This window comes from Streptomyces sp. NPDC058401 (assembly GCF_042722885.1).
Lineage (GTDB): Bacteria > Actinomycetota > Actinomycetes > Streptomycetales > Streptomycetaceae > Streptomyces.
Window position 1 is genome coordinate 115343 of sequence record NZ_JBHXKA010000001.1, and the last position, 115343, is coordinate 230685.

Annotated in this window: 86 protein-coding genes and 1 pseudogene (2 of these 87 running past the window's edge); 52 read left to right on the top strand and 35 right to left on the bottom strand. The window is 72.7% G+C overall.

Annotated features, from left to right (window positions below):
* The 5 genes and pseudogenes from ACFWNV_RS00405 to ACFWNV_RS00425 all read left to right on the top strand — a co-directional run.
* Positions 1-135: the final stretch of a hypothetical protein gene (locus ACFWNV_RS00405; RefSeq protein WP_327304152.1), read on the top strand. 153 nt of this gene lie to the left of the window's left edge; the window shows 135 of its 288 coding nt (coding positions 154-288); its start codon lies beyond the left edge, outside the window; its stop codon occupies positions 133-135.
* A gap of 27 nt (positions 136-162) precedes the next feature.
* Positions 163-456 (top strand): annotated as a pseudogene (locus ACFWNV_RS00410) (thymidine kinase); the annotation flags it as partial.
* A gap of 172 nt (positions 457-628) precedes the next feature.
* Entirely contained in the window at positions 629-2233 is a 1605-nt protein-coding gene (locus ACFWNV_RS00415) for a PQQ-binding-like beta-propeller repeat protein (RefSeq protein ID WP_383938109.1), read from the top strand.
* 343 nt (positions 2234-2576) lie between these two features.
* Complete coding sequence (locus ACFWNV_RS00420) at positions 2577-3362, top strand: hypothetical protein (RefSeq protein ID WP_383938112.1); 786 nt, start codon at positions 2577-2579, stop codon at positions 3360-3362.
* Between the two features lie 4 nt (positions 3363-3366).
* The gene (locus ACFWNV_RS00425) at positions 3367-3594 is read left to right on the top strand and encodes a hypothetical protein (RefSeq protein WP_383938115.1); all 228 of its coding nucleotides are present in this window, start codon (positions 3367-3369) and stop codon (positions 3592-3594) included.
* Positions 3595-3929: 335 nt separating this feature from the next.
* Here the strand turns inward: ACFWNV_RS00425 and ACFWNV_RS00430 are convergent, their stop codons facing one another.
* Complete coding sequence (locus ACFWNV_RS00430; RefSeq protein WP_383938118.1) at positions 3930-4448, bottom strand: hypothetical protein; 519 nt, start codon at positions 4446-4448, stop codon at positions 3930-3932.
* 10 nt (positions 4449-4458) lie between these two features.
* Entirely contained in the window at positions 4459-11856 is a 7398-nt protein-coding gene (locus ACFWNV_RS00435; protein ID WP_383938120.1) for a ricin-type beta-trefoil lectin domain protein, read from the bottom strand.
* A gap of 598 nt (positions 11857-12454) precedes the next feature.
* On the opposite strand from ACFWNV_RS00435, the gene ACFWNV_RS00440 reads away from it, so the two are divergent.
* Positions 12455-15601, top strand: a complete 3147-nt coding sequence (locus ACFWNV_RS00440; protein ID WP_383938123.1) for a DNRLRE domain-containing protein — start codon at positions 12455-12457, stop codon at positions 15599-15601.
* 90 nt (positions 15602-15691) lie between these two features.
* Here ACFWNV_RS00440 and ACFWNV_RS00445 read toward each other — a convergent pair whose 3' ends face one another.
* On the bottom strand, positions 15692-16288 hold the full coding sequence (locus ACFWNV_RS00445; RefSeq protein ID WP_383938126.1) for an ankyrin repeat domain-containing protein: 597 nt from the start codon (positions 16286-16288) through the stop codon (positions 15692-15694).
* 146 nt (positions 16289-16434) lie between these two features.
* Between ACFWNV_RS00445 and ACFWNV_RS00450 the strand changes: the two genes are divergently transcribed.
* Positions 16435-16836, top strand: a complete 402-nt coding sequence (locus ACFWNV_RS00450) for a BlaI/MecI/CopY family transcriptional regulator (protein WP_383938129.1) — start codon at positions 16435-16437, stop codon at positions 16834-16836.
* Positions 16833-17750 (top strand): M56 family metallopeptidase, encoded by a 918-nt coding sequence (locus ACFWNV_RS00455; RefSeq protein ID WP_383938132.1) that lies wholly within the window; start codon positions 16833-16835, stop codon positions 17748-17750. The genes ACFWNV_RS00450 and ACFWNV_RS00455 overlap by 4 nt, the downstream gene beginning before the upstream one ends.
* Before the next feature lie 12 nt (positions 17751-17762).
* Here the strand turns inward: ACFWNV_RS00455 and ACFWNV_RS00460 are convergent, their stop codons facing one another.
* The 16 genes from ACFWNV_RS00460 to ACFWNV_RS00535 all read right to left on the bottom strand — a co-directional run bounded on the left by ACFWNV_RS00460 (position 17763) and on the right by ACFWNV_RS00535 (position 46953).
* Positions 17763-18971, bottom strand: coding sequence for an SURF1 family cytochrome oxidase biogenesis protein (locus ACFWNV_RS00460; RefSeq protein ID WP_383938134.1), 1209 nt, complete (start codon positions 18969-18971; stop codon positions 17763-17765).
* Entirely contained in the window at positions 18968-19825 is an 858-nt protein-coding gene (locus ACFWNV_RS00465; protein WP_383938136.1) for a thioesterase II family protein, read from the bottom strand. The genes ACFWNV_RS00460 and ACFWNV_RS00465 overlap by 4 nt, the downstream gene beginning before the upstream one ends.
* Complete coding sequence (locus ACFWNV_RS00470) at positions 19822-21468, bottom strand: condensation domain-containing protein (protein ID WP_383938138.1); 1647 nt, start codon at positions 21466-21468, stop codon at positions 19822-19824. The genes ACFWNV_RS00465 and ACFWNV_RS00470 overlap by 4 nt, the downstream gene beginning before the upstream one ends.
* Before the next feature lie 2 nt (positions 21469-21470).
* Positions 21471-25604, bottom strand: coding sequence for an amino acid adenylation domain-containing protein (locus ACFWNV_RS00475; protein ID WP_383938141.1), 4134 nt, complete (start codon positions 25602-25604; stop codon positions 21471-21473).
* A complete protein-coding gene (locus ACFWNV_RS00480) occupies positions 25601-29071 on the bottom strand; it encodes an amino acid adenylation domain-containing protein (RefSeq protein WP_383938144.1) in 3471 nt (1156 codons plus the stop codon). The genes ACFWNV_RS00475 and ACFWNV_RS00480 overlap by 4 nt, the downstream gene beginning before the upstream one ends.
* 331 nt (positions 29072-29402) lie before the next feature.
* Positions 29403-29972: a LuxR C-terminal-related transcriptional regulator gene (locus ACFWNV_RS00485; protein ID WP_383938147.1), complete on the bottom strand. Its 570-nt coding sequence runs from the start codon at positions 29970-29972 to the stop codon at positions 29403-29405.
* Between the two features lie 229 nt (positions 29973-30201).
* Entirely contained in the window at positions 30202-31767 is a 1566-nt protein-coding gene (locus ACFWNV_RS00490) for an MFS transporter (RefSeq protein WP_383938150.1), read from the bottom strand.
* A gap of 90 nt (positions 31768-31857) precedes the next feature.
* Positions 31858-34881 (bottom strand): type I polyketide synthase, encoded by a 3024-nt coding sequence (locus ACFWNV_RS00495; protein ID WP_383938153.1) that lies wholly within the window; start codon positions 34879-34881, stop codon positions 31858-31860.
* Positions 34878-39035 carry an SDR family NAD(P)-dependent oxidoreductase gene (locus ACFWNV_RS00500; RefSeq protein WP_383938155.1) on the bottom strand — a complete coding sequence of 1386 codons (4158 nt, stop codon included), beginning with the start codon at positions 39033-39035 and terminating at the stop codon, positions 34878-34880. The genes ACFWNV_RS00495 and ACFWNV_RS00500 overlap by 4 nt, the downstream gene beginning before the upstream one ends.
* A 14-nt stretch (positions 39036-39049) precedes the next feature.
* Positions 39050-40675: a beta-ketoacyl synthase N-terminal-like domain-containing protein gene (locus tag ACFWNV_RS00505; protein WP_383938158.1), complete on the bottom strand. Its 1626-nt coding sequence runs from the start codon at positions 40673-40675 to the stop codon at positions 39050-39052.
* Positions 40672-42501, bottom strand: coding sequence for a fatty acyl-AMP ligase (locus tag ACFWNV_RS00510; RefSeq protein WP_383938161.1), 1830 nt, complete (start codon positions 42499-42501; stop codon positions 40672-40674). The genes ACFWNV_RS00505 and ACFWNV_RS00510 overlap by 4 nt, the downstream gene beginning before the upstream one ends.
* 20 nt (positions 42502-42521) lie before the next feature.
* Positions 42522-43196 (bottom strand): methyltransferase domain-containing protein, encoded by a 675-nt coding sequence (locus ACFWNV_RS00515; protein ID WP_383938164.1) that lies wholly within the window; start codon positions 43194-43196, stop codon positions 42522-42524.
* The gene (locus ACFWNV_RS00520; protein ID WP_383938167.1) at positions 43193-44674 is read right to left on the bottom strand and encodes an amidophosphoribosyltransferase; all 1482 of its coding nucleotides are present in this window, start codon (positions 44672-44674) and stop codon (positions 43193-43195) included. Before ACFWNV_RS00520 ends, ACFWNV_RS00515 begins: the two co-directional genes overlap by 4 nt.
* A complete protein-coding gene (locus ACFWNV_RS00525; RefSeq protein WP_383938170.1) occupies positions 44671-45174 on the bottom strand; it encodes a hypothetical protein in 504 nt (167 codons plus the stop codon). The genes ACFWNV_RS00520 and ACFWNV_RS00525 overlap by 4 nt, the downstream gene beginning before the upstream one ends.
* The gene (locus tag ACFWNV_RS00530) at positions 45171-46055 is read right to left on the bottom strand and encodes a hypothetical protein (protein ID WP_383938173.1); all 885 of its coding nucleotides are present in this window, start codon (positions 46053-46055) and stop codon (positions 45171-45173) included. The genes ACFWNV_RS00525 and ACFWNV_RS00530 overlap by 4 nt, the downstream gene beginning before the upstream one ends.
* A gap of 109 nt (positions 46056-46164) precedes the next feature.
* The gene (locus tag ACFWNV_RS00535; protein WP_383938176.1) at positions 46165-46953 is read right to left on the bottom strand and encodes a thioesterase II family protein; all 789 of its coding nucleotides are present in this window, start codon (positions 46951-46953) and stop codon (positions 46165-46167) included.
* 368 nt (positions 46954-47321) lie between these two features.
* Between ACFWNV_RS00535 and ACFWNV_RS00540 the strand changes: the two genes are divergently transcribed.
* The 7 genes from ACFWNV_RS00540 to ACFWNV_RS00570 all read left to right on the top strand — a co-directional run bounded on the left by ACFWNV_RS00540 (position 47322) and on the right by ACFWNV_RS00570 (position 56980).
* Entirely contained in the window at positions 47322-49031 is a 1710-nt protein-coding gene (locus tag ACFWNV_RS00540) for a (2,3-dihydroxybenzoyl)adenylate synthase (RefSeq protein WP_383938400.1), read from the top strand.
* Positions 49032-49193: 162 nt separating this feature from the next.
* The gene (locus tag ACFWNV_RS00545; protein ID WP_383938179.1) at positions 49194-50582 is read left to right on the top strand and encodes a salicylate synthase; all 1389 of its coding nucleotides are present in this window, start codon (positions 49194-49196) and stop codon (positions 50580-50582) included.
* A gap of 83 nt (positions 50583-50665) precedes the next feature.
* Entirely contained in the window at positions 50666-52297 is a 1632-nt protein-coding gene (locus ACFWNV_RS00550; RefSeq protein WP_383938182.1) for a DHA2 family efflux MFS transporter permease subunit, read from the top strand.
* A 113-nt stretch (positions 52298-52410) separates the two neighbouring features.
* Entirely contained in the window at positions 52411-53037 is a 627-nt protein-coding gene (locus ACFWNV_RS00555) for a TetR/AcrR family transcriptional regulator (protein ID WP_383938185.1), read from the top strand.
* Between the two features lie 40 nt (positions 53038-53077).
* Complete coding sequence (locus ACFWNV_RS00560; RefSeq protein ID WP_383938188.1) at positions 53078-53512, top strand: ester cyclase; 435 nt, start codon at positions 53078-53080, stop codon at positions 53510-53512.
* A gap of 177 nt (positions 53513-53689) precedes the next feature.
* Positions 53690-54859 (top strand): sensor histidine kinase, encoded by a 1170-nt coding sequence (locus ACFWNV_RS00565; RefSeq protein ID WP_383938403.1) that lies wholly within the window; start codon positions 53690-53692, stop codon positions 54857-54859.
* A gap of 135 nt (positions 54860-54994) precedes the next feature.
* Positions 54995-56980: a flavin monoamine oxidase family protein gene (locus ACFWNV_RS00570; RefSeq protein ID WP_383938191.1), complete on the top strand. Its 1986-nt coding sequence runs from the start codon at positions 54995-54997 to the stop codon at positions 56978-56980.
* A 24-nt stretch (positions 56981-57004) separates the two neighbouring features.
* Here the strand turns inward: ACFWNV_RS00570 and ACFWNV_RS00575 are convergent, their stop codons facing one another.
* The 6 genes from ACFWNV_RS00575 to ACFWNV_RS00600 form a co-directional block, all read right to left on the bottom strand.
* On the bottom strand, positions 57005-58966 hold the full coding sequence (locus ACFWNV_RS00575; protein WP_383938194.1) for an NAD-binding lipoprotein: 1962 nt from the start codon (positions 58964-58966) through the stop codon (positions 57005-57007).
* A 169-nt stretch (positions 58967-59135) separates the two neighbouring features.
* A complete protein-coding gene (locus ACFWNV_RS00580) occupies positions 59136-59582 on the bottom strand; it encodes a hypothetical protein (protein ID WP_383938197.1) in 447 nt (148 codons plus the stop codon).
* Positions 59583-59793: 211 nt separating this feature from the next.
* Complete coding sequence (locus ACFWNV_RS00585) at positions 59794-61884, bottom strand: DUF11 domain-containing protein (protein ID WP_383938200.1); 2091 nt, start codon at positions 61882-61884, stop codon at positions 59794-59796.
* A 93-nt stretch (positions 61885-61977) separates the two neighbouring features.
* On the bottom strand, positions 61978-64098 hold the full coding sequence (locus ACFWNV_RS00590; RefSeq protein ID WP_383938203.1) for a hypothetical protein: 2121 nt from the start codon (positions 64096-64098) through the stop codon (positions 61978-61980).
* A gap of 80 nt (positions 64099-64178) precedes the next feature.
* The gene (locus ACFWNV_RS00595; protein WP_383938207.1) at positions 64179-65321 is read right to left on the bottom strand and encodes a hypothetical protein; all 1143 of its coding nucleotides are present in this window, start codon (positions 65319-65321) and stop codon (positions 64179-64181) included.
* Between the two features lie 365 nt (positions 65322-65686).
* A complete protein-coding gene (locus ACFWNV_RS00600; protein ID WP_383938210.1) occupies positions 65687-66964 on the bottom strand; it encodes an MFS transporter in 1278 nt (425 codons plus the stop codon).
* Positions 66965-67156: 192 nt separating this feature from the next.
* On the opposite strand from ACFWNV_RS00600, the gene ACFWNV_RS00605 reads away from it, so the two are divergent.
* Positions 67157-67516: an ArsR/SmtB family transcription factor gene (locus tag ACFWNV_RS00605; protein ID WP_383938213.1), complete on the top strand. Its 360-nt coding sequence runs from the start codon at positions 67157-67159 to the stop codon at positions 67514-67516.
* 132 nt (positions 67517-67648) lie between these two features.
* A complete protein-coding gene (locus tag ACFWNV_RS00610) occupies positions 67649-68155 on the top strand; it encodes an MgtC/SapB family protein (RefSeq protein WP_383938216.1) in 507 nt (168 codons plus the stop codon).
* 28 nt (positions 68156-68183) lie between these two features.
* Here the strand turns inward: ACFWNV_RS00610 and ACFWNV_RS00615 are convergent, their stop codons facing one another.
* Positions 68184-68705, bottom strand: coding sequence for a hypothetical protein (locus ACFWNV_RS00615; protein ID WP_383938219.1), 522 nt, complete (start codon positions 68703-68705; stop codon positions 68184-68186).
* Between the two features lie 84 nt (positions 68706-68789).
* Between ACFWNV_RS00615 and ACFWNV_RS00620 the strand changes: the two genes are divergently transcribed.
* Positions 68790-71225, top strand: a complete 2436-nt coding sequence (locus ACFWNV_RS00620; RefSeq protein ID WP_383938222.1) for an MDR family MFS transporter — start codon at positions 68790-68792, stop codon at positions 71223-71225.
* A gap of 31 nt (positions 71226-71256) precedes the next feature.
* On the opposite strand, the gene ACFWNV_RS00625 is transcribed toward ACFWNV_RS00620, so the two are convergent.
* A complete protein-coding gene (locus tag ACFWNV_RS00625) occupies positions 71257-72051 on the bottom strand; it encodes a VOC family protein (RefSeq protein ID WP_383938225.1) in 795 nt (264 codons plus the stop codon).
* 184 nt (positions 72052-72235) lie between these two features.
* On the opposite strand from ACFWNV_RS00625, the gene ACFWNV_RS00630 reads away from it, so the two are divergent.
* Positions 72236-73096 (top strand): sulfurtransferase, encoded by an 861-nt coding sequence (locus ACFWNV_RS00630; protein WP_383938228.1) that lies wholly within the window; start codon positions 72236-72238, stop codon positions 73094-73096.
* A 75-nt stretch (positions 73097-73171) separates the two neighbouring features.
* On the opposite strand, the gene sepH is transcribed toward ACFWNV_RS00630, so the two are convergent.
* On the bottom strand, positions 73172-74188 hold the full coding sequence (sepH, locus tag ACFWNV_RS00635; protein ID WP_383938231.1) for a septation protein SepH: 1017 nt from the start codon (positions 74186-74188) through the stop codon (positions 73172-73174).
* Between the two features lie 538 nt (positions 74189-74726).
* On the opposite strand from sepH, the gene ACFWNV_RS00640 reads away from it, so the two are divergent.
* Complete coding sequence (locus ACFWNV_RS00640) at positions 74727-75566, top strand: hypothetical protein (RefSeq protein WP_383938234.1); 840 nt, start codon at positions 74727-74729, stop codon at positions 75564-75566.
* A 17-nt stretch (positions 75567-75583) separates the two neighbouring features.
* On the opposite strand, the gene ACFWNV_RS00645 is transcribed toward ACFWNV_RS00640, so the two are convergent.
* Together ACFWNV_RS00645 and ACFWNV_RS00650 are read right to left on the bottom strand one after the other, a co-directional pair.
* Positions 75584-76918: a D-arabinono-1,4-lactone oxidase gene (locus tag ACFWNV_RS00645; protein WP_383938237.1), complete on the bottom strand. Its 1335-nt coding sequence runs from the start codon at positions 76916-76918 to the stop codon at positions 75584-75586.
* The gene (locus tag ACFWNV_RS00650) at positions 76863-78125 is read right to left on the bottom strand and encodes an MFS transporter (RefSeq protein WP_383938239.1); all 1263 of its coding nucleotides are present in this window, start codon (positions 78123-78125) and stop codon (positions 76863-76865) included. Before ACFWNV_RS00650 ends, ACFWNV_RS00645 begins: the two co-directional genes overlap by 56 nt.
* Positions 78126-78305: 180 nt before the next feature.
* Here ACFWNV_RS00650 and ACFWNV_RS00655 point away from each other — a divergent pair, with 180 nt between their 5' ends.
* Both ACFWNV_RS00655 and ACFWNV_RS00660 read left to right on the top strand, forming a co-directional pair.
* The gene (locus ACFWNV_RS00655; RefSeq protein ID WP_383938242.1) at positions 78306-79481 is read left to right on the top strand and encodes a ferrochelatase; all 1176 of its coding nucleotides are present in this window, start codon (positions 78306-78308) and stop codon (positions 79479-79481) included.
* A 45-nt stretch (positions 79482-79526) separates the two neighbouring features.
* Entirely contained in the window at positions 79527-80330 is an 804-nt protein-coding gene (locus tag ACFWNV_RS00660) for an inositol monophosphatase family protein (RefSeq protein ID WP_383938245.1), read from the top strand.
* A gap of 110 nt (positions 80331-80440) precedes the next feature.
* Here ACFWNV_RS00660 and ACFWNV_RS00665 read toward each other — a convergent pair whose 3' ends face one another.
* A complete protein-coding gene (locus tag ACFWNV_RS00665; RefSeq protein WP_204357838.1) occupies positions 80441-80614 on the bottom strand; it encodes a hypothetical protein in 174 nt (57 codons plus the stop codon).
* 258 nt (positions 80615-80872) lie between these two features.
* On the opposite strand from ACFWNV_RS00665, the gene ACFWNV_RS00670 reads away from it, so the two are divergent.
* The 4 genes from ACFWNV_RS00670 to ACFWNV_RS00685 all read left to right on the top strand — a co-directional run bounded on the left by ACFWNV_RS00670 (position 80873) and on the right by ACFWNV_RS00685 (position 84402).
* The gene (locus ACFWNV_RS00670) at positions 80873-81526 is read left to right on the top strand and encodes a response regulator transcription factor (protein ID WP_112451148.1); all 654 of its coding nucleotides are present in this window, start codon (positions 80873-80875) and stop codon (positions 81524-81526) included.
* A 5-nt stretch (positions 81527-81531) separates the two neighbouring features.
* Positions 81532-82776, top strand: a complete 1245-nt coding sequence (locus ACFWNV_RS00675; RefSeq protein WP_327304133.1) for a HAMP domain-containing sensor histidine kinase — start codon at positions 81532-81534, stop codon at positions 82774-82776.
* Between the two features lie 384 nt (positions 82777-83160).
* Positions 83161-83457, top strand: coding sequence for a DUF4193 domain-containing protein (locus ACFWNV_RS00680; protein ID WP_112451146.1), 297 nt, complete (start codon positions 83161-83163; stop codon positions 83455-83457).
* A 12-nt stretch (positions 83458-83469) separates the two neighbouring features.
* Positions 83470-84402, top strand: coding sequence for a hypothetical protein (locus ACFWNV_RS00685; RefSeq protein WP_383938250.1), 933 nt, complete (start codon positions 83470-83472; stop codon positions 84400-84402).
* A 12-nt stretch (positions 84403-84414) separates the two neighbouring features.
* Here ACFWNV_RS00685 and ACFWNV_RS00690 read toward each other — a convergent pair whose 3' ends face one another.
* Complete coding sequence (locus ACFWNV_RS00690; protein ID WP_383938253.1) at positions 84415-84876, bottom strand: DUF3093 domain-containing protein; 462 nt, start codon at positions 84874-84876, stop codon at positions 84415-84417.
* A gap of 58 nt (positions 84877-84934) precedes the next feature.
* Between ACFWNV_RS00690 and ACFWNV_RS00695 the strand changes: the two genes are divergently transcribed.
* The 7 genes from ACFWNV_RS00695 to ACFWNV_RS00725 all read left to right on the top strand — a co-directional run bounded on the left by ACFWNV_RS00695 (position 84935) and on the right by ACFWNV_RS00725 (position 91620).
* On the top strand, positions 84935-85519 hold the full coding sequence (locus ACFWNV_RS00695; RefSeq protein ID WP_383938256.1) for a PaaI family thioesterase: 585 nt from the start codon (positions 84935-84937) through the stop codon (positions 85517-85519).
* Entirely contained in the window at positions 85519-86052 is a 534-nt protein-coding gene (gene dut / locus ACFWNV_RS00700; protein WP_266903881.1) for a dUTP diphosphatase, read from the top strand. Before ACFWNV_RS00695 ends, dut begins: the two co-directional genes overlap by 1 nt.
* 1 nt (position 86053) lies before the next feature.
* Positions 86054-86845 carry a DUF3710 domain-containing protein gene (locus tag ACFWNV_RS00705; protein WP_383938260.1) on the top strand — a complete coding sequence of 264 codons (792 nt, stop codon included), beginning with the start codon at positions 86054-86056 and terminating at the stop codon, positions 86843-86845.
* 190 nt (positions 86846-87035) lie between these two features.
* Positions 87036-89714: a DUF4118 domain-containing protein gene (locus ACFWNV_RS00710; protein WP_383938263.1), complete on the top strand. Its 2679-nt coding sequence runs from the start codon at positions 87036-87038 to the stop codon at positions 89712-89714.
* Complete coding sequence (locus ACFWNV_RS00715; RefSeq protein ID WP_383938266.1) at positions 89711-90397, top strand: response regulator; 687 nt, start codon at positions 89711-89713, stop codon at positions 90395-90397. The genes ACFWNV_RS00710 and ACFWNV_RS00715 overlap by 4 nt, the downstream gene beginning before the upstream one ends.
* A gap of 24 nt (positions 90398-90421) precedes the next feature.
* Positions 90422-90850 (top strand): OB-fold nucleic acid binding domain-containing protein, encoded by a 429-nt coding sequence (locus ACFWNV_RS00720; RefSeq protein WP_112451269.1) that lies wholly within the window; start codon positions 90422-90424, stop codon positions 90848-90850.
* 2 nt (positions 90851-90852) lie between these two features.
* Positions 90853-91620, top strand: a complete 768-nt coding sequence (locus tag ACFWNV_RS00725; RefSeq protein ID WP_383938270.1) for a DUF3159 domain-containing protein — start codon at positions 90853-90855, stop codon at positions 91618-91620.
* A 129-nt stretch (positions 91621-91749) separates the two neighbouring features.
* Here the strand turns inward: ACFWNV_RS00725 and ACFWNV_RS00730 are convergent, their stop codons facing one another.
* A complete protein-coding gene (locus ACFWNV_RS00730) occupies positions 91750-92412 on the bottom strand; it encodes a potassium channel family protein (protein WP_383938273.1) in 663 nt (220 codons plus the stop codon).
* Positions 92409-93077: a TrkA family potassium uptake protein gene (locus ACFWNV_RS00735; protein ID WP_266886130.1), complete on the bottom strand. Its 669-nt coding sequence runs from the start codon at positions 93075-93077 to the stop codon at positions 92409-92411. Before ACFWNV_RS00735 ends, ACFWNV_RS00730 begins: the two co-directional genes overlap by 4 nt.
* Before the next feature lie 241 nt (positions 93078-93318).
* Between ACFWNV_RS00735 and ACFWNV_RS00740 the strand changes: the two genes are divergently transcribed.
* The 3 genes from ACFWNV_RS00740 to ACFWNV_RS00750 all read left to right on the top strand — a co-directional run bounded on the left by ACFWNV_RS00740 (position 93319) and on the right by ACFWNV_RS00750 (position 97267).
* The gene (locus tag ACFWNV_RS00740) at positions 93319-95373 is read left to right on the top strand and encodes an APC family permease (RefSeq protein ID WP_383938277.1); all 2055 of its coding nucleotides are present in this window, start codon (positions 93319-93321) and stop codon (positions 95371-95373) included.
* A gap of 127 nt (positions 95374-95500) precedes the next feature.
* Positions 95501-96835 carry a class I SAM-dependent RNA methyltransferase gene (locus ACFWNV_RS00745; RefSeq protein WP_383938280.1) on the top strand — a complete coding sequence of 445 codons (1335 nt, stop codon included), beginning with the start codon at positions 95501-95503 and terminating at the stop codon, positions 96833-96835.
* Between the two features lie 210 nt (positions 96836-97045).
* Positions 97046-97267 carry a hypothetical protein gene (locus ACFWNV_RS00750; protein ID WP_383938284.1) on the top strand — a complete coding sequence of 74 codons (222 nt, stop codon included), beginning with the start codon at positions 97046-97048 and terminating at the stop codon, positions 97265-97267.
* Positions 97268-97306: 39 nt separating this feature from the next.
* Here ACFWNV_RS00750 and ACFWNV_RS00755 read toward each other — a convergent pair whose 3' ends face one another.
* The gene (locus tag ACFWNV_RS00755) at positions 97307-98278 is read right to left on the bottom strand and encodes a LuxR C-terminal-related transcriptional regulator (RefSeq protein ID WP_383938286.1); all 972 of its coding nucleotides are present in this window, start codon (positions 98276-98278) and stop codon (positions 97307-97309) included.
* Between the two features lie 306 nt (positions 98279-98584).
* On the opposite strand from ACFWNV_RS00755, the gene ACFWNV_RS00760 reads away from it, so the two are divergent.
* The 16 genes from ACFWNV_RS00760 to ACFWNV_RS00835 all read left to right on the top strand — a co-directional run.
* Positions 98585-98749 (top strand): hypothetical protein, encoded by a 165-nt coding sequence (locus tag ACFWNV_RS00760; RefSeq protein WP_383938289.1) that lies wholly within the window; start codon positions 98585-98587, stop codon positions 98747-98749.
* Positions 98750-98756: 7 nt separating this feature from the next.
* Positions 98757-99113, top strand: coding sequence for a hypothetical protein (locus ACFWNV_RS00765; protein ID WP_383938291.1), 357 nt, complete (start codon positions 98757-98759; stop codon positions 99111-99113).
* 91 nt (positions 99114-99204) lie between these two features.
* Positions 99205-102432: an amino acid adenylation domain-containing protein gene (locus tag ACFWNV_RS00770; protein ID WP_383938294.1), complete on the top strand. Its 3228-nt coding sequence runs from the start codon at positions 99205-99207 to the stop codon at positions 102430-102432.
* A 176-nt stretch (positions 102433-102608) separates the two neighbouring features.
* Entirely contained in the window at positions 102609-105272 is a 2664-nt protein-coding gene (locus ACFWNV_RS00775; protein ID WP_383938298.1) for an acyl-CoA dehydrogenase family protein, read from the top strand.
* An 84-nt stretch (positions 105273-105356) separates the two neighbouring features.
* Positions 105357-106598: a cytochrome P450 gene (locus ACFWNV_RS00780; RefSeq protein WP_383938301.1), complete on the top strand. Its 1242-nt coding sequence runs from the start codon at positions 105357-105359 to the stop codon at positions 106596-106598.
* Positions 106599-106645: 47 nt separating this feature from the next.
* On the top strand, positions 106646-107224 hold the full coding sequence (locus ACFWNV_RS00785) for a GNAT family N-acetyltransferase (RefSeq protein WP_383938304.1): 579 nt from the start codon (positions 106646-106648) through the stop codon (positions 107222-107224).
* An 11-nt stretch (positions 107225-107235) separates the two neighbouring features.
* Positions 107236-107817 (top strand): hypothetical protein, encoded by a 582-nt coding sequence (locus ACFWNV_RS00790; protein ID WP_383938307.1) that lies wholly within the window; start codon positions 107236-107238, stop codon positions 107815-107817.
* Entirely contained in the window at positions 107814-108926 is a 1113-nt protein-coding gene (locus tag ACFWNV_RS00795; protein ID WP_383938310.1) for a BtrH N-terminal domain-containing protein, read from the top strand. Before ACFWNV_RS00790 ends, ACFWNV_RS00795 begins: the two co-directional genes overlap by 4 nt.
* Complete coding sequence (locus tag ACFWNV_RS00800; protein WP_383938313.1) at positions 108923-110188, top strand: DegT/DnrJ/EryC1/StrS family aminotransferase; 1266 nt, start codon at positions 108923-108925, stop codon at positions 110186-110188. The genes ACFWNV_RS00795 and ACFWNV_RS00800 overlap by 4 nt, the downstream gene beginning before the upstream one ends.
* Before the next feature lie 8 nt (positions 110189-110196).
* Complete coding sequence (locus ACFWNV_RS00805) at positions 110197-111057, top strand: transketolase (RefSeq protein ID WP_383938315.1); 861 nt, start codon at positions 110197-110199, stop codon at positions 111055-111057.
* On the top strand, positions 111050-111979 hold the full coding sequence (locus tag ACFWNV_RS00810) for a transketolase family protein (RefSeq protein WP_383938318.1): 930 nt from the start codon (positions 111050-111052) through the stop codon (positions 111977-111979). Before ACFWNV_RS00805 ends, ACFWNV_RS00810 begins: the two co-directional genes overlap by 8 nt.
* 20 nt (positions 111980-111999) lie before the next feature.
* Positions 112000-112185 carry a lysine biosynthesis protein LysW gene (locus ACFWNV_RS00815; RefSeq protein ID WP_383938321.1) on the top strand — a complete coding sequence of 62 codons (186 nt, stop codon included), beginning with the start codon at positions 112000-112002 and terminating at the stop codon, positions 112183-112185.
* The gene (locus tag ACFWNV_RS00820) at positions 112178-113071 is read left to right on the top strand and encodes a RimK family alpha-L-glutamate ligase (RefSeq protein WP_383938324.1); all 894 of its coding nucleotides are present in this window, start codon (positions 112178-112180) and stop codon (positions 113069-113071) included. The genes ACFWNV_RS00815 and ACFWNV_RS00820 overlap by 8 nt, the downstream gene beginning before the upstream one ends.
* The gene (gene argC, locus ACFWNV_RS00825; RefSeq protein ID WP_383938327.1) at positions 113068-114078 is read left to right on the top strand and encodes an N-acetyl-gamma-glutamyl-phosphate reductase; all 1011 of its coding nucleotides are present in this window, start codon (positions 113068-113070) and stop codon (positions 114076-114078) included. Before ACFWNV_RS00820 ends, argC begins: the two co-directional genes overlap by 4 nt.
* A gap of 5 nt (positions 114079-114083) precedes the next feature.
* Complete coding sequence (locus tag ACFWNV_RS00830; protein WP_383938329.1) at positions 114084-114905, top strand: [LysW]-aminoadipate kinase; 822 nt, start codon at positions 114084-114086, stop codon at positions 114903-114905.
* A 92-nt stretch (positions 114906-114997) separates the two neighbouring features.
* Positions 114998-115343, top strand: partial view of a M20/M25/M40 family metallo-hydrolase gene (locus ACFWNV_RS00835; protein WP_383938332.1) — the 5' end (the start) only. It continues 707 nt past the right edge of the window; only the first 346 of its 1053 coding nucleotides appear in the window; the start codon lies at positions 114998-115000; its stop codon lies beyond the right edge, outside the window.

Genomic DNA, 115343 nt, shown 5'->3' on the forward strand with positions numbered 1-115343 from the left:
CTCACGGAGATCGAGTGGTACGGGCATCCTCGGGAGGTGCTGGACGAATCGCACCACGGGAAGGTCTGCCTCGTCGGTTCCGGTGCGGGTGCACTGCGGGCTGAGGAAGCCTTGGCGGTGCGGGAACGGAGCTGAAAGTTGGTGGATGGTCAAGAAGGAAGACGCTGGCGCTCCAGCCCCGGCTCCCAGCGCCTGATCGAGCTCGCGGACCGCCTGGAGCAGCTCCAGGTAGAGGCCCTGTGCTGGTGCGGGGCCCGCGCCACCCACAACGCCCGCACGGTGGGCGGGGAGATGGTGATCGAGGGCGCCCAGGTGGTGGTCGGCGACGTGAACCGTCCGGCGGAGGAGATCGGCTACGAGGTCCTGTGTCGCCGCCATCACCGCAAGCAGATGGCGAGCGCCTCGGCCCAGGCCGGCGCCCTCTCCCCGGACGTCCTCCCCGTCAACCACGCCTGACAGGGTGAGCCCGAACGCGGCGTGCGCGAGGGAGGCGCTGCCGGCTTCGGTGAGCCCGCCCGCACCTGGTGGGGACACGCGCCGGGGAACCAGGGCCGGAACCGGGCACGGTGACGGGAAGTAGCCTAAAAAAGTATCCCGGTTCGGCCGTCCCGCCAGCCACACTGACCGCATGACCCGTCGCGATTTCGACGAACTGCCGGGCCCTGATCGGCAACCGCAGGCAGTCCAGCCGGGCTACGGCTCGGTCTACCGGACGCCACGGCCCGGATCGGGGCCCGCGCCGGGCAATCCGTACGCGCAACCGCCGGTGCAGGCAGCGGACTTCGTGCGCCCGCCCCGCCGCGGCCTGCGGGGAAGGACCGGCGTGCTGGTGGCGGCCCTGCTCGCGGCCCTGCTCGCCCTCGGCGGTGGCTCGTACGTCCTCCTGCGCGACGGCTCCGGCGACGCCGGAGACACCGCCGCCCCCGCCGCTTCCGCGTCCGTGGACCAGGGAGACGGCCGGGGCCCCGGCGGCCCCCCGTTCGTCTTTGACCCCAACGCCGGGATTCAGCCGGGCGAGGGCCGGGTCTGGCTGGTGTCTAACCGGACCGAACTGGGCGGCTCCGGTGCCTCGCAGCACGGCCCCTGGCGGGTGGGGGACGCCGTGATAAAGGCGATGTACAAAGAGGTCACCGCCTACACCGCGACCGACGGCAAGGAGAAGTGGAGGCTTCCCCTCGCCACGCCGCTGTGCGGGGTCCCGGAGAGCCCCGGCCCGAACGGGAAGATCGTCTTCGGGGTCCGCGAGAAGGACAGCACGACCTCCCAGTGCACCCACCTCCAGCAGGTCGACCTCGCCACGGGCCAGGCGGGCTGGAAGCTGGAGATACCGAGGGAGAAGGTCTTCGACCAGGCTTCGGAGTTGCGGCTGGCCATCTCCGGAGACACCGTCGCGGTTGCGCGTGCCGCCGTCGTGAGCGGTTTCTCGGTCACCGACGGGCACAAACTCTTCGGTACGCCGAGCAGCGGCTGCGCCCCCGCGACGGTCGGCGGCGGCGCCGCCAGGCTGATGCTCGTACGCGACTGCTTCGGTCAGGACCCGGCCGACGGGCAGTCGGTGATCGAGGAGATCGACCCGGCGACCGGCGGTGCCAAGTGGAGCCACCGGTTCGCGAAGGGCTCGAACCCCGGCCAGATCCTGTCCGTGGACCCGCTCGTCGTCAGCACCTACAACAAGCAGGAGAAGGTCTGGAGCATCACGGCCTTCGCCGCCGACGGCGCGGTCCGCTCGCAGGCCAATTCCGCCTTCGGGGTCGGCAAGCGGTGCAACGGCTGGGGCAACGGCAGCGGCGACCTGCACGACTGCAACGCGGCGGTGGCCGACGCGGACACCCTCTACATCGCGGGCGGCACACCCGACGCCACGTACCCGCTGGACGTCCAGAAGACCGACGAGGTGATCGCGGTCGACCTCAACACCGGTCAGGTGAAGTGGCGCACGACGGGCCCCGACGGCCGCGTCATGTTCCCGCTGGCCATCGAGGAGGGGAAGGTCGTCGTCTACGTCGACACGGACAAGGGCCTGTCCGCGGCGATGGCCGTCATCCCGACGGGCGGAGGCCCGCCCCGGATATTCCTGCAGAGCCCGAAGATCGCCAAGGGGCCCGAATCCGTCTTCTCCACCTCCAGCGTCCGGCTGGCCTGGGTCGAGGGACGCGTCTTCCTGCTCAACGGGTCCGTACGCAGCCCGGAGCCGAAGAAGGTGGACCACTCCCTGCTGTCCTTCGGGAAGTAGGTCGCGGGATCCCGGCGGGAAGGGTGGCCGAATCCGCGCCCTCCCCGCTCCCGAAGCGTGACGGGCGGCGGCCACCGTCCTATTGTTGCGCGCCATGTGGCCAGGACAGCAGACGCCCGATGGGGACCAGAGCAGGCAGAACCCGGGGCAAAACCCTTACCGGCAGCCGGTTCCCGGACAGGAGGGCGTCCAGACCGGCCCCTACGCGCCCGGCGCATTCGGCCAACCCTGGCCGGGTGCCACGGCCGGTACGCACCAGCGGTACCCGTCCGGCGCGCCGACTCCGCCTCCCGGACCGGCGCCGCGTTCCGCGCCCCGGCGCAAGGCCGTCGTGGCGATATCGGTGACGGTGGCTGCGGGGGTGGCCGTCGCGGTGACCGCCGCGGTCCTTTTCCGGGACGGCGACAGGGCGGACGGTGCCGGGGGGCCGGCTTCCCCCGCACCTGCCTCCGGTTCCCCGTCCGGCTCCGCGTCCTCGGGCGCCCCGGGCACCGTGAAGTCGACGGTCAAGGGCTGGAAGGTCGTGGTGAATCCGGCGCACGGCACCGCTTTCGACGTACCGCCGGACTGGGAAGTCCTGGAGCCGCAGATCTTCAGCGGCTTCTCGGACGACAAGGACTCCGACAAGCCGGTGATCGGGCACACCGCGCCCGCCTTCTTCAAGAAGAAGTGGTGCAGTCTGGATGCCAACGGCGACGGCTACGTCGATGACATCGCGCTCGCGTCGACCGGTACCAAGGGTGCCGACGGCGCGAGGACCACCGACGAGGTCGCCGAGAAGACGGCGACGTCCTGGGCGTACTCCGCGTTCGCGTCCCCGGACAAGGAGGTCGTCAAGTGGGACAAGCCGGTGGCCTACACAACCAAGGCCGGGGTCAAGGGGAGTTACGTGAAGGCCCGCACCGAGGGCGCCAAGAAGGACCACAAGTGCGCGGGGGACGGCTGGGCGATCGCCTTCGGCTTCAAGAATTCCAAGGGCGACTTCGTCGCCTGGGACTTCTACGGCCGGTCGGGCGTCCCGGGAGCCGTCCGCGACGACCTGGTCATGCGCATCCTCAGCACGGTCCGCCTCTCCGGCGATCCGGTCCAGGACCCCCTCCGCCAAGAGACCTCCCCTTCGTCTCCGTGAGCTCATGGAACTGACCGTGGAGATCGCGGCGATACGGGACGGGTCGGGCGATCCGGCACGCCTGCTGGGGGAGTTCCGGCGGGCCGTGCTGCTGGTTCCGCTGGCCGAGGGTCCGGCCGGTGTGGCCGTGAACGTCGCGGACGGCGACGGGTCGATGTTCTTCCCGCCGGTGGCGGGGATCGTCCCGGATGCGAACGCGGTGGATCCGGTCGGTCGTGGGGAGGTGGCCTGATGGCGGGCGACGGGGATCTAGAGGTTTCGCCGGCGGCGGTCAAGAACATTCAGGACGGGCGACGCCGCCGACAACATCGTGTCCGAGACCGACTTCGACGGCCGCACCCTCGCCTACCGGCTGGCCGCCGCGGGCCGGCCGGCCGCCCGGGTCGACGCGCTCGGCGGGACCATCGCGTACGAGCGTGACCGGCTCGGCCGGCCCGTCCGCAAGGACGTCGACGGCCAGGTGACCATGGCCCGGCTCGCCCCGGTCCCGGCCGTCGCGTTCATGAGCGGAAAACGCGAGAGGGTGGTTTCCCGGATTCTCCCGGGAAACCACCCTCTCGTCTTGCGTCAGATCTCCTCGGACCTCAGGTCCCAGGGGAGGCGGTCGCCCGCCGCCGCCTGGACCGCGCGGAGCCGGTCCAGATCTTCGTCGATCAGCATGAGCGTCTCGAACGCGTAGGCCGCACCGGCGAGCGACGTGCCTTGGACGACCTCGCCGTACAGGAGCCACAACCCCTGCTCGGCTGCCGCGACGCAGTCCGCCGCCACGCTGCTCTCGGAATCGACGGCCGGACCGAGGATCCGGAGCACCCACCCCAGCGTTTCCCGCCGGGCGGGCTCCGACAGGGGCCCCGTCAAGGCGGCGTAGGCCACCGGGACGAAGGCTGCGGACACGGGCACCAGGTCGTCGGCCGCGCTCATCACATGGCCGTACAGCGCGGTGACGAACCCCTCACCCCGGCCGTGGTCCTCGTCGAGTGCGACGAGTTCCCTGATCATGCCCGGGAGGTGCGCGGCATTGTCACCGCAGCCGCACTCCATGAGCTCCCAGTCGAACTTCTCCAGTTCGAGCTCGAAGAGATTCACTGCCGCTTTTCTACCTTCCCCATGGCCCGCCCTTTTCGGCGGAGATTCCCGGCACGAAGTTGTCGAGGCTGGGATAGTCCGCCTGACACCTGACACACACCGGTTTGACTTCGGTCGCCCAGTTCCGCTGGGCGTCCCGGACCACCGTATACGCATGGGTGAAGATCACTTCATCCGGATTCCCGCCCAGGGCGAGCAGGGCGTTGCCCTCCGCGCAATAGCCTCCGCCGGAGGAGGCGAGCACCGTGTCGCCGGTTCGGGTGTTGATCGCACCGACGTACGTACGGCTCCTCGTCTTGGAGCTGGAGGCGAACAGGGCGAAGGTCGGAACACGGCTGGAGACCTCTTCGAGGCGTTCGGCCTGGTTCCAGTTCGCCGGCGCCCGGTCCACCTCGACGACCGGTGCACGCGGGGTGCCACCGCCGCCGCTGTCGCGCGAGCTGGGCACCTTGCCGGAGCCGCCGCCACCGCTGGAGCCTCCGTTGCTGCGGGAGGACCCGCCGGAGCTGCCTCCGGGCTTGCCTCCGCCGCTGCCGGCCTTGCTGCCGCCGGAGCCCTTGCCGGCACCCGCGGAACCGGCCGAGGAGGCCTTCGGGTTTGCCTTGGCCTGAGCCTGCTTCTGGACGGGGCTGCCGGTTTTCTTCGTGGCGGCCCTTGCCTTGTCGGCTGTTCTCTTGGCTTGTTCGTCAGCCTTTTTCTTTGCTGCCTGGGCCGCCTTCTTGGCTTTCTCGATGGCGGCCTTCTTGGCGTTCAATGCTGCCGCCTCGGCGGCCTTGGCGGCTCTGAGGACGGCCTCTGCGGCCTTCTTGGCCGCCTTGAACGCCTGAATGGCGTCGATGGTGCGGTTGACGGCCTTGATGACCGACGGGATCTTGCCCAGCTTGGTCCACGGGATCGCCCCGATGATCAGGCTGCCGCAGGACCACATGTCACCGCCGAAGCACGCCATCGCATCGTTGATGCCGATGAAGTCCTTCAGGGCCGACCACGCCACGGCCAGGACGACCGAGGACAGGGACTTGCCCTGCATCGCCTCGGCCTGCGCCACCTGCGCCGCCGACAGTCCGGCGCCCGCGAGGGCCGCGGCCCGTTCGGAGGCGTTGAGCGAGATCGACAGGCCCGACGGGTCCGAGAACGTCACCGGGTTGTTGTGGGCGTACGTGTACCCGTTGGACTGGAGCGGGTCGTTCAGGTCCAGCACCGGGTCGTCCGACAGGAATCGTCCGACCACCGGGTCGTACAGACGGGCACCCAGCGGCTGGAACCCGGACGTGTCGTTCCTCGACTGTCCCAGGAAGCCCTGGTGCGTCTGGAGGTTCTGTCCCGCGCTGCCGGCGGCGCGCTGGTTGCCGTACGGGTCCTGCTTGCGCACCCGTACGGCCATGCCGGCGCCGAGGACGGTCTCGGTGTAGGCACTGCCCTGGTGGTCCATGGTGACCGCGACCAGCGCATCACCACCGGTGCCGTTGGCGTAGCGCATGACCGCGCCGCCGGGAGAGGCGTAGGTGCGCTCGGTGCGGACCAGGGTGCCGCCCTGCTGGACGGTGACCTCGGTCTCGCCCAGGTGGAGCGTGGCCTGCTTGCCCTGGATGGTCAGCAGGCGCGCCCCGTCGGGGCCGTAGATGTGACGGGTGTCGTTCTGCGGCAGCCACTGCTGGGCGGCCTGGGCCGCGTCGCACGCGGCGAGCACGACCGGAGTCGAGTTCGCGTTGGTGGCGCCCTGCACCGCGAGGCACAGTCCGGAGGCGACATGGGTCAGCTGACCCGAGGCGTTGCGCTTCAGCTGCTGGGCGGCGGTTCCGTCGCACTTGTTCAGCTGCGCGGCCGAGCCCGCCGTGTTCGCCGCCGGCTGGAGGCACCAGGTGTCGTACACCGACAGCGTGCCCAGGTTGGCGTCCGCCTGACCCGGTACCGGAGCGAAGCGCCAGGACTGGGCCACGGTGCCGTTGCAGGCGTAGAGCTGGATGGCGCTGCCGGCGGCCGCGAGGCCGGACCTCAGGTCGAGGCACTTCTGGCCCAGGCCCACGTAGGGGGTCTTGCCGCCGCTGCCCTGACCCGTGATCCTGTCGATCTGGCCGTCATAGGTCCAGGACAGGTCCTGCTTCTCGCCGTTCTGGGCCGAGGTGACGGACTTGGTCTCACCGGTCAGCTCGTAGAGACGCTGCGCCTCGGTCGTCACCTGCGCGCCCGCGGGGGTGGTGGACTTCTTGGTCACCTTCGCGAGCGTGTGCGGCTGGTCCTTGGCCGCGTTCTTGCCGTATTCGTACGTGCTGACGGCGTCCTTGCCGGCGTCACCGGCGAGGTCCTTCTCGGTCAGCTTGGTGCGGTTGCCGAGGAGGTCGTACTCGTACTCCTGCCAGTAGCCGGAGTTGTCCTTGCCGGCGGCGACGTTCAGGCTGCCGTCGGTGTTCTTCGGGGTCGTGCAGTTGGCCTGTTCCCTCGAGGTCCAGGCGGACTTCAGCTGACCGAGGGGGTCGTAGGCGAAGCACTGACGCTCCTCGATCCCGACGGACTTCTCCTGGATCGAGGTGACGTTGCCGGACGGGTCGTAGGTGTATCCGCGGTTCGAGACCAGGTTGCCGCCGACCAGGGTGCCGGTGTTCTGCTCCCGGTAGACCGACTGCTCGGTGAGCGCGCCGCTCGACTCGTCGTAGGAGTTCTGCGCCCACACCCGGTAGGGCTGGGAGCCCAGGGTCGAGCGGAGCACCTGGCCGTACGGCGAGTAGACGGTCTCCGAGCCGTACCAGTCCTTGCCCGAGACGGAGACGGGCAGGCCGCGGTCGTTGTAGCGGACGACCATCTTCTCGGCGTCGAACTTGCCCGCGGCGGGCAGCGTCGCCTCCTGCAACAGGCCCTGGTCGGTGTACTCGTAGGAGTACGTGTAGCTGGCCGGCAGGCCCCAGGTCGACGCGAGGGACGCGGGCAGGTTCAGCGTGGTCGAGCTCGGCTCGTAGTCCTTCGTGTAGCCGTTGATCTTCTGCGTGTACGCGAGACCGTCGGTGTAGCGCGTGGCGGTGGCGGGCAGGCCCTTGCCGCCGGCGACGGTGTCGTAGGTGAACTCGGCGACCGTGGTTCCGGCGGATCCGTCGAGCTTCTGGATCTTGGGTCGCGACAGCTCGTCGTAGCCGTTCCAGACGGTGACGCCGCGGGCGTTGGTCACGGTGAGCGGCCGGCCGCGGTGGTCGTAGGTGGTCCGGGTGGTGCCCGAGTCCGGGTCCGTCGCCGACTCGACGCGGCCGCGGCGGTCGTACGTCCAGGTCCACGGGTGGGTGGGGTCCTGCGAGGCGGTCGCCTTGGACAGCAGGCCGGCCCCGTTGTACTCGTACGAGTTCGAGGTGAGGCCGCCGGGAGCGGCCGGATTGAAGGTTTCGACCCGGGAGCTACGGCCCTGTGCGTCGGTGAAGACGCGGTAGGAGGAGGAGCCTTCGGGGTTCACGACCTTGGACCAGTCCTGGCCGTACTCGTAGCGGGTGGCCCGCTCCGGGTAGGCCTTGGACGACGTCTCCTTGGTGACCGGGTCCACGTACTTCATGTACGGGGTCTCCGCCACCACGCGGCCCAGGCCGTCGTAGGTGTAGCGGGTGATGTTGGGTATCGCGGTGTCGGCCAGCGGCTTGAACAGCTCGCCGATCTTCGCTTCCTTGGTCAGGTAGGAGTTGTTGGTCTGCCACACCTCGCCGGAGCTGTTGTACAGGGTGTCGGTGACGAGGTAGCCGTCACCGCTCTCCGGCTCCTCCATCGACTGGCGCTCGCGGCCGAGGCCGTCGTAGAGCGTCACCGAGGTCTCGATCCGGTCCTCGTGACCGCGTGCGTGGGTGGTGACGAACGGAGGCTTGCGGATCTTGAGCGTCGGGTCGTTCGGGTCGGGCTCCTCGGCCGGGATGGTGTACTCGGCCCGGAAGTCCGGAACGGCGCCGGCGCCCGGCGTGCGGCCGGGGGCCCAGCCCTCCGAGAGACGGCCCAGGGGGTCGTACTTCGCCTGGCTGCTTGCGCCGTTCGGGTCCGTGGTCTTCACGGAGACACCGCGGCCCGGATCCAGTTCCTGGACCGTGAGATGACCGAGCGGATTGGTCTCCGAGACCTTGAACGCCTGCCCGGTGGGCGGGTCGAAGGCGATGGTCGTGACCTTCTGGTCGGCGTCCGTACGCCGGACCACGCGGCCGATGGCGTCGAAGCCGGACGTGCCGTCGGTCTCGAAGCCCGTTCCGTCGCCCTTCAGGGACCAGGTCTCGGTCGGCAGGGACCGGGTCGTGGCGCCGAGCTCGCTCTGTGCGGCATCGAAGCCCTGGCCGTCATAGGCGACGCGCGAGCCGCCCGTCAGGGTCTTCAGGTCGGCGAAGTCCGCCGCCGCGCAGGACGTCGGGGACGTCAGTGCCTGCTTGGTGATCCCGATGAGGTTCTTGGCCGTGTTGTTCAGGTACTCGAACCTGGTGCACGTCTCGTCACCGGTCTTTCCGGTGTCGCCGAACGACTCGACCAACGTCGGAAGACCGTTGGCGGCCTCGTACGTCGTCTTCGTCCGCAGGAGGCGCTCGGTACGGGTGTCGCCCGGGTTGGTGCCCGAGGACTTCGTGTACGCGACCTCCTCCGGCTCCGTGACCCGCCAGGCTTTCAGCGGGTCCAGGCCGTCGTCGCGGTTGCGCTTGGCGAGTTCGGTGGCCTCGGGGACGGTGATGCTCCGGGTCAGCCAGGCGGTGTCGGCATCCGTCGCGTAGGTGTAGGTGAGCTCTTCGGAGACGCGGCCGGCGAAGGCCTCGCGGTCGTAGACCGTGGAGCCGTCCGAGGACTTGATCGCGTTTCCGTGGACGTCCTTGACCGGGACGCCGTCGCCCATGCCGCGGAAGTAGCGGGTGACGGACTTGGAGGGCTTGCTGCCGATCGCGGAGTCTTCGACGCCGGTGATGACGGTGGTCTGTTCGGCGCCCGCGAACTGCGAGTACGTCCGGGTCGACTTCTTGGTGAACTCGGAATCGGAGAGCTTCCAGGCCGGGCTCTTGTACGCGTAGGCCGTCTTGGTGGGGTACGCGCCGTCGACGTTCGGGAGTTCCTCGATGGACTCGACCACGTACTTGTGGAACCAGTCGATGTCCTCGACTTCGGGGTCCGGGTTCCAGAACGACGGGTAGCAGAGGCGGTCGTTCGCCTTCAGCGCCGCCGTGTCCTGCTTGCCGGGGAGCCGGCCGCTCAGGCAGTCGCCCTCGATGGGCTTGTACGTGACGACGGTGTCGCCGCCGTACTCGTTGGTGACGCGCGCGATGCGCAGCCGGGAGAAGCCCGGGCGCTGCGGGTTGATCGCCTTGACGCGGTTCGGCATGTCCTCGGAGTTGGACTCGAACCGGACCGGGTTGAGGGAGACGCTCGCGTCGGTGGAGCCGTTGCGGGCGTAACCGGTGCGCTGGATGGACTCCAGCCACAGGGCGGTGTTCGGACCGGTCTTCAGCTCGGCGAAGCTCTGCTTCAGCTGGTAGACATCCACGACCTGGCGGGCGGTGGTGTCGGTCCGGCGCTGGGCCGAGGTCGTGATCTTGTCGAGGCGCTTGCGGGTCCAGAAGGTCGGACCGGCGTTCCAGCACTTCTTGCCGGCTTCACAGCGCAGGTCGGCCGGGGTGTCGAACCAGGGCCGGTACTGGCCGGGGTCCTTCGACTTGAAGTTGTCCTCGGTGCAGGCGACGCTGCCGACGGTGTAGCAGCGCTCGGCGACGCTGAAGCCGATGCGCGCCGGGGCCTCGGCGCTGAAGATGGTGTCGCGGCGCTGGCCGTAGTCGATGCGGGACAGGTAGCCGTCGCGGTCGTAGACGACCGGGTCCTTGAAGTTGAAGTTGCGGGCGTAGTAGTTCTGGTCCTTCTTCCACCACATCGTCATGGCGTTGCCGTGGACGTCCTCGACGTAGTCGAGGTTCCAGCGCCAGCCCTGGGTGCAGTAGGAGTTCTTCCAGTCGCCCGCCTTGTAGCAGTCCTCGCCGGCGTGGTTGCCGTAGACCGGGACCGTGAGGACGGAGTCCGTGGTCGGGTCGTCGGCGGCGGAGCCGTTGTCGGACCAGCCGGGCAGCTTGTTGAGGCCGAAGTGGTAACGGGTGCCGTCCTTGGCGGTGACGACCCAGTACTCACCGTCCTTGGCGCCGTTGCCGGTGGCCTGGCCGGTGACCCGCTCGATCTTCGAGCCGTCGCCGTTGGCGGTGAACCACTTGCCCTTGGCCTCGTCCCAGACCAGTTCGGTGGTCGTGCCGCCGAGGGAGAGGGTGGCGTTGTCGGAGCCCCAGCAGAGGTCCGCGGTGCGGTGGCCGGCGTTGTTGGAGCCGGCCTTCTTGGAGTCCTGGCGGCAGTTGGCGTACGTACGGGTGATGGAGCCCGCGTTGTAGTCCCAGCCGTCACCGATCCAGGAGGCCTGGTTGTTCGTCGAGCTGGTGCGCCCGTCCACGGACTGGGAGGAGTACGACAGTCCGACCTTCGGCATCAGGCCGCCGGCCGTCTCCGGGGTCTGCACCTTGTACGAGTACGTGAAGGCGCCCGAGGAGGAGCCGGACGACCAGGAACCGGAGGACAGCAGCGGGGAGGCGGTGAAGTCGCCCTGCACGGAGGAGCCGGTGTCGAGCATGCCGACGGCGGAACCGCCGGCGGCGTTGGCGGCGGGCTGAATGCCGTCGCGCAGCATCGCCTGGCGGGCGCCCGCGGTGAAGCCCTCGCCGACCAGGCCGGACACCGGCACGTTGCCGGTGATGATCTTGCGGGTGGGGGCGTCCTTGGCGGCGGTGGTCCGGGTCGGTGCTTCCTTCGCCGGGACCGTCTCCACCGTGGAGCTCAGGCGCTTGAAGGTGTCCGGGTCGGGCTTGACCGACATGGTCTGGACGCCGCTGCCCTCGGCGCACTCGCCCGCGTTCGGGTTGGAGTACACGCACTCGGGCAGCAGCATCAGGCCGAAGCGGTCGGCGGCCTGCGGCCCGTAGAGGTCGGCGAAGCCGGTGGTGTCGACGGTGAGGGACACCTCGGCGGCCGGGTCGGCGGTGGCGGGCGGGGTCACCTTCATGACCAGACCCGACACACCCGCTTCCTGCGAGGCGGACGGCGGGGCGAGGTCGACCTTCCAGTCACCCGCGACGGTGGCCGGGTCGGTGCCCTCGGGCACTCCGAGGGCGATCGGCAGTCCATTGCTTACGGGAACGCTTGTGCCCGGTAGCGTAGTTGCCGTCAGTGCGGCATTGCCGGTGCCCGCGGCCCACGCGGTGGTGGCCTTCGGGTCGTAGGGGTCGACCGGCACCTCGGGCGCCGTGGTCAGCCGCTTCTCCGCCTGACCGTCACCTTCGAGCTCCGCGCTCTTGGGGAGGTCCGGGAGGTCGACCGTCGTGGTCGACGCCTCGCGGTTCATGCCCGGACCGGGGGCGGCGAGCGCCTCCCCTCCCAGGCTTGTCACGGTCAGTACCGAGGACAGCAAAATGACGGTGGCCGCGCGGCTTCGCCGCCGGTGCCGTCGTTGAGACTCCGTCATGGCCGGGCGTCCCCGCCCCAGCCATGACAACGGACCTGCAGCACGCATGCGCGTCTACTCCCACCCTGACAATTCAGACAACAAGAGAGGTGCGGAAACACCAAAACGCACGCACCTGGCCCAGGCGCGTGCGTGCGCACTCTCTGTCATGAACGCCACGGAAGGCAAGGAGGCTTCCTTGCGTTCGCGCATCAGCAAAGTGACGTGCCCCACGCGTCATTTCGACTCGGATGATCATTGATGATGATCATTCGGAAACATGCAGCGCTCCGGACATAGGCGACTTTCGTGCATCCCAGAACGCCCAATACCGTCCCGAACGGCGGTTGGGCGGGGGTGGATTCCTCACGAAGTAACGGTCCAATGAAGATCCGGAATGTAGACGGCCGGTTGGCGGTGTGTGATCGTGTGTCCGCTCTCTGCCCCGCGGTCTTCCGTCTGGGGCTGGTTGTGCTGTCCTCAATCCATCCGGTTCCACGCGGGAGTAGACACCGTGTCCGCGCTGCCATTTCTCAGCCCCTTCGTGCGCACGCGCACACGGCTGTCCCTGACCATCGGCCTCGTGCTGGCCGCCCTCACCGCTGCCCTCCTGTTCTGGTGGCAGCCCGATTCCACGTCCCCGACCGCCGGCGGCAAGGCCGCCGACGCCGCACCGGCCGCCACCGGGCCGGTCGACGAGGCCGCCGCCGTGAACAAGGCCGTCAGCAGCGGCGAACAGGTCCTCGTCGAGACCGCCACCACGGCCACCACGCAGACCTGGGCCCTGCCCGACGGGCAGTTCCGCACCCGGACGCACGCCCTTCCGCAGCGCGCGAAGAACGCGGCGGGCGAGTGGGCGCCGATCGACAACACCCTCCGCAGCTCCGAGAAGGCGCCGCGCGGGCTCGGTGTCTCCCCTGCCAACGCCGCCCTGCCGGTGCGCTTCGCGAGCGGCGAGGCAGCGAAGGACCGCGCGGACCGCTCGTTCGCCCGCGCCGAAACGCCGGGTGAACAGCTGCTCGCCGAGGTGGAGTTCGACGGTCACACCATCGCCTACACCTGGCCGGGCGCCCCGCTGCCCGTGCCGGTGCTCGACGGCCCGCGCGCCCTCTACTCCGACGTGCTGCCCGGCGTGGACCTGCTGCTCGTGGCGCGCGAGGAGGGCGGTTTCGCCCAGGTCCTCATCGTGAAGACCCCCGAGGCCGCCGCGAACAAGGCCCTCGCGCGGGTCGGTTACGGGCTTCGCTCGGCGACCGCCACGTTCCAGCACGACCCCGGCAGCAACCGGGTGCAGGTCCTCGACAAGAACGGCGCGGAACTCGGTTCCATACCCACCCCCTTCACCTGGGACTCCAGCGGCCGCGACCCCGAGCTTCCCGAGGGGACCGCCTCCCGGACCGCCGCCACCACCCCCGCGGAGGTCCTCAAGCTGTCGGGCCTCTCCGGCATCGAGCCCGGAGCGAAGTCCGCGCAGCTCCCGATCACCGTGGAGGGCGACAAGACCGGGACCGCCCGCCTCTCGCTGGACCTCGCCGGGTCCGGGCTGCTCGCCGCCCAGGGCCTGAAGTTCCCGCTCTTCGTCGACCCGACGATGAACTCGGGCTGGCAGGCGTGGACCACCGCCTACCGTCCGTACCCGAGCTCGAGCTTCTACAACGGCACCAACTTCTCCTCCGGCACCTCCGACGCCCGCGTGGGCTACGAGTCCGACACCGGCGGTCTGGGGCGCTCGTTCTGGCGGATGGGCTTCGACCCGAAGATGAAGGGCGCCACGGTCACCAAGGCCACCTTCAAGGTGCAGAACAACCACTCCTGGTCCTGCACCGCCCGCGAATTCAAGTTCTACCTGACCGGCTCCATCTCCTCGGGCACGACGTGGAACTCGCAGCCCTCGTGGGCGACGGAGTTGCAGAAGAAGTCCTTCGCGCACGGCTGGTCGACCTCCTGCCCCGACGATTACGAGGCGTTCAACAGCTCCGGCGTCGTCGCGGCCGCCCAGAAGGGCGCGGACAACGGCTGGTCGAACATCACCTTCGGGCTCCGCGCGACCTCCGAGGGGGACACCCAGACCTGGCGCAAGTTCCGCGCCACCTCCGCCACGTTCGAGGTGGACTACAACCGCCCGCCGTCCGAGCCGACCGCGGGCACCTCGTCCCCCGGCGGCGCCTGCGTGCCCGGTCCGGGCGGGGGCGTGACCGTCGGCAAGACCAACGTCGTCCTCAAGGCCACGGCCAAGGACGGCGACGGCAACCTCTCCAAGGTCCGCTTCCGCTTCTGGAAGACCGGCGACCCCGTCCCGGCCGGCACCCTCGTCTCCGCCCCCGCGGCCGGCGGCACCGTGTCCCTGACGATCCCGGCGACCTTCCCGCTCACCGACAAGACCACGTACTCCTGGGACGTCATGGCCCAGGACGCCGTCGGCGCCACCTCGACCAACTACCCGCCGGGCACCGAGCCCTGCCGGATCACCGTCGACGCCTCCGCTCCGCCGCCGCCCACCGTGGACGAGGACACCACCCCGTTCAAGCGGGCCACCTCCGACGGCACCACCTGGGCGACCGTCAAGTTCGGCAGCACCGGACCGATGACCTTCGCCTCCGAGGGTGCCGCGAAGTTCCGCTACGGCTGGGAGGGTCTCGCCTACACCGATGTCACGGCGGTCAACGGCTCGTTCACGGCCCCCGCGCTGAAGCCCCCGCACGCCGGACCGAACTGGCTGCACATCTTCTCGCTGGACTCGCTCGGCAACGTCAGTGCGCGCACCGACTACGGCACCTACGTCCCGCCGCGGGACACCGCGGACGGCCCGGGTGACGTCGGTGGCGACGGCATCACCGACCTGATGATCATCGATGCCAACGGCAGCCTGCTCTCCTACCCGGGCAGCCCGGACGGCGAGCTGTACGGCGGCCTGACCGGCTCGTACACCAAGGGCACCGACGGCAAGCCCGTCCTGGGGCCGAAGGCCCCCTGGTGGAACGGCACCAAGGCCGCGCTGATCTCCCACTACGCGGACGTCTACCCCGGCGACGGCACCACCGACCTGTTCGCCGTGGACCCGGACGGAACCTTCTACCTCTACCCCGGTGACGGCTACGGCTCGTTCGACGTGGGCGAGCGGCTCAAGATCCGCCTCCCGTCGAACGCGCCCGCCCCCAGCACCTGGGTGTCGATGAAGGCCGTCGGTGACATCACCGGCGACAAGATGACCGACGTCGCCGTGAAGGTCGGCACCCAGTTCTGGCTGCTCTCCGGCTACACCGGAGCCACCTTCCAGAGCGCGACCCTGATGGAGGGCTCCGCCTGGGGGCCCCGCGAGATCGTCAACATCGCCGACATCGACCTCGACAACACGCCCGACCTGCTGTGGCGCAGCCTGGACTCCGGGACCATCTACATCCGGCACGGCAAGCCCGGCTCCACCGCGGGCAGCGTGGACATCGACTCGCTGAAGGTCGCGGCCAACTCCCGCGAGGGTGCCGACGCCTCGTACGGCACCAGCTGGACGACGGAGAACATCTCGGCGATCGTCGCCATCCCGGACGTCAACGGAGACCGGATCCCCGACCTGTGGGTCCGCTTCGCCGCAGACGGGAACATCAAGATCTACCACCCGTCAACGACCAACACGAACGCCCCCGTCAAGACGGTGCTCGCGGTGGACTGGCGCGGCATCAAGTCCTTCGGCTGACGTCGCCGCCCCTGCGACAGCGGCCCCCCACCACCGGATTCCGGTGGTGGGGGGCCGCTGTCGTACGTTCCCCGTGTCCCATGGCCGTTCCTACCGTACGGACCTGAGCAGACCGGCGATCCGGGTGAATCCGCGGCTTTCCGCGTGCTCGAGGGCGGTCACGCCGTCGCCGTCCGGAAGGTGCGGCGCGGCGCCGGCGGCGATGAGCAGTTCCACGATCTCCTGATGCGCGCGGCCGCCGTCGCCGAGGATGACGGCTTCGAGCAGTGCGGTCCAGCCGAGCCGGTTGACGTGGTCGACGTCGATGGCGGTTTCCCCGAGCAGGGCCCGCACGTAGTCGACGTGGCCGCGTTCGGCGGCGGGGATCAGGGCGATGCCGCCGAACCGGTTGCGCAGGGTGAGGTCGGGGCGGGCCGGGAGCAGGGTGCGCATCATGCGGACGCTGCCGGTGACACCGGTGACCAGCCAGGGGCTGTCGTCGCGGTCGTCCTGGGCGTTCGGGTCGGCGCCGGCGGCGACGAGGACCTCGGCCGCCGCCACGTGGTCGCCGAGGGCGGCGAGCAGCAGCGGGGTGCGGCGGTGTTCGTCACGGGCCTCGATGTCGGCGCCGGCGGCGAGGGCCGCGCTCACGGCATCGGCGTCGCCCGCGCCGCAGGCGGCCAGCAGGGTTCGGTCGGCAGGGGACAAGGGGTCCTCCTCGGGTGGGTCGGGGCACGTCGCGTCGTCGGGCCCACTCTGCTACGTGTGGGGTCCGCTCCGGGCGGCTGTCTACCATGTGGCTGCGGTGCAGACGACCAACTGCTCCGCAGGGGTGGACGAGAGGGGAGACGCTCATGAGACGGCTGGGCGAGTTGGAGGCCGAGATCATGGACCGGCTGTGGCAGTGGGAGCACGCGGCCACGGTCCGGGAGCTCGTCGATGACATCAACAGGACCAGGCCGCTGGCGTACACCACCGTCCTGACCGTGGCCGACGTGCTGTACCGCAAGGGGTGGCTCAGGCGCGGGAAGAGCGGCCGGGCCTGGACGTACGAGCCCGTGCGCAGCCGCGAGGACTACACCGCGGGCCTGATGCGGGAGGCCCTGGGCTGTACGACGGACCGCCCCGCCGCGCTGATGCGCTTCGTCGAGCACATGTCCCCGGAGGACGTGGGCTCGCTGGACGCCGCGCTGCGGTCGCTCGTGCGGCCGGGCCGGGACGACGGGGCCGCTCCGGGGGACGGCGTCCGCGAGTGAACCATCACGTCCTTCCGCCGCTGATCACGGCGGTGTGCACCGGCCTGCTGTGTCCCGGCCCGCTGGCCCGGGCACGGTGGGCCGGGCAGGCGCCCCGGCTGGCCGTCGCCGCCTGGGGCCTGCTCGCGGCGACCTTCACCGCCGCGGTCGCCCTCGGCGCGCTGCTGCTGTTCCTGCCGTACGAGAACGTGCACCGGCTCGGCCATCACGCGACGGCCTGCCTGGCGTGGAGCGGGCAGGACTGCGCGGCGGCCGCCGCCACGATGGACCGGTGGGCGCTGGGGGCGGCGATCGGCGTACTCGCCCTGCCCACGGCCGCCTTCTGCCGCGAACTCCTGCACGCCCGGCGGCGGCGCGGCCGGCACGCGCACGGGCTCCGGCTGATCGGCAGGACCGACCCCGGGCTGCGGGCCACCGTGATCCCGCACGGCGCGCCGGCCGTGTACTGCCTGCCCGGCAGGGATGCGCAGATCGTGGTCACCACCGGCGCGATGGACATCCTCAGCACGGCCCAACTGGCCGCGGCCCTGCGGCACGAGCGGGCCCACATCGCCGGCCGCCACCACGTGGTGATCGGCGCCGTCACCGGATTCGGCCGCGTCTTCCGCGGCCTGTCCCTGGCCCGGCAGGCCACCGCGCAGGTGCCGCTGCTGCTCGAAATGGCGGCGGACGACCGGGCGCTGCGCCACTGCGCGCGCGAGGTGCTGGCCACCGCGCTCTACTCGATGGCGTCCGCGCGGGTGACGGACCAGTCCGCCTTCGCGGCCGGGGGACCCTCCGTGGCCCTGCGCATCACCCGCATCCTGGACCGGCGGGGTGTGGCCCGCCCGGTGCTGACGGGGCTGCTCTGGATGGGCTCCCGTGCCTGCGTCCTCGTGCCGGTCGCCACCGCCTGCTGCCTGATCCTCGGCTGAGCTCGCGGGGCCTCAGCCGGCCGCCGCGTCCTGGCAGCCGACCAGTTCCACCGCGGTGGCGCGCCCCGTCGTGCGCAGCCGGACGATCCGGTCCACCGTGTCCGCCGGCTCGGCGAAGCCGATGTCCTTGCGGCCGACCTCCCGGCCCGCCTCAGACAGGGAACGCAGGGTGCACACGACGGTCGCGTCCGCTCCCTTGCGCACCGACACCCGCGCCTCCACCGAGTCCGCCGACAGCACGTCGAAGGCGACCAGTTCGCCGCTGTAGTCCTGGCCGGTGACGTACACGGTGCCGCTCCACCCGAGGAAGGCGACGGCCGCGGCGCCGAGCACGGCGCCCGCGATCCTCAGCGTCCGGTCCTTGCGGGCGTCCTCGGCGCGGGAGCCCTGGGAGGGGGAACTCCGGGAGGGGGAACTCCGGGGGCGGGCCTTCGTGGCGCGGTCGGGTACCGCCCGGGCGGGCACGGCGGCGGTACCCGTCGCCGCAGCGGCCTCCTCCCGTTCGCGGCGGCGGAGCCTGGCCCACATGAAGACGACGAAGCCGGCGAAGACGAACCACTCCCCGGTGTAGCCGAGGTTCTGGAAGGCCTTGAAGTCCAGCCCGGCGCCCGCCGGAACCACCGGCGGCACCGCGCGCAGCGGGGCCGGCGGGTCGGGCACGGTGAGCCAGGCGTCGTACAGCTCGTAGGGGAGTACGTTGACCAGCGCGGCCGCGCTGATGATCCCGGTCTGCCCCGCGGGCAGACCGCCCGCCCGTACGCCCCTGGTGCGCTGGTGCTCGGAGGCCTGGAGCGCGCCCGTCACGGTGACCCGGCCCGCGGGCGGGGCCGGCACCGGGACGGTGCCCGCCCCGCCGGGGAGCCAGCCGCGCACCACCGGTACGGCCCGGCCCCCGTCGGTACGCAGCACGGTCAGGACGTAGGAGCCGTCCCTTCCGTCCAGCCGCCGCCCGGGCACCAGGAACTGGGCGGCGGGATCGTAGCTGCCGCTCGCGGCGGCGAGCCGGCCCACCGTCTGCGCGCTGACGGGCAGCATGGCCGCCAGCGGCCCGGCAGTCTGCCGGGCCGGGGCGTCCTGGTAGCGGCGGTACTCCTGGTCCGCCTCGACGCGGGCCGAGAAGCGGTCGAGCTGCCAGCTCCCCATGAAGAGGCAGAACGGCACGGCGAGGGCGGCGAACAGGTGGATGCCCCACCGGCGGGGCGTGTGCGGCGATCGGTTCACGGCCGGGCGATTCCTCCGGTGGCGGTCCGGAGGGCGGGGACCGGGAGGGCAGAGACCGGGAGGGCAGAGACCGGGAGAGCGGGGGCCGGGAGGGCCGAGATGCGGTCGGTGATCAGCCCGGCGATCTCCCCCATGATCTCGTTCAGATAGAAGTGGCCGCCGGGGAACACGTCCACCGTGTGTCCGGCGTGGGTGTGGTGGCGCCAGTCGGCGGCCTCGTCCGGGGTGACCCGGGGATCGTGCGAGCCGGTCAGCACGGCGATCGGACAGCCCAGTTCCGCGCCCGGCCGGTGCCGGTAGGTTTCGATGGCCCGGTAGTCGACCCGGACGGCCGGCAGCACCATCCGCAGGATGTCGGGATCGGCGAGCAGGTCCCCGCCGGTGCCGCCCAGCAGCCGGAGTTCCTCCGCCAGCCCCGCGTCGTCCTTGAGGTGGGCCCGCTCCTCCCGGTACCGGGAGGGCGCCCGGCGGCCGGACGCGAACAGCAGGGCGGGCCGTACGCCCGCCTCGTGCTCCAGCCGGCGGGCCACCTCGTACGCCACCGTGGCGCCCATGCTGTGGCCGAACAGCGCGAGCTCCCGGTCGTCGAGCAGCGGCAGCAGGGCCGCCACCACCCCGTCGGCCAGGACGCGCACGTCGTCCACCCCGGGCTCGCGGAGCCGGTCCTGGCGGCCGGGGTACTGCACCGCCAGCACCTCCACGTCCGGGGCGAGCGCCTGGGCCAGCGGGAAGTAGAAGCCGGCGGCCCCGCCCGCGTGCGGGAAGCACAGCAGGCGGACCCCGGCGTCTCCGGACGGGCGGAAGCTGCGGATCCAGCGGGCGCGCGCCGGACCGGGTGCGGCGACGGCGTTCACCGGCCGGCCCCGTCCACTACGGCCGGCCGGGACCAGGCGTCGGCCCGCGGCTGCTGATCCTGCGGCCCGGCCAGTGCGAGCAGCAGTTCCTCGTAGGAGCGGAGCATGGTGTCCATCAGACCCTCCGGGAAGAGCGCGTCGACCGAGTCCCAGGCCAGCACCACGCCCGCGTCGGTCCGGTACACCTGGTGGTCCAGCCAGACCTGCGGGGTCTGGGAGATCATCCAGCTCCACTCGCCCAGTTCCTCGCGGACCTCGGGCGGGACGAAGGCGGAACCGAGGTTGCAGGCGAACACCACCGGGGCGCCGGCGCGGGCGCCGCCGTTCGCCCGGCGCAGGTCCTGGAGCACGCTCAGCGTCGAGTACTGGGCGTGCGAGGCGTTCTCCTGGAGCTGACGCTGCAGGTCCAGGGCCCGCTCCGCGAAGGGGGCGGGCCGGCGCAGGTCCACGCTGAGCAGCACCAGGCTGGTGAAGTCGGCCACCAGGGAGCCCACTTCGGCGTCGAGCGGCTGCCGGTCGAACAGCGGCACGTTGAGCAGGAAGTGATCGTCCTCGCTCCACGCCCCGAGCACCTCCGCGTAGGCGGTCGCGAGGACCATCGCGGGCGTCAGGCCGAACTCCCCCGCCCGGGCGGTGATCCGCTCCCACTCCCGTGGCGCCAGGGTGAAGCTCCGCCGGGTGAACACCGGCTCGGCGACGTCCTCGGGCGCCGCCGCCGGCGGGAGCGCCGGTCCGGTGACCGGCATCCCGGAAACCCGCTCGCGCCAGAACTCCCGGGCAACCGCGAGCGGGCTCCCCGGGGCGCCGGCGGAACCGGACCACGCCCGGTGGTCCTCCAGGTACTGGGGGAATCCGTACGCGGGCGGCGGAGCGAGCCGGGCCGGATCGCGGTAGGCCGCGGCGAGGTCGGCGAGGACGAGCTCGATGCTGGCCACGTCCGCGACCAGCAGGTCGATGCCGAAGTGGATACGGGTGCGGCCGTCCGGGAGCAGCGACAGCTGGACGTCGAACACCTCGCCCGCGGCCACGTCGAACACCCGGTGGGAGAGGTGCGAGCGCAGCTCCCCGAGGTGCCGTGCGGCCTTGTCCGGGCCGGCCGCGGCGAGGTCGTGGACGGTCAGCCCGGCCCACGGACTGCGGGCGAGGATCTGCTGGCGCCCGTCCTCCAGGAAGCGGGCCCGCAGCATGCCGTGCCGGGCGAGGACGTGGCGCACGGCCGCGTCGAGGCGCTCCGGTGCGACCCCGCTGCCGTCGAACTCCAGGTAGGCGTGGCAGCCGACCCCGCCGAGGGTCATCTCCGCACGGCGGCCGATCCAGTACGCCCGCTGCACCGGGGTGAGGGCGAAGGGGGCCCCGGCGTCGACGGGGCGGCCCCCGGCGCTCTGCGGGAGCGGGCGGACCGCCCCCGCCGTCAGCAGCGCGTGCCACGCCGCCACGGTCGGATCCTGGGCCAGCTGCCGGAAGGTCACGGAGGCGCCCTCCCGGCGCCAGCCGCCGGCCAGCCGCATCATGCGGAGGGAGTCCATCCCGTGCCCGATCAGGTTCGCGGAGTCCGGGATCGACTCGGGCTCCACGCCGAGGACTTCGGCCGCGGCGCACCGCACACCGTCCATCGACAGGTCGTTCGCATTGGGCTTCTGCACGGTCAGTTCCTGTCCTGCGTGACGGATACGGCTTCGGCGCGGGCGGCGCGGGCGGCGCGGGCGGCGCGGGCGGCGAGGGCGGCGAGGGCCGCACCGAGCCAGGCGGCGGCCCGGCCGGCGACGGCGGGCAGCGCCTCGGGGCCGACGATCGAGTAGTGGTCGTACGGCCAGACCTCGGCCTCGATGCCGGGGGAGAGGTCCTGCCAGGCGGCCACCGGATCGGGGCGCTCGACCTCGCCGGCCAGCAGCAGCAGGGCCGGTACGTCGAGCTTCTGCGGCCGGTGGGCGTCCAGGACCGCCAGATGGTGCGCGTGCACCCGCATGAGCAGCTCGTACTGGGCCGTGCCGGCCTCGGCGGGCAGCCAGCCGTGCGCCGCGGCCACCTCCGCGCCGGTCTCCACGAGCCGTCCGGCCGGTGCGGCCAGGACCGCGGCGCGGGCCTCGGCGGGCAGCCGCCCCCCGGCCAGGTCGCCGAGGAACTCCACGTGCCGGTCCGCCTCGGTGGCGGGCGAACGGTCCTCCAGGAGATCGCTGTCGATCATGAACAGCGCCACCTCGTGGCCCTGCCCGGCCAGGTGGCCCGCCACGGCATGGGCGAGCACGCCGCCCATCGACCAGCCGCCCAGGGCGTACGGGCCCGCGGGCCGCACCCGCTGGAGCTCCTCCCGGTAGGCCGTGGCCATGGTCTCCAGATCCGGTTCGCACGCCAGGATCGTGCCCTCGGCGAGGGCGCGGCTCTGGAAGGCGTGGACGGGTCCCGCCCAGGCCCGTGCGAAACCGGTGTAGCTGGTGACCGAGCCGCCGACCGGATGGAAGAGGAACAGCGGCGTGCCGTCCCCGGCGCCGGACCCGGCGGACCCGGCCGACAGCAGGACCCGGCTGGAAGCCGTCAGGTCGTGCTCCCCGATCCGTGCGGCGAGGGCGCGCACGGTCGGCGCTTCGAAGACCTGGCCGAACGGCAGCTCGACTCCGAGGTCGGTACGGATCCGGGTGACCAGCCGCAGGGCCAGCAGCGAATTGCCGCCCAGCGCGAAGAAGTTGTCGTCCGGGCCGACCGAGGGGAGGCCGAGCAGCTCCGTCCAGAGTGCGCTCAGCGTCTCCCGGAGTCCGCCGGCCGCCGACCCGTCCACCGCGTTCTCCGCGTCCGGTGCCCCGTCCGTCCGCGGCCCGGCAGGCCGGTTCCGTGCCGCGATCCCGGCCAGGGCGCCCGCCACGTCCACCTTGCCGTTGGGCGTCAGCGGGAGCCGGTCCAGTACGTGGACCTGCCCGGGGACCAGGTAGTGCGGGAGCCGCGTCCGCAGGTGCGCGAGGACCGTGCGGTCGTCGAGCACGGCGGACTCGTACGGGACCACGAGGGCCACCAGTCGCCGCTGGGCGCCGGGCGCCTCCACGCCGTCGACCACGCACTCGCGCACCGCGGGGTGTTCGCGGACGGCCGCCTCGACCTCGCCGGGCTCGACCCGGAAGCCCTGGATCTTGAGCTGGCGGTCCTCGCGCCCGAGGAACTCGATGGTGCCGTCCGGCCGGTGGCAGCCGAGGTCACCGGTCCAGTACAGCCGCTCGCCACCGGAGGGATGGTGGAAGAACCGCTCCGCGGTCCGTTCCCCGTCCGCCCAGTAGCCCGTGCTGAGGCCCGCTCCGCCGATGTGGATCCGGCCCACCGCCCACGGCGGGCGCAGCCCCAGCCGGTGGTCGAGCACCCGCATGGTCTGGTTCCGCATCGGGACCCCGTACGGGATGCTCGGCCAGGCCGGGTCGACCTCGCCGATCTCGTGGATGTTCGACCAGATGGACGCCTCGGTGGCGCCGCCCATCGCGATCAGCCGGACGCCGGGCCACCGCGAGCGCAGCAGGTCCGGCAGGGTGGTGGGGATCCAGTCGCCGCTCATCAGGAAGGCCCGGACGGGCGGTTCGGCGCAGCCCCCCGAGGCTCCGTCGGCCTCGGCCAGCATCTGGGCCAGCGCCGGTACGGAGTTCCAGACCGTCACGCCGAAGGCGGCCGCGGTCTCGGACCAGCCCACCGGGTCGGGCCGGGCGGCCGCCGCCGGGAGCACCAGGGCCGCCCCGGCGGCGAGGGCGCCGAACACGTCCCACACCGACAGGTCGAAGCTGAGCGAGGAGATGCCGAAGACCCGGTCCGCCGGGGTGAGTTCCACCCGCTCGTTCACATCGGCGATGGTGTTGACGGCCGCCCGGTGCTCGATCATGACGCCCTTGGGGCGGCCCGTGGAACCCGAGGTGTAGATGATGTAGGCGAGGTCCTCGGGCGTGCCGCCATGGGCGGCGTCCGGTGCGGCTGCGGCCTCGGCCGTATGGACGGTCTCGGCCTCGTCCACGGCCAGTTGCGGCCGGGAGCCCAGCGCCTCGGCGGCGGGAGCGGTGTGCGACTGGACGAGCACGGCCGGAGCGGAGCAGGTGTCCAGCAGGTGGCCGATCCGCTCGGCCGGGAGGGCGGCGTCCACGGGGCAGTAGGCCGCGCCGGACCGCAGTACGCCCAGGACGCCGACGATCTGCTCCCAGCCCTTGGCCATCACGACCGGTACGACGTCCCCGCGGCCGACGCCCCGGGAACGCAGCCAGCCCGCCACCGCCCGCGAACGGGCCTCCAGTTCTCCGTACGTGAGGGTCCGGCGGGCGCTCAGCACCGCGACCGCCCCGGGATGCAGGGCCGCACGGCGCAGGAAGCCCTCCTCCAACCGCTCCTCGGGCGGCGCCGAAACGGCGGCGTTCAGCCGCTCCACGAGGGCCCGGTGGGCGGCCGGCACCGGATCGGGCACCGCCCTGCCCGCCTCCGGGCCGGAGAGCAGGTCCAGCATCCGCGCGTACGCGTCGAACATCAGGTCCGGCAGCCCCGCCGGGAAGGCCGCGTCGACCACGTCCCAGACGCAGTCGACCCCGCCCGCCGCCCCGCTGTGCAGCTGGTTGTCGACCAGCACCTGCGGGGTGCGCAGATCGCTGAAGACCTCACGGCAGGCGAGCCGCCCCGCCCCCGCCGGTCCTGCGGAACCCGCTCCCCGCGAGGCGGCGGCCGGGTCCGGGGCGGGGGTCGCGCCGGGTTTGAGCATGCTGGTGAAGACGTACGGCAGTGCGGCGCGCGAGGTCCAGCCGCGCCGGGCCGCCAGTCCGCGGGTGATGGCCACGCCCGCCACGTCGGCGTTCTGGAGGTCCCGCATCACCTGCTTCTGCAGGCTCCTCGCGCGCTCCCAGAAGTCGCCGGACGCGTCCAGGCCCACTTCCAGCGGCAGCGTCGCCCCGAACTGGCCCACGACCCCGGCCATGTGCGGGCGGGAGGTGGCCCAGTTCTGGTGCAGCATGTTCAGGCTGAACCTGGGGGAGTCCGCCCAGGCACCGATCACCTCGGCGAACACGTGGAGCAGCGCGGTCGTCGGCAGCACCCGGTGGCCGCGGAAGGCGGCGCACAGCCGCTGCCACTGCTCCTGGTCGAGGTGGTGGGTGCGGCGCCGGAAGCGGACGGACCCGATGGCGGCGGGCTGCACGGCCAGCGGCAGCCGGGGGGCGTCCGGCAGGGTGTCGAGCCGTTCCTCCCAGTACCGCCACTGCTCCCGGTACGCGGGGGAGTTCTCGTGCGCGAGCAGCTCCATCCGGCTGTCGCGGTAGGTGGTCGCGGGTACGGGGAGGGCGGCATCGGGATCGTCGTAGTAGGTCCGCCACTCGTCCATCACCCGGCGGATGCCGCGTCCGTCCAGGAGCAGCAGGCTCATCGAGACGTGGGCGCGGAACCGGCGTCCACGGACGCGCTGGAGGACGATCTCGAACAGCGGCCAGGTCCCGGGGTCGACGCCCTCCTCGCACATCCGCTCGCGGGTGGCCGCGAGGGCGGCGCACTGCCCGTCCTCGTCGAGGCCGGTCAGGTCCGTCACCAGCAGGGGCAGCGGAGGGGTCCGCTCCTCGGGCAGCACCCGCTGGGTGCCGGCCCCGTCGACCACGACCCGTAGCTGGCCGTGCCGGCGTACCAGCGTCTCCAGGGCCTGCCGGGCCCGGTCGGGGTCGAGGTCCACCAGGTCGATCTCGACGTAGTAGCCCGGCCGGAAGCCGCCGAGCTCCACCATGTCGGACATCCCGACGAGGTAGCCCTCCTGGAGGGGGGTCAGCGGGAAGGGTTCGTGGTCGGTCATGCGGCGATCCCGGTTTCGCGGGACAGCACCAGGGCCAGTTCCCGGATGGTCGGTGCCTGGAAGAGCATGTCGATGGCCTCGTCGCCGGCCTTGTCGATGCCGAGCTCGGCACGGAGCCGGCCGGCCATGCGGACGGCGTGGAGGGAGTCGCCGCCGAGGTCGAAGAAGTTGTCCTCGGTGCCGAAGCCGCTGTGGCCCAGGGCGTCGCACCAGATCTCGTGCAGGCGCCGCTCCAGTTCGGACAGCGGTACGGTCCGCTCCTGCGGTTCCGGCTCGGACCAGGGGGAGGGGAGGGCGGAGCGGTCGACCTTGCCGTTGGCGCTCAGCGGGACCTCGTCGAGGACCAGGAAGTGGTGCGGAACCATGTAGTCCGGCAGCAGCCCGCTCAGCGCCCCGCCGAGGGAGGAGACGTCCAGTACGGCGTCGGCGACGCCCTCGTGGGCGGGGGTCCCGGCCAGCAGGACGTGCTGGACCAGCGCGTCCACGACGGGCTCGCCCTCGGGCACCGGGGCGAAGCGGGTGAACCCGGCCGCGGTCAGCTGCTCGCGCCACTGGGGTACGGACAGCAGGGTGGCCTCGCGCTGGTCCTGGTAGTTCCCGAAGCCCTCCAGGAAGGCGAAACTGATCATGTTGAGGGGGGAGTTGACGGTTCCCTCGATCATGACGAGCAGTCCGCCGGGGGCGAGCAGCTCGCGGGTGCGGCGCAGGGTGCGGGCCAGGTGCTTGGCGTCGTGCAGCACATTGGCCGCGACGATGACGTCCACCCGGCCGGCCGGCAGGCCCTGTGCGGCCGGGTCGGCGTCGATGTCGAACAGGCCGTACTCGACGAAGGGGTGGACCCCCTCGTAGCGCTTCCTGGCCCGCTCGGTGAAGGCGGTGGACAGGTCGGTGAACCGGTAGCCGACCCGGTCCGCGGGCAGCGCCGCCAGCACCGCGTCCGCAGTCGAGCCGGTGCCCGCGCCGATCTCGAGGATCCGGACCGTGCGGTCGGCCGGGAGGTTCTCGGCGAAGGAGCGGACGGCCTGGGCGGCGATCCTGTTCTGCAGCCGGGCCGCCGGGTTGGCCGCGTACAGGGCCTCGGTCACCCGCCAGTCCCCGTCGGGGAGCAGCAGGTTCAGCGGGCGGGTCCCGCCGTGCAGCAGCGGCAGCTGGCGCTCGATGCAGGAGGTGAAGTAGTCGAGGAGGATCCGGTCCGGCCCCTCGGCGGTGAGCCCGCCGAGGACCGCGCCGATCTCCCGGCCGAGCGAGTCCGCGTCGAGCGCGGCGTCGGCGCGGTACTCGTCGGGCCTGCCGGTGGCCTTCAGGACTCCGAGGCCGGTGAGGACCGCCGCCCACTGGCTGATCAGTCCCCGGTACAGGGGCAGCACCTTCCCGCCCGCCACGATCTCGTCGACGGTGGCGGTGGCGCCGGCGGCGGTGAAGAAGCCGAGGCGGGCGAAGGTGTGGGCCATGACCGTGGGGGCGAGGCCTTCGAGCCCGTGCCAGGTCGTACGGAACGAGGCGATGTCCGGGGCGAGTTCGGCCGCGGACCGGTGCAGTTCCGTGTGGGCGGCTTCGAGCGCGGCCGGCCAGGCGCCGGTGCCCGCACCGGTGCCGGTGGAGGGCTCCGCCGGTGTGGTGGCGCCGTCCTCGGGGACCACGTAGGCGACGAGCTGTCCGCGGCCGCTGTCCGGGTTGGTGGCGACGGTGAGGAGCGCCTCGCGCACCCCGCTCTGGCGGCGCAGCACGGCCGAGATCTCGTCGAGTTCGATGCGGAACCCGTTGATCTTGACCTGGTTGTCCTCGCGGCCGAGGAACTCGATGTCCCCGCCCGACAGGTAGCGCCCCAGGTCGCCGGTCCGGTACAGGGTCTCTCCGGTGGCCGGGTGGACCACGAACCGCTCGGCGGTCCGCACCGGGTCGGCCCAGTAGCCCTTGGCCACACCGGTGCCGCCGATGTAGATCTCGCCGGCGGTCCAGACGGGGCACGGGTCCAGGCGGTGGTCCAGCACGTGCAGGGTCTGGTTCGCGAGCGGCTTGCCGTACGGGATCCGGTTCCACCCGGCCGGAACCTCGCCGACCGGGTAGTGGACCGACCAGATGGAGGCCTCCGTCGCGCCGCCGAGGCTGATGACGCGGGCGTCCGGGTACGGGACGCGCAGCTCGTCGGGCAGGGACACCGGGATCCAGTCGCCGCTGAGCATCACCAGGCGCAGCGGGGCCTGCGCGGGGACGGGCGCGGGGGAGTCCAGCCACAGGCGCAGCAGGGCCGGCACCGAGTTCCAGACGGTGACCCGGTGCCGTTCCACCAGCCGCGACCAGTGCTCGGGGTCGTGGGCGCGGGCGGGGGCCGGCAGGACCACCGCGGCGCCGGCGGCGAGCGCGCCGAACACGTCGTAGACGGAGAGGTCGAAGCTGAGGGAGGAGAGGGCGAGCACCCGGTCGGCGGGGCCGACGCCGAAGCGCTCGTTGATGTCCTGGACGGTGTTGGCCGCGCCGCGGTGATCGACGACCACGCCCTTGGGGCGGCCCGTCGAACCGGAGGTGAAGATCACGTAGGCGAGGTCGTCCGGGGCGGGCGCCGTCTCCAGGGGGCCGGCGTCCGCCGCCAGCACCTCGGCGTCGTCGAGGGTGACGAGGCTGATGCCGGCCGGCCACGCGAAGGTGTCGCGCAGCTGCGGGGTGGTGACGACGATCCGCACGCCGCCCTGGTCCACCAGCTGGGCGCGGCGGGCGGCGGGCCAGGAGGGGTCGATCGGCAGGTACGCGGCCCGGGACAGGGTGACGCCGAGGACGGACGGGACCTGGGCGAGGCACTTGTCGACGACCACGCCCACCAGCTGCCCGGGCGTCGCACCGAGGGCGATCAGCCGGCGGGCGAGGCGCCGGGCGGCGGTGAGGGTCTCGGCGTACGTCAGCTCCCCGTCGTCGGCGATGACGGCGATCGCGTCGGGGGATTGCGCGGTCCGCGCCTCGACGAGCCCGCAGAGCGTGGCGGCCGGCAGGTCGGCGGCCGTGTCGTTGACGGCGGCGCGCTCGGCGCTCTGCCACTGGGGGAGCGGGGTGAGCCGGCCCGGGGAGTCCCAGGAGCCGGGCTCCCGTGCCAGCAGGGCGAGGAGGTCGGTGCAGACGGCGACGAGGTCCTCGGGGAAGCCGGCGGGGAACTGCGCCGCCCGCACCTCCCAGGTGACGGTGAGGACGCCGTCGCGCTCGGCGAACGTGCAGGTGAGGCCGGAGGGCTGGGCGGGCTGGGCGGGCTCGGCGGGCTCGGAGGCGGCGGGGGCCTCGGGGGCCTCGGGGAGCGGCCGGGGCAGTTCGGCGAGCTGCTGCTCCACCCGCTGCGCACGCGCCGCGAAGGTGTCCCCGTCTCCGGGGCGTACGTCGAAGGTGAGCGGGTGGACCGCGGGGCCGAGCCCCGCAGCGGCGAGATCAAGGGAGAAATCCGGCTGCTTGGACCACAGGCGAAGGACATCGGCGGCAGCCGTCACCAGGACCGCGACCGGGCTCAGACATCGCTCATTTGCTGTTTGCGCCAGGACATTCCATTCATCTTTGAAGTCCAGAGTGCTACAGAATGGAACATCGATTCCAGCATTGTTGAATGCGGAAAGGGAGGGCATCTCCGGTGCCGGAGATGCTGCCGGAAGATGCAGCTTTACGGCATCGCCGAAGTTTTTGGCAAGGCTGTTTTCAGCCATTGGGTGATTCCCCCGTGCGTGAGATGGAATGGGTGCCGGGCAGGGCGGCCGGACGGGCGGGGTGCGGGGCGGTGCGGGCCGATGCGGGCCGGCGCGGGCCGGTGCGGGCCGGTGCGGAACGTCAGGAGACGTCTCTGCCCACGTCGCTCAGCTCCAGCAGCCCGCTGCGCAGTGCGACGGCGACGGCCGAGGTCCGGTTCTGGCAGTTCAACTTGCCCATCACGTTGGCGAGATGGCGCTTGGCGCCATGCTCGCTGATCCCCATGGCCCGGGCGATCTGGCGGTTGCTCATCCCCTGCGCGACGCCCCAGAGGGTCTCCGTCTCGCGCTCGGTGAGCTTCGGCCGGCGGCTCTCGCTCTCGGGTGCGGCGGAAGCCAGCCGTACGACCTGGCGCAATGCCTCGGGCGATACGGCGACGGTGCCCCGCCGGTGCGGGGTGAGCACCTCGTCGAGGCCGGTGCTCAGGAGGTCCTCCAGGCGCAACACCACGTCGGCGAGCACCCATTGGGCGGTGTCGAGCTGGTCCTGCATCAGGGAGCGCAGGACCAGCACGACGTGCGTGGCCGGATCGGCGAGCAGCGGGCCGAGCCGGGAGAGGTCCTCCACGCCCACGGCCGAGGAGAGCACGACGGTCAGGGGCCGGGCCACCCGGTCGAGCGGAATGTCCGCCGCGGAGGCGGCCGATGTCACGAATTCAGGCCGGGTGCCGGGTTCCACGAACCGTCTCAGCAATGCTCTGGAGGCCGGATCCGGATCTACGACGAGGATGGTGCAACACTCTCCGTCGTTTTTCTGCTGTCCATCTTGCATTTTATCTCCCCCGGTAGCCATTTCGGCCAAACAACGGGATCTACTATCAATCATAGAAGTTGGGGGAGTCAAGCGATTGAGCGCGGGCGGATTGTTTGCGTACGCGATTTCAGTGGGCGAACACAGGCCCGGCCGAGGGGTCGGGCCGGCCCTTGGGGAGCAGCGTCAGGCCGGCCACGGCCGCCACGGCGGCGATGACCGCGCAGGTGGCGAAGGCGGTGCCGAAACCGTCGACCGACGGGGTGCTGCCCTCCAGGCTCGCGCCGGCCGCCGCCGCGACCACGGCGATGCCCAGGGACGCACCCAGCTCGTGGCAGGTGTTGACCAGGCCGGAGCCCAGCCCCGCGTCCTGGTGCTCGACGCCGTGCATGGCGCTGGTGATGGCGCAGACGAAGCCGATGCCCAGCCCGAACGAGAGCAGGATGAACCCGGGCATGACCTGGGTCCACGCGTTGCCGTCCCGCTCCAGGCCGGTCAGCAGCAGCGCCCCGGCCACGGCGACCACCATGCCGCCGGCGGCGGTCGCCCGCCATCCCAGTCGCGCCACGGCCTGTGAGGCGAGGTGTGCGCCGACGAGGGTGGCCAGGGCGGCCGGCAGGAACGTCAGGCCGGTGCGCAGGGCGCTGAAGCCGAGGACGTGCTGGAGGTAGAGCGAGCAGAGGAAGAAGGCCGAGATCAGCACGCCGGACGCGGCGAGCATCAGCAGGCAGCCCCCGACGAGGGAGCGCCGGGCCAGGAACGGGAGCCGTACCAGGGGTGCGGCGGCGGAGCGCTCCGCGACGACGAACAGTGCGGCCCCGACGAGCGCGCCCAGCAGCGGGAGCCATGCGCCGATGGCGCCGAATCCGCTTTCCCGGGCCTGGGCGAGGCCGTAGATGAGCAGGGCGGGGGTGGCGGTCATCGTCAGCGCCCCGGGCAGGTCGAAGCCGGTGGGGGCCGCGCCGTGGCCGTGGGATGCGCCCGCGTGCCCGTGGTCGGCGCCGTGGGCCGCCGCGTGGCCGGGTTCGTGCCCGGCCGCCGAGGCCTCCTTGACGAGGGCGGGGACCGCCACCAGGACGGCGAGCCCGATCGGCACGTTGACGAAGAAGATGGACTCCCAGCCCGGTCCGGACACCAGCACCCCGCCGAGCAGGACGCCGAAGGCCGCGCCGGTGGCGCCGATCGCGGCCCAGACCCCGAGGGCCCGGTTGCGCTCGGGGCCCTGGAACACCGTCATGATCAGGGCCATGGCCGCGGGTGACATCACGGCCGCGCCGATGCCCTGCACGGCCCGCGCGGTGATCAGCAGGCCGCCGCTCTCGGCCAGTCCGGAGGCCAGTGAGGCCGCGGTGAAGAGGGTGAGGCCCACCAGGAACATCCGGCGCCGGCCGAGCAGGTCGCCGAGCCGGCCGCCGAGCAGCAGCAGGCTGCCGAAGAACAGCGTGTACGCGGTGACGACCCAGGTCAGCGCACCTGCGTCCAGTCCCAGTTCGCCGCCGATGGTGGGCAGAGCGACGTTCACCACGGTGACGTCGACGATGAGCATGAACTGTGCCGTGCACAGCAGCGCGAGGATCAGCCACCGGCGCGGGTCCGGCGGTGTCCCGGCCTCCGCGTGCCCGTGGTGCGCGGTCGCGGCGTGGTGGGGATGCCCTGCCCCGGCCGGATCGGCGTGGGTATGACTCTCCAGGTTCACCGCATACTCCTTAACTTGAACAGCACTGTCAGGGTTACCGTAGCGCACGGAGACCGTATTTTGTACAGTGCTGTTCGAGTTGAGAGTGGGTCAGGAGGCCCTGGCCGCAAGCCGTGACACGGTGGGGCGCTCGAAGACGTCCTGCGGTGTGAGGTCCATGCCGAAGGCCTGGGCCCGCCCGCAGACCTTCGCGGCCAGTACCGAGTCGCCGCCCAGGTCGAAGAAGTCCTCGTCCGGTCCGACCGACGGCACGCCCAGTACCTCCGCCCAGATCCCGGCCAGCACCTCGGCGGCTCCGCGGCCCGCCCGTGCGGCGGCCGGCGCCGGCCGCGCGGGCGCAGCGGGCGCAGGGGGCGCAGCGGGCGAGGCGAGAGCGGTGGGCGCGGCGGGAGCGCCGAGCGTCGCGGGTGCCGCGGCCGTCGCGGGTTCCACCGGCTCCGCGGGATCGGTCCAGTGCCGCACCCGCCGGAAGGGATAGCCCGGCAGCGGCACCCGGCGTTCCCGCCCGTGCCGGGTCCCGGACCAGTCCACCTCCACCCCGGTCTCCCAGAGGGCCCCCAGTGCCCGCGACAGCGCCTCGCCGTCGTCGGTCCGCTCCTCGGGGTGCCGCATGGCGCTCACCGCGAGGTGCGCGTCCGACCAGTCCGGGCCCCGCCGGGCCGCCGAGGCGAGCGTCCGGCCGGGGCCCGTCTCGACCAGCGCCCGGCCCGGACCGTCCGGGCCGGTCCCGGCCAGCAGGGTCCGTACGCCGTCCGACCAGCGCACCGTGGAGCGCATCTGGCGGGCCCACCGCTCCGGGTCGGTGGCCTCGGCGTCCGTCATCCAGCCGCCGGTCACGTTCGACAGCAGTGGAACGGCGGGCGCGGACAGCGGTACCCCGGCGGCCAGTTCGGCGAAGCGCTCCGCCGCCTCGTCCATGGCCGCCGTGTGGAACGCGTGCGGCGTGCGCAGCTCCGTGACCGTGAGGCCGTCCGTCGTCAGCAGCGCCGAGAGCGCGGCGGCCGCCGCGGGCGGCCCGGCGACCACGCAGGCCCCGGGCTCGTTCACCGCGGCCAGCTCCAGTCCGCTCCCGTCGAGCCGGGCGAGCAGCTGCCCGGGGGCGGCGCGGACCGAGAGCATCGTGCCCGCGGGGGCCGCGTGCATGAGCCGGCCCCGGGCCGCCACCAGCCGTACCGCGTCGGTCAGTTCCATCACCCCGGCGAGGCAGGCCGCGGCGAACTCGCCGACGCTGTGCCCGGCGAGGGCCGCCGGGTGCACCCCGTGGCTCTCCAGGGTCCGGGCCAGCGCGTACTCGACGGCGAACAGCGCGGGCTGGGCCACGTCCGTGCGCAGCAGGTCCGCCGCGTCACCGCGGAACACCGCGTCCCGCGGGTCCCGGCCGGTTTCGGCGGCGAACAGCTCGGCGCAGCAGTCCAGTTCGCGGCGGAAGACCCCGCCGCTCCGGTACAGCCCCGCGCCCATCCGCGGGTACGGGGACCCCTGCCCGGGGAACAGCAGCACCGGCAGGGGCGGGGCGGCGGCCACCCGGACCGCGGGCCGGCCGGCGCGCAGCAGTGCGGCGGCCCGCTCCGGGGAGCGGGTGGCGACCGCGGTCCGGAAGCCGAAGGCCCGGCGCCCGGCCAGGGTGTGGGCCACGTCCATGAGGTCGGTGTCCGGGCCGATGGCCCCGGCGAGCTCCCGTCCCGCGTCCCGCAGCGCCTCGGGCGTACGGGCGCTGAGCAGCAGCACCGGGGCCGCGGCGAGGTCCCGGTCCGGGTCCAGGTCCGGGCTTCGGCGGGCAGGCACGGGCGGTGCCTCGGCCAGCACCACGTGGGCGTTGGTGCCCCCGACGCCCAGCGAGCTGACCCCGGCCACCAGCGGGCCCGGCCCGGTCCACGGCCGGGTCCCGGCGACCACCTCGAACGGCCCGTCTCGCAGACCGAGTTCCGGATTGGGTGCGGTGAAGTGCGCGGTCCCCGGGAGGGTCCGGTGCTCCAGCGCCAGGACCGTCTTGATCAGTCCGACGACACCGGATGCGGCCTCCAGGTGGCCGATGTTGCCCTTGGCCGATCCGATCAGGCAGGGCGCCGTACGGTCGCCCGCCGGGTCGAGGGCCTGGCGCAGCGCGGCCGTCTCGACCGGGTCCCCCAGGACGGTGCCGGTGCCGTGCGCCTCGACGTAGCCGACCTCGTGCGGTTCCAGCCCGGCCACCGCCAGCGCCTCGGCGATCACCGCGGCCTGCATCTCGACGCTGGGCGCGGTGAAGCCCATCTTGAGGGAACCGTCGTTGTTGACGGCCGTTCCGCGCACGACCGCGCGGATCCTGTCCCCGTCGGCGAGCGCGTCGGAGAGGCGCTTCAGGGCGACGACCCCGCCGCCGCTGCCGAAGACGGTGCCGTTCGCGGCCGCGTCGAAGGGCCGGCAGAAGCCGTCCGCGGACATCATCGATCCGGGCTCGTGCAGATAGCCCGCACGGTGCGGGACCTTCACCGTCATCCCGCCCGCGAGCGCGAGGTCCGTCTCCCCGGACAGCAGGCTCTGGCAGGCCAGGTGCACCGCCACCAGCGAACCGGAGCACGCGGTCTGCACGGTGAGGGCCGGGCCCCGCAGGTCCAGCGCGTGCGCGACCCGGGTGGCGAAGAAGTTGGGGTCGGTCAGCGTCAGGGCGTGGATCAGGGCGGGGGACGTGCCGGAGCCGAGCAGGACCCGGGGATCGTGGTGCGAGAGCAGGTTGTAGCCGAAGTAGCCGCTGAAGGAGGGGGACGCGAACACCCCGACCGCGTCGTCCCGCGCGGCCGGGTCGTGCCCCGCGTCCTCCAGGGCGTGCCAGCAGCACTCCAGGAACAGCCGCTGCTGGGGGTCCATGGCCGCGGCCACGGCGGGCGGTAGTCCGAAGAACTCAGCGTCGAATTCCGCGAACCCTTCGAGGGCCGCCGCCCGCCGTACGTAGCCGGGCCCGGACAGCGCCGATGCCGGGATCCCGGCGGCCAGCAGCTCCGTGTCGCCGAGCTCCTCCAGGCAGTCCCGCCCGGCGGCCAGGTGGTCCCAGAACTCCTCCGTGGTGCGCGCCCCGGGGAACCGGCCCGCGAGCCCCACGACCGCCACCGCCTCGGCATCCTGCCGTGCGTCGCTCATGAACCGCTCCTCCGTGCATCCCGTATGTCCCGTACCTCGCGCACGTCCCGTGCGTCGCGGCGTCTGGCCCGGCCGGCTCCGGCCAGGGCGGTCCGGGCGGCCGCCCGGCGCGTGGCCCCGCGCACGGCGTCGGGCGCCGCGGCCGGGAGCGCGCCCGCGGGCTCCACGGCGTCGCTGCCTGCGGCGCCCGCGGCGAGGGCGTCCGTCACCAGCTCCGCCAGATCGGCGGCGCTGGCCCCCTGGAGCAGCCGCGCCACCGGCACGTCCACCGCGAAGTCCTCGGACAGCGCGTTCTTGATCCGTACGGCGGCCAGAGAGTCCAGCCCCAAGTGCACCAGCGGACGGTCCGCGATCCGGCCGGGATCCGTGAACCCGAGCACCCGGCCGACGCATCGGAGCGTCCGGGCCCGTACGGCCGACCGCCGCGCCCCGTCCGGCAGTGCGGCCAGGGCCGCCCGGTCGAAACCGGAGTCCGCCCCGGACCCCGGCCCGTCCGCCGCCTGCGCCAGGGCGGCGAGGAAGGAGGAGGAACGCGTCTGCGGATAGGCCTCGACGAAGGCGGAGCCGGTCAGCCGGGCCACCCCCGCCTGCGCCGCGTCACCGGCCAGCAGCGCCTCCAGCGCCGCGAAGCCCTCGCGCTGGGCGAGCTTGCCCAGTCCGGGAATGTTGCGGCCGCGCACGGCGCCGATCCCTTCCCACGGGCCCCAGTTGACCGCGAGCGCGGTCATGCCCCGGGCCCGCCGCAGCGCCACCACGGAGTCGAGGAAGGCGTTGGCCGCCGCGTACTCGGCCTGGCCGGCCGAGCCGACCAGGGAGGCCAGTGAGGAGAAGCCGATCCACCAGTCGAGCTCTACCCGGGCGGTGGCCTCGTGCAGACGCCAGGCCCCCGTGGCCTTCGGTGCCCACACCCGGTGCAGCCGGCCTCCGTCGGGTTCGGTGACCAGCGCGTCCTCCAGTACGGCCGCGGTGTGCACCACCCCGCGCAGCCGTACGCCGGCCGCCGCCAGTACCTCCGCCATGCGTTCCGCGGTCCCCGGCGCGGCCACGTCCCCCGTGACCAGCTCGACGCGGGTGCCCAGGGCCCGGATCCGCTCCAGTTCCCCGGCGGCCTCCGGTCCGAACCCGCCGCGGCCGCCCAGGACCACGGCTCCCGCGCCGCCTTCGGCGAGCCAGCGGGCGGTGGCGAGGCCCAGGCCGCGCGTGCCGCCGGTGACGAGGTAGCCGCCCCCCGGCCGCACGATCACGCGGTCCCGGCCGCCGCCGTCGGCGGTCTCCCCGGTCTGCCCGGGGTGCCCGGCCCGCCCGGCCGGCGAAGGTCCGGCGACCAGCCGCGCCACATGGCGCCGCCCGCCCCGCCAGGCGACCTCGTCCGGGCCGTCCCGGTCGAGGATCTCGGCCACGGGCAGGGCCCCGGTACCGTCCAAGTCGACGATGCGCGCCCGCAGTTCGGGCCGCTCCTGGCGCAACGTACGGACGAGCGCGCGCAGCGCCGCCTGGCCCGGATCGGGCTCCTCGCCCTCCCGCACCGGCTGGGCGCACCGGGTCAGTACGGTCAGCGGGGGCGGCGGCGTGCCGGTCCCCTCGCAGTGGCGCAGCAGTCCGGAGACGAGCCGCAGGGCCGCGTGCACCCGCTCCTCGGCGGAGCCCGGCACGTCGGAGGAGGCCTCCGGTCCGCCCCAGGCGGTCAGCACCACACCATCGGCCGCGCCGTCCACCGGCCCGGCGGCGTCCCAGGGCCCGTCGGGGCCGACGCTCGCGCACACGACTCCGGCGGCCGACAGCGCGGCGGCCACCGTGCCGTCCGGGTCGCCGCTCACGAGCAGCCGCCGCGGCTCCTCGCCGGGCCCGGACTCCGGTGCGGGCCCGGACTCCGGTGCGGGCGCGGTCTCCCAGCGCACGTGGCGCAGCAGCGGAGCCACGTCCACGGGCAGCGCCTCCTCGCCGACCGGGCTGAGCCGGACCCCGGTCAGCCGGGCGACCGGGGCGCCTTCGGGGCCGGTGATCTCCACGTCGGCGGACAGGGTGCCCGCGGCGCCGGGACGCAGCCGGGCCCGGCAGACGAGCGCGTCCCCGGGCGTCCCGGTGACCCGGAACCGCTCCACTCCGGTCGGCAGGTACGTGCCCCGCGCGCCCTCCGGCATCAGCGCGCCCAGCCCGTGCAGACAGGCGTCCAGGAGCGCCGGGTGGAACCGCCACCGGCCGTCCGCGGCCAGCACGGCCGGCCGGGCCACCCGGCTGACGGCGACACCCCCGCTCACCCGGACCCCGGTGACCCCGGCGAAGGCGGGCCCGTGCTCCTGGCCGAGCACGCGCAGGGCCGCGTAGAGCGGCTGCGGATCGTGCCGTACGCCTTCGCCGGTGTCCTCGGCCGCATCCCAGGGCTCCCCGTCCTCCTCCCCTACGAGACCACCCGCGCGGGCGGCCACGAGGGCGACCCGGGCGCGGGCCAGCACCGCCCCGGCGCTGCCGGCGCCGGTCCCGGCGACCACGGTGACGGTGCCGCCGTGCCCTTCGGGGTCCTCCTCCAGGGTGGTGGTGAGGGTCGCGGGACGGTCCAGGGGCAGGACCCGGGCCAGGTCGAGCCCGGTGACCTCCACCCGCTCCGGCCCGGCACCGAAGGCCTCGCAGGCCCCGGCCAGGGCGAGTTCCGCGTACGCGGTGCCCGGCAGCACCGGCGTGCCCTGGACCCGGTGGTCGTCGAGCCACGGCAGCCGGTCGGAGCCGACCCGGCTCTGCCACACATGGCGCACGGGGGTGCCCGGCAGGGTGATGCGGTGGCCGAGCAGCGGATGCGCAGGGGAGTCCACGGGGGCGCGGCGGGGCCGCGGGAAGGACCGGTGCTGCCAGGCGTAGGCGGGCAGTTCGACCGGCCGGCCCGCCGGGACGGACTGAGGGGGAAGGGTCACCCCGGCGCAGTGCAGGGTCGCGAGGGCGGCCGCGAGCGAGGCCCCGGCCGGGGCGCCGCGGCCGAGGGTGCCCAGGACGGTGCTCCGCCCGCGGTGCGTGCCGTCGGTCTTCAGCACGGTCTCCAGGACCGACTGGGCGACCACGGGGTGCGGCGACACCTCCATGAACACGCGCAGCCCGTCCTCGGCGGCGGCCCGTACGGCCTCGGTCAGCCGCACGGGCCGCCGCAGGTTCGCCGCCCAGTACGCGGCGTCGAGGGCGGGCCGCTCCCTCGGGTCCTCCGAGGTGCAGCCGTAGTGGGCGAGCCGCGGCGTGCCCGGCTCGATGTCGCCCAGCGCGGCGGTGAGTTCGCCGAGCAGGGGGTCGACCAGCGGACTGTGCGCGCCGATCCGCACGCCCGGCACCAGGCGGGCCAGCAGCCCCTCCGCACGGCACTCGGCGACGAAGGCCTCGACGGCGTCCGGGAGCCCGGCCACCACGCAGGCGCGCGGCGAGGAGTGCACGGCGACGGAGATGCCCGGGCGGCCGGTGAGGCGGCGCCGTGCCTCGGCGGCGTCCAGCTCCACCAGGGCCGTGGCTCCGGTTCCGGCGAGCCGGCGCTCCATCAGCAGGGAGCGGCGGCACACGATCCGCGCCCCGTCCTGGGGGGTCAGGGCGCCGGAGACCACGGCGGCGGCGATCTCGCCCATCGAGTGGCCGATCACGGCGGCCGGCACGATGCCCCGATCGCGGAACACCGCGGCCAGGCCCACCTGGAGGGCGTACACGGCGGGCTGCACCTGGTCCATCCCGGAGCCCGCCAGACCGTCCTGCGTGATCAGCGTGCGCAGGTCGTGGCCGCTCTCCTCCCGCACGACCCCTTCGAGGGCCTCGATGGCGGCGGCGAATACCGGTTCCCGGGCCAGGAGTCCGGCGCCCATGCCGTCCCACTGGGACCCGTGGCCCGAGAAGACGAACACCGGGGAGGCGGGCCGGGTGTCCGACAGGCTGCCGCGCGCGGCGAGCGGGCCGGGCTCCCCGCCGTCGGCGACGGTCTCCAGCAGTGCGGCGAGCGCGGCGCGGTCGGGGGCGCGGACCACGAGGCGTTCGGCGAGGTGGGCGCGGCGTACCGCGAGGGTGTGGGCCACGTCGGCGAGGGGGACGCGGGCGCCGTCGGCGGTCAGCCAGCGGGCCAGCCGGCCGGCGTTCTCGCGCAGGGCCCCCGGGGAGCGGGCGGAGAGCGCGAAGAGCATCTCGGTGTTTTCCATGGGGGAGTTCACTCTCACTCGGTGATCGACACCGTCTGGGGAACCGGGGCTTCGAGGAGCACCGCATGAGCATTGGTGCCGCCGAACCCGAAGGAGCTGACGCCCGCGGTACGGGGCCGCCCGCCGCGCGCCCACGGGGTGGGACGGTCGACGACGGACAGGCCCCACTCGGCCAGCGGGATCCGGGGGTTGGGGGCGTCGTGGTGCAGGGTGGCCGGGATCATCCCGTGGTGCAGGGCCAGTACGCACTTGGCGAGCCCGGCGAGCCCGGCGGCGCCCTCCAGGTGCCCGAGGTTGGACTTGACCGAGCCGATCCGCAGCGCGGAGCCCGAGGCCCGGGCGCCGCCGAGCGCGGCGCCGAGCGCGGCCGCCTCGATCGGATCGCCCAGCGGGGTGCCGGTGCCGTGGGCCTCCACGTACCCGGCCTCGGCGGGATCGAGTCCGGAGCCGGCCCACACCTCGCGGATCAGGGCCTCCTGGGCGGCCGGGTTGGGGGCCATCAGCCCGTTCGAGCGGCCGTCCTGGTTGGTGCCGGTGGCACGGACCACGGCGAGCACCCGGTCCCCGTCGCGCAGGGCGTCGGCGAGCCTGCGCACCACGACGACCAGGCAGCCCTCGCCGCGCACGTACCCGTCGGCCGCGGCGGAGAAGGGGCGGCAGCGGCCGCCCGGCGAAAGGACGCCTCCCGCACCGAAGTTGAGCGTGATGCCGGGGGAGAGCAGCAGGTTCACGCCGCCGACCAGCGCGGTGTCGCACTCGCCCGCGAGCAGCCCGCGCCGGGCCAGGTGCAGGGCCACGAGCGAAGAGGAGCAGGCGGTGTCGACCGTCATGCTGGGGCCCCGCAGGTCCAGCGCGTACGAGAGCCGGTTGGCGATGATGCTCATGGCGGACCCGGTGCCGGTGCGCGCGGTGATCGACGGCAGGTCCTCCAGGGCCGTCCGCCCGTGGTCGTTGCTGCACGCACCCACGTAGACGCCGGTACGGGAGCCCGCCAGCCCGTCGGCCGGCAGCCCCGCGTGCTCCAGGGCCTCCCACGCGACCTCCAGCAGGATCCGCTGCTGCGGATCCATCTCGGCGGCCTCGGCCGGGGAGATGGAGAAGAACTCCGCGTCGAAGCCGTCCACGTCGTCGAGGAAGGAGCCGTGCCGGACGGCCCGGCCGACGGCGGCCGCGTGTGCGGGCGACACCTGGCGGTACGGCTCCCAGCGGCCCTCCGGGACGGTGGTGACGGCGTCGCCGCCGTGGCTCAGCAGCTCCCAGAAGCCGGCCGCGGAGGCGACGCCCCCGGGGAGGCGGCAGCCGAGGCCGACCACGGCGAGGTCCGTGTCGCCGTACCGGGCGTCGCCCGCCTCGGCGGCGGGTCCGGCGGCGGGACCGGCAGCCGGCTGCCCGGGCTGCTCCGGCCGCCCGGGCGCGCCGGTGAGGAAGGCGGTCAGCCGGTGGATGGTGGGGTGCTGCCACAGCACGGTCGGCGGCAGGTCACGGTCGAGCAGTTCCTCCAGTTCGCCCGCGAGCGCCACCGCGTCGATGGAGGCGAACCCGTACGTGTCGAAGGGCAGGTCGGGGTCGATGCGGTGCTCGGGCAGACCGCTGCGCCGGGCCACGCGCGCGACGAGCAGCCGGTGCAGTTCCTCGCTCACAGGACCGGCGCTCCGTCCCGCACGGCGGCGACGGCGGATGCGGCCGCAGCCGCGACCGTTCCGCTGCCCGTGCCCGTGCCCGTGCCCGTGCCCGTGGCGACGGAGAGTTCCCCCGCCAGGTACAGCTCGCGGCACGCGGCACGGCGGATCTTGCCGCTCGTGGTCTTGGGCAGCGCGCCGCGCCGGATCAGCACCACCTCGTGCACGTCCAGGGAGTGCCGGGCCACCACGGAGGCGCGCACCGCCGAGCGGATCGCCTCCAGCTCGGCCGGGTCGCGGCTGCGGTCCAGCTCGGCGACTACCACGGCCCGTTCCCCCGTCTCGTCGAGCAACCCGGCCGAGAAGGCGGCGACATGGCCGCGCCGGATCGCCGTCTGCGCCTCCTGGACGGTCAGTTCGACGTCGGCCGGGTGGTGGTTGCGGCCGCCCGCGACGATCAGGTCCTTCAGGCGGCCGGTCAGGAACAGTTCGCCGTCCCTGAGGAAGCCCAGGTCGCCGGTGCGCAGCCAGGCCTCGTCCGGGGCCGAAGCCGGCGCCGCCCGGAAGACCTCGGCGGAACGCTCCGGCCGCCCCCAGTACCCGGCGCACACGTTGGCCCCGCGCACCCACACCTCGCCCGCGCGGCCCCCGGACACCGTCTCCCCGGTCCGCGGGTCGACGATGCGCACGTCCTGGCCGGCGGGCGTGCCGCAGGACACCACGCGGTAGCCGTCCCCGCCGTCCCCGTCGGCGTCCGGCAGGACGCGCACCCGGTCCGCCGTCAGCTCGGTACGGTCCAGCCGCAGCACGCGGGGTGCCGCGGGGCCGCCGAGGGTGACGGCGAGAGTGGCTTCGGCCAGGCCGTAGCTGGGGCAGTGGGCCTGCGCCCGGAACCCGTGCGGTCCGAACTCCGCGGTGAACCGGTCCAGGGTCGAGGCCCGCACCGGCTCGGAGCCGTTGACGAGGGTGCGGAGCGAGGAGAGGTCGAGGCCCGTCCGGGCGTTCTCCGGGACCCGGTCGACGCACAGGTCGAGGCCGAAGTTCGGGGACACCGTGTGCGTGGCCCGGTGGTCGCTGACCGCGCGCAGCCAGCGGGCGGGCCGCTGGATGAAGGAGAACGGCGACATCAGTACGGCGGGCGTGCCGTTGATCAGCGGCACGGCGAGCATCAGCAGGAGGCCCATGTCGTGGAAGAAGGGCAGCCAGCCGGCGATGCGCGCGTCCGCGCCGATCTCCAGCCCGGCCCGCAACTGCTCGGCCCCGACGGCCAGATTGCGGTGCGTGACCTCCACACCGGTCGGCTGCCGGGTCGACCCCGAGGTGTACTGGAGGTACGCGACGCCGTCCGGGCGCTGGGCCTCGGGCAGGACCAGGTTGCGGCCCAGTGCCGGATCCAGGGTGTCCACGTACAGCACGGAAGGCTGCCCGGGGCCCGGCGCGTCCGACAGCAGCTCGCGTACGGGCTGTTCGTGCGCGCTGGTGGTCAGGACGACGCCCGCCGCGCAGTCGGCCATGGCGAGGTGCAGCCGCTCGTCCGTACGGAACGCCTCGGGGGCGTACAGGGGTACGGCGATCACCCCGCTGTAGAGGCAGCCGAGCAGGGCGGCGGCGTAGTCCGCCGTGTGCGGGCAGAGGATGGCGGCCCGGTCGCCCGGCACGGCGATGCGGCTCAGGGCGCCCGCGACGGAGCGCGCCCGCGCTTCGAGCATGCCGTAGGTCAGCTCGTGGGCCACGCCGGCCCGGTCGGCCGAGTAGTCGACGAAGGTGAGCGCGGTGGCGTCCGGGCGGCGCCGGGCGGCTTCGTGGACGGCCGCGGCCAGGCCGCGCGGCTCGGACGGGGTGTTCACAGACAGCACGATTCTTCCGATCAGTAGCGGTCGGCCGGCTGGGCCGAAGGCACGGCGGTGCCGCGCAGGTAGGGCGTGTTGGTGGGGTAGCGGGGCCACGGGCGGACGATCTCGTGGACGCGCACCTTGTAGCCGGCCTCGTGCAGGGCGCTCAGGAGGCGCCGGTTGGCGTTGCAGCCGCCGGCCGCGCGGCGCCACAGCGGGGCCAGCACGTCCTGGAGCAGACCCACCACGCCCGGGGCCCGGACGTGCTCGAAGAAGACGAGCTGTCCGCCGGGCTTGAGCACGCGCCGGATCTCCGAGAGCGCGGCGGGCAGGTCGACGACCGTGCAGAGGACGAGGGTGCACACGACGGTGTCGTAGGTGTCGTCGGGCAGCGGCAGGCTCTCGGCCCAGGCGTCCACGACCTTCACCTCGATGGGCGCCTCGGCGGCCCGCACCCGCAGCTGCCGGAGCATCTCGCTGGCCGGTTCCACGGCGACCAGCGAGTCGGCCTTGGCGAAGTAGGGCACGTTGGCCCCGGAGCCGGCGCCCACCTCCAGGACGGCGCCCGTCAGCTCGCCGAACATCAGCGTGCGCAGCGGGCGGCCCCACTTCTCCTCGGCGCGCGCCGTCATGGCGTCGTAGTAGCGGGCGAAGAACTTGCCGCTGCGGCTCTCCAGCCGGGGGTTCGTGTCGGCGGTCGTGCTCGTCATGCGAGGGCTCTCCTGTGCGTGGGTACGGTGGTCCGGCCCGCGGATGCGGGCACGGCGGTGGGGTACCGGCCGTCGAGGCAGGCGGTACAGAGATCTGCGGGGTCCTTGCCGACGGCCCGGACGAGCAGGTCGAGCGGGAGGAACTCCGCGCTCTCGCAGCCCAGTCGGTCCGCGAGGGCGGAGTCGGGCAGCCCGGTGGCGAGCAGGGCGTCCCCGCGGGCGGTGTCGATGCCGTAGAAGCAGGGCAGGCGGTGCGGCGGGGAGGCGACCCGCAGGTGGATGTCGCGGGCGCCCGCGGCCCGCAGCAGCGCGGTGACGGTGGCCATGGTGGTGCCGCGCACCAGCGAGTCGTCGACCAGGACCACGGACCGGCCGGACACCGCGGCGGGGACGGCGGACAGTTTGGCGCGCACGGCGGCCTCGCGGTCGGCGGCGGTGGCGCCGATGAAGGACCGGCCGACACCCTCGTGCCGCAACAGGCCCTGGACGGTGGGCAGTCCGGAGCGCCACGCGTACGCGTCCGCGGCGACGCGCGCGGTGTCGGGCACCGCCACCACCACCGGGTCCACGGCTCCGGGCGGCGGCGGGGCGTGCTCGGCGAGGGCGAGGCCGGCCGCGTACCGGGTGCGGTGGACGCTCTGCGCGTCCACGACGGAGTCGGCGCGCGCGAAGTACACGTACTCGAAGACGCAGGAGGCGCGCCGGGCCCCGGGGGCCGCGAGCCTGCCGGTGCGGATGCCGCCGGGGCCCGCCTCCAGGACCTCGCCCGGTTCGAGGTCCCGTACGAGTTCGGCGCCGACGGCGGTGAGGGCCGCCGACTCGGAGGCGAGCAGCCAGGCGTCGCCCAGCCGCCCCAGGCACAGCGGCCGGAAGGCGTGCGGGTCGCGCACCCCGTAGAGGCGCTGCCCGTCGGTGAGGACGAGGGCGTACGCACCTTCGACCGAGGGCAGCACCTCGTGCAGAGCCTCCGTGAGCGTCAGCCCGCGCCGGGTCCGCACCTCGTGCAGCAGCCGGGTGAGCAGGGCGGTGTCGGCCTCGGCCGGGCCGAAGGGCACCCCGTGGGCGGCGGCGGCCGCTTCGGCGCCGATGAGGGTTCCGTTGTGCGCGACGGCGAGGGCGGGGCGGCCCGCGGGGCCGGCGACGGCGGGCTGGGCGAGTGCGGCGTCGGAGCCGGAGTCGGAGCCGGAGTGGGCCCCGCCCCCGCCCGAGGTTCCGTAGCGGACGTGGCCGATCGCGCCGGGACCGGGAGGCAGGCCCTCCGGACCGGGGAAGACCTCGACGACCCGGCCCGCGCCCGTCCGGCGGGTCAGCACGCCGTCGCGGCAGGCGACGATCCCCGCGCTCTGCCGGCCGCGGTGCTGCAGAGCCGCCAGCATGGTGCGGACCAGGGGTGCGGCGTCCCCGGCCGCGCCCCACACGCCGGCGACCCCGCAGGCCTCGCGCGGCTTCTCGGACGGATCGCCGCCGGCCCCGCTCATGCCCGGGCCGCCAGCCAGCGCTCGAAGGCGGCGAGGTCGGGGAGGATCACGTCGGAGCAGGCCAGCACCGCGAGGTTCTGCCGCATCCCCGTCACCGCCACGACCGTGGCGCCGCCCCGGTGGGCGCTGAGCATCTCGGCCGCGGTGCCCATGCTGGGTTCGTGGGCGGGCAGCCAGGCCACGCACACGTCGCTCTCGGCGGCCAGCTCCGTCAGCCGGTGGAAGGTCGCGGTGAGAAGCTGAACGGCCGGGTCGAGGGTGGTCCGGTACACCTCGGGGGTGTCCGCGAGCGCGGCGTGGCCGGCACGGATCGACTGTTCCTGCGCGCCGATCCACTCCCGCATCAGGACGTCGGGATCGTGCACCACGGCATCGGGGCGGTGCTCCAGGATGCTGCGGCGCAGCCGCTCGCGGTAGCCCTGGTCGGCCAGGTCGGCGCCGCCGCGGGCCCCCTGCATGACGCCGGCGAGGAAATAGGAACGGGGGTGCGGGGCGCTCACGCGTCCTCCAGGGAGTAGTCGGTGACGAGGAGACCGGCCGGGGCGGCCGCGTCGTACAGCGCGGCGGCGCCGAGCAGGTGGTCCACGAGCTCGTCGGGGTCGCAGCGCAACGCCTCGGCCACCCGCTCCAGTTCGCGTGCGAAGGCGGCGCTGCCCCGGCGGCTGACCGCGCCCTGGTTGTCGCGTGCGATCAGCACCGCGGCATCGGCGAGGGCCCCGCGCGGGCGGCCGCCGAAGGGCAGGACGAGCTCGCAGAGGCCGTCGTCGCCGGGGTGCACGGCCCGGACGGACAGGTTGTCCTGTTCGGGGTGGAGCAGGAGTTCCCGTACCAGCGGTGCCGGCACCGGGAGTTCGCGCACCGTGTCCCCGGGCCGCATCGTGTAGGCGCGGTGCATGACCTGCTCGCCGAGCCGCGGGCTGTAGCGCAGGTACCGCAGCCGCAGGATCCCGTCGGCCGGAGTCCACTGCGCCCGCAGGAGCGAGGGGGCGGGGGAGCCGTCCGGGCGCCGGCGCAGCGGGTAGGCCGGCGACTCGGCCCGTACGACACCGTCGACGGCGTCGGCGCGCGCCAGCAGCAGCGGGGTGCGGTGCATCAGGTACGGGTCGAGGACGGTGAGCGTCTCGCCGTCGTCGTACAGCGCGCAGACGTGCCGCCCGCCGACGCGGTACTCGGCCTCGGTGCCGGTGTGCCGGGCGACGAGCTCGCCGGCGCGGAAGGTCTGCCAGGCGCAGGCGGTGCCGAAGCGCTCGGGGGAGGAGCCGGTCCCGTAGTGCACGTGGTACTGCGCGGCGCTGTTGTACGGGACCTGCGTGAGCACCTCGGTCAGGGTGTCCTGGAGCAGCCGGGCGTCGGGTCGGATGGCTGGGGCGGGAGCCGCCATGGGTCTGTCTCCTAGCGGGGCAGGGGGGCAGGGGGCAGGGGGCAGGGGCGAGCGTGCGGGCGGGAAGCGTGCGGGGAACGGGGAGGGGAGTGCGCGGGCCGCGGCCCGGTCAGGCCCGGGCCCGGCCGCCGCCGGAACGGGTGAGGAGGAAGGCCACCACCGCCGCCCGGTGCCGCACGAGGTAGAAGGGGCCGCCCCGCATGGCGCGCAGGGTGAACCGGCCCGTCGTGCAGGAGCGCCAGCCTTCGGCCCGGCGGGCGGTGACCCCCGCGTCGTGGATGCCCACGAGCGCCGTGACGGGGCATTCCAGCGGCGGTCCGGGCCGGTAGCGGTAGCGCGCGGCGGTCCGCAGGTCCGCGTACACGGTGGCGGGCGGAACCGGGGGCGGCCCGGGGTCCGCGCCGCCCCCGGTCCCCTCGCTCGCGAGGTGGCGCAGGCGGGCGACGGGATCGTCGTGGTGGGGCCGGCCCTCATCGACGGGGCTGTCCGTCGGCGCGGGGTGGGAGGAGACGAACAGCGCCTCCGGGCGCGGATTGTGATGCTCCGTCAGGAGCCGGGCGGTCTCGAAGGCGACCACCGCGCCCATCCCGTGCCCGAAGAGCACCAGAGGGGCCCCGCCCCGTCCCGCCAGCGCCTGTGCCACCGGCCGTGCGAGGTCGTCGACCTGGCCGGGCACCGGTTCGTGGGCCCGGTCGCCGCGCCCCGGGTACTGCACGGCGGTCAGCTCGACGGTGTCCGGCAGGTGGTTCAGCCAGGGGTCGAAGAACTCCGCCGAGCCGCCCTCGTGGGGGAAGCAGAGCAGCCGCAGTCCGGGGCGGTGGCGGGGTGCCGGCGTGCGCAGCCAGGACGGGGCGCGGGCCGTCCCGTGCGGCTGTGGCGTCAGCCCGTACCTGAGCAAGGGAGGTGGCCTTTCGGGGGAAACGGGAGTCGGGGCCGAGAGTGAAAATCGAGGAACATTCGAGAATTGTTCCCTCGCGATCATCCCCGGATTTCCCTGTCAAGGTACGTGAAGAAATGGCCGTCCGAAAGGGAGCTACCCGAAGGGGTAGTACCCGCCCCTGGTATGCCCGATCTATCCATGAATATCCGCCTATAGCTGGTGTGTTGAGTTGTCAAAACGCGCCTGATTTTGCCAAAAAGTTATCTGATTGCGATTGCCTATCGGATTTCCTTCGGGGGAGTCTTTACGGCAGCGTTAGTGCTTGAATTATTCCTGCAATGTTCCGGGTATTCGTCCCGGCGTGAGGAGCTGGATTCTTCGTGGACATGGTTCGATGGCCCGGCGGCGAGGCGGAGAGGTATCGGAAGGCCGGCTACTGGCAGGGCCGCCCGCTGGGCGGCTTCCTCGCCGGCCACGCCCGCACGATCGGGACGGCCACGGCCCTGGTGGCGGACGGCGAGCAGGTCTCGTACGCCGAACTGGACCGCCGCGCCGGCCATCTCGCCGCCGGGCTCGCCGCGCTGGGCATCGTCCCCGGCGACCGGATCGTCGTCCAGCTCCCCAACGGACCCGAGTTCTTCGTCCTCCTCTTCGCCGCGCTGCGCGTCGGAGCGGTCCCGGTCCTGGGGCTGCCCGCCTACCGGCGCAGCGAGGCCGTCCACCTCTGCGGCCACAGCGGCGCCGTGGCCTACGTGGTCCCCGCCGAAGACCCCGACCCCGCCTCGGACTTCGACTACCGGGCCCTCGCCGAAGAGGTCCGGGAGCAGGTGCCCGGACTGCGCCACGTCCTCGTCGCGGGCGGCGCCCCGGGGCCGCACACCGCGCTCTCCGAGGTCGAGGCCGCCGGACGCCGCAGCCCGCTCCCGCCCGGGGCCTTCGCGGAACCCGACCCGCTGGACCCGGCGGTGCTCCTGGTCTCCGGCGGCACCACCGGCCTGCCCAAACTCATCCCGCGGACCCACGAGGACTACGCCTACAACGTCCGCGCCAGCGCCGAACTGTGCGGCCTGGACCCCGGTACGGTCTACCTCGCGGCGCTGCCCGTCGCCCACAACTTCGCCCTCGCCTGCCCCGGCGCACTCGGCACCCTGCTGGCCGGCGGGACCGTGGTGCTCAGCGCGTCGCCCGATCCCGAGACGGTCTTCCCGCTGATCGAGCGGCACCGGGTCACCGTGACCGCCGTCGTGCCCCCGCTCGCCGCACTGTGGGCCCAGGCGGCCGAGTGGAGCCCGGAGGACCTCGGCAGCCTGACCCTGCTCCAGGTGGGCGGGGCGCGGCTCGCTCCGGAGACGGCCCGGCGGGTGGGGTCCGCCCTCGGGTGCGGACTCCAGCAGGTGTTCGGCATGGCCGAGGGGCTCCTGTGCATGACCCGGCCCGGAGACGACGCGGAACGCGTGGCCACCACCCAGGGCCGGCCGCTCAGCCCCGACGACGAGATCCGCGTGGTCGACGCCGAGGACCGGGACGCCCCGGCCGGCGAGATCGGCGAGCTCCTCACCCGCGGCCCGTACACCCTGCGCGGCTACTACCGGGCCGAGGAGTACAACCGCACCGCTTTCACCCCGGACGGCTTCTACCGCACCGGCGACCTGGTGCGGGTGCTGCCCGGCGGGGACGTCGTCGTCGAGGGGCGGCGCAAGGACCTGGTCAACCGCGGCGGCGACAAGGTCTCCTCCGACGAATTGGAAGGCCACCTGCGCGCCCATCCCGCCGTGCTCGACGCCGCGGTGGTGCCCGTGCCGGACGAGTACCTCGGCGAACGCACCTGCGCCTGGATCGTGTTGCGCGAGCGCAGCACCGGTCCGGGCGGACCGGTCGCGGCCGACGGCCCCTCCCGTTCCGGCGAACTCCCGTCGGCCGCCGATGCCTTCGGTCCGGGCGGGCTCGACGCCTTCCTCGACGTGCGCGGGCTCGCCCCGTACAAGAAGCCCGATCTGATCCACGTAGTCGACTCCCTGCCCCTCACCGCCGTCGGAAAGCTCGACAAGCGCCTGCTCGCCCGGCGCGCGGCCGAGGCCGCCTCCGGCCGGAGCTGACGCCGGCCGGAGCTGATCTCCCGCCGGAGCTGACCTCCGGCCGGAGCCGGCCTCCCGCCGGAGCCTGCTTGCCGCCCCGGCGGATCGCTTCGCCCGGCGGGAGCCGGCGCCCCGCCCCCGCCGCACCACCGAACTCCGCAGTCCATGAAGGAGACCCCACGCATGTCCACCACCACCGTGTCGCCCCGGACCGGTCGCATCCCCTTCTCCGGCACCCCGGCCCAGGCCGCCGTGCGCCTGGCCCGCGCCGGCCTGCACGGCGCGGGCGGTGAATACGTGGTGTACGAACGGGAGGGCGCCTGGTGGTACGCCGGCGGGGTCCGCGCCCGGCTGGTCGCCGACCGGACCCATGTGACGCTCGACCACGAGGGCACCCGCATCCGCACCGCCTGGCAGGGCGACCCGCTCGACACCGTGCACCGCATGCTGTCCTCGCTGCCCTACGCACAGTGGCGCGCCTACGGCTGGGCCGCCTTCGAGCTGTCGTACGCCCTCGCGGGAGAGGCCGCCGGGCTCGGCGAGGAGCCGCTGGTGCACCTGGTCGTCCCCCGGACCGAGGTCCGGCTGTCGGCCGACGGCGCCGAGGTCCGATGTTCCGACGAGGGCGACGCGGCCCTCGTGCGAGCCCTGCTGGAGGATGCCGGACCCGAGCCGCTCCAGGGGGAGTTCACCCCTCTCCCGGTCGACTTGGGGGGCCCGGCGGAGGCCGCGTACCGCGAGGGCGTCGCGAGCGCGGTCGCCTCGATCCGGGCCGGTGAGCTCCAGAAGGTGATCCTGTCCCGCGCCGTCCAGGTGGAGGGCGAGCTGGACCTGCCGGCGACCTACCTCACGGGCCGCTCGGTCAACTCGCCCGCCCGCTCCTTCCTCCTGGACCTCGGCGGCATCGAGGCGGCCGGGTTCAGCCCCGAAACGGTCGTGGAGGTCTCGGCCGACGGCCACGTGTCCACCCAGCCGCTGGCGGGCACCCGGGCGCTCAGCGGGGACCGGGCCGAGGACGCGGCCCGCCGCGCCGAACTGCTCACCGACGCCAAGGAGATCTACGAGCACGCCATATCCGTGCAGGTGGCCTGGGAGGAGATGCTGGGGGTCTGCCGCGCGGGCTCGGTACGGGCCGAGGAGTTCATGTCCGTCAAGGAGCGCGGCAGCGTCCAGCACATCGCCTCCCGGGTCAGCGGCCGGCTCGCCCGCGCGGACCGCGGCCCCTGGCCCGCACTGGCCGCCGTGTTCCCCGCGGTCACCGCCTCGGGGGTGCCCAAGCGGGCCGCGTACCGGACCATCCGGCAGCTGGAGTCCGGCCCGCGCGGCCTCTATAGCGGTGCGGTGCTCAGCGTGGGCAGCGACGGGTCCCTGGATGCCGCGCTCGTGCTCCGCACGGTCTTCCGGCAGGGCGGCCGCACCTGGCTGCGGGCGGGCGCGGGGATCGTCGAACAGTCGCTCCCGGAGCGGGAGTTCGAGGAGACCTGCGAGAAGCTGCGCAGCGTCTCGCGCACCCTCGTCCCGGCGGCCGGGGTGGCCGCGGGGGCGGCCGCAGGGGCTCACGGGCGCTCGTAAAACTTTACAGCGTTGTTCGACATGAGTCCGGCTCGGCGCTACTCTGAACCCGAACGGTAGTGTTCAACTTAAGGAGTCCCGCCGTGCCTTCCGTGCCGTCCCCGTCACCCGCCGCGGCCCCACCGGGCGCGGCAGGCCACCCGCTGCGCTGGCCGATCCTGGCGGTGCTGTGCCTCAGCCTGCTGATCGTGGGGCTCGACGTCACCGTGCTCAACGTCGCCCTGCCCACGCTCGTCGACGAACTCGGCGCGTCCACCAGCGAACTGCAGTGGCTGGTGGACATCTACAGCCTGATGGCGGCCGGCCTGATGCTCTTCGCGGGCAGCCTCGCCGACCGCTTCGGCCGCAAGCCCGTCTTCCTGTCGGGCCTGGTCCTCTTCGCCGGCGCCTCCGCCGTCGCCGCCTTCTCGGACAGCACCGCCCAGCTCATGACCGCCCGCGGGGTGATGGGCGTCGGCGAGGCGCTGATCATGCCCGCGACCCTCTCGATCATCGGCACCGTCTTCACCGACCCCGTCGAGCGGATGAAGGCCATCGGGCTCTGGTCCGCCATGATCGGCGTGGGCCTGGCCATGGGGCCGCTGGTCGGCGGCTGGCTGCTCGGCCGGTTCTGGTGGGGCTCGGTCTTCCTGATCAACGTGCCCATCGGCATCATCGCGCTGGCCGCCGCCGTCAAGATGGTGCCCAACTCGCGGGCCGCCGTCGCCCGGAGCCTGGACCTGCCGGGCGCACTGCTCTCCGTACTCGGGGTCGGCACCCTGCTCTGGGCCATCATCGAGGGCCCGGCCGAGGGCTGGACCAGCGCGAAGGTGCTGGCCGGATTCGCCGTGGCGGCGCTGCTGCTGGCCGGGTTCATCGTCCGTGAGCGCACCGCGCGCGAACCCATGCTCCCGCTCGGGATCTTCGCCCACCGACGGCTGGCCATCGGCAACATCCTGGTCTTCCTGGGCCTGCTGTCGCTGCTCGGGGCGCTGTTCGTGCTGGTCCAGTACCTCCAGTTCGTGCTCGGCTACGACGCCGGCGCCACCGGCCTGCGGATCGCCCCCACCGCGCTGATCATCCTGCTCGCCGCCCCGCTCGCCTCCTTCCTCGGCCAGTACGTGGGCACCCGCTGGCTGGCCGCCGCGGGGCTCGCCTTCGCGGCGGTCTCCCTGCTGATCCTCGCCACCACCGCGGACGGCGACGGCTACGGCCGGGCCCTGGCGGCCATGCTCTTCCTCGGCTTCGGTGCGGGCTTCATCATCGGCCCGACCAGCGACGCCATCGTGGGCTCCCTGCCCGAGGACGACCTGGGCGTCGGCTCCGCCACCAACAGCGCCGCCGTGCAGCTGGGCTCCGCGCTCGGGGTCGCCGTACTGGGCAGCCTGCTCGCCGGCACGTACCGCGAGGAACTGGCCGCCAGCCAGGCCGCCGCCGGACTGCCGCAATCCGCACTGCACGCCGCGGGCGACTCCGTCGGCGCCGCCTTCGCGGTCGCCGCCCAGCTGCCGGCCCAGGCGGGGCAGGCACTGGCCGAGGCGGCGCGGTCCGCGTACGTCTCGGGCATGGCGCCGGCGATGTTCACCGGTGCGGGCGTCGCCATCGCCGGCATCGCCGTCGCCCTGTTCCTCTTCCCCCGGGGCAAGGCGGGCGACGGCGCGGCCCCGGCGAAGCCCGGGGAGCAGCCCGTACGGACGCCCGCGCAGGCACCGGCCCCCCGCCGGGTCGGAGCCTGACCGGGCCCCGCCGGGACGCTCCCGGGTGCCGGGCCGCCCACCGCGCCGGCCCGGTACCCGGGGGGAGAAACCGACCTGGCGCGCCGCAAAGGAGGTGACATACGCTCCCACCCATGTCCACGCCGTCTCAAAAAGCCCGCCGCGCCCCTGCAGCAGAGCGGGAGGAACCCCGCCGCCGTGCGGATGCCGAGCGGAGCATCGCGGCCATCGTCGCCGCCGCGATCGACTGCTTCCGGCAGGACCCCAACGTCAGCCTGACCGCCGTCGCCAGTGCGGCCGGGGTCAGCCGGGTCACGCTGTACGCGCACTTCCCCTCCCGCGAGGCCCTGGTCGGCGCGGTGCTGGACCACTCCGTCGGGCAGGCCGACGCCGCCCTCCAGGCCCAGGGGCTCGACGAGGGCCCGGCGGACGAGGCGTTCTCCCGCCTGGTGCGGTCCGGCTGGCGGATCCTGGAGCGGCACGCCTTCCTGCTCGCAGCCTCCGAAGGGGTCATCACCCCGGCCCGCCGCCGCGCGCACCACGAGAAGGTCCTCGCGCGCGTGGAACGGGTCCTGGTCCGCGGCCAGGCGGAGGGGGTGTTCCGCACCGACCTTCCGCTGTCCTGGCTGGTCACGACCTTCTACAGCCTGCTGCACGCGGCGAGCGCCGAGACCGACGCACGCCACCTCAAGGTCAAGGACGTCCCCGACATCCTGGACCGCACGCTGTCGTCCATCCTGCGGGCGACCCCACCCTCCTGACGCTCCGTACGGGGCGTCCCGTACCGAAACCGGAGCACCCGTGCACCGCAACGAAGCACTCGTCCGCACCTGTCTGGCCGCGATCAGCGGGGCCGACGCGGACGGCTGGCTCGCCTGCTACACCGACGACGCCGTCTCCTGGGACGTACCCCTCGACTCCTTCTGGCGCGGACGCGAAGGACTGGAGGCGGGGGTGCGCTCCTGGGTGGCCGCGATACCGGACACCCGGATGGAGATCCGCACAGTCTTCGCCGACGACCGGTCCGGAGCCTGCGAGTGGACCATGTCGGGCACCCTGGAGGGCGCCCTCGACGGACTGCCCCCACAGCTCGCCGCGCTCGCGAAGGGCAAGTCCTTCTCCATGCCGGGGTCGACCGTCTACCGCTTCTCCCAGGACGGCCGGATCCAGGAGGAGTCCCTGTACTGGGACCTCGCCGGGGTGCTCGGACAGTTCGGGCTGCTGCCTCCCCTGTGACCTTCGGGCGGGAGGGGTGACACGCGGATCATCCGATCGCTTTATCCCGATACCGAACCGCTCGGCGACAATATGGCTGTTCGTCCATCTCGGGGACCCAGCCAGGAGGCGCACGTGCGGCCCGACCCCAGCGGCCCCCACGGCGGCGACCGCGACGACCGGCGACTGGCGCTGGTCATGCGCGTCACGTTCTTCGTGCTGGTCGGCACGTCGATGGTCCGGTTCGTCCAGCGGCACACCCAGGAGGCCCGCGCCCCCTGGGTGATCGCCCTCGCCGTGGTGCTCGCCGTCCTCTACGCGTTCGGCCCCTCCCTGGCGGCCAGGGAAGCCGACCCGGGCCGGGGCCGCGCTCCCTGGCCGCCGGCCCCCCGGCTGGCCTGGCTGGGCACGGTCGTCACGGTGTGGGCCGTCCTCGTCCTCCTCGCGCCCAGCTTCGCGTGGGTCGCGGTCCCCCTCTTCTACTCCGTGCTGCGCACCCTGCCGCCCGTCGCCGCCTACGTCCTCGTCGCGTTCCTCACCCTCTTCGTGATCTTCGCCCAGCTGACGCTGGCCCCCCGCTTCAACCTCGACCTGGTGATCGGACCGGCCGCCGTCGCCGCGCTCACCACCGCCGTCTTCCTCCACATGCAGCGGCAGGCGGCCCGCCAGCACGCCCTCATCGACGACCTGGTCCGCACCCGCCGGGAGCTCGCCGCGACCGAGCGCCGCGAAGGAACCCTCGCCGAACGCCAGCGCCTGTCGATGGAGATCCACGACACGCTCGCCCAGGGCCTGTCCAGCCAGCGGATACTGCTCCAGGCCGCCGACCGGACCTGGGACACCGACCCCGCCAAGGCCCGCGGCCATGTCCGGGCCGCCGCCTCCATCGCCGAGCTCAACCTCGCCGAGGCCCGCCGTTTCGTCCACGACCTCGCCCCCGCCGACCTCGCCCGCGGCGGCGAACTCGACGCCGCCCTGCGCGCCCTCGCGGAACGCGAGTCCGGCGCCGGGCTCACAGTGCGCGTCCACGTCGACGCGGGCGGGCGCACCGCCCCGCTGCCCGAACGCGTGCAGTCCGCACTGCTCCGCATCGCCCAGGGCGCGCTGGCCAACGTACGGGAACACTCCGGCGCCACCACCGCCGCGCTCACCCTCACCCGGCTCGACGACCAGGTCGTCCTCGATGTCGCGGACAACGGACGGGGGTTCGACCCCGATGCCCTCCCCGAGGACCCGTCCGGCCTGCGCGGACACGGGGTTCCGGCGATGCGGGTCCGGATGCGGCAGCTCGGCGGCACCCTGACCATCGAGTCGGCCCCCGGAGAGGGCGCCGTGCTGACCGCCGCCGTCCCGCTCCCCGCGCCCTGAGGGCGACGCGCAAGGCGGCCCGTACGAAACCCAGTTCGTCAGCACCGCACAACGCGCGACGCACGTCCGGGTGGTCCTTGCCCGCGCGGGCCCTTTCCGGTCCTTCCGGCCCGGGCGGGCGGCAAGAGTTGGGTCATGATCATGGATCCCGATGCCACGCCCGGAACCCCCGAACCCTCCGGAACCCCCGAACCCTCCGGAACCCCGGGCGACGGCGCACCGGCGCCCTCCCGCCGCCCCTCCCGCCGGGCCGTCATCGCCGGCGCGGCCGCCGTCGCCGCGGCCGGCGGGCTGACGGTCGCCGTCACCTCCGCCGACACCTCGCAGGCCGTCCCCGGCACCGCGGTCGCCGACTGGGCCACCTGCCTGACGATCGCGCGGGCCATCCTCGTACGGGACGACGAGGACCAGCCGCTCGTACCGCGCTATGCCGACATCCTCCTGAAGAACGGCCTGCCCCGCTCGCGCCGCCCCGCGAAGAAGGTGCTGATCGTCGGCGCCGGACCGGCCGGCCTCACCGCCGCACACCTCCTGCGCGAAGCCGGCCACCAGGTCACCGTCATCGAGGCGAACGGCAACCGGGTCGGCGGCCGGATCAAGACCTTCCGCACCGGAGGCCACGAGAACGCAGCCCAGCCCTTCGCCGACCCGAAGCAGTACGCCGAAGCCGGCGCGATGCGCATCCCCGACAGCCACCCGCTGGTCACCGGACTGATGGACGGCCTCGGCCTCAAGCGCCGGCGCTTCCACCTGGTCGACGTGGACGGGGCGGGCCGCCCCGCGTACCGCACGTGGATCTACGTCAACGGCATCCGCGTGCGCCGCGCCGACTACGCGCGCGCCCCGCAGGCGCTCAATCGTTCCTTCGGAGTGCCGCAGGCGTACGAGTCCGTGCCCGCCTCGCAGATCGTCCGTGACGCCTTCGCCCCCGTGCGCCGCGAGATCGAGGGCAAGAAGGACAAGGAACTCGTCGAGGGCTGGGCACGCGTCATCCAGCGCTACGGCCACATGTCGATGTACCGCTTCCTGACGGAGGAGGCCAAGCTCGACGAGCGGACCATCGACCTGATCGGAACCGTCGAGAACCTCACCTCCCGGCTGCACCTCGCCTTCGTGCACAGCTTCATCGGCGCCTCGCTGATCAGCCCCGACACCGCCTTCTACGAACTGCCCGGCGGCACCGCCACCTTGGCCGACGCCCTGTACGCCCGCGTCAAGGACCTCGTACGGCTCGACCGCCGCGCCACCCGCATCACCCACGGCGAGGGCCAGGTCACCGTGGAGACCGTCTCCGAGGGCCGCGGCGGCAGCCCCGTACGGCGCGAGACCTTCACCGCCGACACCGCGATCATCACCGTGCCCTTCTCCGGACTGCGCCACATCCCCGTCACCCCCGCGCTCTCCTACGGCAAGCGGCGGGCGGTCACCGAGCTGCACTACGACGCCGCCACCAAGGTGCTGCTCGAATTCAGCCGCCGCTGGTGGGAGTTCGACGAGGCCGACTGGAAGCGCGAGCTGGAGGCGGTGCGGCCCGGCCTGTACGGCAAGTACCAGACCGGGGGGACCCCGGCGGACGGATCCCTGCTGGGCGCCCACTCCTCCGTGCGCGCGGGCCACATCTCCGCCGCCCAGCGCTCCCACTACGCCGCCAGCCGGGTGGTCAGCCGCGACCAGCCCGAGGCGGCCGGCGTCATCGGCGGCGGCTCGGCCACCGACAACCCCAACCGCTTCATGTTCCAGCCCTCCTACCCCGTCGAGGGCAGCGCCGGCGGAGTCCTCCTCGCCTCCTACAGCTGGTCGGACGACGCCCTGAAGTGGGACTCCCTGGACGAGGAGGAGCGCTACCCGCGCGCCCTCGCCGGCGTCCAGGAGGTCTTCGGGCAGCGCATCGAGGTGTTCTACACCGGCGTCGGCCGCACCCAGTCCTGGATGCGCGACCCGTACGCCTACGGAGAGGCCTCCGTCCTGCTGCCCGGCCAGCACACCGAGCTCTTCCCCCACGTCCGCAAGGCCGAGGGCAGCCTGCACTTCGCCGGGTGCCACACGTCCATCAAGCCCGCGTGGATCGAGGGAGCCCTGGAATCGGCGGTGCGCACCGCCCTGGAGGTGCACACCGCCTAGCCGGCGCCCCCGGCGGCCGCGCCGTCAGCTCTCGGCGAGCACGATCAGCCAGTCCTCCCCGGAGAACCGGACCCGCTCCCGCTTGTCGGGGTTGATCCGCACCCCGTGGCCGGGGGCCGTGGTGCTCAGCGCGCGCAGCCGGTAGCCGACCGCGCATTCCCCGCGCCGCCGCGCCGACTCGACGGCCGTGGCGAACGGGACCTCGGAGCCGGCCCGGACGTAGTCCGTGGCCGGCTTGAGGTGGAACTCGTGCCCCTCCGCCCGGAACAGCTCCTCGAAGACCTCGGCGAGATAGGGGCTTTCCGAGATCTGGGTCATCAGCAGGCTGATCAGCCTGCCGCTCACGATGAAGTCCGCGCCGCCCCGGGCGGGCGCGAGGAGCCGGTTGCCGTCGTCGGACATCTCGGTGGTGAGCGCGAGCTCCCGCTGCGCGGCGTCCCCGATGGCCCGCAGGTGCAGCAGGGCCACCAGCGTCCGGTCGTCCGCCCGCGCCTGCGGATCGGTCACCGGAGCCGGGGAGGCCATGGGGGCGTCCTCGTCCTCGGGCCCCGTCTCACCGATCACGATCACCCCGTCGTACGAGGGCACGTCCAGCTTGGCCAGGGCGAGCGGATCGGTGATGTCCCCTTCGTGGAAGGAGACGTCCAGGCGGGACCGTACCGCCGTGACCTCCGGAGCGCCGCCCGTGGCCGCGTCCATGCCGAGCGCCACCACGTCGAGGGTGGTTCCCGGGCCCACGTGCTGGTCGAGCTGCTCGATGACGAGCGGGGCGCGGCGGTTCCAGCCGAGCAGCAGGAGGCGTTCGGCCCGGGCGGTCACGGGTACGGCCGTGACGATCGCGGTCTCCTCGACCAGGGCGGCCACGTCCGCCCGTACGGCCGTGTCGTCGTCCCGGGAGATGACGATGATCCGGTCGGCCGGGCCGATCGCCGTCCCCGGGTCCGGATTGAGGGTGACGCTCCCGCCGCCGTGCAGCAGTCCGACCGCCGAGGACGTGGCGAACGACAGCAGGGCCTCGCCGAACGCACGCCCGACGAGGTCTGCCGGGGCCACCGGGTAGAACTCGTCGCCGTCGAAGTCCAGCAGCTCCGAATAGACCAGGGAGAGGCCGGGCTGCCGGGCCGTCGAGACGAGGAGCCGGGCGACGATCTCGTCCACGCACAGGACGTGGCCCGTGGGCCCGGCGGCCAGCCGGGCGGTCAGGTGGTTGCGGGAGTCCCGGACGGCGGCGACCACCACCACCTCGCCTTCCCCTTTCGCACCGGGGCCGGAGTCGGAGCCGGGGACGGCCGCGTCGAGGGCGAGCAGCGTCTTCACCACGTGGGCGTCGCCGGTGTCCCCGGTGGGAGGCAGCACCAGCACCGCCTTCGCCGTGCGCGGACTGACCCGCCGCAGCTCGGCCGGGTCGGTGGTGCTCCCGCTGCGGCAGATGATCCGCGTTCGGCCGCCGTCGCCGAGGCGGGCGGAGATCTCCTCCTCCATCCACACCTTGTCCTGGGGAGCGAGCACGGCGATGGCGGACCTGCGCTGGTTCGCGTTGGCGGCCACCAGCTCCCCGATCACCGGAAAGACCTGGTCCGACCAGCCCAGGACGACGGTGTGCCGGGTCTCCAGCACGGTGGAGTGCCCCCGGCGCAGCTGCATGATCCGCCGGTTGATGCCCGTGGTGATCAGACTGACCAGCGTCGACACGAAGAGCAGCGCCACGAGCGCCAGGGACACGGAGGCCAGGACGTAGAGCGGGGAGCCGACGGCGCCCCCGATCTTCAGGGTCTGGCCGACGCTGACCCACACGGCGGTGAGCCGGCCGGACAGCGTGGCCGGGGCGGACCGGTCGGACCAGACGAGGACCGCGCTCGCCGGAACGACGACGGCCAGACAGGCCAGGGCGAGCCAGCCGATGAGCGCGGTCGTCCCGCCCGAGACCAGATGGTCGAACCGGTACCGGAACCGGAGCCGCAGTGACGTCGTGTGCTGCTGCGCCACACAAGCTCCCGTACCGAGTCGACACGCCGATCGGAGCGGTCGCCCGCCCACCGGGAGCCACCCTAGGCAGAGGTCCGCTCCGGCCCTCCCCGAACTCCACCGGCCTCACCCAGAGGTGTGAACGCGCGGGCGGCGCCGGGGCGCTGGGCCCCGGCGCCCGGTGCGCCGTTCAGGAGGCGGTGGAGCGGGACGTGCCCCTGTCCGTGCACAGGGCCCAGATGATGAAGACGCCGATGGCGATGGAGATGAGGCCCCAGAGCGGGGTGTAGGGCAGCCACAGGAAGTTGAGGATGATGTCCAGTGCGACGATCACCACGCCCGTGACTTTGGCCCAGGCCGCGCCCTTGAGGATGCCCGCGCCGACGACCACGAGCACGATGCCGAGGATCAGGTGGATCCAGCCCCAGGCCGTGACGTCGAACTTGAAGGTGTAGTCGCCCACGCTCGCGTAGACGTCGTCGTTCGCGATGCCGACGATTCCCTTCAGGATGCCGAGGACGCCTTCCACGAGCATCAGCACTCCGGCGAACACGGTGCCGCTCGCCGCCCACGGGTTCTGCCCGTCGGTGGTGTACCTGCTGTTGGGGGCCCTGCTGGGGGGCGTTGCCTGTGCCACGGGAGGCTCCTTCGTCGGGCGGGACGCCGAGGGTCCTGCGTTGCGCCCAGCGTCGGTGGCGGGGGCGCACGGGGACATTCGAGCGCGGCCGTTCGGGTGAATCCGCAGGGGTGGCGGCCCCGGGAGCACCCTGCCGTGGGCAGAGGAGGAGGCCGTACGCCGGAAGGCCGGCAGGGCGGGATGCCCTGCCGGCCTTCCGTGGTGTGCGCGGTCAGGGGGTCGTCTTGCCGACCTCCAGGTCGGCCGTCGGGTCCTTGACCGTGCCGCCGGGCGGGCCGGCGGCCGCGCTCGTGTTGTTCGCGGGCCGGGGGTCGTGGGTCAGGGAGTCGACGGTCGCGGTGTTGCGGATGTCGGATCCGTTCCCGGTGTACTCGGGGTCCAGCTTCACCTTGATCACCCAGGTCATCGAGGCTCCGGGCGCCAGCCGCGGCAGCGCGCCGCAGGTGACGGTCCGCCCCGAGGTGCACGTCGCGTCGCCGGATACGAAGCTCAGCGCGGTCGGCAGCGTGTCGGAGACCGTGATCTGCTCGGCCTGGGAGGGGCCGTTGTTGGTGACGGTCAGGGCGTAGTCGAAGCTCTCGCCCGGGGCCACGGGACTGGTCTGGACGGGCTTCTTGGTGATGGCCAGGTCCGCGGCGGGATCCGTGACGTGCCCGCCGGGCACGGTCGCGGTGCTCTTGTCGTTGCCGCTAGCCGGGTCGATGTTGTCGGCCGTCACCTGGGCGGTGTTCTTCAGGTCGCTGCCGTCTCCCGCGTAGGCGGGATCCACCTTCACGGTGAGCAGGTACTCGACCGTGTCACCGACCCTGAGAGGGCTGGTGCGCTTGCACGACACCAGCCGGCCGGCGACGGTGCACCCGGCCGGGGAGGACGCCACGTACGAGAGGCCCTCGGGAAGCGCGTCGGTGAGCTTGACGTTGAAGGCGTCGGCCGACGGGCCGTTGTTGGAGATCCGGATCCGGTAGTCGAAGCTCTCGCCCGGCACCGGAGGCTTGGTGCCGACGGCTTCCTTGACCACTTCCAGGTCCGCGGTCGGCTTGTTGACGGTGCTGCCGGGCAGGCCCGCGGGGCTGCTCGTGTTGTTCTCCGGCTTGGGGTCCTTCGTCCGCGAGGTGGCGGTCGCCGTGTTGCGGATGTCGGATCCGTTGCCGGTGTAGTTGCTGTCCAGGCGGACGGTGAACCGCCAGGTCCGGGACCCCGAGGGTTCCAGTACGGCCACCGGGCCGCAGCTGACCGTGCCGTCGGTGACCGAGCAGCCGTCGGGGGAGGAGACGAAGGCGAGCTGTGCGGGCAGCTTGTCGGTGACGGTGGTGCCCAGCGCGCGGGACGGGCCGTCGTTGGTCGCGCTCACCACGTACGCGAAGGTCTGCCCGGGGGCGACCGGGGTGTCGTCGGCCGGCCGCTTGGTCGTCCACACGTCGGCCTGCGGGACGGTGACCCCGCCCGGCGGCAGCACGGCGCGCGAGGTGTTGTCGGCGGGTTCCGGATCCTTGGACGCGGACGCGGAGGTCGCCGTGTTGCGCAGGTCGCTGCCGTCACCGGAGTAGGCGGCGTCCAGCTTCACCTTGAAGGTCCACACCACCTCGCCGCCGGGGACGAGCCGGGCCAGCGGACCGCAGGTGACGGTCCGTCCGGACACCGTGCACGGGTCGGCGGAGGACACGAACTCCAGCCCGACGGGCAGGGTGTCGGTCACCACGACGTTGCGCGCGTCGGAGGGGCCCTTGTTGGTCGTACGGACCTCGTACTCGTACTCCTGGCCCGGGATCGTCGGCCCCGCGCCCAGCGGGGTCTTGACGGTGGCCAGGTCGGACACGGGATCGAACGGCCCCGGCGGCAGCACCGGATCCGGCTTGTTGTTGGCGGGGTCGGGATCGGTGGCCTCGGAGCTGCCCGTGGCGCTGTTGCCGAGGTCGGAACCGTCGCCCTGGTAGGAGGGACTCAGCCGGGCCTGGAAGCTCCAGCTCTTGGTCTCCCCGGCGGAAAGCTGCGGTTCGGGCCCGCACGTGACGGTCTGGCCGATGGCGGTGCAGCCGTCGGAGGAGCCGACGAACGAGATCCCGTTGGGCAGCTTGTCCGTCGCGGTGACCTTGCGGGCCACCGACGGCCCCTTGTTCCTCGCGGTCAGCGTGTAGGTGATCAGGTCACCGGGAGCCTTGGCCCGCTGTGCCGTCACCTCGATCCTGGGCCCTCCGCCGGGCAGGGCGGCGGCCCCGGGGACCGGTCCGGCCCACAGGGCCGCGGCGCAGAGCAGCGGAGCCAGGGCCCACACCGCCGGCCGCCGGCCTGGTGTCGTCGTCATCGCGCATCGTTCCGTTTCGTGCGGGAGAGGACCGTACAGAGAGAGCTGTACGGGAGTTCGGGGGGAGGGCGGGCGGGCAGCGGGAGGCGGCCGTCAGCCCGCCGTCGCGCGCTTGGCGAGCTCGATGTCGGCGGTCGGTGCGCGCACGCGTCCGCCGGGCACACCGGCGGAGCCGCTGTTGTCGAGCGGGTTCGGATCGGCCGTGTCCGCGCGGGCGGTCGCGGTGTTCCGCAGGCCCGTTCCGTCACCGGTGTACGCCGGGTCGAGGCGCACGGTGAAGGTCCACGACCGTTCCCCGCCCGGGTCCAGCGTCGCCGCCGTACCGCAGGTGACGTCCCGGCCGACGGCGGTGCAGCCACCGGCCGAGGAGACGAACGCGAGCGCCGCCGGCAGCGGGTCGGCGACCGTGACCTTCCGGGCCACCGACGGGCCTCCGTTGCGTACGGTCACCGTGTACGTGAAGGTCTCCCCGGGTGCCACGGGGGAGCGGGTCTCGACGGTCTTCACCAGCGACAGGTCGGCCTGGGCGGCCGCCACTCCGCCCGGCGGAGCGGCGGCCGCGCTGGAGTCGTTCGCGGGCTGCGGATCGGGGAGGGCGTGCCGGACGGACGCGACGTTGCCGAGGTCCGAGCCGTCCCCCTGATAGGCGGGGTCCAGCCGTACGCGTACGGTCCACGAGGCGCTCGACCCGGCGTTCAACTGGTCGCGGACCGGGCAGGACAGCTGCTGTCCCGAGGCCGTGCACCCGTCGGCGGAGGAGACGAACCGCAGCGGACCGGGAAGGGTGTCGGAGACCCGGACGGCGCTCGTGTGGGAGGGCCCCAGGTTCCGTGCGGTGATCCGGTACGCGAACTCCTGCCCCGGGACCACCGGTCCGGAGCCGACCCCCTCCTTCTCCGCGGCCACGTCGGCCCGCGCCGTCACCACCGTGGCCGGGGCCGTGGAGCTGTTGTCCGCCGGATTGGTGTCCGTACGGTCCGCCGGAGCCGTCACGGTGGCCGTGTTGGACAGGGTGACGGGCTGGGCGGGGGCCGTACCGGTGACCGTGTACGTGACGGAGCCGCCCCGCAGGAAGTCGGCCGTGGTGTCCAGGACGTTCCCGCTGCCGGAGGCCCGCCCGCAGGTCCCGCCGGTGCCGGCGCGGCAGGTCCAGGAGACGTCGGTCAGCCCGGGCACGGTGTCGCGCACGGTGGCGGCGGTGACCTCGTTGGCCTGGCTGTTGGAGACGGTCAGGGTGTAGGACACCGGCCCGCCGCCGGCGGGCACGCTCGCCGGGGAGCCCGTCTTCGCGATGGTCAGGTCGGCCGGCACGTTGATCCGCAGGGCGTCGATCTCGTGCACGTTCGTCGCCCCGCCGGTACTGCCGGAGAACCCCACCTTGAGGGTGGCCGGGAGCTTCGGCTGGTCCTTGATGCCCGTGACGTCGAGGTCGGTGATCAACTGGTTCATGGCCGTGCCGGGGCCGCTGTCGGACCACACCGACAGGAGCATCTTCGTACCGCTGGGCAGCAGGGAGACGCGCACCGTGCGCTCCTTGTCGCGGCTGCCCGTCTCCACGGTCTTGCCCGGTCCGTCGGCGGACGCGGCGTGGCGGTACCCCGTCTTCCCGCCGCCCCCGCCGCGCACCACGATCTTGTTGGGCTGGTTGCCCGGACCGCCGTTGCCGACCACGTTGGAGGAGAAGTTTCCGAACTCGTCCAGCCCGATGCCGAGGTACGCGCCCGGTACGCCCGAGGCGGCGCAGGAGTCCGCCGCGCCCGTGCAGGCGTAGCCGAGGGCCCCGCCGGAGGGGCCGACCCCGTCGGTCGCCGCGCCGTCGGCCAGGTAGAACGACAGCCCGTCACCGCGCTTGCCTTCGAAGGCGGTTCCCCCGTAGCTGGCGTAGCTGAACTCGGCGAGGATGCCGAGGCTGGAGGGGAACGAGTCCTTCAGCTTCCAGGTGCCGGCCTGGTTGGTGCTCGCGGAGGTCAGCCTCAGCCAGCCGCCGCCATCGGGATAACTCGCGTTGCCGCTGGTGCCGCCCAGGTTGGTGGAGCTGTTGAAGTTCTCGTTGACGGGAAAGGCCAGCGCGCGGGGCCGGGGCACGTCGGCCGGACCGGCCCCGGCGTCCGGGGCCGCGGTCGCGGGGGTGGAGAGCGCCGCCGGCAGGACCAGCGCCGTCGTACAGAGCAAGGCGGCGGCCCTGCGCCACCGGGCACTCCGGGGCATCGTCATACCGGAACGTTCCTCGTCTTCTCGCGCTGTGGAGGGGTCTGCGGAGGCCGTCCGCCGCGGGGGCCGCGACGAACCGCCGGTCACGGGCGCCGCACCCGGAACGCCGTCCGCAGCGCCGCTCCCGCGGCCACCAGCGCGGTGGAGGTCCACAGCAGCCAGGGCGGGACCGTGGCCCCGGAGTCGGCCAGGTCGCCGCGGCCGCCGTGCTGCTCCCGGCCGTCGTGGTGGCCGTCCTCACGACTGCTGCCACCGTCCCCACGACCGTCGTGCCCGTCGTGCCCGTCGTGTTCGTCGTGCCCGTCGTGCTGGTCCCCGCGCCCTTCGGACACCAGGCACAGCCGGCCGCCGCCCGGCCCCGTGGTCCCGGGCCGGTTGGAGTTGTCCGAGAGGTCGGGGTCGAAGCTCGCCGAGGTGACGCGGGCGACGTTCTCGAGGGGCGTGCACCGGCCGGCCGGCGGTTGCGCCGCCCGGTCCTCGCCGACGGCGCGCACGGTGATCCGGTACTCCACCTGCTCGCCGGCCGCCAAACGGTCCAGCGGCGGACAGACCACCAGCCGCTCCCCGTCCTTCGCGACCGCGCAGTCGTCGGGTGAGGAGAGCAGGGTCAGTGAGGAGGGCAGCCGGTCGGTGACCTGGAGCCCGCGCGCCGTCGCCGGGCCCGTGTTGCGCACCGTGATCAGGTACCCGAACTTCTCGCCGGGCCGGACGTGCTCCCGTCCCTTCCCGAGCACCGCCGTCTTGCGGAGCGACAGGTCCGCCGTCCGCGCACTGGGCGGAATCTCCAGGCCGGTCAGGGAGGAGGTGTTGTTCCGGGAGTCCGGGTCCGACGTGGCCGAGTCGACGACCGCCTCGTTGACGATGTCCGTACCGTCGCCGCGGTAGCCGGCGGCGAGCCGTACGGTGATCACCCACGCGTGCGGGGCGCCCACCGCCAGAGTGGCCAACGGCCCGCACACCACCGTCCGTCCGCTCGCGGTGCAGCCGTCGCGGGACGAGACGAATTCGAGGGAGAGCGGCAGCCGGTCGGTGACGCGCACCTGCCGGGCGGTGGACGGACCCCGGTTGGTCACCGTCACGACGTAGTCGAAGGTCTCCCGCGCCGCCGAAGCGGCGGTCTCCCTGTCGGCGGTCGCCGTCGGCCGCAGGGTGCCCGACACCGCCAGATCCGCGCTCTCCCGCAGCTGAGAGGCGGAGGCTCCGCTGCCGACCCCGGGCTCCTCCACTCGTCCCGCCCCGCCGCCGGGTCCCGTTTCCCCGGACGGCCGCCCCGTACCGGCGGCAGGCTCCGCCGGTACGGCGGACGCGGAGGGCTCGGGCGGCTCGGGGGACGCGGGGGACTCGGACGCCGTGGTACCGGAGTCCGCCGGGTCCGATGCCGCGGAGGGTGCCGCGGAGAGGAAGCAGCATGCCGCCACCGCGGAGATCGCGGTCAGCGTGCGCCGACGCCGGTACGGGCCACCGGCGCGGCTTCTCACGACACGTCGCATCGGCTGCCCTTCGGGGAAGAGGACTCGCCCAGGGAGGACCAGTGCGGGGATCTCTTCACACAAATGGGCAGGAAGGGTGCGGCCGGGCTGATCATTGATGACTAATGGGTGATCGAATTCAGTCCGTCGGCCGTACGTCCCCGGCCCGCCACCGCGGCGCGCGGCCGCACCGCTCCGGCCGGCCACAGGCGGGCGGCGAGGGCCGCGGCGGCGAGCGCGATCGCGCCCAGGGCCGCCGTCGCCCACCCGAGCCCGGCCCCGGCCCCGACCCACCCCGCGAGCGGATAGGTCAGCAGCCAGGCGGCGTGGGACAGGGAGAACTGGGCGGCGAACACCGCGGTGCGGTCCCCCTCCGGCGCGGCCCGCCGGAGCACCCGCCCGGCGGGCGTGAGCACCATCGAGCACGCCGCACCGAACCCCGCCCAGGTGACCAGCAGCGCGGGCCAGCGCCAACCGCCGCCGTGCGCGGAGGTGATGACGCCGAGGGCGCCGAACCCCGCCGGCAGCAGCAGGGCGCCGGCCAGCATCACCCGCCGGTCCGGCCGGTTCTGCAGGATCCGAGGCAGGGCCAGCGCCACGGACATGGACCCGGCTCCGTACGCGCCGAGCGCCACCGCGACCGACCCGGCGGACAGCCCCAGGACCTCCCGTACGTACACGACGGAGTTGACCGTGACCACGGCTCCGGCGGCCGCGACCGCGAGGTTCATGGCCAGCAGGGACCGCAGCTGCGGGACGCCGAGGAAGAGGCGCGTCCCCGCGGTGGCCCTGGCGTACGCCCCCGGCCGGGACCCGGTGAGGGCCCGCACCCGCCGGGGCAGTACGGCGGACACCACGAGCGCGGACGAGCCGAGGAACCCGGCCGCCGCACCGAGGAACAGCCGGTCGTAGGTGACCACCGACAGCAGTGCGGCCGCGAGCGCGGGACTGAAGAGGCTTTCCAGGTCGTAGGCGAGCCGGGACAGGGACAGGGCCCGCGTGTAGTCGCGTTCCTCCGGCAGGACGTCCGGGATCAGGGCCTGGAAGGTCGGGGTGAAGGCGGCCGAGGCGGTTTGCAGCAGGAAGATCAGGACGTAGACCTGCCACACCTGGTCCACGAACGGCAGGCAGAGCGCGACCCCCGCCCGGACCAGGTCGGAGCCGGCCAGCAGGGCCCGGCGCGGCAGCCGGTCGGCCACCGCGGCGACCGCCGGGGCGATGACCACGTACGCCGTCATCTTGATCGCGAGCGCCGTGCCGAGCACCGAACCGGCGTCGGCGCCCGCGAGGTCGTACGCGAGCAGCCCGAGGGCCACGGTGGCCAGGCCCGTGCCGGTCAGGGCGATGACCTGGGCGCCGAAGAGGCGGCGGTAGGTGCGGTCGCGCAGCACGCTCGGCATGCGATTCCTCTCCGGACGGGACGGGACGGGACGGGACGGGACAGGACGGTGGCGGGGGACGGCAGTGCGGGGAGGGCGCGGGGGACGGTGCGGGCCTCCAATGTATCCATACATGCGCACCTGCGCACATGTATGGAGGATCACGGCTCCGCCTCACCCCGGCCCTCCCCGGAGCGACCTACCCTGTGGGGTATGCCAGCCCGCGAACCCCAGCCACCTGCACCCGATGCGCACCTGCGGGATCCCGACAGGGCGCGCCTCACCGAGGCGACCGAGGTCTTCGCGATGCTGTCGGACGTCACCCGGCTGCACCTGCTGTGGCTGCTCGCCCAGGAGGAGTCGGACGTCGGCTCGCTCGCCGACCGGTGCGCCGCGTCGAGGACCGCGGTGAGCCAGCACCTGGCGAAACTGCGGCTGGCCGGCCTCGTCGACACCCGCCGCGAGGGCCGGCGCATCCACTACAGCCTGCGCGACGGCCATCTGCGCCGGCTCGTCCTGGAGGCCCTCAGCCACGCCGACCACCGGGTCAGCGGGAAGGCCCCGCACAACTGACCCCGGCGGCGGCGCGCCCGGCGCCCCGCGCGGCTCCCGCGCGTTCTACTGGCACGGACAGCCGGTGGCACGGACAGCCGATGGCGTGGACAGCCGTGCCTCCGCGTGCGGAGGACTCCGGAAGGGCGGCCGATGGACTACCGGCAGGCGGACACCTCCACCCTGGTCACGATCGGCCACCTCGCGGTGGCCTTCGTCCTCACCTACGCGCTCGGCCTGGAACGCACCCTGAGGGGGGCCGCCGCCGGCAACCGGACCTTCTCCATGATCGGAGTCGGCGCCGCCCTCGTGGCGGTCCTCGCCTTGGACGGCGCCCCCAACGCCCTCGCGGGAGTCGTCACCGGCGTCGGATTCATCGGGGGCGGCCTGGTCTTCCGCCAGAGCCGCACCGAGGGCGACCTCGTCCACGGGGTGACCACCGCCGGAGCCATCTTCGCCGCGGCCGCGATCGGAGCGGCCGCCGGACAGGGACGGCTCGCCCTGGCCGCGGCGGCGACGGCCTTCGTGATCCTGGCGCTGGAGACCCGGCACATCCCCGGCCTGAGCGTCTTCGACGGCCGCCGCTGGGCCCACCGCTTCCGCAGCGACGCCGACGTCCTGCGCCTGCACGGGGAGCGCAGCCCCAGCGCCGAGGACTGACCCCGGCCGCGCCGCTTCCCGACCGGCTTCAGGTGCGGGAGGAGTCGCGAACGGTGCACGTGGCGCCGTCCGCCGGGCACCAGTGGGTGCGTCCGCCGACCAGGTGGAGTTCGAGCGCGGCGTCCCGCATCCCGCCCAGGTTCAGCGCCTCGCGCAGGGCGGTGGGGGCGGGCTGGGGCGGCAGGCCCAGGACGCCCACCACGACCACGCCGTTGCGGGCCTCGACCGAGGCGATCTGCCGGTTGCCCGTGGCGGCCCACCGCTCGGCCACCGGCCGCGCGTTCGCCGCGAGCGCGCGGTCGCGGGCGACGGAGAGGGTGCCCGCGGTGAGCGGTACGGCGACCAGCAGCACGATGGCCGACACCGCGGCGAGCGTCCGGCCGCGGAACGCGCCCACCGCGATGCCCGCCTCACCGGCGCCGGCCCGGACCTCGTAGGCGAGGAAGACGACCGTCCCGGTGGCGACGATGGCCGCGACGTTGGTGGCGAACAGGAGCGCGGACTGGCTCGCGTCGTGGAAGCGGTGCGTGGTGTGATGGAATGTCACCATATGGTCACCTCCATCGGATCCGTTGATTCCATCGATTCCATCGAGGCGCTCCCGCTCGTTGGATAGCCCCACTATCCTCAGCGCGTGGATCAGCTGATCGTCGAAGACCCGCCCCGTATCGGCCCGTACCGTCTGATCGCCCGGCTGGGTGCCGGCGGCATGGGCCTGGTCTACCTGGGCCGCTCAGAGGGCGGGCGCACCGTCGCCGTCAAGGTCGTGCAGGCCGAGTACGCCGGGAACCCGGAGTTCCGCAGGCGCTTCTCCCGGGAGGTGGCCGCCGCGCGGCGGGTGGGCGGCAGTTGGACCGCCGCCGTGCTCGACGCCGACCCCGAGGCCGCCGTGCCCTGGGTGGCGACCCAGTACATCCCGGGCCCCGATCTGCACACCGTGGTCGCCAAGGACTTCGGGCCGCTGCCCGAGCACTCCGTGCACACCCTCGCCAACCGGCTCGCCCTGGCCCTGCAGGCCGTCCACGAGGCGGGCCTGATCCACCGCGACCTCAAGCCGTCCAACGTCCTGGTCACCGTCGACGGTCCGCGCGTCATCGACTTCGGCATCGCCCGCGCGATGGACAGCCTCGCCGGGGACAGCCTGCTCACCCACACGGGCATGCTCATCGGATCCGCCGGGTTCATGTCGCCGGAACAGGTCCGCGGCCTCGAACTCACCCCCGCCAGCGACGTGTTCTGCCTGGGTGCCGTCCTCGTCTACGCCGCCACCGGGCGGCTCCTCTTCGGCGCCGGGAGCACCGGCCTGAACGCCCACCTCTTCCGCGTCGCGGAGGAGGAGGCGGACCTGACGGGCGTTCCGGAGGGCCTGGCCGACCTCGTGGGCGCATGCCTGCACAAGGATCCGGCCCGGCGGCCCACCCCCGCGCAGGTGGCCGAGCGCACGGCCGCCGAGCAGGCCGGGGAGTGGCTGCCGGGTACGGTCCTCGCCCAACTGGGCCGGCATGCGGCCCAATTGCTCGACTTCGCCCCCGCGGTCCGGGAAGGGCCCACCCCCGAGCGGGCGGACCCCCGGGTGCCCGCGCCCCGGCCCCACCCGCTGCCGCCCGCGTACGCCCCGACGGCGGCGGCGGACGCGGCCGGGTTCGGCCCGCCTTCCGGCTCGGCCCCGGGGGCGGCGGACGCGGCTCCTGCGGCGGCGGAACCCGCCCGCCCACCCGCGGTCCCGGCGTACCGGCCGCGATGGACCCTCGCGGTGGTCTGCCTCCTCCAGCTGATGCTGGCGCTCGTGGCGACGGCCTCCCAACTGTCGGCTCCGGCGGTACAGAGCGAACTGGGCGCCGATCACGAGGCCCTGAGCCTGTTGCTCACCCTCTACTGGGTCGCCTTCGGCGCCCTGCTGCCGCTCGGCGGCCACCTCGCGGACCTCGTCGGCCGCAAGCGGGTACTGGTCATCGGCCTGGCCGGCTTCGGCGCGGCGTCCGTGTTCGCCGCGCTGGCCCCGGCACCGGGCCTGCTGATGGCGGCCCGCGCGCTGCAGGGAGCCTTCGCGGCGCTGCTGGCCCCGGCGACGCTGTCCCTGCTCGCCACCGGCCACACCGACCCGAGGAAGCGCGGCACGGCCTTCGGGGTCTACGTCGCGCTCACGAGCGGCGGCCCGGCCTTCGGGCTGCTCCTGGCCGGCCCCCTCGTCCGGTACCTCGACTGGCGCGTCTGCCTGTTCGCCCTGGCGGCCTTCGCCGTCGTCGGCCTGTTCCTCGTCGCGGCCCTGCCCGGCGAACCCGCGAACCCCGGCGCCCGCTCCGGCCTGTCCGGCGCCCTGCTCGGATCCGGCGGACTGGCGCTTTTGCTGTACGGACTCTTCGGGGTGGTGCAGTCCGGCGGTGTCACCCCTCTGAACCTGCTCCTGCTCACCTCCGGAACCCTGCTGACCGGCACGTACCTGTGGCAGCTGAGCCGGGTGGCCGGCCGGGCTTCGGACCGCTCCGGTCCCAGCGGCCGGGACCGGGCGGGCTCCGTCCTGGCCCTGCTGCTGGCCGGCGCCGGCACCCTGATCCTGTCCTCGTACCTGGCGTACTACCTGGCGAACGGGATCGGATACGCCCCGGTGCAGGCGGGACTCATGCTCCTCCCGATGGTCGCCGCGATGCTCGTCGGCTCCACCCAGGTGTCCGCCCGGCTGGTCGACCGCGCCGCACCCGGAGTGCCGGCCGCCGCGGGCCTGGTCCTCGTGGCCGTCGGCCTGTTCGTTCTGGTCCGCACCGGAGGGGACTACTCCTACGCGGCCGGCGTGCTGCCCGCCACGCTCCTCACCGGCCTCGGCACCGGCACGGCGCTCGGCCCGCTCCTGGTCACCGCGACCGCCGGGACCGCCCTGCGGGGGGCGGGGGTCCTGTCGGCCGCCGCCCTCGCGGCCCAGCAGGTGGGCGAGACCCTCGCCACCATGCCCCTCGTGATCTCCGGCTACCCCGAGGTCCTGTGGTGGGCCTTCGGCGCGGTCCTGCTCGCAGCGCCGGCCGCGGCACTGATGGTCACCGGAAGGCCCGCGCGCACGGACTCGGTGAGCACCTAGATACCGGCCCGGCAGCGCCGGGCCGGCCCGCTCAGCCCCTGCCGCGTACGAGCGTGAACACCGCGCCCTCCGGGTCCGTGACCACCGCCAGCCGCCCGCTCAGGCCCTCGCGCGGCGGCTGCACGATGCCGCCGCCGAGCTGCTGGACCCGGGCGGCGGCCGCGTCGGTGTCCTCCACCTCGAAGTACGTCATCCAGTGCGGCCCCCGGTCGTGGGGCAGGGAGCGGCCGACCCCGTGCACGGCCGCCACCGGCCGGTCCTCCAGGCACAGCGTGAGGTAGTCGAACTCGTCGGCGGCATCGCCCGCACCGGCGTGCGCCCGGGCCTCGTGGCCGAAGACGTGCTCGTAGAACTTCCCGACCGTCGAGGTGTCCTGCGTGACCAGCTCGTGCCACACCGGGGTGCCGGGCCCCCCGGCCAGCCGGGTCCCGAGGTGGGACGCCGCCTGCCAGAGCCCGAAGATCGCTCCCAGCGGGTCCGAGCAGATCGCCACCCGTCCCGCGACCCCGGCGTCCAGCGGGCCCACCGCCACCGTGCCGCCGCAGGAGCGGACGGACTCGGCCGTCGCGTCGGCGTCGTCCGTGGCGAGGTACGTGGTCCAGGCCACCGGGAGCTGCCGGTCCGGCGGCATCTCACCGATGCCGGCCACCTCCCGGCCGTCGAGCATGGCCCGGACGTACGGGCCGAGCTGCTCGGGGCCGGGCTCGTACTCCCAGCCGAACAGATCTGCGTAGAACTCCTCGGTGGTCCCGAGGCCGTGCACCATCAGGCTCGCCCAGCACGGCGTGCCGGGCGTGCGCCGCGTTGCTTCCGATGCCTCGGTCATGTCAGCCGTCTCCTCCGTCGTCACGCTCGTGACCCTTCCCGGAGCTGATGCTTCCACTCCCGCGGGCCCGGCGCGCCCCGACCGGCCGGGTTTCGCGGGAGCCGCGAGAGATGACCGGATCAGTGCGCCTGTCGATGTCCGACTTGTTACGCGGGGTGCGGAGAGGGGGAGCAAAATGACCCGCATGACTGCGAACCAGCCCCGCTCCCCGCTCGTCTCCGCCGCCGACCTGAAGGAGGAGCTGGCCGGCCCGCTGCCCCCGGTGCTCCTCGACGTCCGCTGGCAGCTCGGCGGCCCGAACCTGCGGCCCGAGTACGAGGCCGGACACCTCCCGGACGCGGTCTACGTCGACCTCGACGCGGAACTGGCAGGCCCGGCGGGCTCCGGCGGCCGGCACCCGCTGCCGGATCCCGAGGAGTTCGGGGCGGTGATGCGGCGGGCCGGCGTCTCGGGGGACGCGCCCGTGGTCGTGTACGACGGCGGTCTCGGCTGGGCGGCGGCGCGCGCGTGGTGGCTGTTGCGCTGGACGGGTCACCCGCGGGTGCGGGTCCTGGACGGGGGACTGGCTGCGTGGCGGGCCGCCGACGGCCCGCTGTCGGCCGAGGTCACTCCTGTGAGCGAGGGTGATTTCAAGCCAAATCCGGGTGCCATCGGACTGCTGGACGCGGATGCGGCGGCAGCACTGGCCCGGACGGGTGTACTGCTGGACGCACGCGCGGGCGAACGGTACCGGGGCGAGGTCGAACCGATCGACCCGGTCGGGGGCCACATCCCCGGGGCGCTGTCGGCGCCGACCGGCGAGAACACGGGATCCGACGGCCTGCTCCTGGACCGCGACGCCCTGCGGGCCCGCTTCGAAGGCCTGGGTGTGCACGCCGACACCGCGACCCCGGTCGGGGTGTACTGCGGCTCGGGCGTCTCGGGGGCCCACGAGGTCCTGGCCCTGGCGGCCGCGGGCATCCCGGCGGCGCTGTACGCGGGCAGCTGGTCGGAATGGTCCGCGGACCCCGCGCGCGAGGTGGCGGTAGGCGAACTGCCGGGCTAGCCGGACTGCCGGGCTAGCCGAAAAAAAGGGGGGACCGTTCCCCGGCGACGATGTCCGCCGCCGAGGAACGGGCCGCTACTCCTGCTTCTTGCGGCGGGTGCCGAAGACGATCTCGTCCCAGCTCGGCACCGCCGCGCGGCGGCCGGGCCGCACTCCGTCGGCCTCCGCCTGCCGGTCGGTGGTGCCCGTCAGCCGGTCCCGGTGTCCCGCCACGGTGCGCGGCATCAGGACGTCGGCGTACGCGGAACCCGCACCGGCCGAAGCCGAGGCGGCGGGCGGCTCCTCCACCTCCGGCTCGCTCACCGGCTCCGGGACCACCAGGTCCCCGCGGAAGCTCGGTACCGCCTCCAGCAGGGCCGTCAGCGTGTCCCGCTCTTCCTCCGGCTCCGGCTCCGGCGGGGGAGGGGGCGCTGTCGGCCGTTCCATCTGACGGTCGAGCGCGCGGTCCAGCGGTCGGTCGCGGGGCAGCCGCGCGATCCTCGGCACGAACGGGAAGCTCGGCTCCGGGGTCGCCGGCAGGTCGTCGGACTCGCCGATCAGCGAGCGGGCCTCGTCGTCCACGGCCACGACCAGCCGGCGCGGCGGGTCGTACGTCCAGCTCGCCGAGTGCGGTTCGCCCGCGACCCGGTAGACCAGCAGGACCTCCCAGGTGCCGTCGTCGCGGCGCCAGGAGTCCCACTGGACGGATTCCTTCTCGGCCCCGCGCAGCGAGAGCCTCTCCTGCACGGCCTCGCCGAGCTGGGGTCCGGTGTTCTCGCCGGGCCGGCGCACGGGGGTCTTGCGGGCCCGCTCCGCCATGAACGCGCGCTCGGCGAGCACGGGGCCCTCGAAGCGCCGTACGCGGTCGACGGGGATGCCCGCCAGCTGGGCGACCTCCTCCGCGGAGGCACCGGCTCGTATGCGGGCCTGGATGTCGCGGGGGCGGAGGTGGCTCTCCACCTCGATCTCGATCTGGTTCAGGCGCGCACGGTCGTTGCGCACGGCAGCCCGGAGACGCTCGTCGATCGGAAGCGTGTACTCCGTGCTGTCCGCAGCCTTGAGCACCAGTCGTGTGCCGTCATTTGAGACGGCCACGACACGCAGTTCGGGCATGGGGACCTCCCGGGTGGTGCCTGCCGACGTCACGTGCGTCGCTGCTTCCGCTAGTCGAGTGTGGCCTGCCCGGGTGCAGCCTGCCACTACCTTGCCGAGTTAAACCGGCGTGTCGGGCATGCGCCCTTGATCGCTGTTATGGCACGGTTACCTGTTGGGTACGCACAGTGACCAAACGATTACTGTGCGCAGCAGGATCCCGTGCAATACCGCGGCATCGCCGGTCTCGAGTGCCGTTTTTCCATCAGCCGGCCCCCTCTCCCGAGTCCGGACATCCGTAAGGAAGGACGGCCCCAGGGCTCGCCACAGTACTCCATTCGGGCCACCTGGGTGGACCGCCGCGCCGCCGAACTTGTCCCGGACGGCGGGAGTTGGGCTGCCCTGGATCGGGTCCACATCGGGCCGGACCTGCGCGTGCGCCCGAATTCGGGTGTCTTGCTTCACAGAATCTCCGGAAACGGAACTATCCGTTTCGCTGACGTGTCAGTAACGGGAGAAGGCGTTGGAGCGCGAAGGGCAGGACACGCAGGGGATGGCGATGGGTCAGAAGACGGTGCTGGACGTGGGACCGGAGCAGGAGCAGGAGAAGAAGAAGCTCGATCTGAGTGCGGCTCAGGTCGCGGGTTCCTCCCTCGCCACGGTCGCGGCGGCCCTGCTCGCCTCGCAGATGGGCGTCTACGGGACCATCCTCGGCGCCGGCGTGGTGAGCGTGGTGGCCACCGCGGGCGGACCCGTCATCCAGCACTTCTTCCGCCGCACCGGCGACCAGCTCCGCGAGACGGCCCGGCCGAAGGCCCGTCAGGTCCCCGTGGCGGGGCCGCGCGAGGAGCCCCGTGAGGTGCGGGCGCCCGACGGGACGATGATGCTGCGCCAGGTCCCGATGCCGGAGACCTCGGAGGAGTTCGGCGAGGCCACCGTGCACGGCAAGCGGTTCCGGGGCTGGAAGCGCACGGCGGTCGCCTCGGGGGCCGCCTTCGCCATCGCCCTCGGCGGCATCGGGACGTACGAGGCGATCGCCGACACCTCCGTCAGCAAGGGGGGCGGGACCGTCTTCTCCGCCGGCACCCACAAGGTGTCGAAGGAGAAGCCCGCTCCGCCCGAGGGGGAAACCGGCGGCAAGGGCGGGAAGACCCCGGGCCCGGGGACCTCCCCGAGCCCTTCGACCGGCCATGGCGGCCGGAGCCCGAGCCCGGACCCCAGTCCCTCCCGCTCCGTGGACCCGACGCCGACCCCGACCCCGCCGAAGCCCACCCCGACCCCGACCCCCACGCCCACCCCGAAGCCCACGCCGACGCCGAGCCCCGGCAAGTCGACCCCGGGCGGCGGGTCGGGCGAAGGCGGGGGCACCGGTGCCGGCCAGGAGTCGCCGGCCCCCTGAGGACCGGCCGCCCGTCCTCAGTCGCCCAGTACGCGCCGCAGGTAGTCGTTGCCGAAGACCCGGTCCGGGTCGAGCCGGTCGCGGAGCGCGGTGAACTCCCCGAAGCGCGGGTACACCCCGGCGAAGTACTCCGCGTCCCGCGTGTGCACCTTGCCCCAGTGCGGCCGCCCGCCGTACTCGGTGAAGATCCGCTCGGCGGCCGTGAAGTAGGCCTGGTACGGAGTGCCCTTGTACATGTGCACCGCGATGTACGCGCTCTCGCGGTCCGAGGCCGTCGACAGGGTGATGTCGTCCGCCGGAGCCGTGCGCACCTCCACCGGGAAGCTGATCCGCAGGCCGGAGCGGTCCACCATGGACTTCAGCTCCCGCAGCGCCTCGACGACCCGCTCGCGCGGAAGGGCGTACTCCATCTCCACGAACCGCACCCGGCGCGGGCTGGTGAACACCTTGTACGGGATGTCCGTGTAGGTGCGCGCGGACAGGGCGCGGCTCGCGATCCGGGCGATGGAGGGGATGGCCGCCGGGACGGCGCGGCCGAAGGAGTTGACGGCCTGGAAGAGGCCGTTGGACAGCAGCTCGTCCTCGACCCAGGCGGAGACCGCTCCGGGCGGGGCGGCCGGGCCCTGGCTGCGGTTGTTGCGCTTGGTGTTGCAGTTGCCCGTGTGCGGGAACCAGTAGAACTCGAAGTGCTCGTTCTCCGCGTGGTGCTGGTCGAACTCGGCCGTCACCCGGTCGAAGCTCATGGGCTCCTCACGGGCGGTCAGGAAGAAGAGCGGCTCCACGGCGAAGGTGAGCGAGGTGACCACGCCGAGCGCGCCGATGCCCAGCCGGGCCGCCGCGAAGACCTCGGGACGCTCCTTCTCGGAGCACGTCAGCAGCTCGCCGTCGGCCGTGACCAGCTCCAGGCCGCGTATCTGGGCGGCGATGGAGGCCGAGTCGCGGCCGGTTCCGTGGGTGCCGGTGCTGGTGGCGCCGGAGACCGTCTGCTCCATGATGTCGCCCATGTTGGTGAGCGACAGGCCCTCTCTGGCGAGGGCCAGGTTGAGGTCCTTGAGGACCGTGCCCGCCGCCACGGTGACGGTGCCCGCTTCCCGGTCGATCGCCCGGATCCCGGCCAGAGCCTGGGGGCGGATCAGTACGCCGTCGGTCGCGGCGGCCGCGGTGAAGGAGTGGCCGGTACCGACCGCCTTCACCTTCAGCCCGTCCGCGGCGGCCCGGCGGACCGCCTCCTGGAGCTCCCCGACCGATGCCGGAGCGACCACGCGCGCGGGCGTGGCGCTGATGTTGCCCGCCCAGTTATGCCACGCGGCGGTCCGTGTCCCGCTGCTGCCTGCTGTCCCCGTCGTCGCCATCGTTGGAAGGCTCCTCCCCTTGCGCCGGCCTCGTCAGCCGGCGGTAACCCGCGAACGCAACCGCCGCCGCGGCGGTCCCCGCCGAGATGGAGACGACGTACCCGGTCCGCGCGCCGGCGGCGTCGATGACCCAGCCGGCCACGGAGGACCCGAGCGCGACCCCGACCGCGAGCCCGGTGCCCGTCCAGGTCATCCCCTCGGTCAGCTTCGCGCGTGGTACGTGCGCCTCGATCAGGGCCATCGTGGTGATCATCGTGGGAGCGATGGCGAGGCCCGAGACGAAGAGCGCCACGGCCAGAAACGGAAGGTTCCCGGCCAGTAGGAGGGGGATCATACTCACGGCCATCGCACAGATGCCCAGCACCCACCTGCGTTCGGCCTTGCCCTTGAGGTGCAGCAGGCCGAAGACGATGCCGGCGAGGCAGGAACCGACGGCCCAGACGGCCAGGATGAAGCTGGCCCACGCCTTGTGGCCCTGCTCCTCGGCGAAGGCCAGCGTGACCACGTCGATGGAGCCGAAGATGGCCCCGGTGGCCACGAAGGTGGCCACCAGCACCTGGAGTCCGGGGGAGCGCAGGGCCGAGGTCCGGTCGGCGTCCGCGCCGCGCGGGTGCGGGGCGGGCTCGGTGGTGCGCTGCGCCGTCAGCCACCACACGCCCACGAGCAGGCAGACCCCGGCGACCAGTGGGCCCGCCTCGGGGAACCAGGTGGTGGAGAGCCCGATGGCGAGGATCGGCCCGAAGATGAAGCAGACCTCGTCCAGGACGGACTCCAGGGAGTACGCCGTGTGCAGTTCGCGCGGCGAGTCCCGGTAGATGGCCGTCCACCGGGCCCGGATCATCGCGCCCACGCTGGGCACGGAGCCGGCGAGTGCGGTGAACAGGAACAGGGTCCAGTCGGGCGTGTGGTTGGCCGCGCACAGCAGCAGCCCGGAGATGGCCAGGGCCGCGAGCAGGCTCGCCGGGCGCAGGACGCGGCGCTGGCCGTACTGGTCGACCAGGCGGGAGACCTGGGGGCCGATCACGGCGGCGGAGAGCGCGAGGGTGGCGGTGAGGGCGCCGGCCAGCGAGTACCGGCCGGTGAGCTCGGAGATCATCGTCAGGATGCCGATGCCGACCATGGAGAGCGGCAGCCGGCCTATGAGGCCGGCCGCGCTGAAGCCGCGGCTCCCGGGGGCGGCGAAGATCGCGCGGTAGGGACTGGGCAAGGTGCCCTCCGTAAGGGACGTCATTGGCCCATACAGGTTACGGCCGCACACAAGCCGCCCGCGCGGGGAGGAACCGGACAGCGGGCGGGTGCCCTTCGGCCCGGGCCGGACGGCCCCGCGCGGGTCCCGCTCTCCGGTCCTGTTTTCCGCCCGGCGCCCTCGGGTGGCAGGATTCGAGGCATGTCTGACCAGCTCCGCGCCACCGCCGCCGGCTCGGCCGAAGGCCCCGCCGCCCCCTACGACGCCCTCCTGCTGCTGTCCTTCGGCGGCCCCGAGGGACCCGACGACGTCGTGCCGTTCCTGGAGAACGTCACGCGCGGCCGCGGCATCCCGCGCGAGCGGCTCAAGGAGGTCGGGCAGCACTACTTCGGCTTCGGCGGCGTCAGCCCGATCAACGGCCAGAACCGCGAGCTGCTGGACGCCCTGCGCAAGGACTTCGTCGGGCACGGGCTGGACCTGCCGGTCTACTGGGGCAACCGCAACTGGGCCCCGTACCTGGACGACGTGATGCGCGAGATGGCCGCCGACGGGCGCCGCCGCATCGCGGTGCTCGCGACCAGCGCGTACGCCTCGTACTCGGGCTGCCGGCAGTACCGCGAGAACCTCGCCGACGCGCTCGCCCTGCTCGTCCGGGAGGGCGTGGCCGAAGCCGACCTGCCCCGGGTCGACAAGCTGCGGCACTACTTCAACCACCCCGGCTTCGTACAGCCCATGATCGACGGGGTGCTGGCCTCGCTGGCCTCGCTGCCCGAGGAGGTCCGCGCCGGGGCGCACCTGGCCTTCACCACGCACTCCATCCCGAACGCGGCCGCGGACGCCTCCGGCCCGGCCGGGGAGCACACGGCGGACGGCGAGGGCGGGGCCTACGTCAAGCAGCACCTGGACGTCGCGAAGCTGATCGCCGACGCGGTCCGCGCGGAGACCGGCACCGAGCTGCCCTGGGAGCTCGTCTACCAGTCGCGCAGCGGAGCCCCGCACATCCCGTGGCTGGAGCCGGACATCTGCGACCACCTGGAGGCCCTGCACGCGGCGGGCGCCCCGGCGGTGGTCATGGTGCCCATCGGCTTCGTCTCGGACCACATGGAGGTGCTCTACGACCTCGACACGGAGGCGACGGCGAAGGCCGCCGAGCTGGGGCTGCCCGTCGCCCGCTCGGCCACCGTCGGCTCCGACCCCCGGTTCGCGGCGGCGGTACGGGACCTCGTGCTGGAGCGGGCAGCGGCGGAACGGGGCGAGTCCGTGGAGCGCTGCGCGCTCGGGCTGCTCGGAGCGAGCCACGACCTGTGCGCGGTGGGCTGCTGCCCGGCCCGCGGGCCCCGGCCGGCGGCGGCGGGCGTGGACAGCCCGTACGCGTAGTGCCGCGCAGTGACATCCGCAGAAGTCGATGAACGGGAGCCGGGCGTGATCTCCGAAGAGCTGAAGACCGAACTGCTGGACGTGGCCCTGGATGCGGCCGCCCGGGCGGGGGCGCTGCTGCGGGACGGGCGGCCCGCCGATCTGGCGGTCGCCTCCACCAAGACGAGCCCGATCGACGTGGTGACCGAGATGGACATCGCGGCCGAGAAGCTGATCACCGGCCTCCTCGGCGAGCGGCGGCCCGAGGACGGGCTGCTGGGCGAGGAGGGCTCGGAATCGGCGGGCACCAGTGGCGTGCGGTGGGTCATCGACCCGCTGGACGGCACGGTGAACTACCTCTACGGGCTGCCCACCTGGGGCGTGTCCATCGCGGCCGAGTACCGCGGCGAGACGGTGGCCGGGGTCGTGGCGGCGCCGATGCGCGGGGAGACGTACCACGCGGTGCTGGGGCGCGGGGCCTGGCTGGGCGGGGTCCGCCTCGCCTGCCGGCCGGCCGCTCCGCTGGACCAGGCGCTGATCGGCACCGGATTCGCGTACGTCCAGACCCGGCGGGCGCACCAGGCGGACGTCGCGCAGCGGATCATCCCGCTGGTCCGGGACGTCCGGCGGGGCGGCTCGGCGGCGATCGACCTGTGCGACGTGGCCGCCGGACGGCTGGACGGGTACTGGGAGCGCGGGCTGAACCCCTGGGACCTGGCGGCGGGCGAGCTGATCGCGCGGGAGGCCGGCGCGGTGACGGGCGGCCGCCCCGGCGAGCCCGCCTCGGGCGATCTCGTGCTGGCCGCGACCCCCGCGGTGTTCGCCTCGCTGCAGCCGCTGCTGGAGGAAGCCGGGGCCTGGCACGACTGAGTGCCCCGGGAAGGCCGGGGCATGAAGGAACCCCGGTGGCCGGGTGGCGGCCTCCGGGGTCCGGGGGTGGTGGGCGCCGGCGGCTGGAGCCGGCGGGCGGAGACCTGGGATCAGCAGGCGGAGACGGTGACCGGAACGCCGTGATCGGCTGCGATGCGCTGGAGGTCTTCCAGCTCCGCCTGTTCCACTTCCACGAGGAAGTCGTCGCCCGTCTCGCGAGCCTGCCTGAGGTCCGACTGCGTGCTCCTGATGCGCTGCAGGAGACCCGCGGTGAATGCGTCCATGGTGGGTTCGCCCCCTCTTCGTGGGTCGGCGGCGGCACGTGGCAGTGCGCCGTCAGGGAGGTGTTCGGGGTGTGAAGTCGTCCTCCCCGCCGCGCTGGACCCAGAAACCTCGTAAGGCCGGGGAATCCTCACTTCCGTCCCTCGCGTCACCCCGCGGGCGCCCGCGAGCAGCGTCTTACAGCCGGTTTACCGGCGAAAGGGGCAGGATGGAGGCCACATGACACACCTGCCCTGACGGGCTCTGAGGAAGGAAACGACGTGCGCGTACTCGTCGTCGAGGACGAGCAGCTGCTCGCCGATGCGGTGGCCACCGGACTGCGCCGGGAGGCCATGGCCGTGGACGTCGTGTACGACGGTGCCGCGGCCCTGGAGCGCGTCGGAGTGAACGACTACGACGTGGTCGTGCTCGACCGGGACCTCCCGCTCGTGCACGGTGACGACGTGTGCCGGAAGATCGTCGAGCTCGGCATGCCCACCCGCGTGCTCATGCTGACGGCCTCCGGCGACGTGAGCGACCGGGTCGAGGGCCTGGAGATCGGGGCGGACGACTATCTGCCCAAGCCCTTCGCGTTCACCGAGCTGACCGCCCGGGTACGGGCGCTGGGCCGGCGCACCACGGTCGCGCTGCCCCCCGTGCTGGAGCGCGCGGGGATCAAGCTGGACCCGAACCGGCGCGAGGTGTTCCGCGAGGGCAAGGAGGTGCAGCTGGCGCCGAAGGAGTTCGCGGTGCTGGAGGTCCTCATGCGCAGCGAGGGCACGGTCGTGTCCGCCGAGCAGCTCCTGGAGAAGGCGTGGGACGAGAACACGGACCCCTTCACCAACGTGGTGCGCGTGACGGTGATGACGCTGCGCCGCAAGCTGGGGGAGCCGCCGGTCATCGTGACCGTCCCCGGTTCCGGCTACCGGATCTGACGCGGGTGGCAGCGACCCCGGCGCCACCATCGGCGCCACCGAAACCGACCTGGGACCCCGGGCAGCCCGAGGGTCCTTTCCCTTGGCTGCGGCCGACCATCCGGATACGTCTGACGCTGCTGTACGGCGGGATGTTCCTGATCGCCGGCATCCTGCTGCTGTCGATCATCTACCTGCTGGCGGCCCAGGCGCTGCGGCAGGGCAACGCGCTGCCGTTCACGATCGTGGGCGGCGGCCCGATCCAGGTCACCAGCAGCTGCCCCGGCGTGAGCGGGACGGGCCAGATGCCCGACCAGTTCAACGCGGCGATCAACACCTGCATCCTCGAACAGCGCCGGCACGCGCTGGACGACCTGCTGAGCCGTTCGCTGATGGCGCTGATGGGGCTGAGCATCATCGCCTTCGCCTTCGGCTACGCGATGGCCGGCCGGGTGCTCTCGCCGCTGGGCAAGATCACCCGGACCGCCCGCCGGGTGGTCGGTTCCGACCTCACCCGGCGGATCGAGCTGGACGGTCCGGACGACGAGCTCAAGGAGCTCGCCGACACCTTCGACGAGATGCTCGACCGGCTGGAGCGGGCCTTCACGGCCCAGCAGCGGTTCGTGGCCAACGCCTCGCACGAGCTGAGGACCCCGCTGGCCATCAACCGGACGCTGCTGGAGGTGCACCTCTCCGATCCCGGGGCTCCGGTGGAGCTCCAGCAGCTCGGCAAGACACTGCTCGCCACCAACGAGCGCAGCGAGCAGCTGGTCGAGGGCCTGCTGCTGCTGGCCCGCAGCGACAACCAGATCATCGAGCGCAAGCCCGTGGACCTGGCCGAGGTGGCCTCGCGCGCCCTCGATCAGGCGCGCGGGGAGGCGCAGGCCAAGGGCGTGGAGATCCGCGGCGAGCGCGCGCTGGCCGTGGTGCAGGGCAACGGCGTGCTGCTGGAGCGGATCGCGCTCAACCTGGTGCAGAACGCCGTCCGCTACAACGTGCCCGAGGGCGGCTGGGTGGACGTCACCACCGAGGCCGTGCACGGGCAGGCGGTCCTGCTGGTATCGAACACGGGTCCCGTGGTTCCCGCGTACGAGGTGGACAACCTCTTCGAGCCCTTCAGACGGCTGCGTACGGAGCGCACGGGCAGCGACAAGGGTGTCGGGCTCGGCCTCTCCATCGCGCGCTCCGTGGCGCGCGCACACGGCGGGCGGATCCAGGCGGTCCCCCGCGAGGGCGGTGGCCTCGTGATGCGTGTCACTCTGCCCTTGTGAGCCGACCCACCCCGTGTTCGCTGTTGGCTGAATGCTTGGGTAGTGAAGACAGTGACTTCTGTGCGATCGATCACAGTGTCGAGTGTCCGTCCCTATGCGCTCAGTGACCTTGGGGGGGCCGGAAAGCCCGGGAAGTCCGGGTTTCCGGCCCCCCTAGCGGCGGGAAATACATGGGGTGGCGTTTGTGCAAGACGGCCCCCGGACCGTGTACGGTCCCGGTCGTCATCCCAGCCAATCGCTCTTCTGAATGTGCGGCTGGGTGTCGATTGAGTAACAGACCTTGATGTGAGGCAAAATCTCCGCCTCAGGTCGGGCACAAGTCCGGCCTCTCGCGCGTTACGTGCGCTGAGACACCCGCTAAATCCCAGAGGGGGAGAGCGAACTATGGCAACGGACTACGACACCCCGCGCAAGACCGACGACGACGTAGACAACGACAGCATCGAAGAGCTGAAGGCTCGTCGCAACGAGAAGTCGTCCTCGAACGTCGACCTGGACGAAATCGACAACGCGGAGGGCCTCGACCTGCCCGGCGCAGACCTCTCCAACGAGGAACTGGCCGTACGGGTCCTGCCGAAGCAGGCCGACGAGTTCACCTGCACGAGCTGCTTCCTGGTGCACCACCGCAGCCAGCTGGCCCGCGAGAAGAACGGTCAGCCCATCTGCCGCGAATGCGACTGAGAGGCGTCGGCCGTGACTGGCTCGACACCATTTCGGAAGCGCCGCTTCCGAAAAGCTGGTGATCCGGCGGAGACGCACGAGGGAACCGAGGGCCTGGCAACGGGCCCTGGAGCCCCCGGCGTACCCGCCGTGCTCCCCGACACCGCCGAGGCGGTGCCGTCGGCCTCCGAGGCCGGCGAGGGGCCCCGGAAGCGCTCCGGGGTCCGTCGGCTGCAAGCCGTCAAGAACGGTGTGCGCAAGGGCGGCGAAAGTGCCAGGGCCGCCGCCCTTTACCTCACCGACCGAGTCATCGAGAACGCACCGCGCGTTCCGGTTCGGGACCTCGCGACCCTGCGCGCGCAGTTCCCGGGCCTCGGGCCCGATCAGCTGGCCGACAAGCTGATCTCGGGCGCCGCCAACGCCACCTCCACGGTCGGCGCCGGGATCGGCGCCGCCGCCATGCTGCCGGTGCCCCCCGCCATGCCGGCCGAGCTGGCCGCCGAGATCACCGGGGTCGCCGCGATCGAGCTGAAGCTCATCGCCGAACTCCACGAGGTCTACGGCCTGCGACCGCCCGGCAACCTCAAGGAGCGCAGCGTCGCCTACCTCACGTCGTGGACGGAGGAGCGCGGGGTCGACCTGACCAAGCCGACCACGCTGAACGCGGCGCTCGGCGGCCAGATGAAGCGCGAACTGCGCCAGCAGATCATGAAGCGGATGTTCCGCAACCTGCCCAACCTGATGCCGTTCATGGTCGGCGCCGCGGTAGGAGCGGTCATGAACCGCCGGGACACCCGAAAACTCGCCGAGAAGGTGCGTACGGACCTGCGGGCCCGTGCCGTGCCCTGGAACGCGCTGCCGCAGCTCCCGCCCCTGGAGCGGCCCGCCGAAGCCCTTCCCGAGGCGGCCAGGGCCGCAGTCGAGGGCCGGACGTTCGACCCGCGGGCCATCGAGCCCAAGGACTGAGCCCGACCGGGGTCAGTCCCGGCCCTGCGCCGCGCGGATGGCCGCGACCAGGGCCTGCGGCTCGCGGGTGGAGACGTAGACGTACGGGGTCGGGTCGGCCGGGTCGGTGACCTCGACGCGCACCGCCGTCGGCACGTAGCTGCGCATCAGCATGAAGGCGCGGGTGTCGGCCTTGTACGTGCGCCAGGCGCGCGCCTCCTCGGCGTCCAGCGCCTCCGGGTCGCCGAGCGCCGTCACCGGGATCCGGGCCTCCCCGGCGGCCAGCGCGCCGCCCACCACGCGCACCCGCTGGGAACCGTACGAACTCACCGCCAGCCCCGTCAGCGCGGTGCCCCCGACCAGCCCCGCCAGCAGCGGCAGCGTGCCCAGCGGGAGCAGCATCAGCGCGCAGGCCAGACCGGTGAGGGCGGCGATGGCCCACCAGGAACGGGGGGCTGTCAGGCGTTCGTCGTGGTGCGCGGGGGAGAGCTGCATGCGGCCAAGCCTGCCACGAGGCGACCGGCGGGTAGCCGCGCGGGTAAGGTCTGCGGCTGTGAGTGGACGAAACACAGCGTTGACGCCCCCCGCCGACGCCACGGCGCCGGTGCGGCACCCCGATGCCCCGGCCCCCGGCGAACTCCTCGGCGCGCACTACGAGCACTGCTTCGGCTGCGGCCACGGACAGCCGCACGGACTCCACCTGGAGGCCCGCGCGGGCGAGGGTGTGCGCGTCACCGCGGAGTTCACCGTCAAGCCCGCCCACCAGGGTGCGCCCGGCCTCGCGCACGGCGGCGTCCTCGCCACGGCGCTCGACGAGACCCTGGGCTCCCTGAACTGGCTGCTGCGCGTCATCGCGGTGACCGGCCGACTGGAGACGGACTTCGTCCGGCCCGTACCGGTGGACACCGTGCTGTACCTCGAGGCCGAGGTCACCGCCGTCGCCGGCCGGAAGATCTACTCCAGCGCGGTCGGCCGAATAGGCGGACCGCAGGGCCCGGTCGCGCTGCGCGCCGACGCCCTCTTCATCGAGGTGAAGGTCGACCACTTCATCGACAACGGACGGCCCGAGGAGATCCGGGCGGCGATGGCCGACCCGGACCAGGTCAGGCGCGCACGCGCCTTCGAGGTGAACCCCTGATGTCTGAGAACAACACCGGCGTGGACGTGGCCATCCGGCGCGTCGACCCGGAGGTGCCGATTCCGGCCTACGGGCACCCCGGCGACGCCGGCTGCGATCTGGTCACCACCGTGGCCGCGGAGCTGGAGCCGGGGGAGCGGGCGGTCCTGCCCACCGGGATCTCCATCGCGCTGCCCGAGGGGTACGCCGCGTTCGTGCACCCCCGCTCGGGCCTGGCCGCCCGCTGCGGGCTCGCACTCGTGAATGCCCCCGGGACGGTGGATGCCGGGTACCGTGGGGAGATCAAGGTGATCGTGGTCAACCTCGACCCGCGCGAGAGCGTCAGGTTCGAGCGTTTCGACCGCATTGCCCAGCTGGTTGTCCAGCGAGTCGAGCAGGTGCGCTTCCGCGAGGTGGCGCAGCTTCCCGACTCGGCGCGGGCCGAGGGGGGTTTCGGCTCCACCGGTGGTCATGCGGCCGTGGCCGGATCCGGCGCTGGTCAGCAGGGTGGGAATGGCTACGCTTCGGTCGTATCCGACCGGGAAGGACAGTGACGTGTTCGGACGTCGCAAGAAGAACGACTCCGTCAAGGACGGCGGCGCGGCCGAGCAGGTCGTCGACGGCGTCGGTGCCGATGAGCAGGACGGCACGGAGGAGACCGACGCGGTCCAGCCGCGCAGGGTGAACCTGCCGCCGGCCCCGCGTCCCGACGGCCCGTGGGACCTCTCGGAGGTCCCCGGCAACCCCGAGGAGGGCCGGGTCGACCTCGGCGGCATCCTCGTACCGGGTGTCGAGGGCATGGAGCTGCGCGTCGAGGTGGCCGGAGACGCGATCGTCGCCGCGACCGTGGTGCTCGGCGACAGCGCCGTGCAGCTGCAGGCCTTCGCCGCGCCCCGCAAGGAAGGCATCTGGGGCGAGGTCCGCGAGGAGATCGCCGAGGGCATCACCAAGCAGGGCGGCATCATCGACGAGGTCGAGGGTCCGCTGGGCTGGGAGCTGCGCGCGCAGGTCCCCGTACCGCTCCCGGACGGGCAGACCGGCGCCCAGCTGGTCCGCTTCGTCGGGGTGGACGGCCCGCGCTGGTTCCTGCGCGGTGTCATCTCCGGCCAGGGCGCGGTGCGTCCCGAGTCGGCCGGTGTGCTGGAACGGATCTTCCTGGACACCGTCGTGGTCCGCGGCGAGGGCCCGATGGCCCCGCGCGACCCGATCGTCCTGAAGCTGCCGAACGACGCGCAGATGGTGCCGGACGGCGTGCAGACCGACGAGGCCGCGGACCAGGAAGGCTCCCGCTTCGGCGGTGGCATGGGCCAGCTGGAGCGCGGCCCGGAGATCACCGAGGTCCGCTGACCCCGGCTCGACCGCTTGCGGCCGTGGGCCGCACCCCTCCGGGGGTGCGGCCCACGGCCGTGTCCGGGCCCGTACGGGCCCTACGGGCCGTGGAGGCCGTCCCGGCCGGGGGTGTCAGGGAACCGTCAGGGATCGGCCCGCAGCGCCCCATCGGCGCGTGAACGGGGCGGACGTCCCGGAGAATGGCCCCATGGGACGCGGCAAGCTCAGGATCTATCTCGGCTCGGCCCCCGGAGTGGGCAAGACGTACGCCATGCTCTCGGAGGGCCACCGCCGGGTCGAGCGCGGCACCGACTGCGTCGTGGGCTTCGTCGAGCACCACGGGCGGCCGCGCACCGAGGTCATGCTGCACGGCCTGGAACAGGTGGAGCGCAAGGAGCTCGTCTACCGGGGCGCCGCCTTCACCGAGATGGACGTGGACTCCCTGCTGGCCCGCAAGCCCGCCATAGCCCTGGTGGACGAACTGGCGCACACCAACGTGCCGGGCTCGCGCAACGCCAAGCGCTGGCAGGACGTCGAGGAGCTGCTGCGGGCCGGGATCGACGTGATCTCCACCGTCAACATCCAGCACCTGGAATCCCTGGGCGACGTGGTCGAGTCGATCACCGGCGTGCGGCAGCGGGAGACCGTCCCCGACGAGGTGGTGCGCCGCGCCGACCAGATCGAGCTGGTCGACATGTCCCCGCAGGCCTTGCGCCGCCGCATGGCGCACGGCAACATCTACAAGTCCGACAAGGTCGACGCGGCCCTGTCCAACTACTTCCGCCCCGGGAACCTGACCGCGCTGCGCGAGCTCGCGCTGCTCTGGGTCGCCGACCGGGCCGACGAGTACCTCCAGCAGTACCGGGGCGAGCACAACATCCGCTCCACCTGGCAGGCGCGCGAGCGGATCGTCGTGGGCCTCACCGGGGGACCCGAGGGGCGCACCCTGATCCGGCGCGCCTCCAGGGTGGCGGCCAAGGGATCCGGCAGCGAGATCCTGGCCGTCTACATCGCCCGCAGCGACGGGCTTACGGCGGCCTCGCCCAAGGAGCTCGCGGTCCAGCGGACGCTGGTCGAGGACCTCGGCGGAACGTTTCACCACGTCATCGGCGACAACGTCCCCGAGGCGCTCCTCGAATTCGCCCGCGGGGTCAACGCCACCCAGATCGTGCTCGGCTCCAGCCGCCACCGCTCCTGGCGGTACGTCTTCGGCCCCGGAGTCGGCGCCACCGTCGCCCGTGACTCGGGCCCCGACCTCGACGTGCACATCGTCACCCACGAGGAGGTGGCCAAGGGCCGCGGCCTGCGGCCCGTGGCCCGCTCGGCGGCCCGGCTCGGCCGGACCCGGCTGCTGGCCGGCTGGGCGGTCGGGGTGGCCCTGCCGCTGGCGCTGGCGACCCTGCTGACGCACATCGACAACGACCCCGGCCTCGCCAACGAGATGCTGCTGTTCCTGGCCCTGACCGTCGGCGCGGCCCTGCTCGGCGGGCTCTGGCCGGCGCTGGCCTCCGCCGCCGTCGGCTCCCTGCTGCTGAACTACTACTTCGCCCCGCCCCTGCACCGCTTCACCATCTCGGACCCCAAGAACATCGTCGCCATCGCCGTCTTCTTCGGCGTCGCGGGCTCCGTGGCCTCCGTCGTCGACGCCGCCGCCCGCCGCACCCACCAGGCCGCCAGGCTGCGCGCCGAGTCCGAGATCCTCTCCTTCCTCGCCGGCAGCGTGCTGCGCGGCGAGACCACCCTGGACGCGCTGCTGGAACGGGTGCGCGAGACCTTCGCCATGGAATCGGTGGCCCTGCTGGAGCGCGAGAGCGACGTCGAGCCCTGGCGCCCGGCCGGCAGCGTCGGCCCCAACCCGGTCGCCCGCCCCGAGGACGCCGACGTGGACATGCCGATCGGCGACCACATGGCGCTGGCCCTGTCCGGGCGGGTGCTGCCCGCCGAGGACCGCCGCGTGCTCGGCGCCTTCGCCGCCCAGGCCGCGGTCGTGCTCGACCGGCAGCGGCTGGTCGGAGAGGCGGAGGAGGCCCGCCGGATGGCGGAGGGCAACCGGATCCGGACCGCGCTGCTGGCCGCCGTCAGCCACGACCTGCGGACGCCCCTGGCCTCCATCAAGGCCTCCGTGAGCTCCCTGCGCTCCGACGACGTGGAATGGTCCGAGGAGGACCGGGCCGAGCTCCTGGAGGGCATCGAGGACGGCGCCGACCGGCTCGACCACCTCGTGGGGAACCTGCTCGACATGTCCCGGCTCCAGACCGGCACCGTCACCCCGCTGATCCGCGAGATCGACCTCGACGAGGTGGTCCCGATGGCACTGGGCGGCGTACCCGAGGGCAGCGTGCTGCTGGACGTCCCGGAGACCCTGCCCATGGTGGCCGTGGACCCCGGGCTGCTGGAGCGGACCGTGGCCAACGTGGTGGAGAACGCGGTGAAGTACAGCCCGCCGGAGGAACAGGTGCTGGTGGCGGCCAGCTTCCTCGGCGACCGGGTCGAGGTACGGGTCGTGGACCGCGGGCCGGGCGTGCCCGACGAGGCCAAGGACCGGATCTTCGCCCCCTTCCAGCGGCACGGCGACGCGCCGCGCGGCGCCGGGGTCGGGCTCGGACTGGCCGTCGCGCGCGGCTTCGCCGAGGCCATGGACGGCACCCTGGAGGCCGAGGACACCCCCGGGGGCGGGCTCACGATGGTGCTCACGCTGCGGGCGGTGACCGGCGGGCGGCCGCAGCTCCCCGTGAGCGTGGACGGCGAGGGGCGCAGCGCACCCGGCGGAGCGGCCGGGGCCGGGGGACCGGAACCGGGCGGGGCGGACCCGGTGGATCCCGATCTCGATCCGATACGACGGACACAACAGGTACGACAGACGCGACAGAAGGCAGGACCTCAATGACCCGGGTGCTCGTGGTGGACGACGAACCCCAGATCGTCCGGGCCCTCGTGATCAACCTGAAGGCACGCAAGTACGAGGTCGACGCGGCCGCCGACGGGGCGAGCGCCCTGGAACTGGCGGCCGCCCGCCACCCCGACGTGGTCGTCCTCGACCTCGGCCTGCCCGACATGGACGGGGTCGAGGTGATCAAGGGGCTGCGCGGCTGGACCCGGGTCCCGATCCTGGTGCTCTCCGCCCGGCACAGCTCCGACGAGAAGGTCGAGGCCCTGGACGCGGGCGCCGACGACTACGTCACCAAGCCCTTCGGCATGGACGAGCTGCTGGCCAGGCTGCGCGCCGCCGTCCGGCGGGCGGAACCGGGCGCCGGGGCCGGCGAGGACGAGGTGGTCGTCGAGACCGACACCTTCACGGTGGACCTCGCGGCGAAGAAGGCGGTGCGCGCCGGACGCGACGTACGGCTCACGCCCACCGAGTGGCACCTGCTGGAGGTGCTGGTCCGCAACGGCGGCAAACTGGTCAGTCAGAAGCAGCTCCTCCAGGAGGTCTGGGGGCCCTCGTACGGGACCGAGACCAACTACCTGCGGGTCTACATGGCCCAGCTGCGGCGCAAGCTGGAGGCCGACCCCTCGCACCCGCGGCACTTCATCACCGAACCGGGCATGGGATACCGCTTCGAGAGGTAGTGGGGGCGCCGGTACGCTTCCTGTATGAGTGCTGAACCGCGTCCCGAGAAGCCCGCGAAGCCGGCGAAGCCCGCCAGGCCGGCGGGCCGGTTCCGCCGGATGATAGAGCGGCTGTCCACCTCGCAGGAGGAGCTGCATTCGGCGGAGCTGCAGGAGGACGCAGAAGCCGCGGGGTGCACGCGGATCTGCGACTGCCACGACCGTCAGATAGTGAAGGTGACCGGGACCCTGCGGACCGTCACCCTGCGGCCGCGCGCGGGCGTCCCCGCCCTGGAGGCCGAGCTGTTCGACGGCTCGGCCGCGCTGGACGTCGTCTGGCTGGGACGTCGCTCGATCGTGGGAATCGAACCCGGCCGTCGCATGATCGCCTCCGGGCGGATCTCGATGAGCCACGGCCGTCGGGTGCTCTTCAACCCGAAGTACGAACTCCGACCGCTCGGACAGGAGCACTGACGGTGACGTCACTCGACAAACCGACCACGCCCACACCTGGGACGGATCCCGCCGCGGAACCGACGGCGGACCAGAAGGCCGTCACGCAGGCCGCCCTCTTCGACGCCTTCGGCGGCATCCGGGGCACCGTGGAGACGATGCTCCCCGGCCTGCTCTTCGTCATGATCTACACGATCAACAAGGACGTGAAGCTGTCCGCCATCGCGGCGGGCGCGGTCGCGGTCCTGCTGGTGATCGTGCGGCTGCTGCGCAAGGACACCGTCAAGCACGCCTTCAGCGGGGTCTTCGGCGTGGGCGTGGGCGTGGCCTTCGCCCTGTTCACGGGCAGCGCGAAGGGCTTCTACCTGCCCGGCATGATCTACGGCGCCGGTCTCGGCGTGGCCTTCACGCTCTCCGCGCTCGTGGGCTTCCCGCTGCTCGGGGTGATCCTGGGGCCGGTCTTCAAGGAGAACCTCTCCTGGCGCACGCGCAACCCCGGGCGCAAGAAGGCGTACGTCAAGGCCAGCCTGGCCTGGGGCCTGATCTTCCTCGCGAAGTACGCGATCCTCTTCCCGCTGTACTGGTGGGGCGACGCGACGCAGCTCGGCTGGGTGCTGATCGCGCTCAAGCTGCCGCCGATGGTCCTCGCGGTGTACTTCACCTGGCTCTTCCTGGCGCAAGCGCCGCCGCCGATCAACGTGATCGAGGAGTGGGAGGCGGAGGAGGCCGCGGAGAAGGCCGCCAAGGCCGCCGCGAAGGCCGCCAAGGCCGCGGGGGGCCCCGGGGCCTGAGCGGTACGCCGCTGCGTGCGCGGCTCGCCGCGCGGGGTGGCGGCGGCGCAGCCTCGTAGCAGGGATGTGCGAAGGGGCGGCTGACCGTGGTGGTCAGCCGCCCCTTCGGCGGTTCGGCGGGACCGCAGGTCAGTCCGCGGCCTGGAGGAGGTCCTCCAGCTGCTCCTCGCGGGCCTGGGCGGCCACGAAGAGGAGCTCGTCGCCCGGCTCCAGGGTCTCCTCGCCGTGCGGGGTCAGGACCCGGTTGCCGCGGATGATCGTGACCAGCGAGGTGTCCTCGGGCCAGGTGATCTCGCTGATCTGCTTGCCCGCGACCTGGGAGTCGGCGGGCAGGGTCAGCTCGACGAGGTTGGCGTCGCCGTGGCTGAAGCGCAGCAGCCGGACCAGGTCGCCGACGCTGACGGCTTCCTCGACCAGCGCCGACATCAGGCGCGGCGTGGAAACGGCCACGTCCACGCCCCAGGACTCGTTGAAGAGCCACTCGTTCTTCGGGTTGTTCACCCGCGCCACGACCCGGGGCACCCCGTACTCGGTCTTGGCGAGGAGGGAGACGACCAGGTTCACCTTGTCGTCGCCGGTCGCGGCGATGACCACGTTGCAGCGCTGGAGCGCCGCCTCGTCGAGCGAGGTGATCTCGCAGGCGTCGGCCAGCAGCCACTCGGCCTGCGGCACCCGCTCCACCGAGATGGCGGTCGGGGCCTTGTCCACGAGGAGCACCTCGTGGCCGTTCTCCAGGAGCTCGGCCGCGATGGAACGCCCCACCGCGCCGGCTCCGGCGATCGCGACCCTCATGCGTGTGCCTCCTCAGGACCCTCGGCGAAGGACGCCTCCACCTTGTCGATCTCGTCCGTGCGCATCATCACGTGGACGAGGTCGCCCTCCTGCAGGACGGTCGCCGAGGTCGGCAGCATGGCCTCGCCCAGCCGGGTGAGGAAGGCGACGCGGACACCGGTCTCCTCCTGGAGCCGGCTGACCTTCTGGCCGATCCAGGCGGTGGAGGTGTGCACCTCCGCGAGCTGGACACCGCCGCTCGGGTCGCGCCACAGCGGCTCGGCGCCCGAAGGCAGCAGCCGGCGGAGCATCTGGTCGGCCGTCCAGCGCACGGTGGCGACGGTGGGGATGCCCAGGCGCTGGTAGACCTCGGCGCGCTTGGGGTCGTAGATGCGGGCGGCGACGTTCTCGACGCCGAACATCTCACGGGCCACCCGGGCGGCGATGATGTTGGAATTGTCACCACTGCTCACCGCGGCGAAGGCGCCCGCCTCCTCGATGCCGGCCTCACGCAGCGTGTCCTGGTCGAAGCCGACTCCGGTGACGCGACGGCCGCCGAATCCGGCTCCCAGCCGGCGGAATGCGGTGGGGTCCTGGTCGATGACCGCGACCGTATGCCCCTGCTGTTCCAGGGTCTGCGCGAGGGCGGAGCCCACTCTTCCGCAGCCCATAATGACGATGTGCACGGCCGTCCTTCCGGCTGTCAGCGGCTCGCTGGGTTCCAGCCTCATTGCTGCTCTGGCTTAACAGGGTCTCAGACCATGGCCCAAGCTACACACGGGCGGTCACCAGTGTGCCCCTTTGCACGGTCGGCAGCGCCCCTTTGCCCTGGATGCGGGGCTCCTGTGCCCTGGATGAGGTGGGACTTCACGTCCTGTAGGGGTGGGGGGTTCGTCAGGCTGATTTCGAACGCTTACGATCCTCTGCGTGTCCAAACTGACCGACGTGCCCAAACGGATCCTGATCGGCCGGGCGCTCCGCAGCGACCGCCTCGGGGAAACCCTCCTTCCCAAGCGGATCGCCCTCCCCGTGTTCGCGTCCGACCCGCTCTCCTCGGTGGCATATGCCCCCGGCGAGGTTCTGCTGGTCCTGTCGATCGCCGGCGTGTCGGCGTACCACTTCAGCCCCTGGATCGCCGTCGCGGTCGTCGTGCTGATGTTCACCGTGGTCGCCTCCTACCGGCAGAACGTCCACGCCTACCCCAGCGGCGGCGGTGACTACGAGGTCGCCAACACCAACCTCGGGCCCAAGGCCGGTCTCACCGTCGCGAGCGCCCTGCTCGTCGACTACGTCCTCACGGTCGCCGTGTCGATCTCCTCCGGGGTCGAGAACCTCGGCTCCGCCGTCGATTTCGTCATCGAGCACAAAGTGCTCAGCGCGATGATCATGATCGTGCTGCTCACGCTGATGAATCTGCGGGGCATGAAGGAATCCGGGAAGCTCTTCGCCATCCCGACCTATGTCTTCGTGGGCGCCGTTTTCGTCATGATCGGGTGGGGCGCCTGGCGCGGCATCGTCATGGGCGACACCATGGAGGCCCCCACGGCCGCCCTGGAGATCAAACCCGAGCACCAGGGGCTGGCCGGCTTCGCACTGGTCTTCCTGCTGCTGCGGGCCTTCTCCTCCGGCTGCGCCGCGCTCACCGGCGTCGAGGCCATCAGCAACGGCGTACCCGCCTTCCGCAAGCCCAAGAGCAAGAACGCGGCCACCACCCTCGCCCTCATGGGCCTGCTGGCCGTCACCATGTTCTGCGGGATCATCGGCCTGGCCATGGCGACCGACGTCAAGATGGCCGAGAACCCCGCCGTGGACCTGCTGGAGAACGGCACCCCGGTCGGTTCCGGCTTCGTCCAGCACCCGGTCATCTCGCAGGTCGCCGAGGCCGTCTTCGGCAACGGCAGCTTCCTCTTCATCGTGCTCGCCGCGGCCACCGCACTGGTCCTCTTCCTCGCCGCGAACACCGCGTACAACGGCTTCCCGCTGCTCGGCTCGATCCTCGCCCAGGACCGCTACCTGCCGCGCCAGCTGCACACCCGCGGCGACCGGCTCGCCTTCTCCAACGGCATCGTGCTCCTCGCCGGCGCCGCGATGCTGCTCGTGTGGATCTACGACGCCGACTCGACGAAGCTGATCCAGCTCTACATCGTCGGCGTCTTCGTCTCCTTCACGCTGAGCCAGATCGGTATGGTCCGGCACTGGAACCGCCACCTGCGCGCCGAGCGCGATCCGGCGGCCCGCCGCCGGATGCACCGGTCCCGGGCGATCAACACCTTCGGCGCCTTCTTCACCGGCATGGTGCTGGTGGTCGTCCTGGCCACCAAGTTCACCCACGGCGCCTGGGTCGCCCTGCTCGGCATGGTCATCTTCTACGGAACGATGACCGCGATCCGCAAGCACTACGACCGGGTCGCGAGCGAGATCGCCGCCGCCGAAGGCCCCAGCGACGACAGCGTGCGCCCCTCGCGGGTCCACTCCATCGTCCTGGTCTCCAAGGTCCACAAGCCCACCCTGCGGGCCCTGGCCTTCGCCAAGCTGACCCGCTCGGACCGGCTGGAGGCGCTCAGCATCAGCGTCGACCCGGTCGAGACCAAGGCCCTGCGCGAGGAGTGGGAGCGGCGCGGCATCAACGTCCCGCTCAAGATCCTCGACTCCCCGTACCGCGAGATCACCCGCCCGGTCGTCGAGTACGTCAAGGGACTGCGCAGCGAGAACCCGCGCGACGCCGTCAGCGTCTACATCCCCGAGTACGTCGTCGGCCGCTGGTACGAACACCTCCTGCACAACCAGAGCGCGCTGCGCCTCAAGGGCCGCCTGCTCTTCACCCCCGGTGTGATGGTCACCTCGGTGCCCTACCAGCTGGAGTCCTCGGAGCTGGCGAAGAAGCGGGCCAAGAAGCGCGCGGAGTGGAGCGCCCCGGGCGCGGTGCGCCGCGGGCCGGTCGACACCCCGCGTCCGCGTCCGAAGGACACGGCGGGGAAGTAGCCCCGCACCCCCTGAGTCGGGGTGGCGAACGGCCGGACGAGATCCACGTAAACTGGTGGGTCGGTCGTCCGGCCGTTCCGTTTCGATTCTGATCTTCTGATCCACATCTCCTTGGAGTCTCCCCACCATGACGAGCGAGCAGAACGAGAAGCAGTCACTGGTCGGGGAGGAGTACGAGGTCGAGGTCGGCCCCGTCGCGCACGGCGGGCACTGCATCGCCCGGACCGCCGAGGGCCGCGTCCTGTTCGTCCGGCACACCCTGCCCGGCGAGAAGATCGTCGCGCGCGTGACGGAGGGCGACACCGACTCCCGCTTCCTGCGCGCCGACGCCGTGACCGTCCTCGACCCCTCCAAGGACCGCGTCGAGGCCCCGTGCCCGTACGCCGGACCGGACAAGTGCGGCGGCTGCGACTGGCAGCACGCCAAGCCGGGCGCCCAGCGCCGCCTCAAGGGCGAGGTCGTCGCCGAGCAGCTGCTGCGGCTCGCCGGACTCACCCCGGAGCAGGCCGGCTGGGACGGTACGGTCATGCCGGCCGAGGGCGACAAGGTGCCCGCCGGGCAGGTCCCGCAGTGGCGCACCCGCGTGCAGTACGCGATCGACGCGGACGGCGTCGCGGGCCTGCGCAAGCACCGCTCGCACGACATCCAGCCGGTCGACCACTGCATGATCGCGGCTCCGGGCGTCACCGAGCTCGGCATCGAGCAGCAGGACTGGCCCCAGATGGCCACCGTCGAGGCCATCGCCGCGACCGGCTCGGGCGACCGCCAGGTCGTCCTGACCCCCCGCCCCGGCGGCCGCCTCCCGCTCGTGGAGCTGGACAAGCCCGTCTCGGTCCTGCGCGTCGAGGAGAAGGACGGCGGAGTCCACCGCGTCCACGGCCGCCCCTTCGTGCGCGAGCGCGCGGACGGCCGTACGTACCGCGTCGGCATGGGCGGCTTCTGGCAGGTCCACCCCCAGGCCGCCGACACCCTGATCAAGGCGGTCATGCAGGGCCTGATGCCGCGCAAGGGCGAGATGGCCCTCGACCTCTACTGCGGCGTCGGCATCTTCGCGGGCGCCCTGGCGGAGCGCCTCGGCGAGACGGGCGCCGTCCTCGGCATCGAGTCGACGAAGCGCGCGGTCGAGGACGCCCGGCACAACCTGACCGACTTCCCCCGCGTCCGCATCGAGCAGGGCAAGGTCGAGCAGATCCTCCCGAAGACCGGCATCACCGAATGCGACCTGGTCGTCCTGGACCCGCCCCGCGCGGGCGCAGGCAAGCAGACGGTCCGCCAGGTAGCCGGCCTCACCCCGCGCCGCATCGCCTACGTGGCCTGCGACCCGGCAGCCCTCGCCCGCGACCTGGCCTACTTCCAGGAGGCCGGCTACAAGGTCCGCACCCTGCGCGCCTTCGACCTCTTCCCGATGACGCACCACGTCGAGTGCGTGGCGATCCTGGAGCGGGTCGCGAAGGACGCCTGAGCTGCGGGCGGGTGGCGGTGGGCCGGAGTCCTCTCTCCGGCCCTCGGCGCACTGGCGATGGCCAAGTAGCCACCGGGCGTACGTGGCCTGTGGCAGGCTCGTCTCCCTTGGGGAGAGGACCGGCTGATGACGTTGTACCAATGCGGATCGTGCTCGTTTCGGAGCGACCGGCTCGACGAGGCTCAAGAGCATTCGCGGCAGACGGGCCACGTGACCGTCGGCAAGGACGATGCCGGGCCGGCCGAGGGCAGGTTCGGCAAGGCGAAGGTCGTGGCCGGCAAGGCGAAGGTCGTGGCCAAGGCCGGCGCCGGGGTTCTGGCCGCCACGACCATCGGGGTCCTCGCCTGGAAGTACAAGGGGATTCAGGAGGAGAACGACTACCTGAAGTCCGCTACCGGTGCTGCGAAGACGCTCAAGAGTTACGACCGCTGAGCGATCCTTGGAGCGGTCGGGGCGCGAGCTGCCGGGTGGTCAGAGCCAGCCGCGTTGGGCGGCCTTGGTGCCGGCTTCGAAGCGGCTGGAGGCGCCCAGGCGTTCCATGATCGAGGCGACCTGGCGGCGGATGGTGCGGTCGGTGAGGCCCAGGCGCTGGCCGGCCGCCTCGTCGGTGAGGCCGGTGCCGAGCAGGCGCAGGAGTTCGCGTTCGTGGTCGGTGAGGCCGTCCTGCGGGTCGTCGGGGCGGGTGGTGCCGAGGGGGACCGCGGTGGTCCAGGCCTGCTCGAAGAGTTCGAGCAGGGCGGAGACGATGCCGGGCTCGGTGACGTGCAGCGCGCCCTTGCGGTTGTCGGCGGGGTCGATCGGCACCAGGGCGTGGGTGCGGTCGACGACGACCATGCGCTGGGGGATGGTCGGAGCGGTGCGGACCTCCCCGCCGTGGCGCAGCAGCGTACAGCCGTAGTCGGCGATGTGGGCGTGGCGGCGGGCGAGCTCCTGGAAGAGGCTGCGCATGGACACGCCGCGGGCGAGGGCGGCGAGGTCGTGCTCGCGTCCGGCGTCGAGGTCGTCGGCGCTCTGGATGCCCGGCTGGACGCCGACGATCTCGGTGTGGGCGGCGTGGCAGAGGCGTTCGAGCCGGTTCTGGATGGCGTCCATGCCGAGCAGGCGCTCGCCGTGGGTGGAGCGGTACTGGACACGGTCGGCGAGCATGCGGGTGACCGCCGCGCGCGAGGCGGCCAGATCGGCCTGACGGGCGGCGAGGTCGGCCTCCTGGCGCGCCACGATGTCGGCCAGGCCGACATCGGGATCGACGGCGCGCATCTGCCCCGGGTGTTCGCTGGAGGCGCGGACCAGCATCAGGTCCCCGAGCTCGCCGAGGCACTCGTGGACGAGCGACGGGGTCAGGCCGCACACCTCGGCGAGCTGGTCGACGCCGTGGCCGGGGTGGTCGAGCATGGCCTGGTAGACGTCAGTGGCGTCGGTGCTCAATCCGAGTGCTTGCAGCATGGCCCTGCGGTCCCCCTCCGTGACGCTGCCCGCAGGCTTCCGTGACGCCGCCCTCCGGGCCCCTCGCTGGACGCCATGGTTCCAGTCGGCGACCGGACCGGGCAAGTTTTGTGAACGCATTTGGCCAGGTCAGGGACTTACATGCGGCCAGTGTGTGAGTAAGTCCGATATTTCGGAATCGTGGCTCCCTCTCATGTCCTGAACCGGATAGGCCCTGTTCAGGACCCCGGCAAAGGCTTCCGGGGGCGTTGATCTGCGGCAAAGCTGGTCAACGCCTGCCGACAACAGCCGAAAGGGCCGATCGCCATGATCCGTACTCGTACAGCCCAGGCCATCGCGGTCGTCGCCCTTGTGCTGGGCGTCGCCACGCTCCTTCCCTCCGCCGCGGTCGCGGCCGAATCCACCCCCGCGAACCCGCCCGTGGTCGTACTGGTGGACGATCCGGCCGGGACCGGAACCTGGGGCGGCTGACCCCCGGATGGACATCGTCTACGCCAGCTTGCGCCGTCGCACCAGAGCCCCTGACGACACGACGAGCGAGATGTCCGAGGCGCTCGGCACCCTGTGGGCTCACGCGACGCCCGGGGACGGTCTCGAGCACGCGTCCGGCCGTTCCGAGCAGGACCGTGTCGACCTCCTGATGTACCTGCTCACCCACGACTGCGCCGCTCCCGGATCCCGCAGCGCCGTGCACCGCGCCAGTTCGCTGCTGCACCGCTGCCATGCGGCTTCCGCGCTGATGCAGCGCCGTTATCTGCCGCCCGACGAGCCGATGGGCCTGCTCCGCGTTGCGGGACTCCGTTCCTGCACCGCCCCGACGCCGCAGAACCAATAGCGCAGAACCAATAGCGCAGAACCAATCGTTTGTCTTCGCCAACTGACTTCAAGGGGGGTTTTGTGTGAGTTCAGCGCACGATCGTACCGCTATGGACAAGAAGCAGTCGCTTGCAGGAATGCTGGCGCGCGCACGCGCCAAGGTGACTGAAGGGCCGCGTCCTCGTCAGGACCGCAACAACGTCGCCCTCTCCTATTCGCAGAACACCCTGTGGTTCGTCGACCAATTGCAGGCCGGCACGTCGACCTACAACGTCCCCTTCCTGTTCCGTCTGGAAGGCGAACTCGACGTCGAGGCCCTGACCGGTGCCTTCACGAGCATCGTCGGCCGCCACGAGGCGCTGCGCACCCATGTGCTCGTGGAGAACGACGAGTACTTCCAGGGCGTCGTCGAGGACCCCGAGGTCAGGATCGAGAGGACGACCGCGGGATCCGAGGCCGAAGCCGACCGGATCATGACGGAACTCTCCGGGACCGGTTTCGCGCTGACGGAGTTTCCGCTGTGGCGCGCCACCCTCGTCACGGTTCGCGACGACCTCCACTACTTCGGCTTCGTCGTCCACCACATCATTTTCGACGGGGTCTCGACCTCGATCTTCTTCGAGGAACTCGAGGAGGAGTACAACGCGCGGCGCGCCGGCACCACGCCCAAGGTCGTGGAACCCACGGTCCAGTTCGCCGACTTCAGCGAGTGGCAGCGCAAGCGCATGGGCGCGGGGGCGTGGCAGGAGAGCGTGGACTACTGGTCCGAGACCCTCCGCGGCGTCGACGTCATGGACGTACCCGGCGACCGTCCGCTCCCGCCCGAGGTCACGTACTCGGGTTCCGCGGAGGTGAGCAACTGGCCCGGCCTCGCGGCGCAGGTCAATGAGCTCGCGTCCGCCCTTTCGACCACGCCGATCACGGTCTACGCCACCGCGATGGCCAGTCTCTACCGCCGGTATTCGGGTTCCGGGGAAGTCATCTTCGGCATGCCCACGGCCAACCGCGGCGAAGTCGAATGCGAACGCACCCTCGGCTTCTTCATCAACATGCTGCCGCTCCGCTGCGAGATCGACCCCGACGCGACGTTCCGGGAATCCCTCGCGGGAGTCCAGCGACGCTTCCGCGAGGGCCAGGCGCACGGACAGCTGCCGCTCGAAGAGATCATCGCCAGCGCCGGAGCGAAGCGCGAATCCTCGCGCTCCACCCTGTTCCAGTACACGCTGACGATGAACGAGTGGGCCGAGCCGCTCCGGCTCGACGGGATCACCGCTGTCGAGCGCGAACAGGACACCACGCAGGCGAAGTTCTTCCAGTCCTGGACGGTCACGAAAAAGGGCGCGGACCTGGAGATCCACACCGCGTTCAACACCGACATCTTCGACGCGGCGACCATCGCGACCATGCAGCGGGTGTTCGTGGGGATCCTGCGCCGGGCGGTCTCCATGCCGGCCGCCAGCATCCGGCAGTCGTGGGCCCACGACGAGGACTCCCTGGCCGCGCAGGCCCGTTGGGGCAGGGGAAGCGAAGCGCCGACGCCCACGGGCAACGTCTTCACGCACTTCTCCCGGGTCGCGGACCAGCACGCGCAGCGCGTGGCCGTCAGCACTCCCGAGGGGACGCTGACCTACGGCGAACTGCGGCGGCGCGCACAGGCGATCCGCGGCCACCTGGCGGCCAACGGGGTCGGCGCCGGCGACCGGGTGGGAGTCGCGCTCGCACCGTCGGCCGATTTCCCCGCCACCGTCCTGGCCCTGATGGCGCTGGGCGCCGTCTACGTGCCGGTCGACGCGATGAACCCGCCGGGCCGCATCGAATCGATCATCGAGAACGCCGCGGTGCAGCGGGTGGTCTGCGACGAGACGACGGCCGGAGTAGCCCCCGCGCTGGAGTTCCGGCTGCCGGCGGACCTCCCGGATCCCGCCGACGCGCCCGAGGCGGTCCCCGGCGAGCGGGCGACCGCGTACCTGATGTACACCTCGGGAAGCACCGGTACGCCCAAGGGCGTGCTCATCGGCCACGACAGCATCCTGGGGTTCGTACGGAACGTCCGGACGCTGTTCGAACTCACCGAGCAGGACCGCTTCCTCGGATACGCCTCCTGCGGGTTCGACGTCTCCGTCTTCGAGATGTTCGGCGCCCTGCTGACCGGTGCGTCGCTCCACCTCGTACCGTCCGCACTGCGGCTCGACATGGCGGGCGTCCAGCGGTTCCTGGAGGAGCACCGCATCACGGTGACCGACCTGCCGCCGTCGGTCATGAAGCTGCTCGACCCGGCTCCGCTCAGCGACCTGCGCATCGTGTTCGTGGGCGGTGAGGCCTTCTCCCACGAGCTCGTACGGGCGTGGGGCAGCGGCCGGCGCATCTTCAACGGGTACGGGGTCACCGAGTGCACCGTCACCAGCATCGTCGAAGAGCTGACGGAGCCGCTGTCGCCGGGCGCCCTGCCCATCGGCCGGCCGATGGACAACCACGTCGCCTACGTGCTGGACGACCGACACGTTCCGGTGCCGCAGGGGGTCATCGGACAGCTGGCCATCGGCGGGGTCGGACTGACCTCCGGCTACTGGAACCGCGACGAGGACAACCAGCGGCGGTTCGTCCCGGACCCGTTCGCCGACGACCCCTCGGCGCGCCTCTACCTGACCGGTGACCTGGCACGGCACACCGGCGACGGCCGCCTGGTGTACGTCGGACGGGCCGACAAGCAGGTCAAGATCAACGGCGTGCGGATCGAGATCGGCGAGATCGAGAGCGTCCTGCGCACCGCCCGCGGAGTGCGCAACGTGTACGTGCGGGTCCAGCAGGACCAGGACCACAAGAGGGTGGTCGCGTACTGCGCGACCGGGGGAGCCGGCGAGGTGTCCGAGGGGGCGCTGCGGGACCACTGCCGCCGCCACCTCGTGTCCACGATGGTGCCGAGCACCTTCGTACTGCTCGACGAGCTGCCGGTCAACGCGAGCGGAAAGATCGACGAGCGGGCCCTGCCCAACGTCGGTTCCGCGGTCGAGGCGGAGCCGACGGAGGGCCTCACCGACGTCGAACGCCAGATGATGACCAAGGCGTTCGAGCCGATCCTCGGGCGCAGCGACTTCGCGAAGAACCTCAGCTTCTTCGATCTGGGCGGGACCAGCCTGCAGGCCGCCCAGCTGGTGTCCAAGATCAAGAAGATCTTCGCCACCGAGATCTCGCTGGCCGCCTTCTTCGCGGATTCGAGCGTGCAGAGCATGGCCCTGGAGGTCGAACGCTCCCGGCTCGCCGGCCTGTCTCCCGAGGAACTGGAGAAGGCCATCGAGCAGATGACCGAAGAAGACGTGGCCCGGCTCCTGGCCGAGTGAGCAGATGGACGGGAGCAGCTGGACATGAGCAGCCGGACATGGACCGCGACGGCAGGGAACGCGTGATGCAACGTGAAGGCGACCGTCTGAACGCCTATCTCCGAACGAGAGCGGCGAGGACGGACACAACAAATCTCATCGAACTGAGCCCCTCGGCCTCGGCAACGTCCGGCCAGGTGCTCCTGTTCGCCCATCCGGTGGGCGGCAGTCTGCTGGCCTACCAGCCGCTCGTCCGCAGGCTCACCGGCTACCGGTGCCTCGGACTGGAGGCCTCACCGAAGACGCTCGCCGAGGACGGGCCCGTCGAGTCGGTCCAGGAGCTCGCGCGGCAGTACGTCGCGGGTTTCGCCGACGGCGGCCCCGGGATCGACGTGGTCTGCGGCTGGTCCTTCGGGGGCGCCCTCGCGTGGGAGATCGCTTGTCTGCTCGCGGAACGGGGACGGCGGCCGAAGGTGGTGCTCCTCGATTCGACGTGGCCGGAGCGCCACCACCCGGATGCCGCTCCCACCGAGGCGCTACGGGGCTTCGTCCACGACGCGCTGCGGCTGGGCGGACGTACCGGTGACTCCGAGGTGGACTCGGAGGCCGGGGCCGCCGCGGTGCTCGGCATGGATCTGGAGACCTTCAGCGAACGCTTCGGGATCTTCGCGCGCAACAGGCGGCTCATCGGCACGTGGCAGCCGACGGCGGGCGGGCTCGACCTCGTGTCCGTACGCGCCGTGGAGTCCCTCACTTCGGATTGGCGGACGGTGACTTCGGGCAGCGTGCACGTACAGGACCTGCCGGGCGACCACTACGGCCTGCTCGGCGGCGCCGGGAACGTCGCCGCGATCGAAAAGATCATCAGGGACGGCCACCCGGCGACTGCGACGGCCTCTGCGACGGCCTCTGCGACGGCCTCTGCCCCGGCCTCTGCCCCGGCCTCTGCCCAGGCCGAGTTCGCCACGCAGGAAGCCGAGCCCGATGCGGACGGTCTGCAGGCCTCGCTGGCGAAGCTCGTGGACACGCCCCGCTGGCGTGAACTCGTCATCGGTGCCCGGCGGATGGATCCGGACGCCATCTCCGAGGCGTACCGCGAACTCGGTGCCCGCGGCCTGCTCACACCGGACTGGCCGAGGGAGTTCGGCGGCTCGGGACTGCCGACGCGGCTGGCCATCGAGCTCTTCGAGGGCTTCGCCTCGACGGGCCTGCCGGACCTCGTGTACGCGCTCACGGTGCAGATCGTGGGCAACTTCGTCCTGAAGTCCGGGTCGGAGCAGCTGAAGCGCGAGCTGCTGCCGCGCATCAGCCGGGGCGAGGAGTTCTCCACCGTCCTTTACAGCGAACCCCGCGCCGGCAGCGACCTCGCCGCACTGCGCACCCGGGCGGAGCGGCGCGGCGACCGGTACGTGCTGAACGGCGTCAAGGTGTTCAGCATCTACAGCGACATCGCCGGTTCGGCGCTGGTCGCGGCGCGCACCGGACAGGAGGGGCACAAGTACGACGGCATCACCCTCTTCGTGATCGACCTGGCCGCCCAGGGCGTGAGCGTCGAACTGGTCGACACGCTGCAGCGCGAACGGATGTGCCGGGTACGCCTGCAGGACGTCGAGGTCGAGAGCTGGCGCCGGGTCGGCGAGGAGGGCCGCGGGTGGGCCCTGCTCGACGGGGCCCTGGCCATCGAACGCACCGGCATCGACCACGTGGTCAGGGCGGCGCGCTGGCTGAAGGCACTGCGCGGCACGACCGACCGGCCCGAGAGCCTCCAGCGGCTCGAGGGACAGGTCGAATGCGCCACGACGCTGGCCCGCGCGGCTGCCGAAGTGTTCCTGCGCACCGACGTCAAGGCGACCGACACCGCCGTGGCCAAGCTCTACACGAGCGAGACCTGCCAGCAGGTCGGCCACGAGGTGCTCCGCCGCTGGAGCACGCTCGCCACGATGCCCGGCCTCGACGAGCTGGCCCGCGAGGAGCTTTTCTCGGGGCTGACCGAGTCGCCCGGACTGACCCTGTCCGCCGGCACGTCCGAGATGATGCTGTCCACCATCGGGACGGACCTCAGGGAGGAGGCCTCCCGGCGCTGCCTGGAGATCCTGCACCGGTTCGGCGGGGACCTCGTCGACACCGCAATGGAGGTCCTCGAAGCCGCGGGCGCCGGCATCAAGGCCGAGCCCCTCTTCGCCCACTCGCCGACCCGGCGGGCGGCGTTGGCGAAGACCCTGGCCGACCTCGGGTTCGACCGGATCGAGCTGCCCGAGGAGGAGGGGGGCCTCGGCCTCGGCCTCACGGAGGGCTGCGCCATCAGCCTGACCCTGGGATACCTCGGGTACGAGAACGCCTACCAGCCGTGCCGGCTCGCGGATCCGCGGACCGGGCCCGGGAGCGGGACCGGCGACGGCGAGGTCTCCCACGACCGGTGCGCCGCACCCGAGTGCAGGGTGCGGCACGCGGCCTACGTACTGGGACTCGGCATCGGACTGTTCCGCACCGCCTGGGAACACGCCGCCACCCGGGAGCAGTTCGACCGCAGGCTCGTCGACGCCGACGCGCTGATGTTCCCGCTGATCCGCTCCTACGCCGAGCTGACCGCGCTCGGCGCACGGCTCCACGAGATCGCGGAGGCCGTCGTGGGCACGGGCGGGGACGAGGGCGGGGACGGAGGTGCCGTCCTGCGGCGCTTCGAACTCGTCGAGCAGGACGCCCTGGTGCGCGCGGTCCGCAGCGCGATGCAGGTGCTGGGGGCCCAGGGCATCACGGAGTGGTCGGTCGCCTCGCGCTTCTACATGCGGTGCGCCGAGAACATCGGATCGCTCGACTCGCCCGACTCGCCCGACCACGAGGGCACGGAGACCGGCGGCTGACCGGGCCGCGGCTCACCCGGGCCGCGGCCCCTCCGGGCCGGTGTTCTTCGAGTGCCGTCATTTCCACGCAAAGGTAGTCATTTCATGCGAGTTTCTCCCAAGGGTTCCGGATCCTCGGCCGCGAGCTCCCCGGCCGCGGGCTCCCCGGACATCTACGAGGAAGCGCAGTACGCGGTACGGGACATGCACCCCGTGTGGCAGGAACTGCGCGGGGGCGACGGGCTCCACCGTCAGCAGACCCCCGACGGCCAGGAATTCTTCTCCGCGACGAGCTACGCGGACGTCCGGGAGGTCCTGAACGACCACAGGACGTTCTCCTCGGCGTACAGCACCATGCTGACCGTCCGCGGGGACGGGGACGTCGCGGCGGGAGCCGCGATCCACCTCACGGACCCGCCGCTGCACTCCGAGATCAAGCGCAACTTCACCCCGCTGATGACGCGGCAGGCGACCCTGCGCCTCCAGGACGCGATCCACGCCCGCATGTCCGAGCTGTTCGACACCGTCCGCGGACGGGAGGCGTTCGACTTCTGCGAGGCCATGCTCACGCTGCCGATGACCATCACCGGCGAACTCATGGGAATCCCCCAGGAGGAGTGGACCGTCACGGGCCGGGCGACGGTCCGGGCGATGGGGGGCGTCGACCCGGAGGTGTCCGAGTACGAGCGCCGTTTCCAGCTCTTCGAAGCCCACACCACGATCATGTCGGTGCTCGGGGAGGTCCTGGAGTCCGGCCCGCCCGCGGACTCGGTGAGCGGGCGCTGCCCGGCCACCGCCCACGCGGTGGGGGACAAGGAAAGGGACGTCCCCCTGCTGAACGCGTACGCGTTCCTCATGGGGGCCAACCCGACCGTGCCCCAGACCATCAACCAGACGCTGCTGCTGCTGGCCGCCGACGAGGACCTGTGGGCGTGGTTCACCCGGCAGGAGGAGACCGACCAGCGGTTCGTCGACGAGGCGCTGCGCTGGGCGAGCCCGGTCAACCACGTGCTGCGCCGCGCCACCGTGGACACCACGCTCGGCGGCACCCACGTGCCGGCCGGCTCCCTGGTCGCCGCCTGGATCGCCTCCGCCAACCGTGACGAGGAGGTGTTCGAGGATCCGTACACCTTCGTCCCCGACCGCTCCCCGAACCAGCACCTGGGCTTCGGACTCGGCGTGCACCGGTGCATCGGCCAGCACGTCGCCGCCCTCGGCATCAAGCAGTTCCTCGATCTCTGGCGGCAGAACGTGCGGTTCATGCGGCTGGACGGCGACCCCAAGCACCTCATCTCCAACTTCCTCAACGGCGTGGTGAGCCTGCCGATGGCCGTGACCTGGAAGTAGAGAGGTGGTCCCAGGCCCCCATGGACAAGCCCCGGAAGGCGGAACCGATGAGCGATCTCGTCGTCAGCGTGGTCGGACCGGACGACTGGCCCGCGGTCAGCGAACTCTTCGAGCCGAAGGGCCCGGTGGAGAACTGCTGGTGCACGTACTTCCGGATGACCGCCAAGGACCGCGCCTCCTGCGCCCCGGCGGACCGCAGGGACCGGCTCCGCGACCTGGTCGAGACCGGCGAGCGAGTGGGCCTGCTGGCCACCGTCGACGGCGCTCCGGCCGGCTGGATCGGCGTCGGCCCCCGCCCGGGCTTCCCGCGGCTGCGGGGGTCCCGCGCGGCGAAGCTCATCGAGGGCGACGACCCGGAGCGCATCTGGTCGGTCGTGTGCCTCTACGTGGCGCGCGAGCACCGGCGCCGGGGACTGGCCAAGGCGCTCATCGACAGGGCGGTCCAGTGGGCCCGGGACGAGAAGGCAGACGTGATCGAGGCATACCCCGAGGACGACCGCGACCCCGCGGTCGAGATCGACCGCTCCATCTTCCGCGGCCGGGTCAGCACCTTCGAATCCTGCGGATTCACGGTGGTCGAACCCAGGCTGCAGCGCCGAGCACTGGTACGTAAGGATCTCCGTTGACTCTTCACACGATGCTTCCGCTTGAACCGTTCCTCAACAACCAGGCGGCCACCACACCGGACAACCTCGCCGACGGGCGGCTGAACGTCTGGCGCAACTCGATTCCGGCCCGGCCCGAACCGCTGGAGACCGTCGTCGACGGGGTCCCGCTGCGCAGCGCCCGGCTCGACGGAACCGCTCCCGACAACGTGCTGTGCACGGGCCAGCGGATCGAGGTGCCGCAGCGGCGGTGGGACTGGCTCTACGTCATCGGCTGCGGCGAGCGGCGGGTGCGCGACGTCATCACCTGGCACTTCGCCGACGGCTCCGTGGACCGCGACCACCTCGCCCTCTCCGACCTGTGGGAGGGCCGGTCGGACCACGGCGAGGAACTCGCCCTGCGCACCGACGTCATCCACTACCCGCACCACGTGCAGGAGCGCATCGGGATCACGCTCTGGTCCCAGCGCGTCCCGATCACCGCTCGGAAGCCGCTCAGCGCCCTGTCGCTGCCCGAAAACCCGGCCGTCCATCTCTTCGCGATGACGCTCGTCGGCCCGTCCGCGAGCGCCGGCTCCGAGGAGTTCCAGACCACAGAGGGGGGTCAGCCGTGACCACCGCCAGCACCACAGACACCGCCAGCACCAGCAGCACCACAGACGCCGCCGGCACGACGGCGCGCCCGCCGCGCTGGAGCGGCGCCGCCGGGACGTACCCGCAGTGGTACGAGGACCCGCTGAGCTGCCTGCAGACCACGCTGAGCAGCATCCTGCTGGAGCACGGCCTGCAGCCCGTCGCGGTCCTCGGCCCGTCCTGCGAGTTCGTCTTCGCACCCGGCGACGTGATGCGCGAGGAGTTCTACCGCCCCGTGCAGAGCGAGCGCGGGGTCGCGGCCGACCTGATCCCGTACCACGACGTGGAGTCCGCCTGGACGACGGGATCGACCGCGGACGACCTGATCGCCCTCGTCGAGGAGCACTCCAGCGTCATCGTGGCGGTGGACAACTACCACCTGCCCTTCCGCCCCGCCTACCAGGACGTGCACGCGGCCCATCTCGTCGTGGTGCCGGCCTGGCGGCGCACGCCCGAGGGGGGCGTGGAGTTCTACGTCTCCGACGCGCAGCCCCCGGCCTTCCAGGGCTGGCTGTCCGCCGAGCACCTCGTGGCGAGCTGGACCTCCGGCAATCCCACCGACACCCAGGACGTCTTCTTCTCCAGCCGGGAGATCGGCGGCCGGGTGCTGACCGTCGACGTCAGGCAGCGACCGGAGGAGCCCGCCACCGGGCAGGTGCTCCGGGCGCTCCAGGGCAACCTCGACCGCTGGAACGAGGGCACGGCCGGTACCTCGGACCGTCTGTGGACGGGCCGTAGCGGTCTGCGCCGGTTCATCGGCCACCTGCACGAGCGGGCCGGCGACCCGGCCGAGCTGCGGCCCGCCTACACCTTCGGCTGGGCCATGCAGGCCCAGGCGTTCCTGCACGGGCGGTTCGCCCAGGAGGCCGGGCTCCGCTCGAAGGACGGCCGGCTGTCCGCCGTCGCGGCATCGGCGGACCGGGTGGTGTCGGCCTGGTCGAACCTGCGGCTGCTGAGCGCGCACGCGGCGAACGTACCCGGGATATCCGCCTTGATCCTGCGTCGCGGCGAGGAGCTGCTGCACGCCTACGAGCAGCTGGCCGTCGACTGGCGGCTCGCCCTGTCGAAGGAAGGGGCGGACGTCCGATGAACGACGTGTCTGTGGGGGAACTCGCGCTCACGGGCGGCGAACCCGTCCTCGGCGAACTGGCCCCGGTGGACTGGCCGAAGACGACGGACGCGGACCGGGCGGCGGTGCTCTCGGTGCTGGACTCGAACGTCTTCGTCTCCGACCGGCCGAACGAACCGACCGCGGTCGAGCGTCTGGAGCGGTCCTGGGCGCAGTACCTGGGGGTGCGGCGCTGCGTCGGCGTGAGCAACGGGACCACCGCCATCGAACTGGCCCTCCTCGCACACGGAGTGGGCCCCGGCGACGAAGTCGTGGTGCCCGCCCTGACCTTCGTCGCGACGGCGATGGCCGTCGTGCACGTCGGAGCGACGCCGGTGTACGCCGATGTCGATCCGGTGACCTTCAACATGTCCGCGGACAGCCTGAGCGCGCTGATCACGGAGCGCACGAAGGCCGTCGTACCGGTCCATCTGCACGGCCTCAGCGCCGACATGGACGCGATCGACGGCATCGCCCGCCGGCACGGCCTCGTGGTGATCGAGGACGCCGCGCAGGCCCAGGGCGCCCGCTACCGGGGCACCCCGGTCGGGGCGTCCGGCAACACGGCGACCTTCAGCCTCCAGATGACCAAGAACCTCCCCACCTGCGGGGAGGGCGGGCTCATCGTGACCGACGACGACGGTGTGGCCGACCGCCTGGTCCAGCTGCGCCAGTTCGGCGAGACGATCCGCCCCGACCGGCCGCGGCGCTACGTGAGCCACCGGCTGGGCTTCAACGCGAAGCTGAACAACGTCCAGGCGGCCTACACCTCCAGCCAGTTGGAGCGGTTCGCCGAGTACCACGAGGCGCGGCGGGCCAACGTCGCGGCCTTCCTGCACCGGCTGCGGGGCCTGGACGGCCTGCTGAGCCCCTCGGAGCCGGCGGGGTACGAGCACGCGTGGCACATCCTGCGCTTCGTCCCCGACCTCGACGCCCTCTTCCCGGGCACGGACACCGCGACCGCCAGGAACCTGCTGATACGGGCCCTGCGCGCGGAGGGCCTGCCGGCGACCCGGTACCAGATGATGCCCCTTCCCGAGCAGCCCGCCCTGCGCTCGCTCAGCCGGCAGGAGCGCGGCTCGTGGCCGGTCACCCAGGACGTGATCGACCGGAGCTTCACCCTCCAGCAGCGCCACCTCTCGCCGGACGCCGGCCCGCTCCTCCAGAGCTTCGCCGACGTCATCGAGAAGGTCTGGTCGCAGCGGAAGGTCCTGGCGGATCTCGCGGAAGGTGCGGACCGCTGACCAGGACCGTGAACGAGCCGGCGCTCGGACGGATGGAAGTCCACGCGCACCGCATCCGCGAGCACGTCGTCGAAATGTGCGCGGGACCCGAGGGCGGCCACCTGGGCGGCTCGCTGTCCGCCGTGGAGATCCTCGTGGCGCTGTTCTTCCACACCATGAACCTCGACCCCGGCGACCCGGAGTGGAGGGAGAGGGACGCCTTCGTGCTCAGCAAGGGACATGCGGCGATGGCCCTCTACGCGGCGCTCGCGGAGCGGAACTTCATCGCACCGGAGGAGATCGCCACCTTCTGCCGGCCCGGCAGCAGACTGTCCACCCACGTCAACGTGGCCGTCCCCGGCGTCGAGTTCGCCACCGGCTCCCTCGGCCACGGACTCGCCCTGGCGAACGGTACGGCCTGGGCACAGCGCCAGAGCGCCGACGAGCCCGCGCGCACCTACGTCCTCGTCGGCGACGGGGAACTCCAGGAGGGTTCGGTCTGGGAGGCGGCCCAAGTGGGCCGGGCCCTGGACGCCGACAACCTCGTGGTGGTGATCGACGCCAACGAGTTCCAGCAGACCGGCGCCGTCCGCGAGGTGAGCGACGGTGCTCCGATCGCCGGCCGGTGGGCCGGCTTCGGCTGGCACACCGTCGAGGTGGACGGGCACGACCTGGCGGCGCTCTGCGCGGCCTTCGACGAGGCGGCCCGGACGAAGGGGCCGACGGCGGTGGTCTGCCGGACGCAGAAGGCGAAGGGTGCGGGCGTGCTCGCCGGCCGGGCCGTCTCCCACTTCGTCCGTCTCGACGAGGCGAAGCTCAGGCGGGTCAGGGCCGGCATGCGAAGCTCCGCTCCGCTCGCGGCGACGACGGGGGAGGCCGGCCGTGCTTGAGATCGCAGCCGAGCGCGTGAGCACCCGCGCCGCCTTCACGGACGCCCTGCCCGAACTCGCCGTACGGCACGACGTGCTCGTCGTCGACACCGACACGGGAAGCATCAGGCCGACGGCCGCGATGGACTACCTCAACGTCGGCATCGCGGAGAACGTCGCCATCGGGCTCGCCGCCGGCGCCGAACGCTGGGGACGGCGCGCCCTGGTCTGCACGTTCGCGGCCTTCTCGGTGAGCCGGGCCTACGAGTTCATCAAGGTCGACATCGCCTACCCGCGGCGCCGGGTCTGCATCGTCGGCACCCATGCGGGGGCGAGCGGGGGCTGGCTGGGGCCGACCCACCACGCCACCGAGGACCTCGCGCTGATGAACGCGCTGCCGAACATGCGGGTGGTCGTCCCGGCCGACGCGCACCAGGCGGTGTCCCTGCTGGAGCAGTGCCTGGAGTACGACGGTCCGACCTACCTGAGGCTCGGGCGCAAGGACTCGCCGGTCTTCGCGGGCCTGCCCGCACCGGAGCTCGGCATCCCGCAGGAGGTGCGCCCGGGACGGGACGTCGCCCTGGTCGCCACCGGACCCGAGGTCCTGGCCGTGGCCCTGGAGGTGGCCGACCGCCTCGCCGATGAGGGGTACGGCGCCCAGGTCGTCAACGTGCACACCGTCGACCCGGAATCCGCCGACGCCGTCGGCCGGACGCTGGCCAGGACCTGCCGGTGGATGGTCACGCTGGAAGAGGCGTGGACCTCCGGCGGCATGGGCGCGCAGGTCGCCGCGGCCGTCGGATCCCGCGGGATCCCGTGGCTTCCCATCGGCGTCAACGGCTTCCTTCCGCCAGGGACGCACGCGTCCCTGCTGGAAGAAAGCGGACTCACCACCGAGTCCGTATTCAGCCGAGTGCTGAAGTTCATCACCGAATCGCAGTGACCGAGAAAGGAAAAGAGGACATGGAAACAAAAGAGGCCACGGACACGCAGTGCGTCAGCTGCTCCGGCACGGTGCGGATAGCCGCCGACAGCTACGAGGGCGAGATCGTCAGCTGCCCCGGCTGTGCGACGGAGCTGGAGATCTACACGAAGAACCCGCTGAAGCTCGTGATCGCCCCGGAGCCCGAAGAGGACTGGGGTGAGTGACCGGGGTGGACGGGGAGGGCGGCCGGAGTCGTTCGGCATCCTCCTCTCCACGGTTCGGTACGAGGAGCGCCGGATCCTGTCCGAGCTGGACCGCCGGGGCATCCCGGCGGTCCGGCTGGACCCCCGCGCCCTCTCCTTCGGTCCGCGGGACACGGAGCGCTTCCGCGGCATGGCGGTGCTCAACCGCGAGATCTCCAGCCAGCGGGCGGCGCTCGCGGCCGAGTCGCTCGAAGCCTTCGGGGCCCGGCCGATGAACGACGCGTACGCGACCCGGGTGTGCGGCAACAAGTGGTCCACGTACCTGCGGTTGAAGCAGTGCGGGATCCCCACGCCGACCACCCTGCTGGCGCCGGCCGCGGAAGCGGGGATCGAGGCGATCGAATCGCTGGGCTACCCCGCCGTGGTCAAACCGCTGAGCGCCTCCTGGGGCAACCGCGTCAGCCTGATCACCGACCGGCACGCGGCGGACGCCGTCCTGGAGCACTGCGCGGCGATGCCCTCGGCGGTCGCGCGGACCGTGATCGTCCAGCAGGCGATCCGTCCCGGCGCCCCGGACATGCGGGGGATCGTCGTCGACGGGGTCTGCGTGGGCATCATCAGACGGTCCGGCAGCGACTGGCGCAACAACGTGGCCAGGGGGGCGACCGTGGAGCACCTCGCGCCGAGCGAGGAGATCTACGGGCTGTGCGTCCAGGCGGCCGCCGCCGTGGGCGCGCGGATCGCCGGGGTGGACCTGGTCGAGGACGTGGACGGGAGCTTCATGGTGCTCGAGGTGAACTCCCGCGTGGAGTTCCAGGGATTCGAAGACGCGACGGGCGTCGACGTGGCCGCGAGGCTCATCGACGCGTGCGCATCCGAGGTGATCGACGTGAAGGAAACGATATGAAGCGCGTCGTCGTGGTGGGCGGCAGGGGTTTCGTGGGGGGTGAGCTGCTCCGGCTGCTCGTCCACCACCCCGAGGTCCAGGTCACGGGTGTCACCTCCGACACCCAGGCCGGCCGTGCGGTGGAGAGCGCGCACCCCCCGCTGCGGGGGAGCGGCCTGCGGTACAGCCGGCGGGCGGACCTGGAGCCGGCCGACCTGGTCTTCCTCGCCGGTGTCCACGGCTCCACGGAGGAGATCCTCGACGAGGTCGGCGGACTCGCGCCGAAGATCGTCGACCTGACCGCCGACTTCCGGATCCAGGATCCGGAGCTCATGGAGCGCTACTACGGCCGGCGACGGGAGGGAGAACGCGCCCAGGCCTTCGTCCGCGGACTGCCCGAACTCCACCGCAAGGAGATCATCGACGCGGACCGGGTCGCCGTCCCCGGGTGCATGGCCACGAGCGCGATCCTCAGCCTCGCCCCGCTGGCCTCCCGGGGGCTGCTCCGCGAGGTCCAGGTCGACGCGCGGACCGGCAGCAGCGGCTCCGGGGCGTCCGGCGGATCGGCCAACTCCCACGCCCTGCGCAGTGGGGTGATGCGCGTGTTCGCACCGTTCGGCCACCGGCACGAGGCCGAGGTGATCGAGGCGCTCGGCGTGGACGTGTCCATGACCGTCACCGCGACTCCGCAGGTCCGTGGCGTGCAGACGGTGACGAAGGTCGGCGTCGGCGAGGTGAGCGAGCGCGAGCTCGTGGCCATGTACCGCGAGGACTACGGGGACGAACCGTTCGTCCGCCTGGTGCACAGCCCCCGCGGGACCTACCGCTACCCGGACCCGAAGGTGCTGCTCGGTTCGAACTTCTGCGATGTCGGCATCGTCGCCGACCACCGCGGCAAGGCGCTCGCGATGGGCAGCATCGACAACCTCGTGAAGGGAGCCGCAGGAGGTGCGGTGCAGTGCATGAACCTCATGCTCGGTCTTCCGGAGACGTGTGGACTCACGTTTCCCGGCCTGCACCCGGTGTGAGCACGATGCGCATCGTGGTGAAGTGGGGCGGCAGCCTCCAGGAGAACAGCAAGGCCATGGCGGACGACATCGCCGCCCTGTGCCGTGATCACCAGATCATCGTCGTGCACGGGGGATCCCGGGACATCGACGACACCATCCGCGAACTCGGCCTGCCGCGGCGCACCCTCCGGTCCCCGGACGGGATGGTCACCCGGTACACCGACGAGAAGACCCTGACCGCCCTCATGATGGCGATGCGGGGACGGACCCAGGCGCGGATCGTCTCGGAGCTGGGTGCGCGCGGCGTCGTGGCCGTCGGACTCTCGGGCATGGACGGGGGGCTCGTCCGCACCCGCCGCAAGGCGGCGGTCCGCGCGGTCTTCGGCGACACCGTCCGCGTGGTGCGCGACAACCTCGCCGGCCGCGTCACCGAGGTGGACACGAGCATCCTGGACGCCGTCCACGGCTGCGGCATGGTGCCGGTCGTCTGCCCTCCGGGCATGACGGCCGAAGGCCAGCCGACCAACGTCGACGCCGACCGCATGGCCTGCGCGATCGCGGCGGCCTGGCGCGCCGACCGGCTGATGCTGTTCACGGACACCCCCGGGGTACTCGCCGACCGGACCGACCCCTCCTCGACCATCGGCTCGCTGAGCCGGGACGAGGCGGAGGAACTGGTGTCCCGGCTCGGCGGCGGCATGCGGATGAAGGTCGCCGCCGCCGTCGAAGCCCTCGACAAGGGCGCGCGGACGGTGCAGGTGTGCGACGGCCGCGTGGACGCGCCCCTCGCAGCAGCCCTGCGCGGGGACGGAACACTCATAGGAAAGGGCCTTGGCTCGCCGTGACGATCCACCATCTCAGTGCTCCGCATCCCACTGTTCCGAACTCCGCTGTTCCGCATCCCACTCCTCCGCATCCAACTCCTCCGCAACAGGAGTTGACCGACGCCGAAGCCGTCGCGCTGCTCGCCGAGGTCGTGGCCACCCCCTCCGTCTCCGGCGGTGAACGGGAACTGGCCGAACGGCTGCGGGACATCGCCGCCGGGTTCGGCGCCGAAAGCCACCTCGACGAGGTCGGGAACGTACACGTCCTCGTCGGGCACGGCGCGCACACCGTCATGCTGCTCAGCCACCTGGACACGGTGCCGGGCGCGGTGCCCTTCGAGCACACCGACCGGCTGATCCGGGGCCGCGGCGCCGTCGACGCCAAGGGGTCCCTGACGGCGATGCTCGTCGCCGCGCTGACCAGCCGGGACCTGGGCCTGCGCATCCACTGGGTGGGCG

What these genes read in the sequence shown, in the direction of transcription:
- ACFWNV_RS00415 (WP_383938109.1), top strand. Translation starts at nt 629, where the DNA reads ATGACCCGTCGCGATTTCGACGAACTGCCGGGCCCTGATCGGCAACCG.
- ACFWNV_RS00425 (WP_383938115.1), top strand. Translation starts at nt 3,367, where the DNA reads ATGGAACTGACCGTGGAGATCGCGGCGATACGGGACGGGTCGGGCGAT.
- ACFWNV_RS00450 (WP_383938129.1), top strand. Translation starts at nt 16,435, where the DNA reads ATGAGACGGCTGGGCGAGTTGGAGGCCGAGATCATGGACCGGCTGTGG.
- ACFWNV_RS00475 (WP_383938141.1), bottom strand. Translation starts at nt 25,604, where the DNA reads ATGACCGACCACGAACCCTTCCCGCTGACCCCCCTCCAGGAGGGCTAC.
- ACFWNV_RS00495 (WP_383938153.1), bottom strand. Translation starts at nt 34,881, where the DNA reads ATGAGCGACGCACGGCAGGATGCCGAGGCGGTGGCGGTCGTGGGGCTC.
- ACFWNV_RS00500 (WP_383938155.1), bottom strand. Translation starts at nt 39,035, where the DNA reads ATGGAAAACACCGAGATGCTCTTCGCGCTCTCCGCCCGCTCCCCGGGG.
- ACFWNV_RS00515 (WP_383938164.1), bottom strand. Translation starts at nt 43,196, where the DNA reads ATGACGAGCACGACCGCCGACACGAACCCCCGGCTGGAGAGCCGCAGC.
- ACFWNV_RS00520 (WP_383938167.1), bottom strand. Translation starts at nt 44,674, where the DNA reads ATGAGCGGGGCCGGCGGCGATCCGTCCGAGAAGCCGCGCGAGGCCTGC.
- ACFWNV_RS00530 (WP_383938173.1), bottom strand. Translation starts at nt 46,055, where the DNA reads ATGGCGGCTCCCGCCCCAGCCATCCGACCCGACGCCCGGCTGCTCCAG.
- ACFWNV_RS00540 (WP_383938400.1), top strand. Translation starts at nt 47,322, where the DNA reads ATGGTTCGATGGCCCGGCGGCGAGGCGGAGAGGTATCGGAAGGCCGGC.
- ACFWNV_RS00545 (WP_383938179.1), top strand. Translation starts at nt 49,194, where the DNA reads ATGTCCACCACCACCGTGTCGCCCCGGACCGGTCGCATCCCCTTCTCC.
- ACFWNV_RS00555 (WP_383938185.1), top strand. Translation starts at nt 52,411, where the DNA reads ATGTCCACGCCGTCTCAAAAAGCCCGCCGCGCCCCTGCAGCAGAGCGG.
- ACFWNV_RS00565 (WP_383938403.1), top strand. Translation starts at nt 53,690, where the DNA reads ATGCGCGTCACGTTCTTCGTGCTGGTCGGCACGTCGATGGTCCGGTTC.
- ACFWNV_RS00570 (WP_383938191.1), top strand. Translation starts at nt 54,995, where the DNA reads ATGATCATGGATCCCGATGCCACGCCCGGAACCCCCGAACCCTCCGGA.
- ACFWNV_RS00585 (WP_383938200.1), bottom strand. Translation starts at nt 61,884, where the DNA reads ATGACGACGACACCAGGCCGGCGGCCGGCGGTGTGGGCCCTGGCTCCG.
- ACFWNV_RS00590 (WP_383938203.1), bottom strand. Translation starts at nt 64,098, where the DNA reads ATGACGATGCCCCGGAGTGCCCGGTGGCGCAGGGCCGCCGCCTTGCTC.
- ACFWNV_RS00600 (WP_383938210.1), bottom strand. Translation starts at nt 66,964, where the DNA reads ATGCCGAGCGTGCTGCGCGACCGCACCTACCGCCGCCTCTTCGGCGCC.
- ACFWNV_RS00605 (WP_383938213.1), top strand. Translation starts at nt 67,157, where the DNA reads ATGCCAGCCCGCGAACCCCAGCCACCTGCACCCGATGCGCACCTGCGG.
- ACFWNV_RS00610 (WP_383938216.1), top strand. Translation starts at nt 67,649, where the DNA reads ATGGACTACCGGCAGGCGGACACCTCCACCCTGGTCACGATCGGCCAC.
- ACFWNV_RS00615 (WP_383938219.1), bottom strand. Translation starts at nt 68,705, where the DNA reads ATGGTGACATTCCATCACACCACGCACCGCTTCCACGACGCGAGCCAG.
- ACFWNV_RS00625 (WP_383938225.1), bottom strand. Translation starts at nt 72,051, where the DNA reads ATGACCGAGGCATCGGAAGCAACGCGGCGCACGCCCGGCACGCCGTGC.
- ACFWNV_RS00630 (WP_383938228.1), top strand. Translation starts at nt 72,236, where the DNA reads ATGACTGCGAACCAGCCCCGCTCCCCGCTCGTCTCCGCCGCCGACCTG.
- sepH (WP_383938231.1), bottom strand. Translation starts at nt 74,188, where the DNA reads ATGCCCGAACTGCGTGTCGTGGCCGTCTCAAATGACGGCACACGACTG.
- ACFWNV_RS00640 (WP_383938234.1), top strand. Translation starts at nt 74,727, where the DNA reads ATGGGTCAGAAGACGGTGCTGGACGTGGGACCGGAGCAGGAGCAGGAG.
- ACFWNV_RS00645 (WP_383938237.1), bottom strand. Translation starts at nt 76,918, where the DNA reads ATGGCGACGACGGGGACAGCAGGCAGCAGCGGGACACGGACCGCCGCG.
- ACFWNV_RS00655 (WP_383938242.1), top strand. Translation starts at nt 78,306, where the DNA reads ATGTCTGACCAGCTCCGCGCCACCGCCGCCGGCTCGGCCGAAGGCCCC.
- ACFWNV_RS00665 (WP_204357838.1), bottom strand. Translation starts at nt 80,614, where the DNA reads ATGGACGCATTCACCGCGGGTCTCCTGCAGCGCATCAGGAGCACGCAG.
- ACFWNV_RS00680 (WP_112451146.1), top strand. Translation starts at nt 83,161, where the DNA reads ATGGCAACGGACTACGACACCCCGCGCAAGACCGACGACGACGTAGAC.
- ACFWNV_RS00690 (WP_383938253.1), bottom strand. Translation starts at nt 84,876, where the DNA reads ATGCAGCTCTCCCCCGCGCACCACGACGAACGCCTGACAGCCCCCCGT.
- dut (WP_266903881.1), top strand. Translation starts at nt 85,519, where the DNA reads ATGTCTGAGAACAACACCGGCGTGGACGTGGCCATCCGGCGCGTCGAC.
- ACFWNV_RS00710 (WP_383938263.1), top strand. Translation starts at nt 87,036, where the DNA reads ATGGGACGCGGCAAGCTCAGGATCTATCTCGGCTCGGCCCCCGGAGTG.
- ACFWNV_RS00715 (WP_383938266.1), top strand. Translation starts at nt 89,711, where the DNA reads ATGACCCGGGTGCTCGTGGTGGACGACGAACCCCAGATCGTCCGGGCC.
- ACFWNV_RS00720 (WP_112451269.1), top strand. Translation starts at nt 90,422, where the DNA reads ATGAGTGCTGAACCGCGTCCCGAGAAGCCCGCGAAGCCGGCGAAGCCC.
- ACFWNV_RS00730 (WP_383938273.1), bottom strand. Translation starts at nt 92,412, where the DNA reads ATGAGGGTCGCGATCGCCGGAGCCGGCGCGGTGGGGCGTTCCATCGCG.
- ACFWNV_RS00745 (WP_383938280.1), top strand. Translation starts at nt 95,501, where the DNA reads ATGACGAGCGAGCAGAACGAGAAGCAGTCACTGGTCGGGGAGGAGTAC.
- ACFWNV_RS00755 (WP_383938286.1), bottom strand. Translation starts at nt 98,278, where the DNA reads ATGCTGCAAGCACTCGGATTGAGCACCGACGCCACTGACGTCTACCAG.
- ACFWNV_RS00760 (WP_383938289.1), top strand. Translation starts at nt 98,585, where the DNA reads ATGATCCGTACTCGTACAGCCCAGGCCATCGCGGTCGTCGCCCTTGTG.
- ACFWNV_RS00765 (WP_383938291.1), top strand. Translation starts at nt 98,757, where the DNA reads ATGGACATCGTCTACGCCAGCTTGCGCCGTCGCACCAGAGCCCCTGAC.
- ACFWNV_RS00770 (WP_383938294.1), top strand. Translation starts at nt 99,205, where the DNA reads ATGGACAAGAAGCAGTCGCTTGCAGGAATGCTGGCGCGCGCACGCGCC.
- ACFWNV_RS00780 (WP_383938301.1), top strand. Translation starts at nt 105,357, where the DNA reads ATGCGAGTTTCTCCCAAGGGTTCCGGATCCTCGGCCGCGAGCTCCCCG.
- ACFWNV_RS00785 (WP_383938304.1), top strand. Translation starts at nt 106,646, where the DNA reads ATGAGCGATCTCGTCGTCAGCGTGGTCGGACCGGACGACTGGCCCGCG.
- ACFWNV_RS00790 (WP_383938307.1), top strand. Translation starts at nt 107,236, where the DNA reads ATGCTTCCGCTTGAACCGTTCCTCAACAACCAGGCGGCCACCACACCG.
- ACFWNV_RS00800 (WP_383938313.1), top strand. Translation starts at nt 108,923, where the DNA reads ATGAACGACGTGTCTGTGGGGGAACTCGCGCTCACGGGCGGCGAACCC.
- ACFWNV_RS00815 (WP_383938321.1), top strand. Translation starts at nt 112,000, where the DNA reads ATGGAAACAAAAGAGGCCACGGACACGCAGTGCGTCAGCTGCTCCGGC.
- argC (WP_383938327.1), top strand. Translation starts at nt 113,068, where the DNA reads ATGAAGCGCGTCGTCGTGGTGGGCGGCAGGGGTTTCGTGGGGGGTGAG.
- ACFWNV_RS00830 (WP_383938329.1), top strand. Translation starts at nt 114,084, where the DNA reads ATGCGCATCGTGGTGAAGTGGGGCGGCAGCCTCCAGGAGAACAGCAAG.